The sequence below is a fragment of the Corallococcus sp. BB11-1 genome (assembly GCF_026626625.1).
Classification (GTDB): domain Bacteria; phylum Myxococcota; class Myxococcia; order Myxococcales; family Myxococcaceae; genus Corallococcus; species Corallococcus soli.
In genome coordinates this window covers 110161-223863 of sequence record NZ_JAPNJY010000023.1, presented here as the reverse complement: position 1 = coordinate 223863, position 113703 = coordinate 110161, and the positions used below count along the sequence as shown (strand labels likewise).

90 protein-coding genes (2 of these 90 cut by a window edge) are annotated in these 113703 nt (G+C 71.7%); 53 read left to right on the top strand and 37 right to left on the bottom strand.

Features of this window, described 5'->3' with window-relative positions; all coding sequences use genetic code 11:
• Window positions 1-1305, bottom strand: the 5' portion of a protein-coding gene (locus OV207_RS19400) for a hypothetical protein (protein ID WP_193350236.1). 9 nt of this gene lie to the left of the window's left edge; 1305 of the gene's 1314 nt are visible here — the first part of the coding sequence; its start codon is at window positions 1303-1305; its stop codon lies beyond the left edge, outside the window.
• Window positions 1306-1511: 206 nt separating this feature from the next.
• On the opposite strand from OV207_RS19400, the gene OV207_RS19395 reads away from it, so the two are divergent.
• Entirely contained in the window at window positions 1512-2561 is a 1050-nt protein-coding gene (locus OV207_RS19395) for a hypothetical protein (protein WP_267556628.1), read from the top strand.
• Window positions 2562-2610: 49 nt separating this feature from the next.
• On the opposite strand, the gene OV207_RS19390 is transcribed toward OV207_RS19395, so the two are convergent.
• Window positions 2611-7281 carry a translocation/assembly module TamB domain-containing protein gene (locus tag OV207_RS19390; RefSeq protein WP_267556627.1) on the bottom strand — a complete coding sequence of 1557 codons (4671 nt, stop codon included), beginning with the start codon at window positions 7279-7281 and terminating at the stop codon, window positions 2611-2613.
• Between the two features lie 26 nt (window positions 7282-7307).
• The gene (locus OV207_RS19385) at window positions 7308-9482 is read right to left on the bottom strand and encodes a BamA/TamA family outer membrane protein (RefSeq protein WP_267556626.1); all 2175 of its coding nucleotides are present in this window, start codon (window positions 9480-9482) and stop codon (window positions 7308-7310) included.
• Between the two features lie 167 nt (window positions 9483-9649).
• Here OV207_RS19385 and OV207_RS19380 point away from each other — a divergent pair, with 167 nt between their 5' ends.
• Window positions 9650-9952, top strand: coding sequence for a hypothetical protein (locus OV207_RS19380; protein ID WP_267556625.1), 303 nt, complete (start codon window positions 9650-9652; stop codon window positions 9950-9952).
• 91 nt (window positions 9953-10043) lie between these two features.
• Here the strand turns inward: OV207_RS19380 and OV207_RS19375 are convergent, their stop codons facing one another.
• A complete protein-coding gene (locus tag OV207_RS19375; protein ID WP_267556624.1) occupies window positions 10044-11597 on the bottom strand; it encodes a 4-alpha-glucanotransferase in 1554 nt (517 codons plus the stop codon).
• 173 nt (window positions 11598-11770) lie between these two features.
• On the opposite strand from OV207_RS19375, the gene OV207_RS19370 reads away from it, so the two are divergent.
• The 6 genes from OV207_RS19370 to OV207_RS19345 all read left to right on the top strand — a co-directional run bounded on the left by OV207_RS19370 (window position 11771) and on the right by OV207_RS19345 (window position 17477).
• A complete protein-coding gene (locus OV207_RS19370; RefSeq protein WP_267556623.1) occupies window positions 11771-12355 on the top strand; it encodes a DNA-3-methyladenine glycosylase in 585 nt (194 codons plus the stop codon).
• Between the two features lie 35 nt (window positions 12356-12390).
• A complete protein-coding gene (locus OV207_RS19365; RefSeq protein ID WP_193350223.1) occupies window positions 12391-13020 on the top strand; it encodes an RNA polymerase sigma factor in 630 nt (209 codons plus the stop codon).
• A 65-nt stretch (window positions 13021-13085) separates the two neighbouring features.
• A complete protein-coding gene (locus tag OV207_RS19360) occupies window positions 13086-13325 on the top strand; it encodes an anti-sigma factor family protein (protein WP_120539249.1) in 240 nt (79 codons plus the stop codon).
• Window positions 13322-14389: a radical SAM protein gene (locus OV207_RS19355; protein WP_120582349.1), complete on the top strand. Its 1068-nt coding sequence runs from the start codon at window positions 13322-13324 to the stop codon at window positions 14387-14389. Before OV207_RS19360 ends, OV207_RS19355 begins: the two co-directional genes overlap by 4 nt.
• A gap of 150 nt (window positions 14390-14539) precedes the next feature.
• The gene (locus OV207_RS19350) at window positions 14540-15163 is read left to right on the top strand and encodes a DedA family protein (protein WP_193428130.1); all 624 of its coding nucleotides are present in this window, start codon (window positions 14540-14542) and stop codon (window positions 15161-15163) included.
• Between the two features lie 103 nt (window positions 15164-15266).
• Window positions 15267-17477: a hypothetical protein gene (locus OV207_RS19345; protein WP_267556622.1), complete on the top strand. Its 2211-nt coding sequence runs from the start codon at window positions 15267-15269 to the stop codon at window positions 17475-17477.
• An 8-nt stretch (window positions 17478-17485) separates the two neighbouring features.
• Here OV207_RS19345 and OV207_RS19340 read toward each other — a convergent pair whose 3' ends face one another.
• Complete coding sequence (locus OV207_RS19340; protein WP_267556621.1) at window positions 17486-20632, bottom strand: ABC transporter substrate-binding protein; 3147 nt, start codon at window positions 20630-20632, stop codon at window positions 17486-17488.
• A 64-nt stretch (window positions 20633-20696) separates the two neighbouring features.
• On the opposite strand from OV207_RS19340, the gene OV207_RS19335 reads away from it, so the two are divergent.
• Window positions 20697-21734 (top strand): lasso peptide biosynthesis protein, encoded by a 1038-nt coding sequence (locus OV207_RS19335; protein WP_267556620.1) that lies wholly within the window; start codon window positions 20697-20699, stop codon window positions 21732-21734.
• Here OV207_RS19335 and OV207_RS19330 read toward each other — a convergent pair.
• On the bottom strand, window positions 21718-22743 hold the full coding sequence (locus tag OV207_RS19330) for an arginine N-succinyltransferase (protein ID WP_193350215.1): 1026 nt from the start codon (window positions 22741-22743) through the stop codon (window positions 21718-21720). The two genes, OV207_RS19335 and OV207_RS19330, sit on opposite strands and share 17 nt — an antisense overlap.
• Window positions 22744-23201: 458 nt before the next feature.
• Here OV207_RS19330 and OV207_RS19325 point away from each other — a divergent pair, with 458 nt between their 5' ends.
• The 3 genes from OV207_RS19325 to OV207_RS19315 all read left to right on the top strand — a co-directional run bounded on the left by OV207_RS19325 (window position 23202) and on the right by OV207_RS19315 (window position 25956).
• Complete coding sequence (locus OV207_RS19325; RefSeq protein ID WP_324291545.1) at window positions 23202-24134, top strand: heparin lyase I family protein; 933 nt, start codon at window positions 23202-23204, stop codon at window positions 24132-24134.
• Between the two features lie 98 nt (window positions 24135-24232).
• Window positions 24233-25033, top strand: a complete 801-nt coding sequence (locus tag OV207_RS19320) for a hypothetical protein (protein WP_267556618.1) — start codon at window positions 24233-24235, stop codon at window positions 25031-25033.
• Window positions 25033-25956, top strand: coding sequence for a type VI immunity family protein (locus OV207_RS19315; protein WP_267556617.1), 924 nt, complete (start codon window positions 25033-25035; stop codon window positions 25954-25956). Before OV207_RS19320 ends, OV207_RS19315 begins: the two co-directional genes overlap by 1 nt.
• Before the next feature lie 3 nt (window positions 25957-25959).
• Here the strand turns inward: OV207_RS19315 and OV207_RS19310 are convergent, their stop codons facing one another.
• A complete protein-coding gene (locus tag OV207_RS19310; RefSeq protein WP_267556616.1) occupies window positions 25960-27018 on the bottom strand; it encodes an alkene reductase in 1059 nt (352 codons plus the stop codon).
• 92 nt (window positions 27019-27110) lie between these two features.
• Between OV207_RS19310 and OV207_RS19305 the strand changes: the two genes are divergently transcribed.
• The 4 genes from OV207_RS19305 to OV207_RS19290 all read left to right on the top strand — a co-directional run bounded on the left by OV207_RS19305 (window position 27111) and on the right by OV207_RS19290 (window position 30089).
• Window positions 27111-28031, top strand: a complete 921-nt coding sequence (locus tag OV207_RS19305) for a LysR family transcriptional regulator (protein WP_267556615.1) — start codon at window positions 27111-27113, stop codon at window positions 28029-28031.
• An 83-nt stretch (window positions 28032-28114) separates the two neighbouring features.
• Window positions 28115-29401 (top strand): TIGR04013 family B12-binding domain/radical SAM domain-containing protein, encoded by a 1287-nt coding sequence (locus OV207_RS19300; RefSeq protein WP_267556614.1) that lies wholly within the window; start codon window positions 28115-28117, stop codon window positions 29399-29401.
• Window positions 29402-29425: 24 nt separating this feature from the next.
• Window positions 29426-29764 (top strand): hypothetical protein, encoded by a 339-nt coding sequence (locus OV207_RS19295; protein WP_193350209.1) that lies wholly within the window; start codon window positions 29426-29428, stop codon window positions 29762-29764.
• A gap of 82 nt (window positions 29765-29846) precedes the next feature.
• Window positions 29847-30089, top strand: coding sequence for a hypothetical protein (locus OV207_RS19290; RefSeq protein WP_193350208.1), 243 nt, complete (start codon window positions 29847-29849; stop codon window positions 30087-30089).
• A gap of 51 nt (window positions 30090-30140) precedes the next feature.
• Here OV207_RS19290 and OV207_RS19285 read toward each other — a convergent pair whose 3' ends face one another.
• The 3 genes from OV207_RS19285 to aceB form a co-directional block, all read right to left on the bottom strand.
• Window positions 30141-30548: a hypothetical protein gene (locus OV207_RS19285; protein ID WP_267556613.1), complete on the bottom strand. Its 408-nt coding sequence runs from the start codon at window positions 30546-30548 to the stop codon at window positions 30141-30143.
• A gap of 228 nt (window positions 30549-30776) precedes the next feature.
• Window positions 30777-32063 carry an isocitrate lyase gene (gene aceA, locus OV207_RS19280; protein WP_193350205.1) on the bottom strand — a complete coding sequence of 429 codons (1287 nt, stop codon included), beginning with the start codon at window positions 32061-32063 and terminating at the stop codon, window positions 30777-30779.
• A 62-nt stretch (window positions 32064-32125) separates the two neighbouring features.
• A complete protein-coding gene (gene aceB, locus OV207_RS19275; RefSeq protein WP_267556612.1) occupies window positions 32126-33748 on the bottom strand; it encodes a malate synthase A in 1623 nt (540 codons plus the stop codon).
• Between the two features lie 271 nt (window positions 33749-34019).
• Between aceB and OV207_RS19270 the strand changes: the two genes are divergently transcribed.
• Window positions 34020-34379 carry a PspC domain-containing protein gene (locus OV207_RS19270; protein WP_267556611.1) on the top strand — a complete coding sequence of 120 codons (360 nt, stop codon included), beginning with the start codon at window positions 34020-34022 and terminating at the stop codon, window positions 34377-34379.
• A gap of 16 nt (window positions 34380-34395) precedes the next feature.
• On the opposite strand, the gene OV207_RS19265 is transcribed toward OV207_RS19270, so the two are convergent.
• On the bottom strand, window positions 34396-36300 hold the full coding sequence (locus OV207_RS19265; RefSeq protein WP_267556610.1) for a methyl-accepting chemotaxis protein: 1905 nt from the start codon (window positions 36298-36300) through the stop codon (window positions 34396-34398).
• Window positions 36301-36323: 23 nt separating this feature from the next.
• The gene (locus OV207_RS19260; RefSeq protein WP_267556609.1) at window positions 36324-36878 is read right to left on the bottom strand and encodes a hypothetical protein; all 555 of its coding nucleotides are present in this window, start codon (window positions 36876-36878) and stop codon (window positions 36324-36326) included.
• A gap of 250 nt (window positions 36879-37128) precedes the next feature.
• Between OV207_RS19260 and OV207_RS19255 the strand changes: the two genes are divergently transcribed.
• The gene (locus tag OV207_RS19255; RefSeq protein WP_267556608.1) at window positions 37129-37707 is read left to right on the top strand and encodes a Uma2 family endonuclease; all 579 of its coding nucleotides are present in this window, start codon (window positions 37129-37131) and stop codon (window positions 37705-37707) included.
• 15 nt (window positions 37708-37722) lie between these two features.
• On the opposite strand, the gene OV207_RS19250 is transcribed toward OV207_RS19255, so the two are convergent.
• Window positions 37723-38202, bottom strand: coding sequence for an MOSC domain-containing protein (locus tag OV207_RS19250; protein ID WP_267556607.1), 480 nt, complete (start codon window positions 38200-38202; stop codon window positions 37723-37725).
• A gap of 183 nt (window positions 38203-38385) precedes the next feature.
• Here OV207_RS19250 and fumC point away from each other — a divergent pair, with 183 nt between their 5' ends.
• The 3 genes from fumC to OV207_RS19235 all read left to right on the top strand — a co-directional run bounded on the left by fumC (window position 38386) and on the right by OV207_RS19235 (window position 41059).
• On the top strand, window positions 38386-39783 hold the full coding sequence (gene fumC / locus OV207_RS19245) for a class II fumarate hydratase (protein ID WP_193350192.1): 1398 nt from the start codon (window positions 38386-38388) through the stop codon (window positions 39781-39783).
• Between the two features lie 149 nt (window positions 39784-39932).
• Entirely contained in the window at window positions 39933-40532 is a 600-nt protein-coding gene (gene clpP, locus OV207_RS19240; protein WP_267556606.1) for an ATP-dependent Clp endopeptidase proteolytic subunit ClpP, read from the top strand.
• Between the two features lie 209 nt (window positions 40533-40741).
• Window positions 40742-41059: a hypothetical protein gene (locus tag OV207_RS19235; RefSeq protein WP_267556605.1), complete on the top strand. Its 318-nt coding sequence runs from the start codon at window positions 40742-40744 to the stop codon at window positions 41057-41059.
• Window positions 41060-41106: 47 nt separating this feature from the next.
• Here OV207_RS19235 and OV207_RS19230 read toward each other — a convergent pair whose 3' ends face one another.
• Genes OV207_RS19230 through OV207_RS19215 form a run of 4 tightly spaced genes read right to left on the bottom strand, consistent with a single transcriptional unit; the run spans window position 41107 to window position 45968 of the window.
• Window positions 41107-41556 (bottom strand): DUF3293 domain-containing protein, encoded by a 450-nt coding sequence (locus OV207_RS19230; protein WP_267556604.1) that lies wholly within the window; start codon window positions 41554-41556, stop codon window positions 41107-41109.
• A gap of 50 nt (window positions 41557-41606) precedes the next feature.
• Complete coding sequence (locus tag OV207_RS19225; RefSeq protein ID WP_267556603.1) at window positions 41607-43025, bottom strand: MBL fold metallo-hydrolase; 1419 nt, start codon at window positions 43023-43025, stop codon at window positions 41607-41609.
• 49 nt (window positions 43026-43074) lie between these two features.
• A complete protein-coding gene (locus tag OV207_RS19220; RefSeq protein ID WP_267556602.1) occupies window positions 43075-43590 on the bottom strand; it encodes an ester cyclase in 516 nt (171 codons plus the stop codon).
• The gene (locus OV207_RS19215) at window positions 43587-45968 is read right to left on the bottom strand and encodes an acyl-CoA dehydrogenase (RefSeq protein ID WP_267556601.1); all 2382 of its coding nucleotides are present in this window, start codon (window positions 45966-45968) and stop codon (window positions 43587-43589) included. The genes OV207_RS19220 and OV207_RS19215 overlap by 4 nt, the downstream gene beginning before the upstream one ends.
• 144 nt (window positions 45969-46112) lie before the next feature.
• Here OV207_RS19215 and OV207_RS19210 point away from each other — a divergent pair, with 144 nt between their 5' ends.
• Entirely contained in the window at window positions 46113-47384 is a 1272-nt protein-coding gene (locus tag OV207_RS19210; RefSeq protein WP_267556600.1) for a phospholipase D-like domain-containing protein, read from the top strand.
• A gap of 9 nt (window positions 47385-47393) precedes the next feature.
• Here OV207_RS19210 and OV207_RS19205 read toward each other — a convergent pair whose 3' ends face one another.
• On the bottom strand, window positions 47394-48140 hold the full coding sequence (locus tag OV207_RS19205) for an endonuclease III domain-containing protein (RefSeq protein WP_267556599.1): 747 nt from the start codon (window positions 48138-48140) through the stop codon (window positions 47394-47396).
• 79 nt (window positions 48141-48219) lie between these two features.
• Window positions 48220-48720 carry a GNAT family N-acetyltransferase gene (locus tag OV207_RS19200; protein ID WP_267556598.1) on the bottom strand — a complete coding sequence of 167 codons (501 nt, stop codon included), beginning with the start codon at window positions 48718-48720 and terminating at the stop codon, window positions 48220-48222.
• 232 nt (window positions 48721-48952) lie between these two features.
• Here OV207_RS19200 and OV207_RS19195 point away from each other — a divergent pair, with 232 nt between their 5' ends.
• The 3 genes from OV207_RS19195 to OV207_RS19185 all read left to right on the top strand — a co-directional run bounded on the left by OV207_RS19195 (window position 48953) and on the right by OV207_RS19185 (window position 56031).
• The gene (locus tag OV207_RS19195; protein WP_267556597.1) at window positions 48953-54601 is read left to right on the top strand and encodes a hypothetical protein; all 5649 of its coding nucleotides are present in this window, start codon (window positions 48953-48955) and stop codon (window positions 54599-54601) included.
• A 33-nt stretch (window positions 54602-54634) separates the two neighbouring features.
• Window positions 54635-55543, top strand: coding sequence for a CHAP domain-containing protein (locus OV207_RS19190; RefSeq protein WP_267556596.1), 909 nt, complete (start codon window positions 54635-54637; stop codon window positions 55541-55543).
• A 71-nt stretch (window positions 55544-55614) separates the two neighbouring features.
• Window positions 55615-56031, top strand: a complete 417-nt coding sequence (locus OV207_RS19185) for a hypothetical protein (RefSeq protein WP_267556595.1) — start codon at window positions 55615-55617, stop codon at window positions 56029-56031.
• A gap of 12 nt (window positions 56032-56043) precedes the next feature.
• Here the strand turns inward: OV207_RS19185 and bla are convergent, their stop codons facing one another.
• The 4 genes from bla to OV207_RS19165 all read right to left on the bottom strand — a co-directional run bounded on the left by bla (window position 56044) and on the right by OV207_RS19165 (window position 60890).
• Window positions 56044-56799: a subclass B1 metallo-beta-lactamase gene (gene bla / locus OV207_RS19180; protein WP_267556594.1), complete on the bottom strand. Its 756-nt coding sequence runs from the start codon at window positions 56797-56799 to the stop codon at window positions 56044-56046.
• A 147-nt stretch (window positions 56800-56946) separates the two neighbouring features.
• Window positions 56947-57684: a double-CXXCG motif protein gene (locus OV207_RS19175; RefSeq protein WP_267556593.1), complete on the bottom strand. Its 738-nt coding sequence runs from the start codon at window positions 57682-57684 to the stop codon at window positions 56947-56949.
• Window positions 57685-58386: a TIGR02269 family lipoprotein gene (locus tag OV207_RS19170; protein ID WP_267556650.1), complete on the bottom strand. Its 702-nt coding sequence runs from the start codon at window positions 58384-58386 to the stop codon at window positions 57685-57687.
• Window positions 58387-58412: 26 nt separating this feature from the next.
• Window positions 58413-60890, bottom strand: a complete 2478-nt coding sequence (locus OV207_RS19165) for a protein kinase domain-containing protein (RefSeq protein WP_420715237.1) — start codon at window positions 60888-60890, stop codon at window positions 58413-58415.
• Between the two features lie 169 nt (window positions 60891-61059).
• On the opposite strand from OV207_RS19165, the gene OV207_RS19160 reads away from it, so the two are divergent.
• From OV207_RS19160 to OV207_RS19100, 13 genes are all read left to right on the top strand, one after another.
• Window positions 61060-70602 carry a flagellar hook-length control protein FliK gene (locus OV207_RS19160; RefSeq protein ID WP_267556592.1) on the top strand — a complete coding sequence of 3181 codons (9543 nt, stop codon included), beginning with the start codon at window positions 61060-61062 and terminating at the stop codon, window positions 70600-70602.
• Window positions 70603-70615: 13 nt separating this feature from the next.
• Complete coding sequence (locus tag OV207_RS19155) at window positions 70616-71224, top strand: hypothetical protein (RefSeq protein WP_193350153.1); 609 nt, start codon at window positions 70616-70618, stop codon at window positions 71222-71224.
• Between the two features lie 55 nt (window positions 71225-71279).
• Window positions 71280-71975, top strand: a complete 696-nt coding sequence (gene queC, locus OV207_RS19150; RefSeq protein WP_267556591.1) for a 7-cyano-7-deazaguanine synthase QueC — start codon at window positions 71280-71282, stop codon at window positions 71973-71975.
• A complete protein-coding gene (gene ddpX / locus OV207_RS19145; RefSeq protein ID WP_267556590.1) occupies window positions 71975-72637 on the top strand; it encodes a D-alanyl-D-alanine dipeptidase in 663 nt (220 codons plus the stop codon). Before queC ends, ddpX begins: the two co-directional genes overlap by 1 nt.
• A gap of 98 nt (window positions 72638-72735) precedes the next feature.
• Entirely contained in the window at window positions 72736-73980 is a 1245-nt protein-coding gene (locus OV207_RS19140; protein WP_267556589.1) for a serine/threonine-protein kinase, read from the top strand.
• Window positions 73981-74144: 164 nt separating this feature from the next.
• Complete coding sequence (locus OV207_RS19135) at window positions 74145-74270, top strand: hypothetical protein (RefSeq protein WP_267556588.1); 126 nt, start codon at window positions 74145-74147, stop codon at window positions 74268-74270.
• A 50-nt stretch (window positions 74271-74320) separates the two neighbouring features.
• Complete coding sequence (locus OV207_RS19130; protein WP_324291544.1) at window positions 74321-75133, top strand: alpha/beta hydrolase; 813 nt, start codon at window positions 74321-74323, stop codon at window positions 75131-75133.
• 88 nt (window positions 75134-75221) lie between these two features.
• A complete protein-coding gene (locus OV207_RS19125; RefSeq protein WP_193350141.1) occupies window positions 75222-75851 on the top strand; it encodes a methylthioribulose 1-phosphate dehydratase in 630 nt (209 codons plus the stop codon).
• Window positions 75848-76393: a 1,2-dihydroxy-3-keto-5-methylthiopentene dioxygenase gene (locus OV207_RS19120; RefSeq protein ID WP_267556587.1), complete on the top strand. Its 546-nt coding sequence runs from the start codon at window positions 75848-75850 to the stop codon at window positions 76391-76393. The genes OV207_RS19125 and OV207_RS19120 overlap by 4 nt, the downstream gene beginning before the upstream one ends.
• Window positions 76390-77091: an acireductone synthase gene (gene mtnC / locus OV207_RS19115; RefSeq protein WP_267556586.1), complete on the top strand. Its 702-nt coding sequence runs from the start codon at window positions 76390-76392 to the stop codon at window positions 77089-77091. Before OV207_RS19120 ends, mtnC begins: the two co-directional genes overlap by 4 nt.
• A gap of 15 nt (window positions 77092-77106) precedes the next feature.
• Window positions 77107-77991 (top strand): S-methyl-5'-thioadenosine phosphorylase, encoded by an 885-nt coding sequence (locus tag OV207_RS19110; RefSeq protein ID WP_267556585.1) that lies wholly within the window; start codon window positions 77107-77109, stop codon window positions 77989-77991.
• Window positions 77992-78007: 16 nt separating this feature from the next.
• Entirely contained in the window at window positions 78008-79111 is a 1104-nt protein-coding gene (mtnA, locus tag OV207_RS19105; RefSeq protein WP_267556584.1) for an S-methyl-5-thioribose-1-phosphate isomerase, read from the top strand.
• Window positions 79111-79743 carry a class II aldolase/adducin family protein gene (locus tag OV207_RS19100; RefSeq protein ID WP_267556583.1) on the top strand — a complete coding sequence of 211 codons (633 nt, stop codon included), beginning with the start codon at window positions 79111-79113 and terminating at the stop codon, window positions 79741-79743. The genes mtnA and OV207_RS19100 overlap by 1 nt, the downstream gene beginning before the upstream one ends.
• Window positions 79744-79758: 15 nt before the next feature.
• Here OV207_RS19100 and OV207_RS19095 read toward each other — a convergent pair whose 3' ends face one another.
• Entirely contained in the window at window positions 79759-80688 is a 930-nt protein-coding gene (locus tag OV207_RS19095) for a hypothetical protein (protein ID WP_267556582.1), read from the bottom strand.
• 93 nt (window positions 80689-80781) lie between these two features.
• Entirely contained in the window at window positions 80782-81954 is a 1173-nt protein-coding gene (locus tag OV207_RS19090) for a metallophosphoesterase (protein WP_267556581.1), read from the bottom strand.
• Between the two features lie 195 nt (window positions 81955-82149).
• Here OV207_RS19090 and OV207_RS19085 point away from each other — a divergent pair, with 195 nt between their 5' ends.
• From OV207_RS19085 to OV207_RS19070, 4 genes are read left to right on the top strand one after another with little or no spacing between them, the layout of a single operon-like run.
• Window positions 82150-82836: a TIGR02269 family lipoprotein gene (locus tag OV207_RS19085; RefSeq protein ID WP_267556580.1), complete on the top strand. Its 687-nt coding sequence runs from the start codon at window positions 82150-82152 to the stop codon at window positions 82834-82836.
• A 3-nt stretch (window positions 82837-82839) separates the two neighbouring features.
• Complete coding sequence (locus OV207_RS19080) at window positions 82840-83556, top strand: double-CXXCG motif protein (RefSeq protein ID WP_267556579.1); 717 nt, start codon at window positions 82840-82842, stop codon at window positions 83554-83556.
• A gap of 60 nt (window positions 83557-83616) precedes the next feature.
• Entirely contained in the window at window positions 83617-84297 is a 681-nt protein-coding gene (locus tag OV207_RS19075) for a TIGR02269 family lipoprotein (RefSeq protein WP_267556578.1), read from the top strand.
• A 3-nt stretch (window positions 84298-84300) separates the two neighbouring features.
• A complete protein-coding gene (locus tag OV207_RS19070) occupies window positions 84301-85020 on the top strand; it encodes a double-CXXCG motif protein (protein ID WP_267556577.1) in 720 nt (239 codons plus the stop codon).
• Window positions 85021-85023: 3 nt separating this feature from the next.
• Here OV207_RS19070 and OV207_RS19065 read toward each other — a convergent pair whose 3' ends face one another.
• From OV207_RS19065 to OV207_RS19055, 3 genes are all read right to left on the bottom strand, one after another.
• Entirely contained in the window at window positions 85024-85560 is a 537-nt protein-coding gene (locus OV207_RS19065) for an FHA domain-containing protein (protein ID WP_267556576.1), read from the bottom strand.
• 84 nt (window positions 85561-85644) lie between these two features.
• A complete protein-coding gene (locus tag OV207_RS19060; RefSeq protein ID WP_267556575.1) occupies window positions 85645-87279 on the bottom strand; it encodes a long-chain fatty acid--CoA ligase in 1635 nt (544 codons plus the stop codon).
• 110 nt (window positions 87280-87389) lie between these two features.
• Window positions 87390-88427 carry a 6-phosphofructokinase gene (locus tag OV207_RS19055; RefSeq protein WP_193350117.1) on the bottom strand — a complete coding sequence of 346 codons (1038 nt, stop codon included), beginning with the start codon at window positions 88425-88427 and terminating at the stop codon, window positions 87390-87392.
• Window positions 88428-88576: 149 nt separating this feature from the next.
• Here OV207_RS19055 and OV207_RS19050 point away from each other — a divergent pair, with 149 nt between their 5' ends.
• Window positions 88577-89344 carry a glucosamine-6-phosphate deaminase gene (locus tag OV207_RS19050; protein WP_267556574.1) on the top strand — a complete coding sequence of 256 codons (768 nt, stop codon included), beginning with the start codon at window positions 88577-88579 and terminating at the stop codon, window positions 89342-89344.
• A 20-nt stretch (window positions 89345-89364) separates the two neighbouring features.
• On the opposite strand, the gene OV207_RS19045 is transcribed toward OV207_RS19050, so the two are convergent.
• Window positions 89365-90141, bottom strand: coding sequence for a lytic transglycosylase domain-containing protein (locus tag OV207_RS19045; protein WP_267556573.1), 777 nt, complete (start codon window positions 90139-90141; stop codon window positions 89365-89367).
• 197 nt (window positions 90142-90338) lie between these two features.
• On the opposite strand from OV207_RS19045, the gene OV207_RS19040 reads away from it, so the two are divergent.
• A complete protein-coding gene (locus OV207_RS19040) occupies window positions 90339-90806 on the top strand; it encodes a hypothetical protein (RefSeq protein WP_193350111.1) in 468 nt (155 codons plus the stop codon).
• Between the two features lie 25 nt (window positions 90807-90831).
• Here the strand turns inward: OV207_RS19040 and OV207_RS19035 are convergent, their stop codons facing one another.
• Together OV207_RS19035 and OV207_RS19030 are read right to left on the bottom strand one after the other, a co-directional pair.
• Window positions 90832-91383, bottom strand: coding sequence for a hypothetical protein (locus OV207_RS19035; RefSeq protein ID WP_267556572.1), 552 nt, complete (start codon window positions 91381-91383; stop codon window positions 90832-90834).
• Between the two features lie 18 nt (window positions 91384-91401).
• Window positions 91402-92001: a hypothetical protein gene (locus tag OV207_RS19030; protein WP_267556571.1), complete on the bottom strand. Its 600-nt coding sequence runs from the start codon at window positions 91999-92001 to the stop codon at window positions 91402-91404.
• Window positions 92002-92296: 295 nt separating this feature from the next.
• Here OV207_RS19030 and OV207_RS19025 point away from each other — a divergent pair, with 295 nt between their 5' ends.
• The 5 genes from OV207_RS19025 to OV207_RS19005 all read left to right on the top strand — a co-directional run bounded on the left by OV207_RS19025 (window position 92297) and on the right by OV207_RS19005 (window position 99149).
• Complete coding sequence (locus tag OV207_RS19025; protein WP_267556570.1) at window positions 92297-92977, top strand: carboxypeptidase-like regulatory domain-containing protein; 681 nt, start codon at window positions 92297-92299, stop codon at window positions 92975-92977.
• Complete coding sequence (locus OV207_RS19020; protein ID WP_267556569.1) at window positions 92974-93837, top strand: hypothetical protein; 864 nt, start codon at window positions 92974-92976, stop codon at window positions 93835-93837. The genes OV207_RS19025 and OV207_RS19020 overlap by 4 nt, the downstream gene beginning before the upstream one ends.
• A gap of 65 nt (window positions 93838-93902) precedes the next feature.
• Entirely contained in the window at window positions 93903-95177 is a 1275-nt protein-coding gene (locus OV207_RS19015; protein WP_267556568.1) for a hypothetical protein, read from the top strand.
• Between the two features lie 147 nt (window positions 95178-95324).
• Window positions 95325-98111, top strand: a complete 2787-nt coding sequence (locus OV207_RS19010) for a hypothetical protein (protein ID WP_420715236.1) — start codon at window positions 95325-95327, stop codon at window positions 98109-98111.
• Between the two features lie 168 nt (window positions 98112-98279).
• Window positions 98280-99149: an alpha/beta fold hydrolase gene (locus OV207_RS19005; protein ID WP_267556567.1), complete on the top strand. Its 870-nt coding sequence runs from the start codon at window positions 98280-98282 to the stop codon at window positions 99147-99149.
• A gap of 13 nt (window positions 99150-99162) precedes the next feature.
• Here OV207_RS19005 and OV207_RS19000 read toward each other — a convergent pair whose 3' ends face one another.
• Both OV207_RS19000 and OV207_RS18995 read right to left on the bottom strand, forming a co-directional pair.
• Window positions 99163-100986 carry a hypothetical protein gene (locus tag OV207_RS19000; RefSeq protein WP_267556566.1) on the bottom strand — a complete coding sequence of 608 codons (1824 nt, stop codon included), beginning with the start codon at window positions 100984-100986 and terminating at the stop codon, window positions 99163-99165.
• Window positions 100987-101001: 15 nt separating this feature from the next.
• Window positions 101002-101352 (bottom strand): hypothetical protein, encoded by a 351-nt coding sequence (locus OV207_RS18995; RefSeq protein ID WP_267556565.1) that lies wholly within the window; start codon window positions 101350-101352, stop codon window positions 101002-101004.
• A 231-nt stretch (window positions 101353-101583) separates the two neighbouring features.
• Between OV207_RS18995 and OV207_RS18990 the strand changes: the two genes are divergently transcribed.
• Window positions 101584-102987: an FAD-binding oxidoreductase gene (locus tag OV207_RS18990; RefSeq protein ID WP_267556564.1), complete on the top strand. Its 1404-nt coding sequence runs from the start codon at window positions 101584-101586 to the stop codon at window positions 102985-102987.
• Window positions 102988-103000: 13 nt separating this feature from the next.
• Here OV207_RS18990 and serA read toward each other — a convergent pair whose 3' ends face one another.
• From serA to OV207_RS18975, 3 genes are all read right to left on the bottom strand, one after another.
• Entirely contained in the window at window positions 103001-104254 is a 1254-nt protein-coding gene (gene serA, locus OV207_RS18985; RefSeq protein ID WP_267556562.1) for a phosphoglycerate dehydrogenase, read from the bottom strand.
• Window positions 104255-104466: 212 nt separating this feature from the next.
• The gene (locus OV207_RS18980) at window positions 104467-106107 is read right to left on the bottom strand and encodes a serine protease (RefSeq protein ID WP_267556559.1); all 1641 of its coding nucleotides are present in this window, start codon (window positions 106105-106107) and stop codon (window positions 104467-104469) included.
• Window positions 106108-106233: 126 nt separating this feature from the next.
• A complete protein-coding gene (locus tag OV207_RS18975) occupies window positions 106234-106611 on the bottom strand; it encodes an STAS/SEC14 domain-containing protein (protein WP_193350086.1) in 378 nt (125 codons plus the stop codon).
• Between the two features lie 197 nt (window positions 106612-106808).
• On the opposite strand from OV207_RS18975, the gene OV207_RS18970 reads away from it, so the two are divergent.
• From OV207_RS18970 to OV207_RS18960, 3 genes are all read left to right on the top strand, one after another.
• A complete protein-coding gene (locus OV207_RS18970) occupies window positions 106809-107177 on the top strand; it encodes a hypothetical protein (RefSeq protein WP_267556557.1) in 369 nt (122 codons plus the stop codon).
• Between the two features lie 203 nt (window positions 107178-107380).
• Complete coding sequence (locus OV207_RS18965; RefSeq protein WP_267556556.1) at window positions 107381-107917, top strand: pilus assembly protein PilB; 537 nt, start codon at window positions 107381-107383, stop codon at window positions 107915-107917.
• A gap of 138 nt (window positions 107918-108055) precedes the next feature.
• On the top strand, window positions 108056-109084 hold the full coding sequence (locus tag OV207_RS18960) for a class I SAM-dependent methyltransferase (protein ID WP_267556554.1): 1029 nt from the start codon (window positions 108056-108058) through the stop codon (window positions 109082-109084).
• Window positions 109085-109106: 22 nt separating this feature from the next.
• Here the strand turns inward: OV207_RS18960 and OV207_RS18955 are convergent, their stop codons facing one another.
• Window positions 109107-113703: the 3' portion of an ATP-binding protein gene (locus tag OV207_RS18955; RefSeq protein ID WP_267556553.1), read on the bottom strand. The gene runs 362 nt beyond the window's last position; the window shows 4597 of its 4959 coding nt (coding positions 363-4959); its start codon lies off the right edge, out of view; its stop codon occupies window positions 109107-109109.

The following is a 113703-nucleotide window of genomic DNA, read 5'->3' as shown; positions in this document are numbered from 1 at the left end:
GCACGCGGCCTGGCCGCCGGCTTCCTTGTAGGCCTTCACGCGCTTGACGAAGTTGCCGCCGTCCGTCTCCGGCGTGGTCTGCTCGTAGTTGCCGGCGCCGAAGAGGAAGCCCACGCCACCGGCCTTGGCCACCTCCGCGGGGCGCGTGAGGAAGTAGTCCACGCGGTTGTCGCGCCACTTCTTGTCCGTGTTGGGCAGGCTCATGTTGCCCAGCGGGAGCTGCCACCACAGGTGCGGCTTGTTCAGGCGCCTGGTGATGGCGTTCGCCCAGGTGAACGCCTGGTGGAAGTGCGGCAGCTCGCGGTTCTCCGGATCCCACCACCCGTCCTTGCCCTGCGTCTGCTGGTACCAGCCCGAGTCGCGGTCGGACGCCTCCACCGTGACGAAGTCGGTGTCCGCCGCGCCCACCTGCAACAGGAAGTCGGCGACCTTGTTCGCCTCGGACGCCACGTCGAACGACGCATCCGTGTTCCCGGACACGTCCGTCTTCGTCGCCCACGCGCTCGCGTGCAGGCCCACCTTCGCGTTGGGCGCGTACTTGCGCGCCATGGCGATCATGCACTTGCCCAGGCCCACGGCGTTGTTCTCCTGCCCGCCACAGTCCGTGGGGTTCGCGGCCTTCACCGCCACCGGCGTGGACTGCGGCTTGCCGTCCGTCGGGAAGTACTGGAGGTAGGCCCACAGGTCCGGTTCAATCTGGAGCATCACCTTCTCCTGGCCCACCTGCTTCAACAGGAAGCGCCAGTCCGCGAGGTAGCGCTCCAGGAACTTCGCGTCGTTCAGCGCCGCCAGCTGCTGCTTGCCTTCGCTGTAGCCGCTCGCCTGGAACTCCTCGTAGTAGGTGATGAACGGAATCTGTCCCTGGTCCTTGGACACCTGGATGAAGTCGCGCACGTAGGCGCCGGGCGGCTCCTGGTCGTACTGCCAGCAGCCCCACCACCCGCAGCCCTCGCCGCTGTTGGAGCACGACGCCCCGTTCGACGTGCACCCGGACGCGCACGAATTGCACGCGTCCTTGGAGTCGAACAGGCCCGCCGCGATGTACAGGTAGCGCACGTCGAAGGGCGCGCTCTTCGCCGTCGCGTCCTCCATCTGCGCGCCCACCAGCAGCTTGTCCTTGCCCAGGGAGCCCAGGAACTTCGCGCCCAGGCACTCGGAGCCGTCGCCGGGGATCACCCCGGGGCCGTCCGTGCCCGGCCCGGGTTCGTCCCCCGGCTCTGTCGAATCCGAACAGCCCGCCAGCGCGAGCAGGCCCACGGCAAGCAACGACCAACACTTCCGACGCATCAGGGGAACGGTCCGCATGTCCGAAACTTTACCCCGCCACCCCACCGCCATGCCGCCCCGCCCAGGGATGCCATTGGCACCCACATAGGGGCTTATTCTCTAAATCCAGGAATAACTTGAGTCAGCCTCACCCCACCGGCTACAGCCCGGGGCTCCCCTGGCCACGCGGAGGCGGGGCCGGCCCTGTCGGTGCCCGTCTCCCGAGGCCCACCCCGAGGTGTGAGATGAAGCTCCGAATGTGCGTGTTGTTGGTGCCTGCCCTGCTGGCGGCCGGCTGTGGCCCCCTGGAGGAGCAGGACGCGGCGGCGCCCGTGGTCGACGAGCTGACCGGGCAGGTGCTCCAGGAGGCGACGACGAAGTACGACATGCACCGGCTGCTGGAGGACTCGGACGTCACGGGCGGGCTGGCCATCACCCCGGCGCAGGTGCAGCAGTTCCTGCAGCAGCAGGGCTCGTACCTGGCGGGCTACACGGATCCGTTCTACGGCAAGACGGCGGCGACGCTCATCGTGGAGCGCTCGCGCGCGTCCAACATCAACCCGCTGTACATGCTGGCGCGCATCCAGGGCGAGTCCAGCCTCATCCAGAGCGGCACCTCCACCAACCTGAGCAAGGCGACGGGCTGTGGCTGTCCGGACTCCAGCGGCTGTGACGCGCAATACGTGGGCTTCGGCAAGCAGGTGGAGTGCGCCGCGAAGAAGATGCGCGGCTACCTCACCGACCTGGAGGCGGGCCGTCCCACCATCTCCGGCTGGAAGGTGGGGGTGACGAAGGCCACGTTGGATCCGTGCTCGGTGAAGCCCGTCAACATGGCCACCGCGGCGCTCTACACGTACACGCCCTGGGTGGGCGCGTACGCCACGCAGTGCGGCCGCACCACCGTGGGCGGCTCGTCGCTGATGGCCTCCATCTACAACCGCTACAAGACGGCCTACGCGTGGCCGTCGAGCGACGCCGGCTGCTACTCCGGCACGGTGGACGCCACGGTGCCGGAAGCGTCGTGCGTGCAGAGCTCGTCGGACGCCATCTGGCGCCAGTGCCTGTCGGGCACCTTCACGTCGGGCAGCACGGTGAAGCCCTCCAACTGCAGCGTGTCGTTCCCCTACTGCCAGTCCACGCGCCTGGGCCGGGGCGTCCCCACGCGCACCTGCGTGCAGACCTCCAGCACCGTGTGGCAGCAGTGCGGCGCCGAAGGCGTGTGGCGGAGCGCTCCCGGCGCGGGCACCACCGGCGTGGGCCCCATGGGCGCGTGCTACGCGGTGTACGCGCTGTAGCCGTCCGTGCTGACGCCGCCCGGGTGGGTGCAGGCACCCGGGCGCGCGGTCAGTACTCCTTGCTCCAGATGAGGTCCAGGCCGCCGGAGCGCGCGTCGCCGTACATGCCCTCCAGGCTCCAGCGCGGGCTGAAGAGGTACTGGAAGCGCACGGCGTTGGCGTTCTCCCCCTTCTGGAGGTTCGCGCCCACGCGGCCGGTGTAGCCCACGTAGATTTTGTCCGTCACGTAGGTGCCCACCTCCAGCTTGGTGCCGGCGATGCCGCTGTCGCCCGCTTCGATGGAGAGCACGTCCAGGGGCAGCTTCGCGGCGATGGCCTTGCGCGCCTCGTTGGCGACGAACGAGCCCACCACGGACGCCGCCTGCGCGCTCGCGTTCATGGACGCGCCCGAGCCGCGCTCCAGCGTGCGCCGGCCGGTGGCGAGCAGCGTGTAGATCTCCGACTCCGGCAGGGCCGGGTCGCTGCTCGTCTTGAGGGTGATCTCCTTGCCCTGGCCGCGCACGGTGACGAAGACGGTGACGGCCGCGTTGTCGTTGCGGTGCTCGGCGGTGACGTTGATGTACGGCGTGAGGACCGGGCCGGTGAAGCGCACCTGGCTGTCGCGCTGCACGTCGAAGCGGCGGCCCAGCACGTCCACGCGGCCCAGCAGCACCATCACCTCGCCGAACATGCGCGCCTCGTTGGCGTACTCGACGCGGAAGCCCTCCGACAGGCCCAGCTGGATGTTGAGGTCCGTGCCGCGCACCCACAGGTTGCGGGGCGCGTTGATGTTCACCCAGAACTGGCGCTGCGCGGGCTCCTCGTCGCCGCCCTCCTCGGCCAGCGCCTCCGCCTCGGCGTCGGACGTGGGGCCGCCCGCGCCGCCCACCGCGGTGCCCGGCTCCGGGGGATTGCCCTTCGTGCCAGGGGCCGCGTCCGGCGCCTTGCGCGGGTCGCCCCCGGCCGCCACCTGCGCGGGCGTGGGCTGCTTCGGCTTCCTGCGCTTGTCCACCGGTACGCCGTTGCGCACCATCACCACGTCCGCCGGGCGCTCCAGCGGCTGCAGGTCCTTGCGCTTGGCCTCCGGCAGCTCGACGTGGGCCTCCGGGATGCTCAGGTCGCTGATGTTCACGAGCCTGTCCGTGAGGCTGCCCTTCATGGACAGGTTCAGCGACAGGAGGGCCATGAGCTGGTCCTCCACCACGATGGGCAGGTTCTTGGTGCGGCCCTTGCCCTCCAGCACGAACTCGCCGCTCGCGCCCTGGCGGTTCGCGGAGGCCGTCAGCTCCAGCGACCCGCCGCCCGACTTCGCGGTGAGCTGCTTCAGGTCGATGCGCTCCTGCGACGCGTTCAGCGCGAGCTGGATGTCGTGGTACTCGCCAAAGCCCATCAGCCCCAGCTTGCCGTCCTTCCACGCCAGGTCGCCCTTGAAGGTGGGCGCGCCCACGGTGCCGCCCAGGTTCGCGTCTGCCTGCATGATGCCGCCCAGCGTGCGCACGTAGGGGGAGATGCCGGACAGGAACGATGGGTCGAAGGCGCGCGCACGCAGCGACAGCGCCACCGGCGCGCGGTCCACCTTCTTCGCCGGGCCCTGCGCGGACTGGAACGCGGGCAGGGACAGGTCCAGCCCCAGGGTGCCGCCGAGCACCAGCGAGCCGCCCCCCGGCGCGGTGAGCATCGCGTCGAAGAGGGACTTCGCCCCGGAGTAGGCGTACGTCAGCCGCGCCTGCCCCAGCGCCGTCTGCGCCACGCCCAGGGACTGCATGCCCGCGCTCAGCTCGATTTCAGGCGCCTCCGCTGTCCCGCGCGCGGCCAGCTCCATGGACAGCACGCCCTGCGGCCCGCCCTTGCCCTGGCCCGGCTGCGCCATGCCGGGAATCTCGTTGAGGGGCACGGGCCCCACGCGGCCCTTCATGCGGAAGGGGACGTGCGAAATCACCTCGCGGTCCTGGAGCGCGGCCAGGGGCGCCAGCACGCGCGCCTCCAGCGTCGCCAGCGGGCCGTTGGGGCGCTGCACGTCCAGCGTCAGCTTCACGTCCTTGTCCCCGGCCAGCGCCAGGGCGGTGCCGCTGAGCTTCGGCAGGCCGTTGGCGGTGACCTCGCGGGCCAGCAGCTCCACCCGGCCCAGCGGCGCGAGCACGGTGCCGCTCACGTCCGCCTTCAGCGTCACCGTGCCGCCCGGCTTGTCCACGCCCTCCATGCCCTGCAGCAGCGTCAGCGGCAGCTCCGCCACCAGCGCCTCCAGGTGCAGCGGCGCGTCCAGCGCCTGCGCGGGCGTGGGCGGCTTCGCGATGACGCCGCCCAGCGTGAAGGGCGTCTTCAGCGCGATGTATGCTTGCGGGGCCAGCCCCTTCACGTCCAGGCGCGCGACCAGCGTGGCGTCCTCCGGCTGCGAGTTCGCTTTCAGGTCGAAGCCGAACGCCTGCGCGAAGAGGGCCTCCGGACGGCCCGGGTAGCGCAGGTCGCTGCCGCTCACGAGCAGGTCCAGGCGCGGGTCCTTCGCGGAGCCGTTCACCACCAGCTTGCCGGTCATCTGCCCGGTGGGCCCCGGCGCCTGCCCGGCGAGCTTCAGCACCTCCGCGACGTCGAACTTCTCCAGGTTCACCGTCACGGACAGCGGCTCGTTGCGCCGCCGCAGCACGCCCTGCACCGGCACGTCGAACTGGGAGGACACCTGCGCCGCGCTCAGGCCCGCGGACAGCGTGCCGGTGGCGCGGTCCTTCACGTACCGCGCCTTCAGCGCGAGCCCCAGGCCCTGGTATCCGCGCGCCCGGCCGTCCGCCCAGGTGAGGTCCACGTCCGCGTCCGGCCGCGCCATCCGCCCCTTCGCCGCGACGTGGCCGGACAGCGTGCCGCCCAGGCCCAGCGACTCCGGCACCGCGATGCGCGGCAGCTTCGACAGGTCGAAGCCCCCCAGGTCGATGCGCGCGTCCACGCGCTCGCCGTCCTTCACCGCCGCCACCTTCAGCGTCTGCGCCTCCGACGCCAACTGGAGCGGCGGCGACAGCGCGATGCGCCCCCCGCCGAACGTCAGGTGCGTGGGCTGCTGGAGCGTCCAGGTGGCCTCCGGCCACGACAGCGAGAAGACGCGCATCGCGAGCCCCTCGTTGTCCGCGTCCACCGTGCCCTCCACGCCCAGGGCGAGCTGCGCGTCGCCTTCCACGCGCACGCTGGCCTTCAGCTCCCGCCGCGCGTCCGTGGTGAGCGCGACGGACAGGTCGCGGAAGCTGCGGCCCCCCGTCTTCAATTCGCTGATGAGCACGGTGGCGTCGGTGGTGAGCGGCCGGGTGACGTCCGGGACGCTGGCCTTGAGCGACAGGTCCTTGATGGCGATGTCGCCGTAGCCCAGCGTGACGAAGTTGCCGTCCACCTTCACGGCCGGCGTGGTCGGCGGGCCCTGCACCTGCAACTCCAGCGAACCGCTGCCGGACAACGGCGGCACGGTGCCCCCGGGCAGCAGCTTGTCCAGCGCCTGCGACAGCAGCCGCAGGTCGCCCGCGGACAGGCTGCCGCGCGCCTCCAGCGTCTTCGCGGTGCCCTCACCCGACGCGATGAACGCCGCGCCCGGCATCATCACGCGCAGGTTGCCCACCTGGTAGCGGCCGTCCTTCGCGCTGGCCTTCAGCTCGATGGGGCCCACGGACTGGCCCCGGTATTCGGAAGGGGACACGGTGAGGGCCACGTCGCCGTCCAGCGTCTCCACGCTGTCGCCACCGCCGTGCGCGATGAGGTCCGCGGCGATGTTCGTGGGGATGCCGTTCTCCATCAGCTCCGCCAGGTTCACCCCGCGCGCCTTCACGGTGGTCTCCTTCGTGCGGAAGGTCTTGAGGTTCGCGTCGCCCGCGACGTCCAGCGTGGCCTTGCCCGCGGTCGCGCCCAGCTTCGCCGTCGCGAGGTCGCCGTCCATGGACGCCGTGCCCTTCGCCTCGATGGGCACGATGAGCGGGTAGGCCGGGACGAACGCCTTCACCGGCTCCGGGGGAACGAACAGCCGCCGCAGCTCCACCGACGCGGCCGTGGCCCCGGACTGCTTCGCGCCCAGGTCCGCCTCCACGCCCGCAAGGCCCAGCTGCGCGTCCACCGTGCGCACCAGCTCCTTGCCGGAGCCCTTCAGCGCCAGCCTCACCGGCCCGGTGAGCGGTCGGGTGAGGCCGCCCGTGGCCTGGAGGTCCGCCGTGAAGTCCTGCGTCGCCAGCGCGTAGCTGCCCTCGCCCTTCGCGCTGAACCCCTCCAGGCGGACCTGTCGCTCGCCGCCGTCGGGCAGCTCCTGCTGGAAGTCCACGTAGCCGTGGGTCAGCTCGAAGTCCTTGAGGTGGATGGCCAGCTTGCTCGTGCTCTGGGTGGGAGGCTCCTCCGGCTTGGGCTCCCGGGGCTCCAGCGCGCGCATCAGGTTGAGGCCGCGCTCGTCCTGCGCCAGGTACAGGCGCGGCGCCTCGATGCGCACCTTCGTCAGGTCCACGGACTGGCCCAGCAGCGGCGACAGGCGCAGCCGCGCCTCCACGCGGGCCACCTCCGCCGCGAGGTCGCCTTCGGGCGTGTAGATCTTGATGCCGGTGAGGACCGCGCCGTTGAGGTCCAGGTCGAACCCGCCCAGCTCCAGCCGGCCGGCCAGCTGCTCGTTCGCCAGGTCCACGCCGAAGCGCGCGATGCGCGCCGAACCGCCGGCGCTGGTGGCGTAGACGAGCGCGCCCACGACCAACAGGACGATGAGGCCGAGGAAGCCGAGCAGGCCCCACAGCAACCTTCGACCCCAGCGCGCGCGGCTCTTCAAAACGCCTCTCCGATGGAGATGTGGACCGCGCACAGCCCTTCAGGGGCACCCGCGAACGCGGCTTCCGGGGAGGTCGAGGTCTTGTTGAACTTGCGTCCGAAGCCCAGGCATCCACCAGAGGACGGATAGATGTATGCGGGGTCGCTGACGGGCAATCCCCGCCCGATGTTCAGACGCCTTGCGATGTCCAGTCGGATGGGGCCCACGACCGTGAGGTAGCGCAGCCCGCCGCCCACCGCGTGGTAGTGCTCGGGACCGAACAGCTTGGGGGCGTTCTTGCCAATCAGGTTCTCCGTGCCTACGAGGCCGGAGTCGTAGAAGACGGCCAGCATCAGGCTGTCCGTCAGCATGTAGCGCAGCTCCACGGCGGTCTCGATGAGGCTGTTGCCGCCCACGGGCACCGTGTTCCACTCCTCCAGGATGGGGTTGCCGTTGCCGTCCACCAGCAGGTTGCCGTCGTCGTCCTCCTTGTAGGTGGGCGTCAGCGGCGTCATGGGGGACAGGCGCTGGCCGTTGAAGCCGCGCATGGCGGTGGCGCCGCCGGAGAAGAAGCGGGTGACGATGGAGCTGGGCTTGCCGTCCAGGGAGTTGAGCGTGCCCATGCGCAGCTTCACGGCCACCGTCAGGTCCTTCTTCTCTCCAATGGAGTGGTAGTAGCGCAGGTCCGGCAGCAGCCGGACGTAGTCGTAGTTGCCGAAGAACGGCGTGCCGCCCTTCTGGATGGACAGGCCCACGTAGTAGCCGTCCCGGGGCTCCGTGCGGTCGTCGCGCCGGTCCCAGGCGAACGCCACCTCCAGGAAGCTCAGCGCGACGTCGCACTTCCCGGTGGGGTCGTTGCAGCCCAGGATGATGGGCGGCACGGTCTCATCCGCGGACACCTGGCCCTCCAGCCGGTACAGCTGGAGGTTGTAGGAGGGGAAGACGGAGAAGGAGTCGTGGGGCTGCCAGATGACGCCCGTCTTCAGATAGCCGCCGTAGAACGAGTACGCCTGCTGCAGGCCCTTCTCCGCGGTGACGGAGGCCTGCAGGCGCAGGTCGCGGAAGAGGAAGCGCGGCTGTTCGAACTCCGTGGTGGCCTCGAACACCACGCCGTCCTTGGAGCCGTCGTCGCCGCGCACGGAGGCCAGCACGTTGGGGATGAACGCGTAGCCCAGCCGGCCGCGCAGCGTGAGCCGCCGCAGGCCCCCGCGGAAGTTGCGGTTGGTCCACTCGCCCAGGATGCGGCCTTCCTGCCGCGCGGCGTCCACGCCCACGCCGCCGCCCAGCCGGAGGGAATGGAAGGGGGACTCGCGCACGTCCACCACCACCGGCACCGTGGCGTTCTGCCGGTCCGGCGCGCCCCGGTTCACCTTCACCGCGCCGAAGACGCCCATGCGGAAGACGCGCGCCTGGGCTTCGGCCAGGGCCTTCTCGCTGAAGTAGTCGCCCTTGTGCACGGCGCCCTGCGTCTGTTCGATGATGCGGCGGGGCGGCACCTGCGGGTTCGCGTCCGTGGCGATGAAGATGTTGCCGAAGCGGTACCTCAGGCCCGGGGTGATGCGCAGGTCCACGATGGCCTTCTGCGTGGCCACGTCCACCCGCACCTCGCCCTCCACCTCCGCCTCCGCGTACCCCAGGTCCTTGAGCCGCTGGGTGATGAGCTCCTTGGTGGCGACCCACGTGTCCTCGCGGAACACGTCGCCCGAGCGCACCGGCAGCTCCTCCAGGATGAGCTCCCGCTGACGCTGGGACGGCGCGTCCGGCCCCTGCGCCAGCGACTCCAGCCCGTGCGGTTCAATGCGGTCGATGACGGTGGGGGCGCCCTCGTTGACCACGACCTTGAGGCGCACGGCCTTGTCGCCGTCGGGGATCACCTCGTTGGATTCCACCTGGGCCTGGTAGTAGCCCTCCGCCTGGTAGAACCGCTCGATGCGGCGCAGGTCCGCCTGCCACGCGTTGGTGTCGAAGTAGTGCGCCCTGCCGAACGGCCAGAACGCGTACCAGGGCGTGGCGGAGGTGAGGATGCGGTCCTTGATGTCCCCGTCGTCCACCTGCTTCGCCCCCTGGATGTCCAGGGACTTCACCTTTGGCCCGGAGGGCTGGGTGGAGGAGGTGGTGGCACAGGCCGTCAGCAGCACGACCAGCGCGAGGGGAAGGGCGGAGCGGAATCGAGGGAGTCGGACGTCGGCCACGTCCGGTCTCTTACCGGAAGGCCAGCGCCGGACGTGTTTCGTGATGTTTCTTTATGCCAGGAGTGTCGCATTCCGCGACCTCCGGTCCCGGGTCATTGTCCTTTAGGCTCCGGGTCGTCGTCGTGGCGCGTGCAACCGGACTCCGGGTGCGCCAGATTCGGGTCCCTATGGTCCGGCGAATCGCGATGCTGCTGTCGGCCACGCTGGTGCTCGCCACCGGCTGCGGCGTGGACGATGACGAGGTGGTGAAGCTCAAGGAGGGAGAGAACCTCTCCGACACCCCCTACTGCGGCTCGCTCGGGTGCGCGGATCCGTTCCGCTACTGCGCGGAGCTGTTCCTGGAGTTCGGCCGCTCGCCCCCGCTGTGCGTCGTGGAGAACATCTGCGACCGGCTGGAGTGCGCCAACACGAACCGCCGGTGCGCCGTGTTCGACGGCTTCCCCGGCCAGGTGAAGTGCATCGACAACTGAGGCGCGGCGGGGACTCCCGGCGCCCGGGGCGGCTGTCCTCCAGCGGCCCCGGGGCGGTGTGCTCCCGCGCTTGCCGTGACGTCCTCCCGCCCTACCGGCGCGAGGAGGCGGTGAGCCACGCCAGCCGCTCGGCGGCGTCCTTCGTCTGGGGCTCGGTGAGCAGCGCGTCCGTGTCCTGCGCGATGCGGTAGGCCCAGTTGGCGTCGCCCATGGTGCCCGGCAGGTTGATGCGGTCGCGGGTGCCCAGCACGTCCTGCCACGGCAGCACGCACAGGTCCGAGCCCGAGTTCAGCGTGGCGGCCAGCGTGGCGCGGTGGATGTCCGGGGTGAACTCGCGCGTCAGGGCCACGCCCTGGAACTCCGGCCAGGCGCGGGCGGCGTTCTGGCGCTCATCCTCGCGCGCCTGCTCCCACCACTCCGCCTGCGGCTCCGTGTCGTGCGTGCCGGTGGTGACCAGCGACACGGCGGGGAAGCCGTGCGGGTCGCGGTACGTGTCGCCGTCGCGCTCCCAGCGCAGCACCCGGTAGCCGGGCAGCTTCAGCTCCGCGAGGATTTGACGGACGAAGGGCGGAATCACGCCCAGGTCCTCGGCGACGATGCCGGCCCCTTCCGACAGCAGGCGGAAGAGCTTCTCACCCTGGCGGCGCCAGGTGGGCTCGTCCGGCGGCACGAAGTAGCCGGTGGGGTTCTTGTCGTCGCGGATCCACTGGCGGAAGTAGCCCACCGCGTGGTCCACGCGGCGCAGGTCGTAGTAGCTGGCCGCCTTGGCCGCGCGCTTCTTCAGCCACGCGTAGTCGTCCTTCTCCATCGCCGCGAAGTCGAAGTAGGGCAGGCCCCAGTCCTGACCCGTGGCGGAGAAGTCGTCCGGCGGCACGCCCAGGCGCGCGTCGCGGCGCAGGATGTCCGGGTGGGCCCAGCAGTCGGAGCTGTCCTGCCCGATGATGAAGGGCTCGTCGCCGCACAAGAGGACGTCCTTCGCCTTCGCCTGCTGGCGCACCGCGTTCCACTGCACCTCCGCCAGCCACTGGAGCCAGGCGTGGTAGCGCACGCGGCGCTCCAGGCCCTGGTTCTTCACCGCCATCAGGGCCTCCGGCTGGCGCGTGCGCAGCCCCTCCGGCCACTGCCACCACGGGCGGCGCTGCTCCTGCTCGCTGATGGCGGTGAAGAGCGCGTAGCTCTCCAGCCACTCGCCCTGCGCCTCGCGCCACTTCTGGAACTCCTGGGCGCGCGGCGTGCGCGGGGTCCACTCGTGCTTCTCGAAGTGGTCGAAGGCGCGCGCGAACGCGGCGTCCTTCAGCGGGAACACCAGGTCGTATCTCACGCGCGGCGCGGCGCGTGCTTCACCCAGCTGCTTGCGCTGCGCCTCGTCGAGCGCGGCCTCGCCGCCGGTGGCCTGGAACTCCGGCACCTGGGCCAGGTCGATGAAGAGGGGGTTCAGACCGAACGCGGAGCGCGTGGCGTAGGGGCTCGGGTCGCCTGGCGCGGTGGGCAGCAGGGGCAGCACCATCAGCAGGCGCTGGCGCGCGGCCTTCATCCAGGCGAACAGGCCATCCATCGCGCCGAAGTCGCCAATTCCGAAGTCCGTCTGGGAACGCAGGGAGAAGAGGGGCAGCAGGAGACCGGAGAGCCGGCCAGGAGTGGACATGCGGCGCAATCTGCCCCAGCCACGGGCCGCTGTGAACTGCCGTCGCCCAGGTGTTCACACGTGCCTGCTTGTTCAGCGCGCGGAGGTTGTCTGGTGGAAGTTTTGGAAGTTGGGGCCGCGAGAATCGCCCGGCGGTTGACGAAGTGCCCCCGAGGCAGGAAGGACCTCCTCCCGTGAGAAAGCTCCCGCTGACCTTCTATGCCCGCCCCGCGCTGGAGGTGGCGCGCGACCTGCTGGGGACCCTGCTGGTGGTGGACGGCGTGAGCGGCCGGCGGGTGGGCCGCGTCGTGGAGGTGGAGGCCTACCTGGGGGAGCACGACCTGGCGTGCCATGCGTCCAAGGGACTCACCCCGCGCACGGAGGTGATGTTCGGGCCGGCGGGGCGCGCGTACGTCTATCTCATCTATGGGATGCACCACTGTTTCAACGTGGTGGCGGACGCCGAGGGGGTGGGGGCCGCGGTGCTGGTGCGGGCGGTGGAGCCGGTGGAGGGGCTGGCCCCGGGGGAGCGCACGGACGGGCCCGGCCGGCTGTGCCGGGTGCTGGGGCTCAACCTGAACCACAACCGTCAGCGGTTGGATTCGGAGGGGCTGCACCTGCTGCCCGGGGCGCCGGTGCCGGAGGCCGCCGTGGCCCGGGGGCCGCGCATCGGGGTGGAGTACGCCGGGGCGTGGGCGGCTGAACCCTTCCGCTTGTGGATCCGGGACAGTGGACACGTCAGCCGCTTCGTGTCCCGGGCGCCTCGCCGTCGGCCTTGACGCGGAACCCTCCGGCTGGTTGGGTGGGAAGCGTCATGTCCCACGACGCCCCCCAGGAAGATGACCGGCAGGAAGAAGACCGGCGGCTCCTGGCGCGGGCCCAGGGCGGGGACGTGTCCGCCTTCGAGGCGCTCGTGGGCCTGCACCAGGACCGGGTGTACGGCCTGGCGCTGCGGATGACGCGCTCGGAGGCGGACGCGGCGGAGATCACCCAGGAGACCTTCCTGTCCGCCTACCAGCACCTCAAGGACTTCCGGGGCGAGGCGGCCTTCGGGTCCTGGGTCCACCGCATCGCGGCGAACCACGCGCTCATGCGCCTGCGGCACCGCCGGGTGGCCCAGGCGGCGGAGGCGGAGCTCCAGACCCCTGAATTCACGGAGCGGGGCACCCTGGCGGACCTGCCCGTCTCCGACTGGAGCCGGGACGCCGAGGAGAAGGCGCTGGACGCGGAGCTGGGGCAGGCCATCCAGCAGGCGACCGACCGGCTGCCGGAGGGCTACCGGGAGGTCTTCCTCTTGAAAGACGTGGACGGCCTCAGCTACGAACAGATCGCGGAAGTGACGGGGGACTCCATCCCCGCCATCAAGAGCCGCCTGCACCGGGCACGGCTCGCGCTGCGAGAGGCCATCGACCTGTTCTACAACCGGGACAATCGCGGGGCGTGAAACCCCCAGGGCGCCTCGGCATCTTCGAACAGTAGCGAGGGGAGCCGCAGCCAGCCGAGGTTCGGATGTATACGTGTAAAGATTCCATCAACCTCCTGCTGGAATTCCTCGAGGGGGAGATGCCCGAGGAGGAGGCGCGGCACCTCCAGGAGCACCTGTCGGGCTGCAAGCCCTGCGAGGAGTTCATGAGCACCTACCGGGCGACGCCGGGGCTGTGCAAGCGCGCCATGGCGCTGCGCATGCCCAAGGAGGTCTCGGCGAAGCTGACCGAGTTCCTGCGCTCGAAGATCAAGTCCTGCTCGTGAACCTGAAATCCCTCTCGTTGCCGGAGCTGGAAGCGGCGCTCGCGCCGGCCCAGCCTTCTGCCACCGCGGTGCGCAAGGTGTTCGCGGGCGTCTTCGCCCATGCGCGCCCCACCGTGGACGCCGTCGCGCTGGCGCCCCAGGTGCCGCGCCGCGTGGGAGACCTGCTCCGCGCCCAGGCGGAGATGCCGTCCCTGAAGGTGGTGGAGCGGCGGCAGGCGGAGGACGGGTTCGTGAAGTACCTCTTCGAGTCGCCGCTGGGCGGCCGCATCGAAGCGGTGCGCATCCCCATCTTCGACGAGAAGTACGTCGTCTGCGTGTCCAGCCAGGTGGGCTGCGCGCTGGCGTGCGACTTCTGCATGACGGGCAAGCTGGGCTTCCAGCGCAACCTCCAGACCTGGGAGATTCTGGACCAGGTGATGCAGGTGCGCGCGGAGGCGGACCGGCGCGTGGGCGGCGTGGTGTTCATGGGGATGGGCGAGCCGCTGCTCAACTACAAGGAGACGCTGCGCGCGGCGCAGATCCTCTCCCACCCGGCGGGCTTCTCCATCTCCGGCACGGCCATCACGTTCTCCACCGCGGGGCACGTGCCGGCCATCCGGCGCTACACGCGCGAGGGGCACCCGTTCCGGCTGGCGTTCAGCGTGACGAGCGCCATCCCGGAGAAGCGCGCGAAGGTGCTCCCCATCGAGAAGACGCACCCGCTGCCGGAGCTCATCGAGGCCATCCGCGAGTACAGCGAGGCGCGGCGGGAGCGGGCGATGATTGCCTACGTGGCCATCCAGGGCTTCAACCTGGGGCGCGAGGACGCGGAGGCGCTGAAGGTCGCGTTCGAGGGCATCCCCATCAAGGTGGACCTCATCGACGTGACGGACCCCACGGGCAAGTACCTGCCGCCCACGGCGGAGGAGCTGAGCGCGTTTCGCGACCACCTCCAGATCCTCAAGGCGCCCATCGCGCGGCGCTATTCGGGCGGCAAGGAGATTGGCGCGGCGTGCGGCACGCTGGCGGCCAGCCAGTACGGCGGCACGGTGCTGCCGACGCCGGTGGTGACGCCCCCCCGCTAGTCGCCGGGCTTGGGACTCCAAGCTTGGGGCTCGGCTGGCGCCTTCGTGTTCACCGCCCGGCGGGCAGGTGGGGCGATGGGTTCCGTCAGGCGGGCAGGAGGCTTAAGTCTCGCGCGGGACGTTTCCTTCGCAGGGGTGGCCGCGCGGATGATGTGGATCGAGCACGTCGACAAGCTGATTGGAGCGCTGGGGCCGTTCGGGTTCCTGGTGCTCGGCGTGGCGGCGATGCTGGAGTACGTGGTGCCGCCGTTCCCCGGGGACACCATCGTGCTCATGGGCGGCGTCTACGCCGTGCGCGGTGAGAAGCCCTGGTGGCTGGTGCTGGCGGTGGTGACGGCGGGCAGCGTGCTGGGCGCCTTCATCAACTACGCGGTGGGCCAGTGGCTGGCGAAGCGCTTCGAGGCGAACCCGGAGCGCTCGTTCTTCGGCCTCACGCACGCGCGGCTGGAGTCGGTGCAGGCGCGGATGCGGCGCGCGGGCCCGTGGCTGCTGCTGGTGAACCGGTTCCTGCCCGGCATCCGGGGCATCATCTTCATCGCGGCGGGGGCGGCGCGCATGCCCCGGTTCAACGCGCTGGTGCTGGGCGCGGTGTCCGCGCTGGCGCACAGCGGGCTCGTCATCGCGCTGGGCATGGCGGTGGGTGGCAACCTGGAGCGGCTGACGGTGCTGGTGTCGCGCTACCAGTACGCCGTCATCGGGCTGCTCGTGGTGGCGGGCCTGGGGTTCGGCGTGCGGGCGCTGACGCGCAGGCGCGAGTCGCCCGTGGGGCAGTAGCGGTCCGCCCGGACGTCCTGGAGGGGCCTCGAAATGTAAGGGGCTGGCTGGGAGCAGGGGACGCACGTTGCGCCGGCCCGGCGTGGCGCGGTTGAGTCGGGCCATGGTCCGTGCCCGTGCTCCCTGGTGGCTCCTGGTGCTGCTCGTCTTCAGCGGTTGCCGCTGTGGCGACGACCCCGGCCTGGGCGGAGCGAACGCCAGCTTCCGGCCGCAGGGGACGGTGGTGGACTTCGGCCGGGTGCTGGAGGGCACCCAGGTGCGCCGCTCGCTGACGCTGGTGGCCACGGGCCGCGCGGGCGTGCAGGTGGCGGCGGTGACGCAGAGCCCCTTCTTCGTGGTCGTGTCCCAGATTGTCGTGCCGGGCAGCGGGACGGGCACGGTGGACATCCTGTTCTCCGCGGGCAGCACGCCGGTGGAGGGAGAGCTGGTGCTCACCGCGGGCCGCACCACGGCCACCGTGAAGCTCACCGGCGTGGGCGTGCGTCCCCTGCCGTGCCTGCCACAGGGCGAGTGCCGCGAGTCGCGCTTCGACCTGGACTCGGGACAGTGCCTCGAGTCCCCGCAGGCCGACGGCGCCTCGTGCATCCCCGGCAGCCGCTGCCAGGAGAACGGCCGCTGCCAGGCGGGCGTCTGCGTGGGGCAGCCGCGCTCGTGCAACGACGACAACCCGTGCACCCTCGACACCTGCTCACCGACGCAGGGCTGCGTGACGGCGAGCGTCGCGTGTCCCGTGCCGCGCGACCCCTGCAAGGTGGGCGTGTGCGACCGCAACGCGGGTTGCAAGGAGGTGGACGCGAAGGACTTCATCCCGTGCGGCTCGGTGAGCTGCAAGGAGGCCCAGGTCTGCTTGCGTGGAGCGTGTCGGTCGGTGACGCCGCCGGACGGCTTCGTCTGCGCGCCGGCCACACCGTGCCAGGGGGAGGGCACGTGCAGCGCGGGGGAGTGCATGCGCCCGGACGCCGGGGACCTGGAGCCGCTCTTCACCGCGGAGCTGGGGGGCGAGCCGGTCGCGGAGGACGGCGGGCCGGTGCTGCTGGTGGACGACGGGACGGTCTACGCCTCCGTGTGCGGTGGGGACGCGGGCTGCCGGCTCGCCGCGTACACGGAGACCGGGCTGTTGAGGTTCGAGTCCCCCTACGAGGATGGGGGCGCTCGGACGCTGCTCGCGGCCTCGGACGCGGGCGTGGTGGTGCTCGCGCCGGAAGCGCTGGAGGCCTATGCGCCCCGGGGCGCGGGGGAGCTGCGCTGGCGCACGTCGCTGGCGCTCGCCGATGCACCCCTGGATGGGGGCATTCCGGAAGGCATGCCGGGCACGGGCGCGGGCCGCGTGGCGCTCACGGTGGAGGGGGACGTGCTCACGTACGTCACCTGGAGCGCGGAGGCTCCGGATGCGGGGGAGGACGCGGGCGCGGTGGCGGAGCCCCTGCGCTCCAGGCTGGTGCTGCTGAGCGCGGACGCGGGTGTGCCGCTGGCCCTGGGACCCGAGGAGGACGGTGGAGGCCCGGCGCGGCTCGCCGTGGATGACGCGCGAGGCGCGTACCTCTACACGCCCTGGGATGGGCGGATCGCCTTCACGTCGTGGGCGTCAGCGGACGCGGACGCTGGAAGTGCTTTGCCGCCAGGCCCTGGCGTCACGGCGCTCGCGGATGGCGGCCTTGCCTCCCTGGGACTCGCACCGCTCGACGCAGGCGTTCCGGGAGGCGCGCCATCGCTGGCCCTGGCGTCGGGACGACTGCTCGTGGGCGCGCGGGCCTTCGTGGACACGGATGGCGGCGTGCCAGTCACGCTGGACTGGGATGGGGGCACGCGCACGCTGTCACCCTTCGCGGAGCCCGTGCTGGTGACGCCGGCCGGGGCCGTGGGACACGGCTTCGCGCTCGCGTGCGACCGCACGGATGGCACCGCGTGTCCGCCCGGGGAGCAGCGCACCGTGATGCGGTCCTTCAGCTTCGACGACGGCCATGCCCTCTACGAGGTGGACGTGCTGCCCTCGCCGCTGCTCCCTGGCACCCTCCACGAGGCCGCGCTGATGGAGCTGGGCACCGTGAGCGTGCTGGCGGACGCGGAGCTGCCGGACGGGCAGCGGCAGGCGTGGCTGGAGTGGATCCGCGCTGGCGACAAGGTCGGCATGTGCGCGCTGCCGGGCCGCGTGCGGGTGGCGGGCGCGACGTTCGCGGGCGAGGTGATGCACGTGGTGCTCCAGCGCGACGGAGCCTGGCTCCTGGAGTCCTACGCGGTGGGCCAGCGCGCCGAGACCCGGGGCTGGCCGCAGCGCCACGCGAGTCCTTCCGGGACGCGCCGGGCGGCGCCGTAGCCGGACGGTCAGCCGCTCGCGCTGGGGTCCACCCAGAGGTCCTCGAAGCGCACCTGGGGCGGCGTCTGGTGCAGCCGCAGGTTCTGCACCGACGCCACCGCGGCCACGTGCGTGCGGTCGTGGTACAGCGGGATGAGCGGACAGTCCTCGCGCGCCAGCATCTCCGCGCGCCGGTAGAGCTGCGAGCGCAGCTCCGGGTCGATGGACACGCGCGCCTCGGCGGTGAGCCGGTCGAACTCCGGGTTGCGGTAGCCCAGCGGGTACACCGTCTGCGCGCTGGAGTTGAGCAGGAAGTGCAGGAACACGTCCGGATCCGGGAAGTCCGCCAGCCACAGCGTGCGGAAGGCCGGGACCTTCCCCTCGCGCAGGCGCGGCAGGTACTCCTCCGGGCTCATCTGCACGTGCCGCAGCTCCAGCAGCCCCGCCTGGATGAGCGGGCGGAAGAGCACCGCGTCCTCGGTGGACGTGTCGCGGCCCGTGGGGTGGTGCAGCGTGAGCTGCAACCGGCGCACCCCGGCCTCGCGCAGCAGGCGCTCCGCCAGCCCCAGGTCCGTCATGGGCGCCGGGCCCACCTCCGCGCCATCCAGCAGCTCCGGCGGCGTGAAGGTGCGGGCGACGCGAGCCCCCGGATGGAACTGCTCCACCATCCCCGGGATGTCCATGCCCGCGCGCAGGGCGCGGCGCACGCGCACGTCGTTGTAGGGCGCCTCATGCAGGTTGAGGCCCACGAAGGCCGTGGAGGGCGTGGTGCTGGCCACCAGCTGGTGCAGCTCCAGGCCCTTGGCCTCCGTGTGCTCGGTGGGCAGGAAGGACACGAGGTCCAGCCGTCCCTCCAGCATCTGGCGCACCGCCTGCTGGCGCGACTCCATCAGCTGGAACTCCAGCCGGTCGAGCAGCGGAATCCCGCCGCGCCAGTAGGTCGGGTTGCGCTCCAGCACCACGCGGTCCGGCTCCAGGCCGACGACGCGGAAGGGGCCCGTGCCCACCAGCTTCCCGGCCGGGTCCAGCTTCGCCACCGCGGTGGCCGTGAGGGCCATCAACTGGAGGAAGAACGCCTTGGGCTCGCGCAGCCGGATCTCCAGCGTGCCCTCGTCCAGCACCTCGATGCCCGTCACCTCGCGCGCGAGGCCGCTGGAGTACTCCGGCGCGCCCTCCACGTCCTCCAGCAGGCTGCGGTCCGGCGAGCGCACCGCCGGGTCCATCAACCGCTCCAGGTGGCGCTTCACGTCCTGCGCGGTGAGCATCGTCCCGTCGTGGAAGGTGATGCTCCGGCGCAGGTAGAAGCGGTAGCGGCGCGCGGAGGGGTCCGCGTCCCAGCGCTCGGCCAGGTCGGGCGACAGCACGCCGTCCTCCAGCCGCACGAGGCCGGAGAAGACGCACGCGGACAGCTCCGCCAGCTGGTTCTCCACGCTGAACAGCGGATCCACCGCCTGCCGGTTGCGCAGCGACGCCGCCTGATGCAGCCCCACGCGCAGCGTGCCGCCCGGCCGCGCCTGCGGAAGCTGGAAGCGGAACACCTCCGCCTCCAGGCTCGCCGTCTCGTGGCTGAGCTGGTCCACCGTGCGGTCCAGGCCGTCGCCAATGCGGATGACCCGGCGCGCGTCCTCGCGCACCTGCGCCACCTCCTCACGGATGGACGCATCACCCCGGGTGAGCACCAGGTGGGCCTGCCGCAGCTCCTCGATGGCCGCGCTCAGGCGCATCACGGCCTCGGACAGGTCGCGGCCGGTGCGCGCCTGCGCCTCCGCCTTCTGCGCGGCGCCCTGGCCCACGCGCCCCATCTCCTGCATCTGGCGCACGAGGTCCCGCGCGTTGCCGGACTGCTCGATGGCCATGCGCGTGATGTCTTCCACGCGGCGGGCCACGCGCTGGCTCGCCTCCACGACGGTGGCGCCTTGCGCCTCCAGCCGCTGCGTCTCCGCGACCGTGGCTTCCACGGCGGCGAAGGTGCGCTGGGTGATGGTGCGGATCTCCCCCAGGGCCTCGGCGGCGCGGTCGCCCAGCGCCACGCCCGCGGTGGCCTGCTCGCGGCCCTCCTGCACCAGCGCCACGGCGGTCTCCACCGCGTCGCGGATGCCGGTGACCATGGTGCCAATCTCGCGCGTGGAGCGCGTGGTGCGCTCGGCGAGGCTGCGGATTTCATTGGCCACCACGCCGAAGGGGCGGCCGTGCTCGCCCGCCTGCGCGGCGATGATGGCGGCGTTGAGGGCCAGCAGGTTCGTCTGGTCGGCGATCTCCTGGATGACGTCCACGATGCGGCCAATCTCCATCGACCGCGTGCCGAGCATCTCCATCAGCTCGGCCGCCTTGCGCACCGTCTCCTCCACCCGGTACATGCCCTGCACGCTGTCGCCCACCAGCGCTTCGCCGCGCTGGGCGGTGGCCGTCACCGCGAGCGCCATGCTGTTGGTGTCGGTGGCGCGGCGGCGCACGGCGTCGATGCCGCCCTCCACCAGCCCGACGAACTCCGTCGCCTCGCTGGCGAAGCGGCCCAGCTCGTCACCCGACGCGGCGATGTGGCCCAGCCGCTCCGTCATCGCCTGGATGAGGCCGCTGGTGCGCTGGCTGAAGTCGTTGACGGTGGTGAGGCCATCCACCACCTGGTGCAGCCGCTCCGTCATCTCCAGCAGCGCGCCCGTCGTCTCGTGCGCGAAGGTTTCAATGTGCTGCACGCGCTTGACGGCCGTCTGGAGGCTGGCGCCGTTGCCGGCCACGGCGCTGAGCGTGCGCTCCACGGCGCCGCCCTGACGGCGCGCGGCCTCCAGCAGCACGCGGGCCTGGTCGCTCACGCCGTTGCCGGTGCGGTGCAGGTTGCTCGTCACGCGCTGCACCTGGGACATGGCGCGGCGCAGGGAGAGGATGAGGCGGCGCAGGTCCTCCTGGCCCTCGAAGCCCTGGTGGATGGGCGTGGTGAGGTCGCCCTCGGCGAGCCGGGCCATCAGGCCCCGGCGCTCACGCCGGCGCAGCGAGGCCCAGCGGAACCACGCCAGGTAGCTGCCCGTCAGCCACAGCAGCGGCACGCCGAAGAACAGCACCGCCCAGCCGGCCAGGTCGTTGGGCGAGCCCGTCACCCAGTGCAGCAGCAGGCCCAGGAGGAGGGCGGAGACCAGCGCCGCCACCAGCCCGAACGAGAAGAGGTACCGTTTGGCGCCCATGGACGGGGCCACGCTAACCCGCCTTCTCGCGCCGGTCCTCAATTCGACGCATGCTCGGGCCCGCATGAAGGCCCTCCTCACCGTCGCCATGCTGGTGCTCCAGGTAAACCCCGCCAGCACGGGCGCCGCGAGCGGGGAATCCGTCCGTTTCCTCTTCGCGTGGCGCGGTGTGCCGGTGGGGACCGTCTCCCTGGCGCTGGAGGCGGGGCGCTTCACGTACACCAGCCGCCACCTGCACGTGCGCGGAGGCCACGCCGGTGAGCGCGTCCGCGAGGTGACGCTGGACGTGGATGCCGCGGGGCGCGTGGTGGGCGCGGACGCGGTGCCGCAAGCGCTGTGGCTGTGGCGGGGCCCGCCGCCGGAGGGCTGCGTGAAGGGGCGTGAGGAGCTGTCCGGCCAGGAAGGCCCCCACTGCGTGACGGCGCGGACCCCCACGAGCGCCGAGGGCACGATGCTGGGCGCCCGCTTTCGCGCGAGCTACGACGCACGGGGACGGCTGCGGGCGCTGGAGGTGGGCGAGTCCCGCTTCACGGTGGCGGCTCCGGGGGAGCGGCTCCGGAGCCCGCCGGAGCTCTTCGCGGACGGCGTGCCGGTGGAGGGCGGCGCCCAAGGGGCGCTGAAGCTCGTGCCGGGCGGGCAGGGCCGGCCCCCGGCGCCCGTGCCCGACCGCCTGCCGGACATGACGGAGTGGACGCCGGACGCGGCCCGCGCGCTCTCCCGCAGGGTGCACGCGGCCTTCACGGACAAGGGCCCCACGGCGGCGGACTGGCGGGCGGGCGGGGAGGGCGAGGCCGGAGGGTGCCTGGCCCACGCGCTGCGCTTTGGCGCCCAGGCGCGCTCCAGCGGCCAGCGGGTGGGGCTGGTGCACGGCCTGCTCGTGGTGGACGGCGGCCCCGCGCGGCCTCACGCCTGGGTGCGCGTGGCGCTGCGGGGCGGCGGCGTGCTGGACCTGGACCCCACGTCGCTGGAGGCGGTGCGCGCGGACACGCACCTGGCGCTGGCGCTGGTGTCGCCGGAGGGCCCCGGTCTGGAGGCCGGGGAGCGCTGGCTGTCGCTGCTGCGCGGGGAGTGGCGCGTGGTGCGCGCTACTCGAAGGGGATGATGGACAGCTTCGCGCCGGTCTTCACTTCGAGGATCTCCCTGGCGCGGGCCGGCAGGGAGATGGTGGTGTTGTCCAGCCGGGCGTGGCAGCGCACGGAGCGGAAGCGGTTGCGGCCGGACTCGCGCTCGGCGGCGACGAGCACGTCGTCCCCCTCCAACTGGAAGTCCTCGTCTGTCAGCTTCAGCGTGCGGTAGCGGCGCACCAGGGAGATGTCGGCCGTGTCCGCCTCGAAGTGCGGGCCGCCGTCGAACGGGTCGATGCGCTCCACGTACCGGAAGCCCACCCGCTCCAGCATCCGCTGCACGCCGCGCGTGGCCGGGCCCACCTCGCCGAGCACCTTCTGCACGCGGTCCGGGAACAGCGACGCGTAGATGTCCGACGAGGGGAACAGCTCCTTGATGAACTCCTTGTTCTGGCGGCTCAGCCGGTCGGCCTCCAGGTAGGTGAGGCCGGTGAACTTCTTGCCGCACGCCTCCCACAGGAGGCTGCGCCCGTCCGGGAGCAGCGGCGGCAGCAGCTCCGCCAGGATGCGGGGCCGGAACAGCCGCCGGTGCATGGAGATGAAGAGGAAGCGCACGAAGGACAGCTGCTTGCCGGGCTTGTCCTGCGTCGCCCGGTAGGGCGGGTCCACCACCAGGCCGCCAATCTCCGTGGGGCCCTCGTAGTTGTACGCGATGGACAGCACCTTGTGCCGCAGGTGGCGCTCCAGCGAGGCGGAGTAGTGCTCGCGCTCGCTCACCTCGTAGTAGATGTGGGGCGCTTCGTACGTGCCGTGCTGGGCGATGATCATCGACGTGCCGATGATGAGGTTGTTGCGCACGTCCTCCAGCACGAAGAGGTACTCGCGCTCGAAGGGATCCTTGACCCTGCCGGCGAAGCTCTTCACCGACTTGTCGATGATCGCCTCCAGCGTCTCCTCGTTGTTCGGCAGGTTGACCGTGTTCAGCACCGCGGCAAGACGCTTCAGGCCGGGCAGGTCGGTTTTCTGGACGTCTCGCAGCACGAGCATGGGGCACGCAGGGGGCGCCCCGGGAAGGGAGCGCCGGAAGGGTCCGCGACCATACACCACCCCCCCGTGCCGTCAGCCTCCTGCATGCTCCCCTGTCAATGACGCGTTGCGTTCAGGACACCGCTCCCCCGTCCGCTCGGTGGGTACGGGCGGGCTGCTCCCGACGTGAAACATGTCTCAACGGGGCCAGGGCTCGGCTGCCCGCATGCCCCATTGTCAGGCGTGTTGGAATGAACTTGAGAGGGAATGAAGTGGGGGAATGACTTGGGGTACTGTCTGTCGAAGCTTTGCCGTCAAAGCTTCGCACCCCCGGCCGTTCCCCCCTCTTCAAGGATTCAGCATTGAAAGCACTGCGCCTCTGGCTTGCGATGTGTTTGCTCCCGGGCCTCGCTGCGGCGGATATCGTCTGGCGGGGGGACTTCGAGACAGGCGACCGTTCGCAATTCAGTACGACCCAGATGGTGAGCGCGGACCGGCTCCAGCTGGTGACGAGCCCGGTGGCCGAGGGCAAGTACGCGCTGAAGGCGACGGTGAAGCAGGGCGATGATCCCATCAACTCCAGCGGCAACCGCAACGAGCTGGTGTACCTGAGCCGGGAGAAGGTGGGCTCCGAGTACTGGTATCGCTGGAAGGTGATGTTCGCGAACGACTTCCCCAGCGTGGACGCCTGGCAGCTCTTCACGCAGTGGCACCACGACGGGTGCTGCGGGTCGCCGCCGGTGGAGTTCTTCGTCAAGGGCGAGGTCATCCGCATGACGGTGAACGACAGCGGGACGGTGTGGAGCACGCCGCTCAAGCGCGGGGTGTGGCACGAGTTCGTCTTCCACGCGAAGTGGTCCCCGGACCCGGCGGTGGGCTTCGTGGAGCTGTGGCACAACGGCAAGCAGGTGCTGACCAAGAAGAAGGCCAAGACGATGTACGCCGGCCAGAGCAGCTACCTGAAGCTGGGACTGTACCGGGACGACAGCATCAAGCCGGTGGGCGTCGTCTACCACGATGGTTTCATCCAGGCGACGAGCCGGGACGACGTGTTCCCGGTGGTGCAGCCGGAGCCCGAGCCGGAGGTGGACGCGGGCACGCCGCCGCAGGAGCCTGAGCCGGTGGTGGACGCGGGCAGCCCGGTGGAGCCTGAGCCGGTGGTGGACGCGGGCAGCCCGGTGGAGCCTGAGCCGGAGGTGGACGCGGGCACGCCGACGGGCGGCACGGTGGACCCGGGCCCGGGCACGGTGCCGGGCGGCTCCCAGCCGGACTCCGCGGTGAAGCCCTTGCCGCTGGACGAGGAGGGTGAGCTCTACCGGGGCGGGTGTTCGGCCAGCGGTGGTTCGCTGGCGGTGTTCTCGCTGCTGGGGCTGCTGGGGTTGATGGGTTCGCGTCGCCGTCGTCGGAGCTGAGACGTCTTAAAAGTGCCTCCCGCTCCGGCACGCCGGGGCGGGAGGTGATTCACGGCACGGGTTGAAGGGGTCGGCGCTTCCATGCGAGGAGGCGCGACGTGAGGACCCCTCCCCGACCGATGTGGCTGCTGTCCTGTCTCCTGTTGACCGCGTGCGCGGGTCCAGGGGGCCGAGCCCCCTCAATCTACGAGCAGACCGGGGACTCCGCGACGAACGGCTGTCTGCGCAATCCCGGCTGTGCGAACCAGGTGGGCCAGGACGCCGTGCTCCCGGGGCTGGTGAGGGCGGCGGGAAGGGCAAGGCAGGCCGCCGCGATGCTGCGCCTATGGGAGGCCGCGGAGGTGGCCCACGTGGAGCGGGTGCTGCTGGAGTGCGCGAAGGAGGCGAACCTCCAGGTGAACGAGCGGCACCTGGGCAAGGGAGGACGGACCTCGCCGGAGTTGTGCAGGAAGCCGGTGGACCTGAAGGTTCCAGAGGTGACGTGGGGGATGAAGCTGGGGGAGGAGAAGCACGCGGCGGCGCTGGAGTGCGTGCAGCGGGTGCTGGCGGCCACGGACGCGGGGCGCTTCAGCCTGGAGCCGCGCTACCTCAAGGATTCGAGGACAGGGCAGACGCGGTGGCTGGATCCGCAGGTCGTGGCTCAGTGGCTGGCGGACGGACAGTTCCACCTGTTGGTGGGGAGCATCGTTCCGGACGTGGTGCTGCACGCGCTCGGGAACCCGCTCAAGGTCCAGGCCGTCTATGACTTCAAATTTCCTTGTCCGGTGACCAACCTACCCAGCTGGGACCGATACACCGAGGGCCCCTTCACCAAGCTGTGGCAGAACGACGTCTACCAGCAGCTCTTGGGCAGTGCGCAACCTCCCCGCTTGATCTATCCCAACTCCAGAGCCAACTGATGACCGCGCGAGTGCCCAGGGTTCGTAGAGCTTTTGATATCGAGGGCGAGACCGTGGTCCTCGTGCGCGAGGGGGTGAGCATCGCGTTCTACGTACCGCTTCCCCATGAGGTGATTGCTCCCGCCGTGTGGCGAGCGCTGGAGCACTACCGGCAATCGCTCGGTTCGCGACGGCTGGGTTGGTACGTGAATGCCTCAGGGGACTGGCCAGAACTGGATGCGAAAGGAGAGGCTGTTCTCCGGACCGAGTTATTGGGCTCCTCTGCACTTGTGGAGCTGGCCGAACGGCCCGACTCCGTCACAGGGGTCTCCTTTCGGTACAACGGCCGCGGCAGTGAATTGCCCAACTTCCTCAAGGACTATCCCCAGAGCACCTGTGCCGTGGAGTTCTGGTTGCCCATCGAGTTCCTGGAGGATCCGGGGCCGGAGTGGGTGCGTGCGCTGGCCCTCGAGTTGGGGCGTGAACTGCCCTGGGCGTCGGGACATGCGGGGCTGGCGCTCGAAGTAGGTTCCTGGGTTCCAGCCCTCCGCCCGGGCCTGCTTGAGGCGTGCCTGCGCCACCCGGGCTTCGATCTGCCGTGGCTCCGGACGCTGGCCATGTGTCTGGGCACCCGGGTGCGGCCCCCCTCGTGGCTCACCTTCCTGGGCCCGCCGGTGCTGGAGGCACTGGGCGGGGCGGAAGGACTTCGCGCGCGGTTGCACTCCCCTGCGACGGAGGTCCAATCGCTCTCACCCGAACGCGCGGTGGTGTCCATGAGGCCCGTGCCCGAAGCCGGCGACCTGGAGACCGGAGACACGCTTCCACACTACCGCGAGCTGGCCCGCGTGCTGGAGCCCTGGCTGTATGCGCACCCGGGCGAATGGGGCGAATGGGGCGGGTTCACACACGAAGAAGTCCGCCGCTGGGAGCGCCGCTTCCTCTGATGCTCACCCCCTCAGCGCCGGGTAGTCCACGTAGCCTTCGGGCCCCGGCGTATAGAAGGTCGCGGGGTTCGGCGCCGCGAGCGTGGCGCCCTGCTGGAGCCGCTGCACGAGGTCCGGGTTGGAGATGAACGGCCGGGCGAAGGCGATGAGGTCGGCCTGCCCGCCATCGAGCGCGGCCTGGGCGCGTTCGCGGTCCATGCCGCCATTGAGGATGACCGGGCCTCCGTAGGCGGCGCGCAGGGCCTTGTAGGTCGCTCCGAAGCCCGCGTGCGGGCTCGCGACGACGTGCACGTAGCCCAGCCCCTTCAGTCCCCGCGCGAGCGTCGTGTACTGCGCCTCCACCTCGTCGTGCGCCGGCAGGTCGTTGAACGTGTTGTGCGGCGACAGGCGGATGCCCACGCGCTCGGGGCCAATGGCCTCCGCCGTCGCCTGCGCGACCTCCACGACGAAGCGGGCGCGGTTCTCGACGCTGCCGCCGTAGGCATCCTGGCGACGGTTGGAGTGCGGATGCAGGAACTGTTCGAGCAGGTAGCCGTTGGCGCCATGCAGCTCGATGCCGTCGAAGCCCGCCTCGACGGCGTTGCGGGCCGCCTGGACGAACTCCTCCCGGGCCTGGGTGATGTCGGCCGCGCTCATCTCCTGGGGAACGGGCATCGGCTGGAGGCCTTCGGGGTCGGTCCACATCTTGCCGTCCGCGGCCACGGCGCTCGGTGCCACCACGCGGGCCCCGGGCGGCAGGTTGTGGGCGTGCGCGATGCGGCCCACGTGCATGAACTGGATGAAGATGTGTCCCCCGGCCGCGTGGACGCTGTCGGTGATGGGGCGCCAGGCCCGGGTCTGCTCGGCGGAGAAGATGCCCGGGATGCGCGCATAACCGAGCCCGTTCGCGGACGGCGCGACGCCCTCCGTGATGATGAGGCCCGCGGAGGCGCGCTGCGTGTAGTACGCGCGCATCAGCTCGTTGGGCAGGCCCCCCAGCGCGCGGCTGCGGGTCATGGGCGCCATGACGACGCGGTTGGGAAGGGCGAGCGTGCCAAGACGATAGGGAGAGAAGAGGTCCATCGACGTGCTCCTGTGGGGCCGGTTGATGGACCCAATCTGCGGGCTCGCGAGGGTTTGGACAATATGGGAGCTGACAGACAGACTGTCCGGCCATGCGGACAATGCCCCAGGCGGACCCCGGCGCCGTCCTCGCCTTCGTCGCGGTGGTGGAGCACAAGAGCTTCCGGGGCGCGGCGAGGGCGCTCGCCATCCCCAAGTCGACCTTGAGTCAGCGCGTGGCGCTCCTGGAGGAACACCTGGGCGCCCGGCTCCTGTCGCGCACCACGCGGTCGGTGACGCTCACGGACATTGGCGCGAGCTATCACCGGGAGGTCGCCCCCGCGATGGCCGCGCTGAATGCCGCCGAGGCGCTGGTGGGGGAGCTGCAAGCGCATCCCACGGGCCGCCTGCGGATGACGACGCCCCTGGAGCTGGGACAGGCGGCGCTCGGAGACGTCCTCTCCGTCTACGCCACACGCTTCCCCGAGGTGAAGGTGGAGGTCGACCTGACGGACCGCCAGGTGAACCTGGTGGACGAGGGCTATGACCTGGCGGTGCGCGTGGGGCCGCTCACGGACTCGCGGTTGATGGCCCGCCGGCTGGGCTCGCCGCAGTACCTGGGCGTCTACGCGAGCGCGGACTACCTGCGGCGGGCGGGGACGCCGAAGCGACCGCGTGACCTCGCGGAGCACCGCTGTCTGGTGATGACGGGGGCGCGGACGCCCACCACCTGGAACTTCAGCGCCGGGAGGAAGACGGAGTGGGTGACCCTTGAACCGCACATGGCGGTCAACAGCTTCGAGGTCCTCAGTGAGCTGGCCGTGGCCGGGGTCGGCATCGCGAGGCTGCCGACGATGCACGCCTCACGCTCGCCCGCGCGTAGGGAGCTGAAGGAGCTGCTGCGTCCGTTCGCCGCGGCCCGTCAGGCCTTCGTGCTCTATCCCAGCACGCGCAATGCCTCCCCCGCGATGCGCGCGATGATCGACGTGCTGGTCGAGCGGTTCGAACTCGCGCCCTGGCACGTCACGGGGTGAGCGCGCTTCCTGACGGTCGTGAACCGGCCGGCGCCTCGTTCGCGCCAGCGGACCGCGGGCCTGTGGCAACATCGCCAGCCGCCATGTCGCCGACACCTCGCAAGGTCTCGCTCGTCCTGAGCTATCAGTACCCCGGCAAGTACGCCTTCACCGTGCTCGCGGGCGCCGTGGAGTCGGACCCGTCGCTCGCGGACGTGTCGCTGCACTTCCCGCGCAGCCGCGAGACGCTGCTGGACACCCTGCGGGAGCGCGCGGACGCGGGCGACACCGTGGTCGCCGCGTGGTCGTTCTACTCCGCCAGCTTCGGCCCCTCCGTGGAGGAGCTGAAGTGGGTGCGCGAGCGGCTGGAGGGCCGCGACGTGCTCTGCATCGCGGGCGGCGTCCACGCCACCGCGGAGACGCTCCAGACGCTCCAGGCCGGCTTCGACCTCGTCGCCGTGGGCGAGGGCGAATACACCCTGCGCGCGCTGCTCGCCCGCGTGCTCAAGGGCGAGGACCCCCGGGGCACGCACGGCGTCGCGCACCTGGTGGACGGCAAGCTCATCCAGCACGGCCACGGCGAGGGCGTGCGCCTGGATGACTTCCCCCCGTTCGCCGCGCGGCACGTGAAGTTCGGCGCCATCGAAATCACGCGCGGCTGCATCTACGCCTGCCGCTTCTGCCAGACGCCCTTCATGAGCAAGGCGCGCTTCCGGCACCGCTCCGTGGCCAACGTCGCGCATTGGGCGCGCGAGCTGCGGCGCACCGGCCGCCGCGACCTGCGCTTCATCACGCCCACGTCCATGTCCTACGGCACGCCCAACGAGGCGATGAACCTGGCCGCCGTGGAGGAACTGCTCGCCGCCGTCACCGAGGCCATGGCCCCGGACGGGCGCATCTACTACGGCACCTTCCCCTCGGAGGTGCGGCCCGAACACGTCACGCCCGAGGCCCTGGCGCTGCTCAGGCGCTACGTGGCCAACGACAATCTCATCATCGGCGGCCAGTCCGGCTCCGAGCGCATCCTCCAGGCCACCCGGCGTGGCCACGACGTGGAGACGGTGGTGCGCGCGACGAAGCTCGCGGTGGAGGGCGGCTTCGTGCCCAACGTGGACTTCATCCTGGGCCTGCCCGGCGAGGAGCCCTCCGACGTGGAGGCCACGCTGGACCTGATGCAGCGGCTGTCGGAGCTGGGCGCGCGCGTGCACGGCCACACCTTCATGCCGCTGCCCGGCACCCCCTACCGGGACGCGCCGCCCGGCCGCATGGACGCGCGCACCCAGCAGCGGCTGGACCAGCTCGCGTCCCAGGGACGGCTGTACGGCCACTGGAAGCAGCAGGGCGCGCTCGCGGAAGCCATCGTCGCCCGCAGACAGCCGCGCGCCCGGTAGCCGCAACCGTTAGGATGCCGCACGATGGCTGAACAGACGCCGCCCTACTGGCTCCTCATCTCCGTGCTCTTCAGCTCCCAGCCCCTCACGCCCGCGCTGGCGATGACGCTGCACGAAGCCGCCTATGACCTGTATTCGCGCGGCGAGGGCTCCCGCGAGGTCGCGGGCGATCTGCTCTCCGGCCGCGTCACCAACCTGCGCAAGGACATGGCCCTGGGCGGCATCGCCGGGCCTGCCTTCGAGGCGGAGATCGAAACCGAGCGAGGCTCCGGCACCGTGCGCTTCATGCTCACGCGCCAGGGGCTGGAGATGATGAAGGCCCAGCCGCCCGCTTCGCCCGCGCGTCCCAAGTACCTCAACTGAGGGAGGGGAGGCCCGGCCGCCCGGCCGCTCCCAGCGCGAGGGGACCGTCACCACCTTTGGAATTCAAGGGAGGAGCGACGGCATGGACCCCAAGGACTATCTGAACAAGAGCGCCGGCATCCCGCTGGATCCCCGCAAGCAGAAGGACCCCGACGAGGACGGCGACACGGTGCCCGCGGAGGGACGCGCGGAGGAGCTCAACGACGTCACCGGGCAGAACGGCGGTCAGCGCACGGACGTGGACCAGCCGTGGAAGGACACGCGGAACCGGCATGACGGCATCCGCGACCAATACAGCGACGACAGCGACGACCAGAAGCCCTGAGCGGTCCTGAGCCGCCCCGGGAGCAATCCCGGGGCGTGACGCGCTCCGGGGTTACGCCTTCTCCATGTCCAGCTTCATGCCGCCCATGTGGAGGATGGACTGGGACATGGTCACCGCCGACATGGTGGCCAGGTCCTCCAGCGCCTGCTGCTCCTCGCTCTTGGGCTGGCCCGCGCCGCCGGCCGCGTTCGAGGCCGGCTGCTGGATGCCGGGCATGTTCGTGGAGGGCACGGCACCGGACCCGGTGTAGGTGCCCACGAGCGAGCCGTGCGACGTGGCGCCCATCTGCGCCAGCGCCGACGACACCACGGAGCCACCCGAGAGCTGGCCGCCCGGCTTGGGCGCCTGCGCGGACACGCCCTGCATCAGCGAGCCGAAGCGGCTGCCCGACACCTGGGCGGAGGTGTTCGTCGTGGCCGGCTGCACCCGAGGACCGGAGAGGGACGTGATGCGGTTCATGGCGGCTCCCGTCAAAGGCCCCGGTCGGTGGCGCTCCTGAAGGGGCGCGCCTGTGGGGCTTCAAGTTCTCCCCATTATCGCCCCAGCCCCCGGGAAGTTGCTTCTTCCAGGTTCGAGCCTGGCCCGGAGCCTGCCCAGGGAACGGCGAAGGCCGCGGATCCATGGGGGAATTTCCCCAGGGACACGCGGCCTCCTCACTTCAGGGACGGAAGAATCCGTCCGCCCGGCCTAGAACTGGTGGGCTTCCGTGGACTCGTGCAGGGCCAGGGTGCTGGCGCTGCCGCCGGAGATGACCTCGGCCACCTGGTCGAAGTAGCCGGTGCCCACCTCGCGCTGGTGGCGCGTGGCGGTGTAGCCGTCCTTCTCCGCGCCGAACTCCGACTGCTGCATCTCGCTGTAGGCCGCCATGCCGCGGTCCTTGTACTTCCGCGCCAGCTCGTACATCGAGAAGTTCAGCGCGTGGAAGCCGGCCAGCGTGACGAACTGGAACTTGTAGCCCATGGCGCCCAGCTCGCGCTGGAACTTCGCGATGGTCGCGTCGTCCAGGTTCTTCTTCCAGTTGAAGGAAGGCGAGCAGTTGTACGCGAGCATCTTGTTGGGGAACTTCTTGCGGATGCCCTCGGAGAAGGCCTTCGCCTGCGCGAGGTCCGGGGTGCTGGTCTCGCACCACACCAGGTCCGCGTAGGGCGCGTACGCCAGGCCGCGCGCGATGGCGCACTCCAGGCCACCCTTGATGCGGTAGAAGCCCTCCGCCGTGCGGCCGGCCGCCTTGTCGATGAAGGCGTGGTCGTACTCGTCCGCGTCGCTCATCAGCAGCTTGGCGCTGTCCGCGTCCGTGCGGGCCACCAGCAGCGTGGACACGCCCATCACGTCCGACGCCAGGCGCGCCGCCGTCAGCGTGCGCACGAAGTGGCTGGTGGGCACCAGCACCTTGCCGCCCATGTGGCCGCACTTCTTCTCGCTGGCCAGCTGGTCCTCGAAGTGCACGCCCGCGGCGCCCGCTTCAATCATGCCCTTCATCAGCTCATAGGCGTTGAGCGGACCGCCGAAGCCGGCCTCCGCGTCCGCGATGATGGGCGCGAACCAGTAGCGGTCATTGCGGCCCTCCGCGTGGTCGATCTGGTCCGCGCGGCGCAGGGCGTTGTTGATCTTCTTCACCACGCTGGGGACGCTGTCCACCGGGTACAGGCTCTGGTCCGGGTACATCTGGCCGGCGGAGTTCGCGTCCGCGGCGACCTGCCAGCCGGACAGGTAGATGGCCTTCAGGCCCGCGCGCACCATCTGCACGGCCTGGTTGCCGGTGAGGGCGCCCAGCGCGTTGATGTACTCGTCCGTGTGGAGCAGCTCCCACAGGCGACGGGCCCCCATCTCCGCCAGGGTGTGGCTCACGCGGATGGAGCCGCGCAGCTTCTCCACGTCCTTCTCGGAGTAGGTGCGGGTGATTCCCTCGAAGCGCTGGGCATGGAGCTTCGCGTGAGGGGAGGCATCGGAAGTGGTCGGCGTCGCGTCGTACATGCCAGGACTCCTCAAGGGTGCTGCGGTGAAGGGGTGTGAAGAGGCTTCAGGAAGATGGGACGTCAGGCCTTCGCATCCAGGGCCTCGTAGGCCGGCAGGGTGAGGAAGTCCTCGAAGGTGGGCGAGGTGGACAGCTGCTCGAAGAGGGCTCGGGACTTCTCCACGTGGGCCTGGCCGTAGCGTTCGGTCACGCCCTCGCGGTTCAGCTGGGCCATCTCCTCCGCCAGCAGCTTGCGGAACAGCTCCAGCGTCACCTTCTGGCCGTCGTCCAGCGTGGCGCCGTGGTGGATCCACTGCCACACCTGGGCGCGGGAGATTTCGGCGGTGGCCGCGTCCTCCATCAGGTTGTAGAGGGGCACGCAGCCCAGGCCGCCCAGCCACGCGGCGGTGTACTGGATGCCCACGCGGAGGTTGTGGCGCAGGCCCTCCTCCGTGCGGGTGCCGGAGGGCACCTGGAGCAGGTCCGCTTCGGTGACGCGGACGTCCTCGCGCTTGTTGGCCACCTGGTTGGGGCCCTGCATCCGCGCATCGAAGATGGCCCTGGCCACGGGGACGAGGCCGGGGTGCGCGACCCAGGTGCCGTCGTGGCCGTTCTTCGCCTCGCGCTCCTTGTCGGTGCGCACCTTGGCCATCACCGCGTCGTTGGCGGCGGCGTCACCCTTGATGGGGATGAAGGCGGCCATGCCCCCCATGGCGTGCGCGCCCCGGCGGTGGCAGGTCTGGATGAGCAGCTGCGAGTAGGCGTTGAGGAAGCCCTTGTCCATGGTGACCTGGCCCCGGTCGGGCAGCACCACGGACGCGTCCGACTGGAGCGTCTTGATGAAGCTGAAGATGTAGTCCCAGCGGCCGCAGTTGAGGCCGGCCGAGTGTTCGCGCAGCTCGTAGAGGATTTCGTCCATCTCGAACGCGGCGGGCAGCGTCTCGATGAGGACGGTGGCCTTGATGGTGCCGCGCGGGATGTCCAGCTCGCTCTGGGCCAGGTGGAACACGTCGTTCCACAGCCGGGCCTCCAGGTGGCTCTGCATCTTGGGCAGGTAGAAGTACGGGCCGGTGCCGCGCTTCAGCTGCTCCCGGGCGTTGTGGAAGAAGAACAGGCCGAAGTCGAAGAGCGAGCCGGAGATGGGCTTGCCGTCGATGCGGACGTGGCGCTCCGGCAGGTGCCAGCCGCGCGGGCGCACGAAGAGGACGGCGTGCTGCTCATTCAGCGCGTACTGCTTCCCGTTCTCCGCCGTGAAGGAGATGGTCTTGCGGACGGCGTCGCGCAGGTTCACCTGGCCGCGCACCACGTTGTCCCAGGTGGGGCTGTTGGCGTCCTCGAAGTCCGCCATGAACACGCTCGCGCCGGAGTTGAGCGCGTTGATGATCATCTTGCGGTCCACCGGCCCGGTGATTTCCACGCGCCGGTCCTGGAGGTCCGCGGGCACCGGGGCCACCGTCCAGTCCCCCTTGCGGACGTCCGCCGTCTCCGGGAGGAAGTGCGGCCGCTCGCCCTTGCGCCACCCCTCCGCCACCTTCTTGCGCCGCTCCAGCAGGGCCTCGCGCCGCTCGCCGAAGGTGCGCACCAGCTTCGCCACGAAGGCCATGGCGTCCTGCGTCAGCACCGCCGCGTAGTCCGGGTGCCAGCCCCCCTCGATGCTCACGCCAGGTCCGAAGGTCGGCGGGTTCTGGGCGGTGCTGGCGTCCATGGTGGCTCCTGACGAGATGCGTTGTAAAAATGGCCTAACGGGCTGAAAGATGCCCCTGCCATCTGGGGAAGGGAAGTCTTGGTGAATTAGAAGCTGCTTGCCTGTAAGGCTGTCAACATCCTCAGGATTAAATCTGTAAATCCACTGACGCACCGGGACAGAGACCCCCGGAATCCCGGTTCCTGGGGGCCGCAATCACCTGGAGTGGCCTGCGTAGGTAGGGATGGAGCCCCCACCGTGCCAAGCGGGGGAACGACGGAGAGGTCATCCCATGGACGTCACGACATCCTGCAGGAGCTGTTCGAAGCCGCTGTCCGCGGAGGCGACGCGCTGCCCGCACTGCCGCAAGCGGACGGTGCCGATGCACCGGGGAGAGGGGCGGGCGCTGCTGGGCGTGTGCTCGGCGCTGGCCCGGGAACTGGACGTGGACGTCGCGCTGGTGCGGGTGGCGTTCGTGGTGATGCTGTTCGCGTCGGGCGGCGGCAGCCTGCTGCTCTACCTGCTGCTCTGGGCGTTCATCCCGGCGACGCCGTGGGGGAAGGCCCCGCTGCAGGGGCCCCTGGACTGGGTGGCCCGGGTGGGCAACACGCCCGTGGATGACGACGCGCCCCGCTGGGAGCGGCGCGTCTGAGGACCGGGCGCCGGCGTCAGACGCGCCAGACGCCGGCCACGGACTCCATCCGTTCGGCCACGTCGCGCAGGGTGTGCGTCATCCGCTGGGTGCCCTGCATGGCCTGGACGGTGTCGTCCATCATCCGCGACAGGTCCGTGACGGCGGTGAAGATCTGCGCGATGCCCGCGTTCTGCTGCGTCACGGCCATGGCGATCTGCTGGGCCGCGGAGGCGTTGTCCTGGATGATGCCCGTCAGCGCGCGCAGGCTCTGGCTGCTGGCGTGCACCTGGGCAAGGCCCGCCTCGGAGCGGCGCTGGCCCTCTTCGGAGAGCGCGACGGTGCCGTGGATGCCGCCGCGGATGTCGTCCAGGATGTCGCGCACCCGGCTGGTGGCCTGGATGGACTGGTCCGCGAGGCCGCGGATCTCCCGGGCCACCACGCCAAAGCCCTTGCCGTGCTCCCCGGAGCGCGCCGCTTCGATGGCCGCGTTGAGCGCGAGCATGTTGGACTGGTCCGCCAGGTCCTTCACCGTCTGGGTGATGCCGCCAATCTGATGCGTGCGCACGTTGAGCGCGGCGACGCCCTCCGCGAAGCGCACCCCGTGTTCGCGCAGTTGTTCGAAGCCGTCCAGGCTGGCTTCGAGCGTCGCCTCGCCGGCGCTGCCCACCTCGCGCGCCCGGGTCACCAGGCCCAGCACCGCCTGGGAGCGCTCGGCGGCCAGCTGCGAGGTCTGTTGGATCTCCCGCGCGGTGACCTGCGTCTCCTGGAGCGCGGCCGCCTGCCGGGTGAGGTTGCGCTGTTGCTGTTCGGTGACGCTCGTCAGCTCCGCCACCGTCTGTCCCATCACCCGGGTGCCCTGCTGGAGGCTGGAGGTGGACTCGCGCAGGTGGTCCATCATCCGCGCGAAGGCGGATGCCAGCTCGCCCACCTCGTCCCGGTGGCCGTGGAGCGCCACCTTCTGGGTGAGGTCGCCCTCGCGGACCACGCGGGACACCAGGTCGCTCAGCGTGGTGATGGGGCGCGTCACCCCGCGCGCCAGCGCCCAGGCGGCCAGGGCGGCCAGCAGCAGGAGCGCGGCCACCGCGAGGACGCTGAGCTGGAGGAAGTCGCGCAGGGGCTGGAAGGCCTCCTTCGCGTCCATCGTCGCGACGAAGCGCCAGCGGCTGCCCACCCCGGCGCGGGTGCTGTCGTCCTCCGCCTGCGCCCGCACCGTCTGGTGCGGCGTGGGAACGCCCGGGGCCCGCGAGCTGTAGAGCGGTGCCCCGTTCGGGTCGAGGATCTCCAGCGTGAAGCTGCGCTGGCCCCGCTCCCGTGAGCGCTGGAGCGCGCCCGCGACGACCTGCTCCACCTGGCTCCAGTCATACGCGGCCAGCAGCACGCCCACGCGCGCCCCGGAGATGGGGCTGAGCACGGGCAGGGCCAGGGGCAGCACCGGGCGGCCGAAGGCGGCGTCGTCCCGGGTGAGGGCCGCAGTGAGGAGGTCCGGGTCCAGCCGGTCCTCCAGCGCGGCCTGGAACCAGGGCGTGGCGAGCACCTCGCGCTCACGGCCCGCGAAGGCCTCGCGCAGCGCGGGCCGGCTGACGGAGACCGCGCGGCCGTCCTCGGTGAAGAGCACCAGGCCCGCGAAGCTCGCGTGCCTGTCGTTCAACGTGGCGAGCACCGCGTCGCTCTTCGCGTAGGTGCCGAAGAGGAGCGCGCCGCGCACGATGGCGTCCTCCGTCCACGCGCGGGCGTTCGCCTCCCGCTCCTGCAGCGACGACTCCACGAGCTCGCGCAATCCTTCGGCCTCCACCTGGAGGACGCCCTGGACCTGCTGCTCCACGGTCCTCTGGATGACGTGGACGCCCGCCGCGACGACGGGCGTGAGCGCGGCGATGAGCAGCAGGCAGACCCACAGCGTGAGGCGACCCCTCAGTTTCAAGCCGGACAGCTGGCGCATGGGAGAATCCAGGGGAGAGCGGATCAGAGGTCGAGCAGGGAGAGGCCCACGGTGAGCGCGCCGATGACCCGGGCGCCGTCGCGGACTGGCAGGGAGACCTGGATGACGTAGGCCTGCGAGGATTCATCGAAGAAGGGCGACTCCCGCAGCTCCGGCCCGCCCCGGCCGCCGGCATAGGTGAGGCGCCACTTGTCCTCGTCCCCCTGCCAGTAGTCGGACGTGCGCCGGCTGGCGCAGACCAGCGCGCCCTGGCCGTCCATGGTGAAGGCCTCCGCCATCGCCAGGCCCAGCCGCTTCTGCGCGCGCTGGAGCGCGCCCGCGCACGGAGCGTCCAGCACGGCCTGCTTGAAGGGCGTGAGCGCCGGGGTGGCCATCCACTCCGCGTCGTGACGCTGGACGGTGGCCAGGGGGACGCGGCGTGCGTTCTGGGCGCGGATGGCGCGCACCACCTCCGGGTCCCCGGCCAGCCGCCGCAGCTCCGGCATCACCGCGTCCACCTTCTGGAGTTGCGCGGCCCCATCCGGAGGCAGCCGCCCCCAGGCCGCCATCGCCAAACCCATCCAGAACATGGACGACATGCGTCTTCCCCCGAGACCGTGAAACAGTCTGAGAAAGTGTGTCACGGTTCCGCTTTCACCGTCATGCAGGCAGGCGCTGATTTGTTTTATTCGCGGTAGGCGTGGTTTGGCTGCATGGGGTGTCTGTCTGGATTTGCGGGCGGTTCATGGCGGACGGCGCTGCGCGGGCCCGCCCTCCTGCCCCCGCGTACGGGCCGTCGGGTTGCCCGGTGCTTGAGGATGTCAGGGGTAGGGGGCATCCTCCTCTCCCATGGGCGACGGAAACGGGAGTGGGAAGGGGAGGCCGGCGACGTATGCCGACCTGGAGGACGTGCCGCCGACGAAGGTGGGGGAGATCATCGAAGGGGAGCTGGTCGTCAGTCCCCGGCCGGCGTCCCGCCACACGCGGGCGGCGTCGAAGTTGGGCGGTTGGCTGGATGGCCCGTTCGACGAAGGCCTCGGTGGGCCCGGCGGTTGGCTCATCCTGGATGAGCCGGAGCTGCGCTTCGCGGGTTCAAGCGATGCCCTGGTTCCGGATCTCGCGGGGTGGAGGCGTGAACGGATGCCTCGGATGCCCGACACGCCGGTCTTCTCGCTGGCCCCGGACTGGGTGTGTGAAGTGCTCTCTCCGTCCACCCAGCGGTGGGACCGGGGCCCGAAGATGCGCGTCTATGCGCGGGCGGGTGTGGAGTGGCTGTGGTTCATCGAGCCACTGGAGGAGGGATTGGAGATCCACCGGCTGCGCGAGGGCCAGTGGGGACTGTTCAGCGTGCATCTTGGGAAGGGGATGGTGCATGCCGCGCCCTTCGACGCGGTGCCGCTGGAGCTGGGCAAGCTCTGGAGTCGGTGACGTCCGCGGCGTTGCTCAGGGCAACTTCGGCCGGATGATGCGGGGCGCGTCCGGGTTCACGTCCAGCAGGTGCACGGGGTCGCCTTCGCGCACGGTGCCCGCCTTCAGCACGCGGGCGAGCTGACCCCTCCGGCCCCAGCTCTCCTGGAGCAGCCCGGGGCGCAGCGCGTCCAGCTTCCAGCAGGGCACGCACGGTTCGGTCAGCTCCACCACCACCTCGGTCCCCAGCGTCAGGCGCTGGCCCGGGGGCAGCGTGTCCAGCGCCACGCCCTCCACCAGGACGTTCTCCTTGAGCGCGCCCTCGGGTACGTCCAGCGCGGTCCGCTGGGCCTCGTCCACGAGCAGCAGTTGGCGCTTGTGCCCCACGGCGCGTCGCTGGTGGCGGTCACCCTCGAAGCCGTGCTGCTCCACGGCCCGGGCCTCGGGGACGCGGCGCATGGGGGTGTTGCGCTCCTGGGCCAGGAAGAGGGCGCGGATGGTGCCGGAGGGGCTCACGGCGTGACACTAACGCCCGCGCGCTCCCCGTGTGAGGGGCGGGCGGGGCTGCGCGGGCCTGCCCTTCCCGTCCCCGACCGTTGGAGATGCGGCATCCGTCCTCCATTCAGGCCTGCCGCGAAGGGGTGGGGGTGTTAATCGCCGCGCCTGGACATCGTCGTTCCCTGCTGGGGAGGCCTCACCGTGAGCACCAAGAACGTTCGCATCGAGAAGGACACCTTTGGTCCCATCGAAGTCCCCGCCGACCGGCTCTGGGGCGCGCAGACGCAGCGGAGCCGGCAGAACTTCGCCATCTCCAATGAGCGGATGCCGGTGGCGCTCGTGCACGCGCTGGTGCTCGTCAAGAAGGCCGCCGCGCTCGTGAACCAGGAGAACGGCTCGCTGTCCCAAGAGAAGGCGCAGGCCATCGCGAAGGCCGCGGACGAGGTGCTCGCGGGTCAGCACGACGAGGAGTTCCCCCTGCTGGTGTGGCAGACCGGCAGCGGCACCCAGACGAACATGAACTGCAACGAGGTGCTGGCCAACCGCGCCTCGGAGCTGCTGGGCGGCGAGCGCGGGGAGGCGCGCAAGGTGCACGCCAACGACGACGTCAACAAGGGCCAGAGCTCCAACGACGTGTTCCCCACCGCGATGAGCGTGGCCGCCGTGGAGGCCGTGGTGAAGCACGTGCTGCCGGAGCTTGAGGCCCTGCGCGACGTGCTGGCCCAGAAGTCCCAGGCGTTCCAGTCCATCGTGAAGATTGGCCGCACGCACCTCCAGGACGCGACGCCGCTCACGCTGGGCCAGGAGTTCAGCGGCTACGTGGCGCAGCTGGAGCGCGCGAAGGGCCACATCGACGCGTCCCTGCCGCACCTGCTGGAGCTGGCGCTGGGCGGCACCGCCGTGGGCACCGGCCTCAACGCGCCCCCGGGCTACGCCGAGCGCGTGGCCGCGGAGATTGCAAAGCTCACCGGCCACGGCTTCGTCACCGCGCCCAACAAGTTCGAGGCGCTGGCGGCCAATGACGCGCTGGTGCAGGCGCACGGCGCGCTCAAGGGGCTGGCGGCGGTGCTGTTCAAGGTGGCCAACGACGTCCGGTGGCTGTCGTCCGGGCCGCGCTCCGGCATCGGGGAGATCAACATCCCGGAGAACGAGCCGGGCAGCTCCATCATGCCGGGCAAGGTGAACCCCACGCAGAGCGAGGCGCTCACCATGCTGTGCGCCCAGGTGATGGGCAACGACGTGGCCATCTGCCTGGGCGGCGCGTCCGGCAACTTCGAGCTCAACGTCTTCAAGCCGCTCATCATCCAGAACTTCCTGCAGAGCTGCCGGCTCCTGGCGGACGGCATGCGCAGCTTCCGGCTGAACTGCGCGGTGGGCATCGAGCCGAACCTCCCCCGCCTCCAGGAGAACCTCCAGCGCAGCCTGATGCTGGTGACGGCCCTCAACCCGCACATCGGCTACGACAACGCGGCGAAGATCGCCAAGACGGCGCACAAGCAGGGCAAGACGCTCAAGGAGGTCGCCGTGGAGCTGGGGCTCGTCACCGCCGAGCAGTTCGACCAGTGGGTCCGCCCGGAGAAGATGACCGGGAACCTGTAGGCCCCATGGCACCCCGGGCCGGGGGGGGCATGCCCCGCCCTCCGGTCCCACCCGGGGCGCCCGTCCCACCCGCCCAAGCGTGGGACAGCGCACGCTCCGGCAAGAAGGGGGGAGCGCGCGGGAGCGGGGACGATTAGGGTACGGGGGCCATGAACGTCCCCTTCGTCATTGAGACCACGCACCGCGGCGAGCGGGCGTACGACCTCTACAGCCGTCTGCTCAAGGACCGCATCATCCTCCTGGGCACGCCCATCAACGACGATGTGGCCAACCTCATCGTCGCCCAGCTGCTGTTCCTGGAGTCCGAGGACCCGGACAAGGGCATCAACCTCTACATCAACTCCCCCGGCGGCTCCGTCACCGCGGCGCTCGCGATGTACGACACGATGCAGTACGTCAAATGCCCCGTGTCCACCATCTGCGTGGGCCAGGCGGCCTCCGCGGGCGCGCTGCTGCTGCTGGCCGGCTCCAAGGGCAAGCGCTACGCCCTGCCCAACAGCCGCATCATGATCCACCAGCCGCTGGGCGGCGCGCAGGGTCAGGCCACGGACATCGAAATCCAGGCCAAGGAGATCCTCCGCCTGCGCACGTACCTCAATGGCCTGTTCGTGAAGCACACGGGCCACACCATCGAGCGCATCGAGAAGGACACCGAGCGCGACTACTTCATGAGCGCCGAGGAGGCCCGGCAGTACGGCCTCATCGACGAGGTCGTGGAGCGCGCGGGCATCCCGACGCCCGCCAAGTAGTCCTGCCTCCCAGGCGGCCGGGGAGCCTCCCCCGCGCCGTCGCTCCGGCCGGGCATGCGTCAGCCGGAGATTCGCAACTGTCCCACAGTGCCGCTTGACGTCGCCGTGTCCACTGTCTGGATATGGCGCCCCGCTCACTGATAGCCGCTCTCCTGCCTGCCCTGCTGGCGGGTGCTGGTTGTGCCACCGGCCCCACGGGGCGTCCGCCCGTGCCGCCCGCGTCCGCGTCCGTGCAGGCGGAGCTGGGTGAGCGCAACGTCATCGACGCGGGCGCGGAGTACGCCCGGCAGAACGGCATCCTCCTGGCGCAGGGCGGCGAGGCGGTGCGCGTGCGCCCCAACTACTGGCGGATCCGCTTCGCGCTCCCGGCGGAGGGGTCCGGCAAGCTGCTGGAGCTGGACTTCGATGAGCTGGCGCAGCGCGTGACGGGGTCACGCCGCCTGGACATCACGCCCACCTTCGCGCCCACCTCCAGCACCTTCCGACCCAGCGACGCGAGCCCCGCGACGGGCGGCTCGGGTCGCTGAAGACGGCTGGGACTGCGGCAGCGTCATGAAGACCACACCGAGCCTCATCAAGGGCTTGGACACCCCAGACACCCCACCAGCTCCGCGACACCGCCCACGCGGCCCCAGAGCACCGCCTTCTGGAGGAACAGCGCGCCCGTGCGCCGGGCCTCGTCGCGGGACATGCCGGGGACGAAGAGGCTCTCCTCGAACCAGCGCCGGTCGTCCGCCACGCCCACGGCGGGCACGTACGGATGGCCGCCGTTTTCGAGCAGGCCGCGCAAGGTGCGCTGGAGGCGCTCGTTGGTCCGAGGCGGATGCGCCCGCGCGTGCGGATTCCACGCGGTGAGGAAGGCCCACGAAGCATGCCCGTGCGCGCTGAGCGCGGCGTCGAGCAACGGGTGCGGGGCACCCACGCGCAGCACATGCTTCAGGTCTCCGACGCGAGGGTGCGCGCGAACGACGTAGGCCGTGGCCTGGAAGGCCCTGCGCAGCGCTTCTGGCAGTTCGTCACACATCGCGCGTTCGGTGGGTTCGTGCGCCGTGGGTGGCGAGTCGGGCTCGCGTCCTACGGAGTCGCCCCCTGGGGACTCGCGACCTGGGGAGGCGCGGCCTGCTGCGGCGTCGGGTTCGGGGCGGGGGTGGCGCCCTGGGGCGCCGTGGTCGGCGGGGTCGCGGCCCGCGTCGGGCTGGGGGCTGGCGGCGTCACGACGAGCGGCAGGGCGGGGTGTCCTTCCCGGAGCGCGGGGGGAATCTGGCTGGCCACGATGGGGGCCTGCTCCGCGGTCTGCCACGGCACGTCGGGCCACCAGCGCTCCGTGGGGGGCGCCTGCACGAGGAAGTCCTGCCCGAGCCGGGGCGAGGTGATGCTCACGCCGTCATGCTTCGCGGCCACCTGCGAGCGCTCCATGGGCTCCGTCCAGGAGTGGTTCGCCAGCGTGACGAGCCCCCAGTGCACGGGCATCATCAACCGGCCGCGCACCAGCCGGTGCGCGAGCACGGCCTGCTCCGGCCCCAGGTGCCAGTCCGGCCAGCCGGCGCCGTACTGCCCCGCTTCAATCATCGTCAGGTCGAAGGGCCCCAGCTTCGCGCCAATCTCCTCCATCGCGGGGAACAGGCCGGTGTCACCGGAGTAGTAGACGCGGTGTCGGGCCCCAACGAGCGCCCAGCCCGCCCACAGCGACTTGTCCTGCTGGAGGAAGCGGCCCGACGCATGCCGCGCGGGCGTGCACACGATGTCCAGTCCCTTCACGCGCGTGCGCTCCCACCAGTCCAGCTCCACGATGCGCGTCGCGGGCACGCCCCAGTACTCCAGGTGCGCGCCCACCCCCAGCGGCACCACGAAGGTCGTGTTCCAGTCCTTCATCGCGGTGATGGTCGCGAAGTCCAGGTGGTCGTAGTGGTCGTGGGAGATGACCACCGCGTCGATGGGCGGCAGGTCGCCGAGCGCGATGGGCGCGGGGAACCAGCGCTTGGGGCCAATCCACTCCAGCGGCGAGGTGCGCTCGCCCCACACGGGGTCCGTGAGCACGCGGTGCCCATCCACCTCCACCAGCGTGCTCGAGTGCCCCAGCCAGGTGACGCGCAGCCCGTCCGGAGGCGGCGTGGCGAAGCGCTTTGGATCGATGGGGGGCACCGTCAGCGGCGTCTGGGGGCTGCTGTCGGGGCTCGAATGGAACATGCTCGACAGGGTGCGCTCCCAGTTGTTGAGGATGGGCTGCGCGTTGACGAAGCTCCCGTCCTGCCACTGCGGCGAGCGCTCCATCCGCTCGCGCCGGGCGCCGTCCGCGCCCTGGCCGAACGCCTTCCACCCATCAATCACCACGACGAGCAGGAAGGCGCCCAGCAGCACGAGCCCCCAGCCGAACACCCGCAGCAGCTTGCTTCCCCAGGAGGAGCCCTGGGGGCCGTGGGGCGGAAAGGCCGTGCGGAAGGCGCTCTGACGGGCCTTGTCGGCGGCCCGGATGGGCCCGGCGTTCATCTTCATTCCCGGACCCTGATGGGTCCGGTGCATGGGTGTCAATGGGAAGACGCCGTCACGGCGCGGGCGGCACGACCTTGTAGCCCCGCTGGAGCAGGGGCGAGAGCCGGTCGGTGAGGTCCCACGACTCCACGAAGCGGCCGTCGCGCAGCCTGTACAGCGAGTCTCCCTGGAGCGTCACCGTGCGGGGCTTGCCGTCATCCGCGACGGGACCCTGGGTGTCGGTGCCGACCGCGCGCCAGCGCACCATGACCCAGTCGTCCTCGGCCAGGACGTGGAGCAGCTCGAAGCGCAGGTCCGGGAAGAGCGCGAAGCCGGCCTCCGCCTGGGTGCGCACCACCTCCGGGCCCCGGAGCGCTTCGGGCGCGCCCTCCGAGCGGTCCACGTAGTCCGCCGCGACGTACTCCGGGATGCGCTCCAGGCGCTTCTGGTTGTAGACCTCCTCGGTGAACAGGCGCGCGCGCTCCTTGTTGGCCGCGACCGCCCGCTGGGCCCGCTCCGCCGGGGACACCGTCGCGCAACCGGTCATCCCCGCGAGCCCCAGCACCGCCCACCACGCACGCGGTCTCATGGCCCTCCCGCCACGTCGTCGAAGCGTTCACCGCCGGGCGCGAGCCGCCCCAGCCCGATGGGCGCCGCGAGGCACGAGTCGGGGATCCCGAACGCGTCCACCAGCCCCACGGCGTCCGGCCGCAGCTCCGCGCACAGCTGCACGCGCTCCTTGCGGATGGCCTTCGCCTTGGGCCCCTCCAGCCAGCCGTGCTCCAGGAACCAGCCGCTGGCGGACTCCAGGCAGGACAGGCCGAACAGGTCCGCCAGCCGTCCCAGCACCGGCTTGAGCGCTTCGTCCTTCACCGCCGCCACGCCCAGCAGGAACTGCTCCAGCACGATGCGCTCCACGCTCGCGTGCGCCAGGGCCAGCAGGTGCACCTGCACCTGGTTGAAGGCCTCGAACGCCTCCACGCCCGCCGTCAGGCGCTTGCGGATGCGCCGGGACACCGACGCGAGCATCTCCTCCTCGCGGAAGCGCAGCGCGCGCAGGTGGAAGTCGCTGTCGCGCAGGTGGTCGCTGTCGGTGCGCCGGCCCGCGATGGGGTTCCTGTCCGTCACCACCGTGGCCGCCCGGTCCACGATGAGCTTGAGCACCGCGAAGACGCGGTCGTCCTCGAAGCGCTGGCGGTAGCCCGTGAGCAGGCCCTTGGCGACCAGTTGCATGAGGACGGTGTTGTCGCCCTCGAAGGTGGTGAACACGTCCGTGTCCGCCTTGATGGACGGCAGCCGGTTGGCGGTGAGGTAGCCCTGGCCGCCGCACGCCTCGCGCGCCTCCTGCACGGTGGCGGTGGCGTTCCACGACGCGTAGGCCTTGAGGCCCGCCGCCAGCGCCTCCACCTCGCGCGCGTCGTCCTCCGTGCGGTGGACGTAGCGGTCCACCAGGTGCTCCAGCGCGAAGTCCAGCGCGTACGCCTTGGCGACCAGCGGCAGCAGGCGCAATTGGTGCGACTGGTGGTCCAGCAGGCGCACCTCGCGCGAGCCGGTGGGGCCGAACTGGCGGCGCAGGTCGCCGTAGCGCACGGCGATGGTCAGCGCGCTCTTGGCCGCGCTCAGGGACGCGCACGCCACGCTCACCCGGCCCGCCACCAGCGCGCCCAGCATGGTGAAGAAGCGCTTGGAGTCGCCGGTGATGGAGCTGGTGTACTCGCCGTCCTCCGTCACCTGGCCGTAGCGGTCGAGCAGGTTCTCGCGCGGCACGCGCACGCCCTTGAACCACAGCCGCCCGTTGTCCACGCCGTTGAGGCCCATCTTCTCGCCGCAGTCCTCGATGCGGATGCCCTTGAGGACCTTGCCGTGCATGTCGCGCAGCGGGACGAGCAGCGCGTGCACGCCCAGCTGCTCTCCGTCCACCTCCAGCTGCGCGAACACGGTGGCCATGCGCGCGTGCCGGGCCGCGTTGCCAATCCACTCCTTGCGCGCGGTCTCCGACGGCGTGTCGATGACGAACTCGCGCGTGTCCGCGTCGTAGCGGGCCACCGTCTCGCAGTCGCGCACGTTGGAGCCGTGGCCCAGCTCGCTCATCGCGAAGCAGCCGGGCAGCTCCAGGGACGCCACCTGGGGCAGGTACTGCTGGTGGTGCCGCTTCGTGCCCAGGAACAGGATGCTGGAGCCGAACAGGCCGAAGTGTACGCCCGCCTTGATGACGAGGCTCAGGTCGAAGAAGGCCATCGTCTCGAAGGCGGCGATGAACGCGCCCAGGTCCGCGCCGCCCTCGCGCCCCTTGGGGAAGGCGAGCTGCCCCAGCCCGTCGTTGGCCAGGTGCTTGAGCCAGTCGAAGACCTGGTCGCGGTAGGCGGTGGTGTCCAGCCCTTCCTTGTAGCGGAAGTCCGCGTCCTCCAGCCAGCCGCGCACCTGCTTGCGCACGTCGCGGTAGGTGCGCTCCAGCACGTCCGTCATCGCCGCGGGGTTGAAGGACGCGGTGTGCGAGCGCGCCTCGGCGTGGGGCGTGCGCGAGGGATGCGGCAGCAGGGAGCGCACCGCCTCCTTGCCGTCCACGCCCAGCGTGGCCTCCATCGCGGCCAGGGCCTTGGCCAGCTCCGCCACGGGAACGTCCAGCGGCGCCTCGCCCGCGAGCACCTGGGCCAGCTGCATGCCCAGCTCCGCGAGGTTCTGCTGGTTGCTGGTGGCCAGCCGTTCGGCGGTGACGCGGATGTGCTCGCGCACCAGGGCCAGCTCACGGGGGGAGGGCGGACGCAGCGGATCCACCCAGACGGCCAGGACGGTGCTGGCCTTGAGGTCCAGCCAGGGCTGGGCGCGGGCGGCGGTGCCCAGGGCGCGCAGCTCCTCGGCCGTCATCTCACCGTCCGTCCAGGCGACGTAGAGCATGGGGATGAGGGGGGCGAGCCCCGCCTGTGACAGCAGCTCCCGGGCGGAGGGACGCGAAGTGGCATCGAGCATGAAATCTCTCCAGGCGAGGGAACGGGCCCAGTCTCGCCATGGTGGAAGGTGGCGGCAATGACGGAATGGGGTCCTGTTCACCTTGCGGCCGAGGAAACAGTCGGTGGGCTGCCCCAGGGGGGTGACCGTTCCTAGTTTGCAGCCATGAGCGAGCTCCAGGACGTGGAACTGCTGCCCCAGCCGGGGGCCCATGGCTTCGATGGGGACGGTACGAACCGCAAGCACGAGATGCAGGGGCCATTCGAGCTGCCGCCCGGCCCGGAGGGGTTCTCGTTCGCGCTGTATCAGTCCACGGGCGTGGGGCTGTCGCCCGGACACCGGATGCACCTGCTGGAGAACAGCCAGGTCTTCGACCGGATGTTGGAGGACATCCGCGCCGCGAAGCACAGCGTGCACATGCTCGTCTACATCTGGCGGCCGTGTGAGCTGTCGGACCGCTTCGTCGAAGCGCTGACGGAGCGCTCGCGCGCGGGCGTGCAGTGCCGCGTGGTGGTGGATCCGGTGGGCAGCGAGGAGACCACGGGGGACAAGGACTTCGACCAGAAGGTGGAGCGGCGGCTCACCGAGGCGGGCGTGGAGGTGCACTACTACCGGCTGCTCGCGGGCAAGGTGCTGGGGCGGCTGCTGGGGCGTTCACACCAGAAGATCGTCGTGGTGGACGGGCGCATCGCGTACACGGGCGGCTTCGGCATCTGGAAGGTGTGGGAGGGGGAAGGGCTGAAGGAGGACAACTGGCGCGACACGCACATCCGCGTGGAGGGCCCGGAGGTCCGGCGCATCCAGGTCACCTTCGCCAAGCACTGGCAGGAGTCCGGGGGCGGGCTGCTGCCGCGCGAGGCGTTCCCGGAGCTGGAGGTGGACGGCGGCGGGTGCGCGGCGTTCATCGACAGCTCGGGGCGGCTGGGCATCACGGAGGCGGAGCGGATGGTGCGGCTGGTGGTGGCCGCGGCGACGAAGCGGTTGTGGATCGCCAACGCGTACTTCACGCCGCCCAACGACATCCTGGAGCAGCTGGAGGTGAAGGTCCGGCAGGGCGTGGACGTGCGCGTGCTGGGGCCAGGACCGCACCACGACGTGCCGGTGGTGCGCGCGTCACAGCGCTCCACCTACGAGCGGCTGCTGGCCGCGGGCGTGCGCATCTGGGAGTACCAGCCGGCGATGCTGCACTCGAAGACGATGCTCGTGGACGACTGGCTGTGCGTGGTGGGCTCCACGAACCTGGACGCGCTGTCGCTCAACAAGTTGAGCGAAGGGTCGCTGGTGTTCGAAGACAGGGAGATCGCCGCGAAGATGGAGGCGTGCTGGGAGAAGGACGTCCGGCACTCGAAGGAGATCACGCTGGAGAACGGCGGCCGGACGAACCCGTGGCGGAGGTTCGCGCGGCGGGCCACGCAGTTCGCGGGGCATGACCGGTAGGGGCGCGCGCTACCGGTGGGAGGTGACGCCCTCCTGCCGGCAGTAGGGGAGCACGGGGCACGTGGAGCACTTCGGGCGGGAGCCGGTGCACACGTGCTTGCCGAAGGGGACGAGGAGCCGGTTGAGCTCCACCCAGTAGGGGCGCGGGAGGATGGCTTCGAGCGCCGCGAGCGTGCGCTCCGGCGTGGACGCCTTCACGTAGCCCCAGCGGTTGGTGACGCGGTGGACGTGGATGTCCACGCTGATGACCTCGTGGCCACAGGCGATGCCCAGGGCCAGGTGCGCGCACTTGGGGCCCACGCCCTTGAAGGACTGGAGGACGGCCGGGTCGGCGGGGAGCTGGCCGTGGAACTCGTCACGCGTGCGCACGGCGATGGCGTGGACCTGGTGCGCCTTGGCTTCGTGGAAGGTGACGGGCTGGATGAGCGCGTCGATGGCCTGGGGCGTGAGGTGGGCCAGGGCGTCCGGGGTGGCTGCGCGGCTCAAGAGGCGCAGGGACGCGGGCAGGCTGACTTCATCGAGCGTGCGGATGGAGAGGATGCACGCGATGAGCTGCTCGAAGAGGGAGCCGTGTCCCTTGGCGGCGAGTTCGAACATCGCGGCGTCCGCGAAGGAGCGCACCTCGTGGCGGACGCGGCGCAGGACCTCTTCGATGTCGAACGGGAGCTTGTCTGTCTGGACCGGGGAGGCGTGCGCGGTGCGTGGGCTCTGGGCACGGGGCGCGCGTCGGGGTGGGGTCGTGGGTTTGTCCGCCATGCGGAGCCTCCTGACCTGACAAGTTGGGTCTGGTGGAGGCTACTCGCCGTGGGTTCCTGCTCGGCTGGTGTGGAGGCGGTCAGGCATCCTTGGTGAGGTCCAGCGCGTACCAGCGGTCACAGCCGAAGTGCCCGGTGCGGCCCATGGGGGCGCAGAGGGTTTCGAAGCCGAGCCGCTGGTAGAGCTTCTGGGCCTGCGCCATGCCGGCCAGCGTCTCCAGGTAACACTGGCGATAGCCGGCGCCGCGCGCGAACTCCAGACAGTGTCTCAGCAGGCGCTCGCCCACGCCGTGGCCCCGGGCGTGCGGCAGGAAGTACATCTTGCGCAGTTCGCAGACGTCCGGCGCGCCCCCGTCCAGCGGCGCGATGCCTCCACCTCCCACCACCCGACCTTCTTGTTCGACGACGAAATAGGCGTGTCGGGGCCGGGTGTAGGCCGCGCTCATCGCGTCCACTTCGGGGTCGTGGATGGCGAAGCCCGGGCCGTCCGCTCCGAACTCCGGCATCACCGCGCGGATGACCGCCGCCACCGCCGCGTCATCCCGGGCCTCGATGGGCCGCAACGTCAGGTCCGTGCTCATGACCTCCACGGTCCCATGAGTCGTTCCCGGCGGCCAGCGTCGGGTGTGCACGTGTGCAGCGGTCTGCACAGGTGCCAAGCGCCCACCGCACCCCGGTGGATTTCAATCCCGCGTCCTTCCAGGGCATTCTGCGTGGCACGTCCGTTGTAGAGGGGGAAGTTCCATGTACTGCCCTGCCTGCCGTCAAGAACGCCTGGGAAGCGCTTGCCAGTGCGTTCTGTGCGGCACCCAGATGTCCACCCGGGTCCGGTCCGCCATCGAGGCCGAGCTCGCGCACGTCCACTTCCTCCTGGACGAACTTTCCCGTTGGGACGCCTCCGACGTGCCGCCCCACGTGCGCCGCCTGCTCACCGAGCGCTACGAGCGACAGGCCCGCGTCCTGCTCGCCGTCCTCACCGAGACGCCCGCCGAGTCCCTGACGTCCGCGCCCGACGTGGAGGCGGCCCGGAACGACGCCGCGTCCCCGACGATGGGGGAGGGGGCCCTCGCCGTCGGTCCCGTGTCGTTCAGCACGCAGGCAGGCCTGGACGCGGAGCCCGCGAAGGCCTTCGTTGCTTCCGAAGCACCCGGCGCGCACGTCGCCACGGAGAACGTCTCCGCCGTCGCTTCCGAGCCGCACATCGCGCACGGCATCGCCGTGGAACCCAACGTCGTCGCTGACCCTGCCTCCGTCGCCCACGCCCTCACCGACACGTCCGTCTCCGCCGAACACACTGACAAGGCCGCCTCGGAAGCCACCCTCACGAACGCGGCGACGACGCCCGAAGCCACGCTCTCCGCGTTTGATGTCTGCGCGTCGCTGGGCGTCGCCACCCCGTCTTCCGGCCTCCCTCACGGTCCGATCTCAGACCTGAACACCGCCCGTCCGCCCGTCGGCGCCAGCGCGCGGCCCCAGAGCGCGAACCACGCGGGGGCCTCCCTCCCGCTGCCGCCGAACCCGGGCGAGCCGTTCATCGATCCGCCCGCGCCGCGCAGCCGCACCGCGCGCATCGTTGAAGAGACGTCGGCGTGGAGCCGCGTATGGCGGCCGTTCCTCTACGAGAGCATCGCGTGGTTCATTGGTGCGTTCCTCATCCTCTCCGGCACGCTCTACTTCGTCTTCGAGTCCTGGGCCGGGATGACGTCCGTCACCCGCTCGCTCACCGTCTTCGTGATGACCGTGGGCTACTCCGTCGGCTTCTCCGTGTGGGGCGGCTTCCTCGCCCGTCGCGAATCGCTGCGCCGGCCGGGCCACATCCTCGGCCTCATCGGATCCGCCGTGGCCCCGCTCGGCGGCGTCGCGCTGGGGCCCATGGGGTTCGGTGAGTCCCTCCAACTGGACGGCGTGCACCCCGCGCTGCTCGTGCCGCTGCTCTTCGTCTGGGCGGGCGTCGCCGCGTTCCTCGCTCGCAAACCCGCCGAGTCCTTCGACGCTCCCTCGCGCCCGTTCGTCCAGGTGGGCCTCGTGGGCGCCACGCTCATCATGGGGCTCGCGCCCCTGGCCGCGCGCATCGGCGCTCCGGCGGTGTGGCTCAACGCGCTGCCCTGCATCCTCTTCTTCCTGCTGTCGCGCAAGGACGTCACCCCACAGCGCAAGGGCGATGCGCTCGCGTTCGCGCTCACCGCGCCGCTGTACCTCACGGCGCTGTTCGCCATCCGGTTGCACCTGGCCCTGGCCTCCGCGGGCGCGCCCGTTCCCGCTGGCACCTACGCCCCCTTCGTCGCCTTCCTGCTCGCCACCTGCCTGCGCTTCCGCAAGCTCGAAGCCGAGCGCTCCGCGGATCCGCTGGCGGTCGGCACCGTGGCGCTCCAGGTGGCCTGCCTCGCGGCCGCCATCAGCGGCACCCAGCCGGCCCTCTTCCTCACGGCCGCCATCTTCACCGGCACGCTGGTGTCGCTGTCCCGTGGCACCGTGGCCCGCCTCAAGTGGCTCTACCCGGCGTACTTCGGCGCCTATCTCTCCTACGCGTCCAGCGTGCAGCTCATCCCGAACGCGGCCAGGCTCCTGCTCAACGCCCTCAAGGCGCGCCTGGGCTACCCGCCCTCGGAGGTGCTGCCCTTCCAGTACGGCGCGCTGACCGCGATTCCCTTCGTGCTCGCGGGGCTGGTGCTCGCGTTCCTCGTCCAGCGTCGCGGCGAGCGCACCGGCGACGCGCGCGACCTGGGCCTCGCGGACGTGTTGCTGCGCGCCACCACCTGGGCCGCGCCCGCGTTCGCGCTCTACGGACACCTGGGCACCGACGCGCGCCCGGCCTTCTTCGCCACGCTGTCCCTGGGCGCGCTGTCCCTGGGCGCGGGCCTGCTGTTCAAGCGCTTCCCGCTGTCCGCCGTGGGCTCGGTGCTCTTCGCCACGCTGCCGTTCTCCGGCGTCATCGCCTTCGGCGCGGGGCCCGCGACCGTCGTGGCCGGCGCGCTCGCGCTGGGGCTCGCGCTCCTCGTGTGGCGCCTGGAGGACGCGCGCACGCAGCGCTTCCTGGGCACGGTGGTCGGGGTCCTCGCGACGTGCGGATTCGCCATCGGGGTGGGGGCCTCTCCCGTCACCGCGCCCCTCCTGGGCATGGCGCTGGGCAGCGCGGGCGTGCTGCTGGCCGCGTTCCGGCTGCGCAACGCGAGCTACCTGGCCTATGGCGCCTTCCTCGCGGCGGCCCTGCTGCCGAAGCTCGCCTCCGTCCATTCGACGCAGGCGGTGCTCGCGACGATGGCGGGCGGCTCGCTGGTGCTCGCGCTCCTGGGCGAACGCGGCGGCCTGCTCAAGCGGCTGGGCGTGCCGGCCTTCCTGTACGCGGGCAGCGCCGTGCTCTGGGGGCTCTTGAGCCAGCAGCCCTTCCTGGGGCCCGTGCTGCTCACCGCCGCCGCGACGGTGGCGGTGGCTTCGCGCACGTTCCCGGACGCGCGGCCGTTCGCCGTGGTGCTCGTGGGGCTGGCGCTGCTGCCGGACCTGCCGGGCCTCTATTCGGCGTGGGGTCTGCCGCCCGCCGTGTCGCTGGTGCTGCTCATCGCGGCCTCGCTCCTGGGCTCGGTGGTGGCCGCGCGCAAGGGCCGCAGCGCGAGCACCGTCACTGCGGGGCTCCTCGCGCTCTTCCTGCCGCTGGTGCCGGCGGAGCTGGCGGGGCCGGGTCAGCAGACCCTGTTCCTCCTGGGCGCGGCGCTGGCCTCGCTCTTCACCCTGCGCATGCTGCCCCCCGCCGTGGGCCTGCTGATGGCCACCATCCAGGCGGGCGTCGCGCTGTACACCGCCGGTCCGCTGGCCCTGCTGGGGCTGGCCGCGTTCCTCAGCGTCCTGGCCCTGCTGGACGACGTGCCCGCCGTGCGGCGTGTCGCCACGGGCGGCGAGTCCTTCTCCCTCGTCTCCACGCTGGCCGCGATGGTGGTGCTGGTCGCTTCCACGGTGTGCTGGGATGGCCATGCGCTGGCCCGGCTGCCGCACGCCACGCTCCTCGCGCTCGCGGGGCCCGCGCTGCTCCCGCTGCTGTGGACGCGCACGCTGCGCCAGTCCTTCGCCGCGGCGCTCATGGTGCCCTTCGGCCTGGTGTCCATCGCGGCCGTGGCGCACCCGCCCGCGTGGGTCGCGCTGTTGCCGCTCTATCCGCTGCTGCTGGTGCGCGCCGTGGAGCACGTGCCGGCCGTGGCCTCGTGGCTGCTGCGCTCGCGTGACGAAGCCCCGCGTCAGTCGCTGTCGAAGGCGATGCAGGTGGCGCTGGCCGGCCTGGGCGCGCTGTCGCTGTTGCTGCCGGACGTGGGCCAGCGCACGGCGCTCGTCTCCGCGCTCGCGCTGGTGCTGCTGCCGGGCGCCCGGCCGTCCCTGCGCGTGGGCGTCGCCTCCGGACTCCTGCTGTTCATCCCCGAGGCGCGGCCCTTCGCCACCGTCCTCCTGCTGGCCCTGGCCCTGGCGGCGCACCACGTGCCGGACGCGCTGGCGGCCTTCTTCCGGGGCCCGCGGGATGAGGCGCTGCGGCCCACCGCCGTGGGCGGGGCCCTGGGCCTGACGCTGATGGCCGTCCTCTCCGCGCCCACGCCCGGAGCGCTGGCGGCGTTCGGCGGGGTGCTGCTGGCGGCGGCCTTCCTGTTGTCCCAGCGGTGGCTCCTCACCGCGGCGGTGGGCGTGTTCGCGCTCGCGCCGCTCGGTCAGACGGAGCTCCTCGCCGTGGGCGAGTGGCGCCCGGAGGCGGGCCTGCTCGTCGCGGGCGTGGCCCTGGTGGCCGCGGTGCTGTCCGCCCTGTGCCAGTCCGGCGCCGTGCAGCGCGCGCTGTCGAACGCCGCCGCGCGCCTGTCGCCAGGCATTGAGGGCACGTGGAGCGAGCCCTTGTGGGTGGGCGGCGCCGGCACCGTCGCGCTGCTGGTGGGCCTGCGGCTGGTTGACGCGGGCCCGGGCGCGCTGCCCCTGCCGGTGGCGCTGGTGGCGGGGCTCGCGGCGCTGGCGCTGATGGTGACGCGCGAGCGCCTGATGATGAACGGCGCCACGGCGCTGCTGGGCGCGGTGCTGCTCGCCGCGGTGCCTCTGCTGTGGGCGCCCGCGGTGCTGGCCGGCGTGGGGCTGGTGCTGACGCTGGTGGGCTTCTGGCTGGACGCGCGGGGCGTGGCGGTGGGCGCGGCGCTGCATCACGGTGGCGCGGTGCTGGCGCTCCTGTCACTGGGCGCCCTGCGGGACCCCAGGCACCCGGGGATGCCGCTGTGCGTGCTCTTCGGGCTGGTCACCGCGTGGACGGTGGTGGCGCGCAGCCGCGAGCGCGAGTGGCTGGGTTGGGCGGCCTCCCTCTTCGCCGTGCATGCGTTCATCGTGCACTTCGGCGCGGTGTACTCCACCGGCCGGGGCGCGGAGTTCATCTTCCCGTACTTCGGCGCGGCGACCGCGCTGCTCGCCACGCTGGTGCTGTCGGTGGCGGGCGCGAAGGTGCGCGGCCGCATGGGCCGGGCCTTCGCGGGCCTGGCGCTCGCGGAGGTGCTGCTGGGCGTGCTGACGGTGCGCGGCCCGGACGGTGCGTCGCGCGAAGCGTGGGTGGCGTGCGGCGGGCTGGTCATCCTGCTCTTCGCCCTGGTGCGCCGGGCAGCGAAGGACGAGGACGAAGCCGCCGCGTGGATGGCGCAGGCGCTGGTGGCGACGGGCTACCTCTGCGTGCGGATGCTGGGCATGAACGCGAGCCTCGGCACGGCGGACAGCCTGGCCTCGCTCGTCGGGGGCGCGGTCTTCACCGGCCTGTACCTGTTCGTGCGGCGCGAGGGCGCGGGCCTCAAGGCCTTCCGCCGCCCGGCCGTCGCGGGCGCGTGGATGTTCCCGCTGGCGGGGCTGCTGTCGCTGCCGTGGGGACAGCCCTTCGTGGCGGTGGCGCTGCTCGTGGGCTACGCGGCGCACTTCGCGGCGCTCGCCGCGTGCTCGAAGGACAAGGGCCCCGCGTCGCTGATGTCCGTCGCGGCCTTCAACCTGGCGCTGTTCTTCGTGTGGCTGGGCACCGGCACCGGCGAGCCGCAGTACTACGCCATCCCCGCGGGCCTGTCCGTGCTGCTCCTGCTGCGCGTGTTCCGGGGCGCGCTGTCGCAGGACGCCTACGCGCAGATGCGCGCCGTGGCGGTGACGTGCATCTACGTGGCGGGGGCCTGGAAGCCGCTCATGTTCAACGACGGCGAGGCGATGCTCCTGTGCGTCGTGCTCTGCCTGGTGGGCGTGGGCGCGGGCGTCGCGCTGCGGATCCGCTCCTACGTGTACCTGGGCTCGGCGTTCCTCGTGACGGCCGTGGCCGCCAACCTGGTGCGCTTCGGCATGCGCGACCACCGCGTGGGCGCCGCGTTCCTGTCGCTGCTGGGCCTGCTGGTGGTGGGTTTCATGGTGGTGCTCAGCGCCCACCGCGCCACCCTGCTCCAGAGGTACGCCCGGGTGCGCGAGCTGCTCGCGACCTGGGAGGGGTGATCGCAGTTTGACGTACAACGATTCCGGGGTTGAATGCGCCCGCGTTCACCCCCGGAGGACTTGTTGCTGCTGCGTCGTTCGTCGCTCGTCGTCCTGATGTCGCTGGGCTGTCTGGTGGGTTGCGCGCACGTCCCGGACGTCGCCTCCCACGGTGCGTTGGAGCGGCCTGCCGCCGGGCCCTCGAAGGCTTCCTGGGTGTCGCCCGGGGTCGTGGCGGTGGGCGCCGGGGGCGCACTGGGTGTGAAGGCGGAGGCGCCCCCTCCGCTGGAGTTCGTGACGCCGGAGGGCCGTGACGCGCTGGCGGCGTTGATGGCGGCGGACCCCCGCGAACTGCCGGAGGAGGCAGGCGTCATCGCGGCGGCGCTGGAGGCCGCGGCGCTCTTCACGGGGCCCGCGCTCTGGGACGAGCTGTTGCCGCCGCCGTCGAAGCAGGCCCGGGGCATCGTGGCCCGCGCGGCGCAGCTCGTGGGCGCGCGGCGGTTGGACCGCTCCGTGCCCAATGACTGCTCGGGGCTGGTGCGGCTTGCGTACCTGCAGGCGGGCATCGACCTGGTGGCGCACGGCTTCCTCGCGGGGGAGAACGCCGTCACGGGCATCTTCCGGCGCGCGCAGGCGGCGGGCGCGGTGCACCGGTTGAACCCGAGGCCGGGGGACCTGGCGTTCTTCAAGGAGACGTACGACCGCAACCGCGATGGCAAGCGCAACGACGGGATGACGCACATCGCGGTCGTCGAGCGCGTGGACGCGGACGGCACCGTGACGTTCATCCACCGCGGTGGCAAGGGCGTGTCGCGCAGCCGCATGAACCTGGCGTTCCCCACGGTGCACCGGCAGGCGAAGGGTGCGCTGCTCAACGACTTCATCCGACCGAAGAGCAAGGGGCTGCGCGCGTACCTCGCGGGTGAGCTGTTCGTCGCGTTCGCCTCGCCTGGAGGTTTGTAGTCTCACCGCAGTTGCCCGGACATACGGTGGGCCTGTTTGAATCAGAGCGCGGGTGTGGCGTCATCTCGCGCATGAGATTGGCCCTGCTGCTGGGAACCCTGCTGCTCTCCTCGGGTTGTGTCGTCGCGAGCTCCCGTCCTTCGCGTCCCCCTCCGAGGCCGGGACCGCCGCCGCGTCCGGTGGCGATGAACTACGACGAGGCGGTGCGCCGGGGGTTCGAGCAGTGCCGCTCGCGCGGCTACCGGTGCGAGTTGAAGGAGGCGCACCTCACCGGCAACAACGTGTGGAAGGTGAAGCTGCGCGCGTACACGCACAGGGCGAAGGGGCACCTGCACCTGGACTACGACGCGTACACGCGCAACCTGCTCAAGGTGAACGATAAGGTGAAGGGCAAGGGCGGCGGTCGCGACGACGACTGGGATGACGACGACGACCACCGGGGGCATGGCCGTGGCAAGAAGAAGGGCCACGCGCACCGGGACGACTGAGGTTCGGGCGTTTCAGCGCGAGGCCGCGGGTGGGGCTTCGCGCAGCAGGGCCCCGGTGTGCTCGAGCAGCTCCAGTCCTCCGGGGGCGTGGTGGCCGGGCACGATGACGCGCGTGTCCGGGTAGTGCGCGCGAGCGCGCTCAAGGCTCGCGGGCCAGGCAGCGGTGTCCGCGTCCTCCAGGTTGCCCAGGTCCTTCGCCGCCGCGTCCTTGATGAAGCAGCCTCCGTAGAGGATGCCCGAGGCCGGGTGGTAGACGATGAGGTTGTCGGGAGCGTGGCCGGCGCCGGGGAAGAACACCGACAGCGGCCCGAAGTCCTGCGCATCCGACAGGCGCTGGTGGGGGACGGGGTTGCCCTGCGCGGTGGCACGGCGGGCGGTGTCCTCGCGCGCGTGGACGGCGATGCCCTGCGCGTCGAGGGTGGGGATGCCCCCGGTCCGGTCCATGTGGAAGTGCGTCACCAGCGCGGCGCGCACCGGGTGGCGCAGTGAGTCCCGGGCCCAGGTGAGCAGGGTCTCGGCGTGGCGCGGATTCCAACCGGTGTCGACGAGGATGGAGGTGTCGCCATCCTCCACGAGGAGGCCATTCGCGGGCGTGAAGCCCCACTCCTTGCCGGCGTTCGTCACGTGCATCCACACGCCGGGCGCGATGCGGCGGATGCGCACGTCCTCCGCGAGCACGACTTCGTCCGTGGAAGTGGGGGAAACGGAGGGCGTGGTGGCGCAGGCGGCGAGGAGGAGCAGCAGGGCGCAGGGGCGGAGTGAGGTCATGGGGCTCGGGGAGGACATGGGGTGGACGGGCGCGCGGATGCAAGGCGCGTGCGAATGGATCCACCGCCACTTGGGCTGAAGACCCGGGGGAAGGTGAGGGCGCCGGGACACGTCCGCGTGGCCCGTGGGCCACGCGGGGCTCCCGCTTCAAGCGGGCAGGTGATTGCTTCCCGGAACCGCCTTCACTTCAACGATTCCGACATCACCTGGTCCCAACGCACGGATTGCCTCCACGAACCGTTCGGAGGCGATGATCAGCGTCACGGCATCCTCCAACCGGAAGATGTCCAGTTCGACGGGCAGGGAGTCCGCATCCAGCCAGCGCTTGGAGGGCATCCGGAATCCCTGCCGCCCGCACGTCGTGCACGGTGGCGGCCTTCCCACGGGAAGACAGGCTTCGTGCAGGCGCCCGATGGGGAGCAACTGAAGCTCGTGGAGGCGCTCCGAGCCTTGCACCGGGAACGACAGGTCCGCCTGCACCGGTACGAGTCCTCGAATCGAACTGGCACGCAAGGAGGCCAGGACATCCTCGCGCAGGAAGATCTCCCAGGAGGGAAAGACGGTGACGGGGCCGAACCGTCCCTTCGCCGTGCCGCGCAGGGGACCGAAGGTGCAGCCAGGCTGGAGCAGCGCACCTGGAGGTAGCAGGGGGCGGACCTGCTCCGCGAGCCGCGCGTATTCCGCGTAGGGCTCCAGGCGCGGTTGCGTGAAGGACCGCTGCTCCGGGAGGAGGGAGAGGTCCACGGCGGGGTAGGACAGCACGCCGCTCCATTCCGCATGACAGGTCGGGCAGAGCACTCCGGGCAGGCCCCACTGCCGCTGCACGCGAAACTCTCCGGTCCAGGGAGTGGTGTCCGTGGGCTCTCGAAGCTCGAAGTAGCGCATTCAGTCCCTGGGAACCGGTGTGAGGTCGAACCGCTGCCAATACGTCATGGTGTAGCCCGCGAGGGCGAACCTCTGGATGAGCGCGCCCGCGTGCTCGAAGTGCTCGTGCTTCTCGGCTTCACCGAGGGTGTGCTCGATGAAGGCACGCCATTCGGCGTTCCAGGGACCTCCATTCTTCCCCCGGTGGATGCGGGCGTGGACCTCCGCGTCGATGGCGATCACGTAGTCGTGCACGTTGATCCCCTTGCGCGCGAAGTAGCCCTGCAAGGCCTGGGGAAAGATGTGATGCCGCTCCTTCGGCCTCCGCTCCCATTCATCGAAAGCCTGCTGCCTCTGGACTTCACTGGGCAGCTTCTCTCGGGGGTGCCAGCGGAACACCATGACGGGCAGCGCAGCGCCGGGCAGTCGCTGCGCGCTCCCCCACGTTCGCTGGGCACTGCTGCCTGGCGCGATGAACACGGGAGGTGGGGTGCCCGCGAATGTGCGGGTGATCCGCCCGACTGACTGTTCCTCACCGCGATACAGGGCACAGCCTGTTTCAGAGCAGACCCACGAGAGGACGCGGTCTCCTCCTCCGCCATGGCAGCCATGAGCGTCCTCGGCGGAGTCCTCCCAGGCGCTCACGGGCGAGACAGGTGGGCGGGGCTCTGATGCCGCGCAGCCCAGCCACCATCCACACAGGAGGAGAGACACCCAGCGCATGTGATCCTCGGAGGCGCGGGCCCGTGCTACGGCGCCGCCTGCGTCTTCTTCTTCAGCTCTTCGAGCGCCCTGCTGAACGCCTGCGGATTGCACGGACGCGTCCCGGCGGCAGGCTTCTCACGGGCGGCTTCCGCCACGCGCGTGAGCGTGGGCAGCGCGGAGGGATCGCCCAGGGTCGCGAGTTTGGACGCCGCCTTCGTGCGCACGCCGCAGTCCGTGGAGTCGAGCGACGCGGTGTAGAGCCGCACCAGGTCCAGGCCTGTCGTGTCCTGCACCGACTCCAGGTAGCGCAACCCGCCCCACTGCTTCATCGACGGCGCTCCGCGCGCCAGGGCCTCGAAGTGCGAGCGCACCGTGGCCTTGGGCAGCGTCTCCAGCACCTTGCGCACGGAGCGGTCCTGCTCCCCGTTGCCAAAGTCCTCCGCCAGCCCGTCCAGGAGCCCCATCTCCAGGCCCGCCCGGCCTTCCTTGTCCAGGCCCAGCAGCAGGACGTGCTCCTCGTCGTGCGCCCCCTGCGCGTGCTTCGCCGCCGCGCGCAGCCGCGTCGTGGGGGCGCCCTTCGGTACGCCCGGGCCACTCAACACCTGGAGCGCCTCCACCGGCTGCCCGTCCTTCAGCAAGCCGCGCGCCCGCACCAGCGGATCACTCGCATGCACCCACCACGCGATCCCCGCTCCCACCAGCACCAGCGCCGCCACCCCTCCGCCCAGCACGCGCGGGCGCTGGCGCAGCATCGCCACCCCCTCGCGCACCTTCGTGCCCAGGCCGCTCAGCGCTTCCAGCGGTGAGCGCTTCGGGCCGGCGTCCTTGCCGCCCAGCCCCTCCGCGAACGGGAGACCCTCCGCCGCGCGGGTGAGCCGGTAGAGCTGGATCTTCTCCTGGCGGCCGGGCAGGGGAATGGTGCCGCACGGGTCCGCGGCCGCTTCGGCGCGGTTGCGCACCATGTTCACGGCTTCGGTGAAGGTCACCTCTCCCGCGGAGGCCACGTGCTCCACCGCCTTCACGACCTCCATCGGCTCGCCGAGCACCGCGTCGTTCGTCACCAGCACTTCGCCCGCGTGCAGGCACACGCGCACGTGGAGCTGCTGCTCCGGCGGCACCGTCTGGTTGTGACGCCAGAGCGCCTGCTGCATCGCCATGCCGCAGCGGATGGACGCGGAGGGCGCCCGGAACACCGCGAGCAACGCGTCGCCGCGCTTCTGCACCAGCTTCCCGTCGTACTCGCGCACGAGCGGCAACAGGAGCCGGTCATGCGTGTCCAGCATCCGCGCATTCTCCTCGTGCGTCTGCCGGCTCATGCGCTCGGTGAAGCCCTGGATGTCGGTGAGCATCACCGTCACGTTCTGCGCCTTCACCACCGCCGCGCCGCCCGTCGTCGCTCCCAGTCCGCCCGTCCGGGCCGCCGTCCCGAACGCCGCCGTGCCCGAGCGAGGCACCGCCGGGGGCGCCGTCACCGCCGGGGACGCCACCGCCGCCTCCGTCACCCCGAACGCCGAAGTGCCGGACCCGGGCCCCGCCGGCTCCGCGCTCACGCCGAAGGCCGACGTGCCGGAAGGCTCGCTCCTCACGCCCGCCACGCCGAAGGCCGACGTCCCCTGGGCAGGCGTCATCCCCGCGTGGACGATGGGCGTGCCCTGGCTCGGCGTGAACGCCATCAGCGCCGCATGGGCCACGCCCAGCGCGTCCGCCAGCTCATGCGCGGTCTGGAGCCGCCTCGCAGGGTCCTTGTCCAGCAGCCGCATCACCAGCGCCAGCAGGCCCACGTAGCGCGACAGCTGCGGCGCCGCGCGGTCCAGGGGCAGCGGCGCGGCCGAGGCGTGCTGCGACAGGAAGTGACGCGGCGACGGCCCGTCGAACGGCAGCCGTCCGGACAGCACGCGGTAGGCCAGCACGCCGAAGGAGTACAGGTCGGCGCGCGTGTCCACCTTCGCGCCCACGGCCTGCTCCGGGGACAGGTACTCCGGCGTGCCCAGCACCACGCCTATCTGGCTGAGCGCGCTGTTGGCATCCGGCTCCACCAGCCGCGCGATGCCGAAGTCCAGCAGGCGCGCTTGTTCGCCGCGCACGCCGGGCGAGATGAAGACGTTCTCCGGCTTCAGGTCGCGGTGGATGATCCCCTTGTCGTGGATGGCCGCCAGCCCTTCCGCCAGCTGCTGGAGCAGCCCCAGCGCCCGGGGCGCCAGCAGCGGGCCCTGCTGGAGCGCGTCGTGCAGGCTCTGGCCCTCCACGAACTCCATCACCAGGCAGGCGGCGTCCCCGGACTGACCGAAGTCCACGATGCGCACCACCGACGGGTGCTCCACGGCGGACAGCAGGCGGGCTTCGCGCTTGAAGCGCTCGGCCATGCCGGGCTGGGCGTGCAGGTCGTGGTGCAGGACCTTGATGGCGACCTTGCGGCCCAGGGACACCTGCTCGCCCAGGTACACCTCACCCATGCCCCCGGAACCCAGGGGTCCGAGGACCCGGAAACGACCATCGAGGACCAGGGCGTCGGGGACCAGCACGGCGCGGCATCTTGCACGGCTTCCCCCTGGAGCGCATGACGTTCCTCGCCAGCAGAATCTCCAGGGGAAGCGCCTGGGTGTCCCGCGCCCCGCCGCCTGCCGAACGAGCGGGGGTTTGTCCAAAATTTCGGGGGCTTAGGGCTCATGGTAGCCTCGCCCCCCTCCGAAGATGGCCACCGATAGCGAGTCCCCCAAGTCCGCCGCCCCCCAGTCGGGCGCCGCCCCCGAGCTTCGCCTGTTGGATCGGCGCGCGTTCGTGGGCTTTCCGGCATTGGAGGTGCAGCCCGGCCTGCGCATCTCCGACTTCGCGCTCCAGATTCCGGACGTCAGCTTCCCGTTCAACGTCAGCGCGGGCGCCACGCGCTACCAGCGCAAGAAGCTGCTCTTCGGCTTCCTGGAGCTGTCCGTCGACGCGGACCTCATCACGCGCAAGGTGGCGGAGCTGGCCGGACGGCTGGCCGGCGTCGAGGACCTGCGCCTTCACTTCCGCCCCGGCTACCTGGAGGGCCAGGGGCGGCTGCCCGCGCCGGAGCGCACGCCGTTCACGTTCAAGGTTGCCTTCGACGCGGACGGGGACCGGCTGGCCGTCTACGTCTACGACGTGCGCCTGTATGGCTTCTCCGCCACGCCGTCGGTGCAACTGCCGGGGCTCCTGTCCACGGCGGTAGGGGCGCTGGGGCTCCTGCCGGACGTGGAGGTGCGCGGCGCCACCGGCTTCTCCACCCGCGTGCTGCCCGCGCTGTGCGAGCGCGCCGCGATGAGCCGGGGCTACAAGGTGCCCACGCTCGACACCGCGCGCCTGTCCGCCGCGGAGGTCTCCAGCACCGGCCTGCGCCTGCGCTTCGCCGCGGGGGGGCTGCCCCCGCCCGCCGCGCCGGACGAGGAGCTGATGCTGGCGCTGGAGGGTGCCCGGGCCTTCGCGGACGCGGAGGGGCTGGTCGCGCAGGGGCGGCTCGCGGAGGCGCGGCAGGCGTACCTCCAGGCCGGGGACGCGCAGGACGCGCACCCCTTCGCCGCGGAGCGACTGCTGGCCCTGCTGGTGGCGGATCCGCAGGCGCACGACCTGGCGCTGGACGTGGCGGCCACGCTGTCGCGCCGTCGCGACCGCAGCCCCGCGGCGCTGTGGGGCGAGGCGGTGGTGCGCGAGCGTCGGGGCGAGGGTGCCCGCGCGGCGGAGCGCTACCTGGCGCTGTGCGCGCTGGCCCGTCGCACGTCGGAGGAGGCCGCCGCGTTCTTCGCCGCCGAGGCCGCGGCCCGCTCGTCCCGCGACACCGCGCCCCAGGTGGCGGTGAAGGCGCTGCACGAGCTGCTGGGCCTCAAGCCGGACCACCTGCCGTCGCTCAAGGCCCTGGCGCGCGCGTCGGATCAGGCGCGGGACCGGGCGGGCGCGGTGCGGGCGTACCGGCGGCTCGCGGCCCTGGCGCGCGACCCGCTGGAGGCGGCGGACGCGCACGTGCACCTGGCGCGGCTGTGCGCGCAGACGGAGGACGACATCGCGGGGGCCCGGCTGCACTGCGAGGCCGCGCTGCGCCTGTCGCCCGACCAGCCGGATGCGCTGCTGTTGCTGGGTGAGCTGTGCCATCGCGGCGGCGAACACCTGCGCGCGCTGAAGGCGCTGGACCGCCTGCGCGAAGTGTCGATGGCGCGCCACGAACTGGACCGCGTGGGACAGGCGGACCTGCTCGCGGGCCGGGTGTGGGAAGAGGGGCTGAAGCAGCCGGAGAACGCGCTCCTGCGCTACCGCGAGGCGGTGTCGCTGCTGCCCGGCGAACCCGAGCCGCTGTTCGCCTCCGCGCGCGTGGCCGAGGGGCTGGGGCGCCTCCAGGAGGCCCTGAGCGGCTACCAGCAGGCGCTGGAGCTCGCGGGCCCGGCGCCGCGCTCGGAGGGCATCCGTCACGCCGCGCACGAGAGCCACCACGCGCTGGCGCGGCTGTCGCGCACGAAGCTGGGCGACCCGGCGCGGGCGCGCGAGCACCTGGAAGCAGCGCTCGCGTTGGATCCGCGCGACGCGGTGGCGCTGGACGAGCTGATTCCGTACTTCCGCGTCACCGGCCGCTCGCAGGAGCTGGCCGAGGCGCTGGAGAAGGCCGCCGCCCTCAAGGAGGAGCCCAAGGCCCGCGCGGCGCTGTGGGCCGAGGCCGGCGAGCTGTACCGGGGCAAGCTCCAGCAGGCGGACAAGGCCGACCGGCTGCTCACGCTCGCGCTGGAGGCGGACGGCGACCACCGCCCCGCGCTGGAGTCGCTGCTCGCGCTGGCCGAGGCCCGTCGCGATGGCGCGCAGCTCACGCGCTGCCTCTCCGCGCTGGCGCGGCTGACGCCGGAGCCGAAGGAGCGCGCGCAGAAGTACCGCCGCCTCGCGGTGGCCGCGCGCGACCTCGCCTTCGACCTGGACCTCGCCGTGCACGCGTTGCAGGAGGTGCTGCGCGCGGAGCCGGACGACCTGCCTGCGCTGGGCGAATTGTGCGCCCTGCAGCGCAAGCGCGCCGACATGGCGGGGCTCGCGACCGCGCTGGAGGACCGCGCGCGCGTGGCCGAAGCGCAGGGCGACAAGCGGCTGGCGGCGGCGGCGCTGCGCGAGCTGGCGGGCGTGCTGGAGGCGCGGCTGGGCCGGGTGGGCGACGCGCTGGTGGCGCTGGAGAAGGCGGCGCGGCTGGCCCCGGATGCCGCCGTGCTGCTGGACCTGGCGGACCTGAGCCTGCGCTGCGAGCGGCCCGAACATGCGCGGCGCGCGCTGGAGTCGCTGCTGGCCATGCTGCCGCGCACCGCGGCGCCGGAGAAGCTGGCGGACGTGCGCGCCCGGCTGGGCCGGGCGTGTGAGCTGCTGGGCGACCGCGAGGGCGCCATCGCCGCCTATGCGCAGGCGTTCCCGCTGCGGCGGCTGGACGACGTGCTCGCCACGCGGTTGGAGGCACTCTACACGGAGGCCGGGGAGACGCAGGCGCTGGCGGAGCTGTGGGCCACGCGCGCGCAGGCGCTCTCGGGCGCCGACCGCGCGGAGGAGGCCGCGCCGCTGTTCCTCCAGAGCGCTCGCGCGCTGCTGGAGCGCGGCGAGAAGGCCTCCGCGCTGATGCGCCTGGCCTCCGCGCTGGAGGCCAGCCCCGAGGGTCCGCTGGCCGCCGAGGTGCTGGAGGCGCTGGCGGAGCTGGAGCTGGAGCGCGGTGAGAAGCTGGAGGCGGCGCGGCTGTATGCGCGGCGCGCCACGCTGGTGCCGGACGCGAGGGCCGGCGCGAAGCTGCTCTTCCGCGCGTCGCTGCTGGCCACGGGCACGAGCCGCGAAGAGGCCTTCCTCGCGGACGCGCTGGAGCGCGACGCCACCTTCGCCCCCGCGCGCATCCGCCGGGGCGAGCTGCGGCTGGCCACCGACGCCCGCGCCGCGCTGGAGGACTTCGAGGCGGTGCTGGCCCTGCCGCCCGCGGACGTGGATGCCCCGCGCGAGGCGGAGCGCGTGGCCCTCACTCGCAAGGCCGCCACCGCCGCCGTGCGCGGCAACCGCACGGACGCGGCCCGCCGCCTGCTCGCGGAGTTCTGCGCGCGCACGCCGGAGGACCTGGACGCGCGGCTGGAGCTGGCCGCGCTGCACCGCAAGGCCGGCGCGCGCGAGGCCCTGGCGGACCTGCTGGTGGAGCTGTGGCCGCGCCTGGCCGGAGACGCCCGCCGTCAGGCCCGCCGCGAGCTGGCCGAGCTGTGTCTGTCATTGGGCCGGGCGAGCGCGGCGGCGGATTCGCTGCGCAGCCTGTTGGTGGAGGAGCCGCAGGACGCCTGGGCGGCGCAGGCGCTGCTGGAGCTGCTGCCCCCGCCGGGCACGGGCAGCGCGGAGGAGGAGTCCGAGCGGCTGGAGCTGTTGGGCACGCTGGTGTCGGCTGCGTCGGGCGAGGCTCGCGCGGAGCTGCTCGCGCGTCGGGCCGTGTTGCACCGGAGCGCCGGTCGCGTCGGGCCCGCGCGGGATGACTGCGCCCAGGCCGCGAAGCTGTCGCGCAAGCCCGCGCCGCTGCTGCTGATGCTGGCGGAGCTGGCGCGCGAGGCGGCGGACGCGCCCGCGGAGCTGGATGCCTGGCGCCGCGCCGTGGCCGCCGATGCCAGCCTGGGCGCGCGCGCGCGGGAGCGGCTGCTGGCCCTGGCCACCGTGCTGCTGGAGAAGGACGAGCGCGCCTCCGCCGGGGATGCGCTGCGCGCGGCCATCGCGCTGGAGCCGCCCGCGGACGCGCGGTGTGACGCCTTCTTCGCGCTCGCGAAGCTGGCCCGCCGTGACGGCAAGAGCACCGACGAGGCCGCCGCGCTGGCCGAAGCCGCGCGCCAGGGGCCCATCGCCCGCCGCGTGGAAGCGCTCCTGCTGCGCGCCGCGTTGCTGGAAGGGCAGGGCGAGCGCGAGGACGCCGCGAGCGACCTGGAGGCCGCGCTCCTGCTGGCACCTCGCCACGAGGAGGCCACGCTCGCGTTGCAGCGCGTGCTGCGCGACCTGGAGGACTGGGCGCGGCTCGCGGAGCTGCTGGCCGCCGAAGCGCCGCATGCGTCTCCCGCCGTCGCGGCGGCGCTGTACGCGGAGCTCGCGAGCCTCTACCTCGACCGGCTGGGCCAGTCCGCCCCGGCCGAGGCCGCGCTGCGGCAGTCGCTGCGGCTGACCCCGACCGACGCGGCCGTCCGCCGCCGGCTGGTGTCGCTGGTGGCCGGTCGCGGTGAGCTGCTGGAGGCCGCGGGCCTGCTGGAGGCCGCGGCCGAGGACGCGGAGCCCACCGAGGCTGCTTCATTGCTGCGCGAAGGCGTCACCTACGCACGGCAGGCCCAGGAGCTGGACCGCGCGCTGACCCTGGCGCGCCGGGCGCATGCGCGGGTGCCCGCGCGGGGCGACGACCTGGCCACGCTGGCGGACCTGCTCTACCTGCGCGGCGCGGTGCGCGAGGCCCTGCCGCTTCAGGAGGCCCTGGCCACGGCGGCGGACTTCCGCGCGGCGCCGGAAGCGGCGGAGGCCGCGTACCTGCGCCTGGGAGACCTGGCCGAACAGGCGGGCGACGTGAAGCGCGCGGTGGCCGCGTACCGCCACCTGCTCACGGAGCGTCCGCTGAGCGAGCGCGCCGTCGAACGGCTCGCCGCGCTGCTGGAGAAGGAGGATCCGCGCGGCGCCTTCGAGGTGCGCGTCGCCCACGCGCGCGTGCTGGCCCCGTCCGAGGACACCGTCGCGCGGCTGGTGACGCTGGCGGAGCGGGCGCGCGAGGCGCTGGCGGACGCGGGCATCGCGGCGTCGCTCCTGGCGCACGCGGCCCAGATGGCGCGGCAGCCCCTGCCCCTGCGCCGCCGGCTGGCCGCGCTCTACCGGGAGACGGGCCGCTCGACGGAGCTGCTGGCCGAGCTGCAGCCGGTGGCCGCGCTCAGCCTCCAGGCTGGCGACGTGGACGCGGCGCTGGCGGCCTACGACGAGGAGGCCCGGCTCGCGGAGGCGCTGGGCCGAGCTGACGAAGCGCTGCGCTCGCTCGCCAATGCGCGCGACCTGCTCGCCTCCGAGGACCGTCGCGCGGAGGCCGCCGCGTGCGAGCGTCGCCGCGCGGAGCTGCTGCGCGACGTGAAGCTGGACCTGAACGCGGCGGAGGAGGCGCTGGAGCGCGCCTTCGGGTTCGCCGCGGAGCTGGACACGGCCCGCCTGGGCGCGGCCCTGGCCGAGCGCCGCGACGACGCGGCCGCCGAAGCCCGCTGGTGGGAGCGCGCGCTGCCCCGGCTGACGGGCACGAAGCAGGGCGCGGCGGTGCTGCTGCGGCTGGCGCGCCTGAACCTGGGCGAGCTCGCGGACGCGCCGAAGGCGGAGGGCTTCCTGCGCCAGGCGCTGCGCCAGGACCGCGCGCTCGCGGAGGCGGAGGCCCTGCTGGCGGAGCTGCTGGAGCGCGACGGACGGCTCGCGGAGCTGGCCGCCTGGTACGAGGAGTGCGCGGAGGCGGAGACCGACGTCGAACGGCACGCGGCGCTGCTGTACCGGGCCGCGGTCATCTACCGGGACCGGGCCGGCAAGCCGGAGGCCGCCGCCGCCGCGCTCATCGCCGCGCGCGCCGCGAAGCCGGACGACCTGGAGCTCACCGCGCAGGCGGCGGAGCTGCTGCACCAGGTGCGCCGCCCCGCGGACGCCGCCGAATTCGACGCCATCCTCCTGGAGGCGGACCCCTTCCGGGAGCCCGTCTTCACGCGCCACCGCGCCTTCCTGGAGGAGAGCGAGGAGCAGCAGTCCCTGGCGGAGCTGATGCTCCGCCGCGCCGAGCGCCAGCAGCCCGCGGAGGCCGCGGTCAGCTACCTCGCCGCCGCGAGCGCCTTCCGCGAGGGCGGTGCCCGCGAGCGCGCCATCCTGTGCGAGGACCGCGCGTTCGAGCTGGACGCCAGCAACGCGGAGGCCTTCCACCACGTCCGTGAGCGCGCGGCCGGAGACGTGCGCCGGCTGGCGGAGCTGCTGGGCCAGCGCGCCGAGGCCGTGTCGCCCTCCGAAGCGCTGCCCCTGCTGCGCGAGCGGGCCCAGCGCCTGCTGGACGCGGGCGAAGCCCTCAAGGCCGCCGAGGCCTTCGACGACTACCTGGGCCGCGCGGGTGGCGACGTGGAGGCCCTCTGCGCGCGCGCGGAACTCGCCGCCCAAGGCGGAGGCCCCGCCGCCGCGCAGCCGTACGACCGCCGCGTCCTGGCGCTGGGCGGGGACACGCTGCCGGTGCCGGTGCTCGTGCGCACGTGGCTGCGTCTGGGCCATGCCTCGCTCGCCTCGGGCGCCTTCCACGACGCGGCGGATGCCTTCGAGGCCGTGGTGTCGCTGGAGCCGGAGGGCGCGCGCGGCGGTGAGGCGCTGTCGCTGCTCGCGGAGGTGCACTCGCGCACCGGCAACGGACCGGGCCTGTACCGGGCGTCGTTGCAGCTCGCGCGCCGGGCCCAGGACACCGCGACGGAGGAGGTGCTGCTGCGCCGCGCGGCGGACCTCTTCGATGATCCGCGCGAGGCCATTGACGCGCTGGTGCCCCTGGCGCGGCTGCGCCCCGCCGACGCGAGCGTCATCGACCGGGCGGTGGAGGGCCTGCGCGCCCTGGGCCGCCACGGCGACCTGCTGGGCATCTACGAGGCCGGCGCGGAGGCCGCGGGAGGCGCGCGCGCCGCGGAGCTGCTGCTCGCCGCCGCGACGGTGGCGAACGACTCGCTGTCGGACGCGGACACGGCCTGGTTGCTCACGCAGCGCGCGGCGGAGGCGGATCCGGAGAACCCGGCCGCCCTGCGCGCGCTGGTGGAGGGCCTGCGCACGCGCAAGGAAGTCCAGGCGCTGCTCGCCGCGCTGGAGCGCCTGGTCCCCCGCACGGACGACGCGGACGAGGCCGCCGTGCTCCGGCTGGAGCTCGCGATGCTCGCGCGCGACGCCGGCCGCGAGGAGTCCGCCCGCGAAGCGCTCGAAGCGGTGGTGTCGCGCGGTCCCTCCGGTGCCGGCTACGCCGACGCGCTGGAGGCGCTGGAGCCGCTGCTGGGTGAGGCCCACGCGCGCCGGGCGGAGGTCCGCGTGGCCCGCGCGGAGCTCGTGTCGGGTGAAGCCCGGGTGTCCCTGCTGGTGGCCGCCGCCCGGGCCTTCGAGAAGGCGGGCCTGCTGGACGAGGCGCTGAAGGCCGCGAAGGCCGCCGTCGCCACGGAGCCGGACCTGCGCGCCGCGCTGCTGGTCGCGCACCTGCACCGTGCCTCGGGAGATGCGCCCCGCGCGGCCCGTGCGCTGTTGCAGGCCGCGCGCCTCGCCGCGCCCGAGGAGCGACCGCCGCTCCTGCTGGAGGCCGCCGGCCTCTGGGAGAAGGCCGGCGACATGGGTGAGGCGCTGGAGGTCATCGAGCGCATCGCCTCCGACGCGCCGGACATGCTGTCCCCGGCGGAGCTGGCCGAACGCTTCGCGCGCCTGGGGGCCTTCGCGCGCGCCCTGGACGTGGGCTTCGCGCCCGCCATGGTCGCGGGCGAGTACACCGACGCGCTGGCCATGGCCGCGCAGGCCGGCGACGCGCCCCGCACGCGCGAGGCCCTCTGGGCCCTGGTCGCGATGCCGGACGTGGATCCGTCCCACGCGGCGGCCCTGGCGGACGGGCTGCGCGAGGACGCGGAGTGGGAGGGCCTGCTGGAGCTGGCCGCCCTGTCCTTCGAACGCGACGTGGCCTTCGCCGTGGCCCTGCGGGACGAGGTGCTGCGCGCCCGTCCGGCCCCGGTGCTCGCGCGCCTCCGCGCCCTGGACGAGCTGGGCGCGGACCCGGGCCTCGCCGCGCGGCTGATGCTGCTGCTGCCGGAGCTGGGCCTGGAGCCCGACGCGCTGGCCGAAGCGGTGCTCGCCCGCGTGCGCGCGCTGCCGGAGCCCGCGCGCCTGGAGTCGCTGGCCTTCGCCGCGGACGGCTGGCCCGCGCGCCGCGAGGAGCTGCTGCGCGAGCGGTACGCGCTGGAGCTCAAGCTTGCGCACCTGGAGTCCGCGGAGCGCACGCTGGCGCTCATCGCGCAGGACACCGTCGACGTGAAGGCGCGCGCGCGGATGCACCTGGAGCGCGGCGAGCTGTTGCAGGGCCCCCTGGCGCAGCCCGCCGAGGCCCGTGAGGCCTTCGAGGAGGCGCTCGCCGACGACGCGGAGAGCCTGGACGCCGTGAAGGCGCTGCTCGCGCTGGTGGACGAGGCGCGCGAGGCCACGGTGTTCCTGTCCCTGGCGGACACGCTCGCGAAGCTCGCCGGCCCGGACGCGTGGACGCCGTACCGCGAGCGGCTGGCGGATGCCTTCGAGGCCCAGCAGCGCTACGCCGAAGCCGCCACGCAGCTCGAACAGCTCCCGGACACGGACGAGCGGCTCGCCCGCCGCGTGCGCTTCGCCGAAGCGCGCGGCCTGGTGGGCGAAGCGCTGCGGCTGCGCGAGCGCCTCACGCAGGAGCCCGCCGAGCTCGAAGTCATCCTGCGCGGCTACCTGGACGCCCAGCTCGTGGGCCCCGCGGTGCGGCTCACCGAACGGCTGGCGGACGCGGGCCACCTCTCGCCGGACCTCACGCGGTGGGTGACCGAGCGGCTGTCTCCGTCCCCGGACGGCGCCGCGCTCGCGGTGCGCTTCTGGCCGGCGCTCCTGCGGCGGAAGTGGCCGGACGTGGACGGCTGGACGCTGTACGCGGAGGCGCTGCGCGCCCTGGGCCGCGCGGACGCTGCCGAGCGCACGGATGGCATTGGCGCGGCGCTCGTCTCCAGCGAGGCCCCCGCGCCGCGCGCTCCCGTGTCCGCGCTGGCCCGCCCCGCGCAGGACTTCCAGCACCCGGAGCCGGAGGGCCAGGTGCCGGTGACGGGCGAGAGCCTGTCGCGCCTGTACGTCGCGCTGAAGCCGGTGCTCGCCGCGCTGGGCGCGGAGCACGTGCGCCTGTCCGTCGACCCCAGGGGCGGCGTGGAGGCGTACCTGACGTCGCCGGACGCGCTGGTGCTGGGCGCGGGCGCGCTGGGCTGCTTCGGCGCGGTGGAGCTGGGCTGGCTGTGCGCGTTGTCGCTGGCGCTGGGGGACGCGGGCGTACAGCTCTCCCGCCCCGGCACGGCGTTGGCGTGGGAGGCCGCGGTGGTGGCGGCCTGGCGCGCGATGCCGGCGTCCCTGGCGGCGGGTCGTGTGCTGGCCCAACTGGACGCGGCCTCGCGCGGCGGCGACCCGACGCGCGTGGACGTGGGCGAGGTGCTGGCCCGCAGTGAAGCCTTCCACCAATTGGCCCTGGCGTCGCTGGACGTCTAACCTCGGGGACGACATGCACCTGAAGCGACTCGCGCTGGCGCTCTTCCCCGCGGCGGCCCTGGCCGTCGCGGTGGGCTGTTTCACGGACCCCGTGTACCCGGGCAACCAGGTGCTGGGCTCGTTCCGCTTCCAGGCGAAGCTGGACGCGGCGCGCACCACCTGCGACGCGGGCTCGCGCGAGTTCGCGCAGCTGGACGACGCGGGCTCCTTCTTCTTCGAGGGCACCTTCTCCCGCGACACCGACGCGGGCACGGGCTTCCTCACGGTGCTGGGCTTCACGCGCGACGCCGGCTACACGGGCCAGAGCGTCAACTCCACCCACCGCGCCACCGCGCCCCGCGCGTCGTGCGGCACCGGCTGCGAGGACTCCGAGATCGAGGAGAACCTCAACGTCATGCTCCTGAGCGACAGCCAGGCGCGCAACGTGGCGCGCGACTGCTCGCGCCTGGACGGGGGCGTCCCCGAGGGCGCCATCCCCGCTCCCACGGAGAACGGCTACGACGTGTCGCTCGCGTGCGGCACGCTCACGGACGTCTTCCTGCCGGGCAAGGGCCCGAACTGCAAATGCCAGCCGGCCACCTGCACCACCGTGTACACGGTGAGCGGCGACCGGCAGGACTGAAGCCCCGGGGCCCGGCCCCGTCGTGTAACGTGCGCCGCCCGAAGTGGAGGATGGCATGGCGAAGCGTGCGGTGGTGCTCCTGTCCGGCGGACTGGATTCGACGACCTGTCTGGCGATGGCGAAGGCGGACGGCTTCGAGCCGGTGTGCCTGTCCATCGCCTACGGCCAGCGCCACGCGGTGGAGCTGGAGCGGGCGCGCGCGGTGGCGCAGGCCATGGGCGTGCGCGACGTGCGCGTGGTGACGGTGGACCTGCGGCAGGTGGGTGGGTCCGCCCTCACGGACGACATCCCGGTGCCCAAGGACCGCTCGGAGGACGCCATGTCCCACGACGTCCCCATCACCTACGTGCCCGCGCGCAACGCGCTGTTCCTCTCCCTGGCGCTGGGGCTCGCGGAGGTGGTGGGCGCCACGGACCTCTACATCGGCGTCAACGCGGTGGACTACAGCGGCTACCCCGACTGCCGCCCGGAGTTCATCCGCTCCTTCGAGGCCATGGCCCAGCTGGCCACCAAGGCGGGCGTGGAGGGCGCGCGCTTCCAGGTGCACGCGCCGCTCTCCGGCCTCACCAAGGCGCAGATCATCCAGGCCGGCGTGAAGCTGGGCGTGGACTACGGCATGACGCACTCCTGCTACGACCCGGACCTCCAGGGCCGCGCGTGTGGCCGCTGCGACAGCTGCCTCTTGCGCGCGAAGGGCTTCCAGGAGGCCGGCGTGCCGGACCCCACCCCCTACGTGGAAGGGGTGCGCTGATGCGCGCGACGACGCGACTCGCGCTGACCCTGGCGCTGCTGGGAGGCGCTCCGGCCCTGGCGGAGGATGCGAAGCCGAAGCCGGCTCCGAAGGCGAAGGCCGCCGCGCCGAAGGTGGAGCTGGTGGACGCGGCCACCGTCATCCCGGACCTCATCCTGGACCTGCGCTACGCGACGGAGGACAACTTCCTCAAGCGCCAGGTGTACCCGGACGGGGCGCGGTGTCTGTTGTTGCCGGACTCGGTGCAGCGCCTGACGAAGGCCGCGGACCTGCTGCGGCCCCAGGGCTACCGGCTGAAGGTGTACGACTGCTACCGGCCGCGCGCCGTGCAGTACGAGATGTGGAAGATATTGCCCAAGCCGGGCTACGTGGCGAACCCGGCGAAGGGCTCCAACCACAACCGGGGCGGCGCGGTGGACCTGACGCTGGCCACGGCGGACGGGGGCGAGGTGGAGATGCCCACCGCCTTCGACGACTTCACCCCCAAGGCGCACCACGGCTACATGGGCGGCACGCCCGCCTCGCGCAAGCACCGCGAGGTGCTGCGCGCGGCCATGGAGGGGGTGGGTTTCAAGCGCAACAAGATGGAGTGGTGGCATTACGACCTGCCCGGCGCTACGAAATTGCCGGTGCTGGACGTGCCCTTTACGCCGACGAACTGACGCTCGGCCGGCTGCTGGCCCAGTGGTTTCGCGCGCTTGCGTCATGGACTGCGCGTAGGTGGGCGCGCGCACGGCGTGCCTGCTATTCCTGGCGTCCCATGAGGCAAACGCTCTCGGCCGGCCTGGAAAACACGCTCATCACTCCGCCCTCGCAGTCGGAGCTGGCGCCCACGCTCACGCCCGGGTCCGCGACGACCAACCGGCGCAACACGGTGCTGCCCCGGGTGCAGTGGACGGGGCAGCAGCCCACCGTGGTGCCCCTGCAACGCGAGCGCTTCGAAGAGGTGCGTCCCCTGGGGCAGGGCGGCATGGGCGAGGTCGTCCTGATGCGCGACCACGACATCGAGCGGGAGGTCGCGCTCAAGCGGCTGCCCCCGGGCGCGGACCTGGACCGCGTGCTGCGCTTCGTGGAGGAGATCCGCACCGTCGGCACGCTGGACCATCCGAACATCGTGCCGGTGCACGACGTGGGCGTGGATGAGCAGGGCCGCTACTTCTTCATGATGAAGCACCTGCAGGGGGAGACGCTGGAGTCCATCATCGCCCGCCTGCGCCGCTCGGACCTGGACGCGCTCGTGCGCTATCCGTTCCAGGTGCGGGTGCAGATCTTCCGGGGCGTGCTGCACGCGCTGTCGTATGCGCACGGCAAGGGCTTCATCCACCGCGACCTGAAGCCCGCGAACATCATGGTCGGGCCCTTCGGTGAGGTGACGGTGCTGGACTGGGGCCTGGCGCGCAAGGTGGGCGCCCCCGCGCCGGCGAGTCTTCCGGAGGGCGCTGGAAGCGCATCGACGGGGCTCGTGCCCGCGCGTTCGCTGCACACGGAGGTCGGCTCCGTGGTGGGCACGCCCCTGTACATGTCCCCGGAGCAGGCGCGCGGCGAACACGACCAGATGGATGCGCGCAGCGACATCTACAGCCTGTCCGTGCTCTTCCACGAGCTGCTCGGGCTGACGCACTACCTGGACGGACTCCAGTCGGTGCCGGACATCATGAAGGGCGTGCAGACGCGCTCGCCCTCCCTGTTCTCGATGCACGCCCACAGCGCCCAGGGCCCGGTGCCCGCGGAGCTGCTGTGGTTCGTGGCGAAGGGGATGAAGAAGGACCCCGCGGAGCGCTTCGCCTCCGTGGACGACATGGTGCTGTCGCTGGACGCCGCGCTGGACGGCCGGTGCGCGGTGCAATGCCAGCGCACGCTCCTGAAGAAGACCTTCCACCAGGGCCTGCGCGCGGCGGACCGCAACCCCATGGCCGTCACGCTGGCCATGCTGGTGGGCGCGGGGCTGGTGGTCGCGTCGGCGGTCCACCTGGGCATGTCGTTCTTCGCGACGGTGCCGCACTGACGTCCGGCGCCTTCCAGGGGCGCCTCCGAAAAGCGCGGTAACTTTTCGCCGCGCGCGGGGTTCCCATCCGCACCATGCGCGCCCTCCTTGTCTGGCCCCTGGTGGCCCTGTGCCTGTCGTGTGCGTCCCGGTCGCGGGTCGCGCCACGGGAGGCGCCGCCCGCCGTGCCCTTCAATGAAGCGAGCGCGGTGCACGTCCTGCAACGGCTGGCCTACGACCCGTCGGCCCGGGACCTGGCGAAGGTGTTCCCGGGCTACCAGGAAGGCACCCCGCTCGGGATGTTCACCTGAGCCCCTGGGGAATCCTCCGCTGCACCCCGGCGATGTGATGGACTGACGGCGTGCAACGCTTCCGTCGCCTGCTCATGGCCTTCCTCATCGTCACCGGCATGCTGTACTTCGCGCTGTGCGCGCTCATGTTCGCCGCGCAGCGCTCCCTCATCTACCCCGCGCCCCGCTCCGAGCCGGAAGCCCTGCGGGGCCTGCCCGGCTTCGGCCAGGTGCCGCTGGCGGCGGGCCTGAGCGTGGACACCTTCTACCTGCCCGCGCCTCCAGGCGCGCCGACGGTGCTGCACTTCCACGGAAACGGCGAGCAGCTGCTGCATCAGCGGCAGTTGGGCCAGCTGCTCGGGGACGCAGGGGTGGGCTTCCTCGCGGTGGAGTACCCGGGCTACGGCGCCTCGCGGGGCAGTCCCTCGGAGGCGGGCCTGTACGCGGCGGCGGAGGCCGCGCTCCAGTTCCTGAGCGCGCAGGGCGTGAAGCCGGATGAGGTGGTGCTGAGCGGACGCAGCCTGGGGACCGGCGTCGCGGTGGAGATGGCGCGGCGCGGATACGGTGCGCGCATGGTGCTGGTGGCGCCGTACACGTCCATGGTGGCCATGGGCCAGCGGCTGCTGCCCTTCCTGCCCGCGACGCTGCTGGTGCGCGACCGCTTCGAGTCCCTGTCCAAGGCCCCCGGCATCTCCATCCCGGTGCTGGTCATCCACGGCGAACAGGACGAGGTCGTCCCGGTGGACATGGGCCGCACGCTGGGACAGCGCTTCCCCCACGCCACGGTGGTGACGGTGCCGGACGCGGGACACAACGACGTGCTGGAGCAGGACGGTTTGAAGGAGTTCGCGAGGCTGGCCACGTTCGCGCTCGACGGAACCTGAGCCGGCCCCTTTCGCCCGTAGGTGAGCCCCGGACTATGCTCCGGGGCATCGGCGCGACGTCCTCGCGTCCTGGTTCCCCGAGGGATGGATGCGCGTCAATCCGGTTCCCGCCACCCCCCTGTCCGACGCCGTCCGCGAAATCGTCGAGGTGGGCCGCTTCCTGAGCGTGCGCAACTTCGTGCCCGCGACCAGCGGCAACTTCTCCCGCCGGCTGGATGCCCGCACGGCCGCCGTCACCCGCTCCGGCGTGGACAAGGGCGAGCTGGTGGAGGCGGACGTGCTGGTGGCGGACCTCCACGCGCCGCCGCCCGAGGGCGCGTCAGCGGAGACGCCCCTGCACCTGCAACTGTACCGGGACCGGCCGGACGCGCACGCGGTGCTGCACACGCACTCCGTGGTGTCCGCGCTGCTGTCGAACCTGCGGCTGGCCGAAGGCGAGCTGGTGCTCCAGGGCTTCGAGCTGCTCAAGGCGCTGGGGGACACGCGCACGCACGAGGCGGCGGTGTCGATTCCCATCTTCCCCAACGACCAGGACATCCCCCGGCTCGCCAGCAAGGTGACGGCGCTCCTGGAGCAGCGGCCGGAGCTGGTCGCGTACCTCATCGCGGGCCACGGGTTGTACACCTGGGGACGGAGCATGGCCGAGGCGCGTCGCCACGTGGTGGCGCTGGAACACCTGCTGACGTACGAACTCGAGAAGATGAAGGTGCTGCGATGAGCAACCTGACGATCTACAGGGAACACCCCCCGGCGGAGCCGCTGGGCGTCTTCACGGAGCCCGCGGACATCGCAAGGGAGCTGGCCCCCATCGGCGTGCGCTTCGAGCGCGTGGACGCCTCCGTCGCGCTGCCGGACGGCGCGGGGCAGGACGCGGTGCTCGCGGCCTACCAGGCCGTGGTGGACGCGGAGAAGAAGGCCCGCGGGTACAACACCGTGGACGTGGTGCGCATCCGCCCGGACGTGGACAACGTGGCGCAGGCGCGCCAGAAGTTCCTCTCCGAGCACACCCATTCGGAGGACGAGTCGCGCATCATGGTGGAGGGCAGCGGCTGCTTCTACCTGCGCGCGCAGGGCAAGGTCTTCCAGGTGGTCTGCACCCGGGGTGACCTCATCCGCGTGCCGGAAGGGATGAAGCACTGGTTCGACATGGGGCCCGCGCCGCTGTTCGCGGCCATCCGCTTCTTCATCCGCCCGGACGGCTGGGTGGGCCACTTCACCGGCGAGACCATCGCCGAGCGCTTCCCGAAATACGCACCATGAGCGCCCCCGTCGCCATCGTCACCGACATCGAGGGCACCACCAGCTCCATCGCCTTCGTGAGGGACGTCCTCTTCCCCTTCGCCCGCAAGCACCTGGCGGAGTACGTCGCGACGCACGGGCAGCGGTCCTCCGTGCGCCAGTGCCTGTCCGACGCCCGCACGCTGGCCGGTGAGCCCGCGCTGGACGACGTGGGCACGGTGGCGCTGCTCCAGCGCTGGCTGGGCGAGGACCGCAAGGCCACGCCGCTCAAGACGCTCCAGGGCCTCATCTGGGCGGACGGGTACGCGCGCGGGGAGCTGAAGGGCCACGTCTACGCGGACGCGGCCCGGGCCCTTCGCGAATGGTCGGAGCGGGGCCTGCGCCTGTATGTCTATTCCTCCGGCAGCGTGGCCGCGCAGAAGCTGATTTTCGGCTACAGCGTGGAGGGGGACCTGACGCCGCTGTTCTCCGGCTACTTCGACACGACCACCGGCCCCAAGCTGGAGGCCGCGTCGTACACGAAGATTGCCCAGGCGCTGGCGCTGCCACCGGGGGACATCCTGTTCCTGTCGGACAACGTGGCGGAGCTGGACGCGGCCCGGCGGGCGGGGTTCGGCACGGCCTGCCTGGACCGCGGGGAGGCGTCCATTCCCCCGGGCCACGACCACCCGACGTTTCACGACTTCACGTCGCTCGACCCGTTCGCGCGCGTGCCCTGAGAGGAGCCTCCACCCATGTCGCGTTCCAACAAGCCCGTGCTGGGCATCATCGGCGGCAGCGGCCTGTACCAGATTGACGGCATGACGGACGTGTCGTGGCGCCGGGTGTCGTCGCCCTTCGGGGAGACGTCGGATGAGCTCTGCTTCGGGCGCATTGGCGACCAGCCGGTGGTGTTCCTGCCGCGCCACGGGCGGGGGCACCGGATCCCGCCCTCGGAGCTGAACTTCCGGGCGAACATCGACGCGCTCAAGCGCAGCGGCGTGACGGACCTGCTGTCCGTGTCCGCGGTGGGCAGCCTGCGCGAGGACCTGAAGCCGGGCACCTTCGTGGTGGTGGACCAGTTCGTGGACCGCACCTTCGCTCGCGTGAAGAGCTTCTTCTCCACCGGGCTGGTGGCGCACGTGTCGATGGCGAAGCCGGTGTGCTCGCGCCTGGGCGACGCGGTGATGACGGCGTGCGAGGGATTGGACCTCCAGGTCGTGCGCGGCGGCGCGTACCTGGTGATGGAGGGCCCGCAGTTCTCCACGCTGGCGGAGAGCCAGATGTACCGGCAGTGGGGCTGCGACGTGATTGGCATGACGAACATGCCGGAGGCCAAGCTCGCCCGGGAGGCGGAGATTTGTTACGCGAGCGTGTCCATGGTCACGGACTTCGACTGCTGGCACCCGGACCACGACGCGGTGACGGTGGACCAGGTGGTGGCGGTGCTCCTGGGCAACGCGGGCAAGGCGCGCGGGCTGGTGAAGAACGTCGCGCCGCTGGTGGGCGGCCACGAAGGCCCCTGCGCCAAGGGCTGCCAGACGGCGCTGGACCACGCCATCATGACCTCGCCGGACGTGCGCGACCCGGCCCTCGTGGAGAAGCTCTCCGCGGTGGCGGGCCGCGTGCTGAAGCGCTGACACGGGAGACACGGCGATGAAAGTCCAAGGCGAGCCGATGCGCTCCATCTGGGTCGAGGCCGACGGCTGGACGGTGGGCATCATCGACCAGACGCGCCTGCCGCATGCGTTCGTGAAGGCGGAACTCGCCACGGCGGAGGAGGCGGGTCACGCCATCCGAACCATGCGCGTGCGGGGGGCTCCGCTGATTGGCGCCACGGCCGCGTACGGCGTGTGTCTGGCCATGCGGGAGGACGCGTCGGACGCGGCGCTGGAGCGGGCGCTGACGATGCTGCGGGCCACGCGGCCCACGGCGGTCAACCTGCACTGGGCCCTGGAGGGGATGCGCCGGGTGCTGACGCCGCTGAAGCCGTCAGAGCGGGTGGCGGAGGCGTACCGGCACGCGGCGGCGCTGTGCGACGAGGACGTGGCCATCAACCGGGCCATTGGCGGACACGCGCTGAAGCTGTTCCAGGACGCGTGGGACAGGAAGGGCCGCAAGGGGCGGCTGAACGTGCTCACGCACTGCAACGCGGGCTGGCTCGCGACGGTGGACTGGGGCACGGCGCTGGCGCCGGTGTACCTGGCGCACGACGCGGGCATGCCCGTGCACGTCTGGGTGGATGAGACGCGGCCGCGCAACCAGGGCGCGGTGCTGACGGCGTGGGAGCTGGGCCAGCACGGCGTCGCGCACACCGTCATCGCGGACAACGTGGGCGGCCACCTGATGCAGCACGGGGACGTGGACCTGTGCATCGTGGGCACGGATCGCACGACGGCGCACGGCGACGTGGCGAACAAGATTGGCACGTACCTGAAGGCGCTGGCGGCGAAGGACAACGGCGTGTCGTTCTACGTGGCGCTGCCGTCGCCCACGGTGGACTGGACGCTCCAGGATGGCGTGAGGCAGATCCCCATCGAGCAGCGGGACGGAACGGAGCTCAGCGACGTCACGGGCCTGCTGCCTTCGGGTGAGGTCGCCACGGTGCGCATCACCCCGCCGGGGAGCGCCGCCGCGAACTACGCGTTCGACGTGACGCCCGCGCGGCTGGTGACGGCGCTCATCACCGAGCGGGGCGTGTGTCCGGCGTCGGAGGAGGGGCTGCTGTCGCTCTTCCCGGAGCGGAGGCAGGCGAAGTGATGGAACACGGTGCGCTGCGCGAGGCGATGGTGGCCACCTGCCGGCGGATGAACACGTCGGGCCTGAACCAGGGCACGTCGGGCAACCTGAGCCAGCGGGTGGAGGGGGGCTTCCTCCTCACGCCCTCGGGGATGAACTACGAGACGATGACGCCGGAGGACCTGGTGTTCATGCGCTTCGACGGCACGCACGCGGGTGCGCGCAAGCCGTCCTCGGAGTGGCAGCTGCACCGGGACATCCTGGCGGCGCGTCCGGAGGTGGGCGCGGTGCTGCATGCGCACAGCATGTTCAGCACGACGCTGGCGTGTCTGCGCCGGGGCATCCCGGCGTTCCACTACATGGTCTCCGCGGCGGGGGGCACGGACGTGCGGTGCGCGGAGTACGCGACCTTCGGCACGCCGGAGCTGGCGCGGCACATGATGGCGGCGCTGGAGGGCCGCAAGGCGTGCCTGCTCGCGAACCACGGCATGATGGCCGTGGGGGTGGACCTGCCCGCGGCCTACAAGCTGGCGGTGGAGGTGGAGACGCTGGCGGCCATGTACTGGCGCGCGCTCCAGGTGGGCGAGCCCGTGATTCTTGACGACGCGGAGATGGCGCGCGTGTTCGAACAGTTCCGGGGCTACGGGCAGTAGGCGGAAGCCCGTGGACTACGCCGGCGGGTAGAGGTCCTTGAGGACTTCCGAGCGGCCCGGGTACAGCGCTTCGAACGCGGCGAGCGCGATGGGCCCGCCATCGAGCGCCCGCATGTATTCGGACCAGGCTTCGGCGAAGTCCTCGGTGTAGTTGCCGGACTTCTCGAAGCTGCCCTCGGTGTAGTCATTGAGGTGATTGCCATCCGCGGCGGCGGCCTCCGCCCAACCGTCGGGGATGGGAGGGGGCTCGCCCTTCAGTCTCTCGATGAGGCCGGACAGGACGCTGTCATTGGCGTTCTCGACCTGCCGCCCGATGAGGTGGCCCATCTCGTGGTGGAAGATGTCCGCCGTCACGTTGGCTGCGTTGTCATAGAAGGTGATGTGTCCATCGCCCGCCGTCGCGGCCGCCCCATCCGGCCCCTTCTCCCCGCGCACGGAGACACTTTCGAGCGCGCCGCGAAGGTCCTCCGGCGTCTCGCTGTACGCGTCGATGATCTGCGCGAGGACGGCCTGGTGGTCGACATGGGCGTCCTTCGCGATGCTCACGCTGAACGTGTCGTCTCCGACCGTGACGGAGTAGATGGCGCCGCCGAGCAGGGGCGTGGCGATGCGGTCGACGGACACCTGCTCCGTCTTCCCGTCGGTGTTGGTGAAGGGGACCGGTCCACCCGTGGACAGGGCCTTGTCGACCGCCGCGCGCCGGGGGTTGAGCTGCTCCAGGCCGTCGAACTTCAGCTTCGGCGCCGCACCCAGGGCGGGCTTCGCCAGGGTGGGCTCGAACAGGTTGTCCTTCGCGAGGCCCCGGAGCGCCGAGTTCGGGGCGCGGCTGGTGGGCGCGGCAGAGAACGTGTCGACGCGAGGCTTGCTGGTGGCCTTCGGTGCCAGGGCGGGAGCCGCGGCGGGGGTGGACAGCGGGCGGGGGCGGAATTGGATTTTTGAAAGCATGGAAGTGCTCCTTGTCCCCCCTGTACGTGGCCGGTCCCGACCCGGTTACACCGCCACGCACGACATTTCAGGAAGTCCCCCAGCCCCGGATGTTCAGGCGCTGCGCAGGGTGAGCAGCGTCACCTCGGGCGGCACTCCGATGCGGAAGGGGAGCCAGTGCCCCGTGCCGCCGGAGACGTAGAGGTGGCTGTCGCGGAACCGGTAGCGCCCCAGCATGTGCTTGAAGGCGAAGCTGAACAGCGGGATGCCCAGGAAGGCCACCTGTCCGCCGTGGGTGTGGCCTGCGAGCGTGAGGCGGGCGCCGCGCTGGGCGGCGTAGGAGAAGAAGTCCGGGTGGTGGGACAGGCAGATGACGACGTCGTCCGGCTGGCCTCCCTGGAAGGCGGTGTCCGCCGAGTGCTTCCAGCGGGCCTCGCGCACGGTGTGGCTGCGTCCGGACATGGGATAGTCCACGCCCACCACGCGCACGCGTTGGCCTCCGTGCTCCAGCACGTGGGATTCGTCCACGAGCAGGCGGACCGGGGCGCCGCGCTGGGCCAGGGCCTCGTAGCCGCCCAGGACCTCCTCCAGCCCGCGCCAGTGCTCGTGGTTGCCGAGGATGGCGAGCATGCCGTGGCGGGCCGTGTTCGCGGCCAGGGCGGCCATCGTCGCGTCGACCTGGTTCACGTCGTCGATGAGGTCGCCCGTCATCACCTGGAGGTCCACGCCGGCCGCGTTCATCGCGTCCACGGCGCCGCGCAGGTACTCGGGGCTGATGAAGGGGCCCACGTGGACGTCGGTGATCTGCCCGATGCGGAAGCCGTCGAGCGCGGCGGGGAGGCCCTTCAGCTTCACCTCCACCTCGCGCACGGTGAAGCCCAGGCTGCCGCTCACGACGCCCAGGGTGCTGCCGGTGACGGCGAGCACGGGCATGGCCTGTCCGGCCTTCACGAGCAGGCCCCGGCGCTCCAGGTCCACCCCGGGAGGCGCGGCCTTGCGGCGACGCTCGCTCCACAGCTTCAGCACCAGGAACGGCAGGCCGAGCAGCGTCAGCCCCAGCGCGGCGATGCTCCAGATGACGGCGAACAGCTTCACCGGCACGAGCGGCGCGGGCGTGTCGTGGAGGCCATAGCCCGTCAGCGCGGGAACCAGCCAGGCGACGGATGACAGCCCCATCAGGCCCAGCAGCACGCCATGGCGCCACCCGCGCGTGACGGTGGGCCACAGCCTGCGCAGCACGAGGTACGAGCCCAGGTAGACGAACAGCAGGACCAGGAGCCTTCCCATCGTTTCCGCGCTCTCCTTCACGTCCCGGGCTCAAGAGGTCCGGGGCCGCCCTCGACATGAGGGAGCCCGAGGATAACGGAGCCCCTGACAGCGCGCTGTCCCACCGACACCGGGGTTGCTCGCCTGTGTCACGGCGCACCCGGATGGTTTGAACGGGAAATCTCTGGAAGAGAGGGGCCAGCTCCGGGAGGCGGGATGCGCGTGTGGTGGCTGTGGGTCTTCTTGTTGAGTGGTTGTGCCTCCGTGTCCCAGGTGTCCGCGCCCCCGCAGGAGTGGGCGGACGCACGGGAGTGCGAGGCCCGCGATGAGGACCAGTGCCTCACGCACGTCTGCGAGGAGGACGTCTGCGCCTTGTTCCGGTGCGAGGACCTGGCGCCGGACCGGGTGGTGCGCACGCGCGGTGCCACGGCGGCCGTACCCGTGTTCGTGGCGCCCGGCAGTGGGCCAAGGCGAACGTGGGGTAGTGCTCAGGGGGTGCCGGACGGTGCGGTGCCCGTCATGGTGTTCCGCTGGCACCCGCGCGAGAAGCTGCCGAGCGAGCTACGACGCGAGAAGGCCCGGGAGGCGTGGGCGAAGCGGCCCAAGGAGCGTCACCACATCTTCCCGCAGGCGTTCAAGGCGCACTTCGAGCGAAAACGGATCGAGATCCACCAGTACGTCCTGGCCATCGATGCGGAGGTGCACGCGCGCATCCACAGAGGGGAGCGAGGTGGACCTTGGAATCAGGATTGGAATGACTTCATCGAAACCCGGGGGGCGAAGGCCGATGTCCCACGTCATTTCGAGCATGCCTCCTGGATGATTCAGAAGTACGGACTCTTCGGGTTGTCGATGACGTACTGGCAACAGGTCGACCTCATGCCCGTGCCCTTCGAGGACTGATACGTGCGCTATTTCGAAGTCAAAAGCCCACAGTGGGATGCGCCGGCACATTGGAGTGGAGCGTATCGAGCCAGTCACCGATGGCATCTGCCAGGAGTGGATTGTCCCAGGTGTGGAAGCTGGGCAGGAATGGGGGCATATCCTTCGGTGGACCTGTCGGGTGTGGAGGAACCCGTGCTGGCAAAAGTGACGGGGCCCACGAGTTTCGCGGAGTACATGCGATTGGTGTCCCTGGTTCGGCCCTGCCTTCCTTCCGCGATCCCCATCAAGGGTGGGAGTTCGTTCGGGCCCATGGTCGGAACCGCACGAGGCAAATTCGGGCCCATCACCTGCTGGCCCTCATGGGAGGTCGTGCTCCGTGAGGACGCGGTCGAATTGCTCAAGGCAGAGGGGCTGAACGGCATCATCGCGGTCCGGATGGAACTCAAGTCCCGCCGAAGCACCACGCCCACGCTCTATGAGCTGGAGTCTCGTCCCCTCGCGAAGCTGCATCCTGACTGCATCGGAGAATGGAAGACGCCCCCGTGCGATGTCTGTGGCCGGCCTGAGATGTTCGACCTGCCGCCGAAGCGCTGGCTGCTGCGCTCGTCCATCCCGGATGGACTCGACGTCTTTGGCCTCGAAGGCGCAAACCCGCGCGTCGTCAGCGAGCGCTTCGTCGAAGTCCTCCAGAAGCTGGGCCCCGCGGATGTCACCTACCGCGAGCTGCCCGCAGGGTAGTTCCGTGTCATCTGTCCGTGGGCCGCTCAGGTCGAGAGCACGACGAAGATGGAGGGTGGCATGCGCGTGTGGTGGCTGTGGGTGTTGGTCGTGCTGGGAGGTTGTGCCTCAGTATCCGCGCCCCCGCGGGAGTGGGCGGACGCACGGGAGTGCGAGGCCCGCGATGAGGACCAGTGCCTCACGCACGTCTGCGAGGAGGACGTCTGTGCCCTGTTCCGGTGCGAGGACCTGGTGCCGGAGCGGGTGGTGCGCACGCGCGGCGCCACGGCGGCCGTACCGGTGTTCGTGGCGCCCGGCAGTGGCCCTCAACGGAACTGGGGCAGTGCGCAGGGCGTGCCGGACGGTGCGGTGCCCGTCATGGTGTTCCGCTGGCACCCGCGCGAGAAGCTGCCGAGCGAGCTACGGCGCGAGAAGGCCCGGGAGGCGTGGGCGAAGCGGCCGAAGGAGCGTCACCACATCTTCCCGCAGGCGTTCAAAGCTCACTTCGAGCGAAAACGGATCGAGATCCACCAGTACGTCCTGGCCATTGATGCGGAGGTGCATGCGCGCATCCATCGGGGAGAGAGGGGCGGTCCCTGGAACCAGGACTGGAAGTTGTTCATCGACGGTGAAGGGCTCGATGCGACCATTCCGCGTCATTTCGAGCATGCCTCGTGGATGATTCAGAAGTACGGACTCTTCGGATTGCCGATGACCTACAGGCAGCAGGTCGACCTTGCGCCCATCCCATGGGTGGATTGATCCATGCGCTACTTCGAGATTCGTGGCCCGGCCGAAAATGTGGAATCGCAATGGAGCGGGGAGTACCGGGCCCATCACCGCTGGCATCTGTCTGGGGTCGAGTGCCCCAGATATGGGCCCTGGGCATGGATGGACGCGTTCCCGTCGGTGGACCTGTCGCATGTCCCTGAACCCGGGCTGTCCGAGCAGAAAGGGCCGACATCCCTGGAGGAATACAACCGCCTGGTGGCGCTGGTTCGGCCCTTCGTTCCACCCGAGCTTCCCGTCAGGGCAGGCGCTTCGTTCGGACCCATGGTCGGAACAGCGCGAGGCAGGTTCGGCCCCATCTCCTGTGACCCGCCCTGGGAAGTGGTCCTCCGCGAAGACGCCGTCGAACTGCTCAAGTCCGAAGGTCTGAGCGGCATCATCGCGGTCCGGATGGAACTCAAGTCCCGCCGGAGCACCACGCCCGCGCTCTACGAACTGGAGTCGCGTCCCCTGGCGAGGCTGCACCCCGACTGCATCGGGGAATGGAAGACGCCCGCGTGTGACATCTGCGGTCGGCCCGAATCATTCGCCCTGCCGCCGAAGCGCTGGCTGCTGCGCTCGTCCATCCCGGAAGGGCTCGACGTCTTCGGCCTCGCAGGCGCAAACCCACGCGTCGTCAGCGAGCGCTTCGTCGAAGTCCTCCAGCGCCTGGGCCCCGCGGACGTCACCTACCGCGAGCTGCCCGCCGCCGACTGACCGTCACATCCCGCCGCCCGGGCTCGCGAGCCGCAGGTGCGAGTGCAGCGTCTCCGCCCGCAGGTACAGGAACTGCGCGTCCCCGAACGACAGCGCATCCCCGTCCGCCAGCAGTCGCGTCTCTCCCTCGCCCAGGGCCGCGGCGTTCAGCCAGGTGCCGTTCATCGAACCCAGGTCGTGCACCGAGCACGTCCCCTGCTTCTCGTGCCAGCGCAGCACCGCGTGCTGCTTCGACACCGACGGGTCATGCACCATCAGCGCGCAGCCCTCCGTGCGCCCCACCCGCAGCTCCTGCCCGTCCGACTCCGGCGCCAGGAAGTGCACCTCCAGCGAGTCGAACCCCTGGAGCATCACCAGCAGCCGGTCCACCAGCCGGGAGCGGTGCGCCATGCCCACCGTGCGCGCCTCCGCCAGTCGCAGCGCGACCTGCTGGAACACCGGCTCCGGCGGCTGTTGGATGAGCACCACCGGCCCGGAGGCTTGCAGGAAGGCCTGCACGGGCGCGTAGGCGAACGGGCGGAGCTGATGGACGGAAGGCATCACCTGCCTACCGTAACCCCAGCCCCGCCCCGGCGCGAGCCGCCAGCCCCCAGTGTCAGGTGCCCGGCGGTCGCTTCAACCACTTCAGGACGCGACCGGGGTCTTCAACAGGTGGTCCCCGAAGTCCTCCCGGAGCTTCATCTTCAGGAACTTCCCCGTCGACGTGCGCGGAATCTGCGGCACGAAGAGGAAGTCATCCGGCAGCCACCACTTCGCGAACTGCTTCTCCAGGTGTGCCGTCAGCTCTGCCTTCGTCGCCTGCAGCCCGGCCTTGAACACCACCGCCGCCAGCGGCCGCTCGTCCCACTTGGAGTGCCTCCCGGCGAACACCGCCGCCTCCAGCACGGACGGGTGCGCCATCAGCGCGTTCTCCAGCGCCACCGAGCTGATCCACTCGCCGCCCGACTTGATGACGTCCTTGCTGCGGTCGGTGATGTGCAGGTAGCCCGCAGCGTCGATGGTCACCACGTCGCCCGTCTTGAACCAGCCGTCCGCCGTGAAGCGGTCCTTGCCCTCGTCCCCGAAGTAGGAGGCCGCCACCATGGGCCCGCGCACCTCCAGCTCGCCCATCGCCTTGCCGTCCCACGGCAACACCTCCCCCGCGTCGCTCACGTGGCGCGTCTCCACGAAGGGCACCGAATAGCCCTGCGACGCATACGCATCCAGCTGCGCCTCCGGAGACGCCGTGTGCAGGTCCCCCTTCAGCCGCGCCAGCGTGCCCACCGGGTTCATCTCCGTCATGCCCCAGGCGTGCAGCACCTCCAGCTTGTGGCGCTTGCGGAACCCGTCGATGAGCGACGGCGGCGCCGCGGAGCCGCCAATCACCATGTGCCGCATCGGGCTCAGGTCCCACTTGCCCGGCTCGCGGTCCAACTGCGCCAGGATGCCCAGCCAGATGGTGGGCACGCCGCCCGCCACCGTGACCTTCTCATCCCGCATCAGCTCCAGCAGCGACTGCGGATCCAGGTGCGGCCCGGGCAGCACCTGCTTCGCGCCCGTGAGCAGCGCGTCGAACGGCAGGCCCCACGCGGCCGCGTGGAACATGGGCACCACCGCCAGCACCGTGTCCGTGTCCTTGAGGCCCAGCACCTCCGGCAGGCAGCACACCAGCGTGTGCAACACGATGGAGCGGTGGCTGAAGAGCACGCCCTTCGGGTTGCCCGTCGTGCCGGACGTGTAGCAGAGCATCGCCGCGCTGTTCTCATCCAGGCGCGGGAACGCGAACGTGTCCGACTCCGCCGCGAGCAGCTTCTCGTAGTCCAGCCGCCCCTCCGGCACCGGGCCGTCGTCCGGGATGACGATGACGTGCTGGATGCAGGGCGCTGACTTCTCGAACTTCTCCAGCAGCGGCAAGAGCGACCGGTCCACCACCACCACCGTGTCCTCCGCGTGGCTCGCGATGTAGGCCAGGTCCTTGGGGTGCAGCCGCAGGTTGAGCGTGTGCATCACCGCGCCCATCGCCGGCACCCCGAAGTACACCTCCAGGTGCTGGTGGTGGTTCCAGCTGAGCGACGCCACCCGCGTGCCCGGCTTCACCCCCAGCCGCGTCAGCGCGTTGGCCAGCTGGCTCGTCCGCTTGTGGAAGTCCGCGTACGTGTAGCGGTGCAGGGACTTGTCCGGGTTGCGGCTGACGATCTCCTGCGTGGCGTAATACGAACGCGCACGCTCCAGGATGTGCGTCAGGGTGAGCGGGAAGTCCATCATGCGACCGGTGAGCATCGGCATCATCCCTTCGCGAACGGGTGAGGCGCGGATGCTACCGGATGCGCGACGCCATGCCCTTCACTCCCAAAGGAGGAGGGCATGGCGCAGTACGTCAAAGTCGACTGTCAGCCGAAGAAGACCTGGGCGACCTCGAAGAACTCCTTGGGCACGCGCTTGAGCTCGCGGGTGGCCTCGGAGAGGTGCTCGCTGACGATTTCGTTGCCGCGCAGGGCGGCCATCTTGCCGAACTCGCCCCGGGCGACCATGTCGCACGCATGCACGCCGAAGCGGGTGGCGAGCACCCGGTCGTGCGCCGTGGGGGCGCCGCCGCGCTGGATGTGGCCCAGCACGGACACGCGCGTCTCGAAGCCGGTGCGGCGCTCAATCTCCGAGGCGACGATGTTGCCCACGCCGCCCAGGCGGGGCCGGCCGGCTTCATCCAGCGAGCCCGTGGTGACCAGCTGTTCGTTCTGGTCCGCGGACATCTTGATGCGCGTGCCTTCGGCGACGACGACGATGGAGAAGGTGCGCCCGCCCGCGTGCCGGCGCTGGAGGTGCTGGGCGACGGCCTCCAGGTCGGCGGGGATCTCCGGGACGAGGATGACGTCCGCGCCGCCCGCGATGCCCGCGTAGGTGGCGATCCACCCGACGTGGCGGCCCATCACCTCGCAGACGATGACGCGCTTGTGGGACTCGGCGGTGGAGTGCAGCCGGTCCACGGCCTCCGTGGCGATGCCCACGGCGGTGTCGAAGCCGAAGGTGAAGTCGGTGCCGTTGAGGTCGTTGTCGATGGTCTTCGGCACGCCGACGATTCGCACGCCCTCCTGGGACATGCGCGTGGCGGCGGACAGGGTGCCCTCGCCGCCGATGGCGATGACCGCGTGGATGCCATTGCGTTCAATGGAGCGCTTCACGCGCTCCAGCCCGTTCTCCACCTTGAACGGGTTGACGCGCGAGGTGCCCAGGATGGTGCCACCCCGGTGCAGGATGCCGGAGGTGGTCTCCCGCGTGAGGCGGAAGTGGTTGTCGTCCAGCAGGCCCTTCCACCCATCCCGCAGGCCCATCATTTCGAAGCCGTGCTCGCTGGCACGGCGGACGATGGCGCGGATGACCGCATTGAGGCCGGGGCAATCACCCCCGCCGGTGAGCACGGCGACTTTCATGGGTCCGGTTCTAGCCCGACCGGGGCCTCGCGCGTGAGGACCGTTTGCGCCGGACGCTCACCGGGGGACGCTCCCGGCCCCAGGGCGTGCGGGGGAACGGCCGTGGGGTGGAGGCTTGTCAACGGGGGCCGGCGTATGCTGGAGGCCCCATGAACCTACGCGTGTTCGAGACGGAGCAGGAGGCGGCCAGCACTTGCGCGGCGCGCATCGCCGAGGCCGTCCGCCACACACCGGAGCTGGTGCTGGGGCTGACCACGGGGCGTTCTCCGCTCAACGTGTACCGGGGCCTGGCGGAGCTGGCCGCGCGGGGGGCGCTGGACCTGTCGCGGGCGACGACGTTCAACGTGGACGAGTTCCTGGGCCTGCCGCCGGAGGACGGGGGCAGCTTCCGGGCGTACATGGACCGGCACCTGTTCCGGCATGTGAATCTGTCAACGCAGCGGATCCACTTCCTGGACGGGTGCGCGCCGGACGCGGAGGCGGAGTGCGCGCGCTACGACGCGGCGCTGGCGGCGGCCGGGGGCCTGGACCTGCTGCTGCTGGGCGTGGGGCCCAACGGGCACATCGCGTTCAACGAGCCCGGCGAGGTGCTGACGGCGACGAGCCACCGCGCGCGCCTGAGCCGGGAGACGCGGCTGTCGCACGTGCTGCCGTTCGGTGACGACCCGTCGCGCGTGCCCATGGCGGCGCTGACGCTGGGCATGGCGGCCATCCTCCAGGCCCGCAAGGTGGTGGTGCTGGCCTTCGGGGTGAACAAGGCGGCGGCGGTGACGGCGATGGTGCACGGGCCGCTGACGCCCCGGTGCCCGGCGTCGTTCCTGCAACTGCACCGCGACGTGGAGCTGTGGCTGGACACGGGCGCCGCCAGCGGCCTTCAGGCCTCCCGGGTGGACGCGGCCCGCGTGCGCGGAGGCTGATGCCCTCCCGCGCTCCCGCCTCAAGCCTTCTGCGCGGACGCGAGCCGGGGCGCGGCCCTGGCGGGGGACACCGGCGGGGGCGCGGGCTTCTTCACGGGCGTCGTCACCCTGGGGGCCACCGGGGGCTTCGCATGCGCGCCGGACGGGCGGGCCTTCCTCGCGGCGGCCTGGGCCACGGGGGCCTTCTCCGGTGCCTTCTTCCGGGGCGCGGGCGGGCGGGTGTGCTCGTACGCCGCGAGCACCTTGGCCACGTAGAACTCCGTCTCCCCGTTGCGCGGCACGCGCCCGTTCACCGAGCCCGGCCCCGCGTTGTACGCGGCCACGGCCAGGCGCACGTCGCGGAAGCGGCGAAGCTGCTCGGCCAGGTAGCGCCCGCTCGCGTCGATGGAGGGCGCCGGGTCGAAGGGGTCCTCCACGCGCATCATCGCGGCCGTGTCCGGCATGAGCTGCCCGGGCCCCATGGCCCCCGCCGGTGAGATGCGGTGCACCCGCGTCTCCGACTCCACCTGGATGAGCGCCCGCAGGAGCCCCGACGGAATCCCGTGCCGGCGCTCCGCGTCCGCGATGAGCGGCTCCAGCGGCGGGTGCGCATCCAGCATGCACGCGGGCCGGTGCGCCGCGTAGGCGCCCAGCGCCCGCGCCTTGGTCTTCAGGAAGGAGAAGGACAGCGGCGACACCTGCGTCTCGCCCAGCCACGCCACGCCCACGTTGAGCAGCACCACGGGCACCAGCACGCACGGCGCCAGCCACGCCCATTTCGGAATGTCGAAGCCGCCCACGGTCCGCTTGCGTCCCACCCTCCCCACTTACGGGCCCCAAGCCGTCCCGTCCAACTTCCGGCCCCGCGCCGTGAACACCTTGCGTCAGCACCTCCCCCGGGGGCCGGCCCCTGTCGCCCGCCTCACGGGGGCTGGCCGCGCTGTGCACTGCCGCTCGCTTCGGTGTTGCGGGGGCGCCCCCGCGTGCCCATCCCCACGGGAGAGGGGAGGGGACGATGATCGGCATTCCGCTGGGCTGGGCGTACTCGAACTTCGGGGAGTGGGCGCTGCGCCGGTACGTGGCGCCGGGCCGCCGTCACGCTCCCGTGCCACCGCACCCGGCCTTCGCGGCGTCACCCTGCGCGGACGCGTACCTGCGCTCGCGGTGGACGCGCGCCGCGGAGCTGCGGGAGCGGGTGGGGCTGGCGGTGCTCGCGCTCGCGCACGTCCCCCTGCTCCCCCTGGCCCCCTTCTTCGTGGGCACGGTGTGGGCCTGCGCGTTCAACTTCCACCGCGTGCACCGCCGGGCGCACCTGGACCCGGCGTGGGCCCGGGCGAGCGTGCCCTGGCTGTGCGACCACCACCTGGGCCGCGTGCCGGACGCGAACTGGTGCGTGACGCATCCGTTCTTCGACCACGTGCTCGGCACGCGCCTGGAGCACCTGGGCATCCAGCCCGCCGCCCCCGCCCCGGCGCTGTCCTGACGCCGGGGACGGGGACGCAGGCCCGTCAGAACACCAGGTTGAAGTAGTTGGCGCTCGCCTTGGCGCCCACGCACACCCGGACGTCCGCGCTCCACGGCTGTTCGGGCAGCGACCCCGAGGCCTGGAAGAGGAACTCCAGCTCCTCCTGCTTCGCCAGGTCCAGCACGTCTACCGCGCCGCTGCCGGTGAGCTGGAGCGTGTTGGTGGCGCCGCCGTTGCCCGCGCCGCGGAACTCGCCCAGCAGGACGTACTCCGCGGAGCCGGGCTTGCGCACGGAGAGGCTCGCGCGCTCGATGCCGCTGATGTCGGTGGTGGCGGTGGCGGTGAAGACCTTCAGCCGCAGCTGGGTCTCCACGTCGGTGTCGTCGGGCAGCGCGCTGGCGAAGTCGCCCAGCGGCACCTGGATGGCCTGCTCCACGGACGCAGTGCCCGGGAAGGCGGCGGGGAAGGACAGGTCGTCCTCGGCCTTGCAGATCTCCTCGGCCTCCACCTCGATGGCGAAGAGGGACTCACAGCCCGTGGTGAAGAGGGGCAGCGCGCAGCAGAGCAGGAGGGTGCGGAAGTTTTTCGTACGCATGGTGGGGAGTCTCCTGGCTCAGAAGAAGTAGAGGATGAAGCCCAGCTTCACGGACGGGATGGTGGCGCGCACGTGCAGCGGCCCGGACGTGACGGTGTCGTCGTTGGTCGCGTCCTGGATGAGCGGCGTGGGGTCCGGCACCGTGAGCGCCACGTAGCTCAGGCCCACGTGCAGGAAGAAGTTGAAGCGGCTGTGCGCGCCCACCTCCAGGCCCACGCTGCCCGTCACGTAGTTGTACGTGACGTCGCGGATGGCCTGCGACGTCGTGCTCGGCTCGCGGCCCAGCCAGTCCAGCACGTCGCTGTACTCGGAGCCGAAGTAGTGACCGACCTCCGCGTTGAGCGACGGCGCGATGAACGTGTCCAGCGGCAGCAGGCTCACCCCGCCGCGCACGCCGACGCTCAGCGTGTTGGTGGTGGGGCCCGCCTGCAGCCGCAGCCACTGCGTGGGCCGCAGCACCGCGGACACGCCGATGCCATGGGGCGCGCCCGCGTCCACCATCAGGCCCAGGACGTGCTTCGAACCCTCGTCCTCCGCCATGGCGGGGGTGGAGAAGCCGAGTGCCGCCAGACACCCCAGCGCGAGGCCGGAGGACAGCAGGGAGGTGCGTCGTCTCATTGAAAGGAAGTCCATCGTCATGACGAAAGTTCCACGGTGGTTGCCGGCCCGGTGGACATCTTTCGCGGAAGGCACCCCAGAAGAGAAGCGATGTCGTGTGAAACCCGTACGGGCTTTCCGGGATGCCGCGATGTGCGGAGCGGTGACTGCCCGGTTCCGGACACGTCCAATCCCTGTCGGCTCACGGACGTCCCGCTCCATCCCGTGGGCAATGGGCAGACGCACGAGGTCCTGCGAGCGTACGATGGGCAGACACGGCGTAGCGGTGGACAGGCCGGGAACCGGGGGGCCAAGGATGATCGACGAAGTCGATCAACGCATGAGGGCGTGGGTGGGACGTGTCGCCACGGATGCGCCGGTGTACCTGGGCGTACCGGACCGGGACTCCCTGGAGCGGGGCGTCTGTCTTTACCTCCTGGAGCTGGGGCCGGCGCCCATGGCGCGCCCGGGCAAGCGGGGCGTCCTGCAATTCACCGTCTGCTACCTGGTGACGGTGGGCGCGGACACACCGGAGCGCGCGCACCGGCTGCTGGGCGATCTGGTCTTCGCGGCCATGAGCGACAAGGAGATTGAAGTGGACCTGAGCCCGGTGCCAGCCGCGCTCTGGGCGGGGCTCCGTTCGGTGCCGCGCCCCGCCTTCCGCCTGCGGGTGCAGGTGCGCAAGGACCAGCCCCCGGCGGAGGCGCGGTGTCTGTCATTGGTGGGCCGCGCTCCCTCGCCGTCCGCGCTGCTGGGCCAGGTGGTGGGGCCCGGTGACGTGCCCATCCGGGGTGCGTGGGTGGCGCTGCCGTCGCTGCAGTTGAGCACGCGCACGGATGCGCAGGGCCACTTCCAGTTCCCCCGCGTGCCGCCCGCGCGGTCGCTGGGCCGCCTGGAGGTGCGGGCCGAGGGCGAGATGCTGGCGGTGGAGTCGGAGGTGCTCGCCTCCGGCACCACGCCGTTGATCATCCGGATGCCCGTGAAGGAGGACGGGTGACGCGCGGGGCCGCCCCTCCCGCCAGGGCCGTGCAGGGCGGGCCGCCGCTCCGGGCGCGGTGCCACCTGGCGTGGGTGCTGGCCCTGGCGCGGTGGGTGAAGGGCTGGGCGGAGCGGGTGCTGGCCGAACATGCGGCGGCGCTCGCGGAGGCCACGGCGCCGAGGGGCGGCGCGCGGGTGCGCTCGCTGCCCGTGCGAGAGCCGGAGGTGGTGCTCTTGCCGGTGCCGCTGTGGCCTCCGCGTCTGGAGTCTTCCAGCGTCACGCCCCGGATGACTCCGGTGTCGTCGGAGATCTCCCCGGAGCCATTGGACTCCGGCGCGCCCACGCCGCGCCCGAACGCGTTGAGGTGCGTGCCCATGCCGGAGGGGCCTTCGCCCTTCGACCTGGAGCCCGAGCGGGGCACGCCTCCCAGGCCGCCGCCCGGTGTGCCCTTCGGCTTCGATCCGGATGACATCCTGCCCGCGGAGCCCGTCGCCACGGTGTCCCAGCGCCCCGACCCCGCGGCCCTGCTCCAGGCCGCGGCGATTCCCCTCCCGGACGTGACGGAGCACCCCGTGCCGGCGCACGCTGCTCCCGGACAGATGCACGCGCCGCCCGTGCTGGCGCCCGCTGCTCCCGCGCCGGTGCCCGCCGCTCCAGGGCAGGTGCCCGCCGCGCGATCTCCGGCGCAGGCCGTGCCCCTGCTTCAAAGGGATCCCGCGCGGGAGCTGCTCACGCTCCTCCAGGAGTCCGAAGGCACGCCCACCCAACCTCCCGTGCCCTGGCTCGAAGTCGCTCCACCCCCTGGCGCCGGGTCCACCGACGCACAAGAGGTGCTGCGCCAGTGCGCACGTCTGGAGTTGGAGACGCCGGGCGATTAGGGCGCGGGAGCGCTCGGGCGCGCTGCCTCCGTCCATGGCCCCGGGGCGTTAAGCTTCGCGGCGCCATGTCCCAGCGTCCCCGGTCCTCCCCCGCGCCTGATGTCCTCACGGCGTCCGACGCCGAGCGCCAGCTCGAAGGGCGCGCGGAGCTCATCGCCGAGGCGCTGCCCCTCCATGCGGAGCTGGAGCGCGTGCTGTCCGGGTCCGGCTGGCGACGGAGACTGCTGAAGCGGCCGGAGCTGGTGCCCACGCTGGTCTCCCGGACGGAGGCGTTGAAGGAGGCGCTGGAGCGCGTCCAGCATCGCGCGGCCTCGGATTCCTGGAGCGGCTCCCTGCCCGTGCTGCGGCAGGCCCGGAAGCTGTCGGAGCTGCGTGAGCGGCTCCCCGGGCTCGCGCGGCGTCGGCTGGAGGCGCTGGCCGTGGCGCCCGCGGACCTTCCGCTCGAAGAGGTGCTGACGCGGCTGGAGGCGCTGGTGCGTCAGCCCGTGAGCCAGGCGCTGAACCCGGGCGAGGTGCTCGTCTTCGAAGCCGACTCCCGCTGGCATCCGGGCCGGCGCCTCATGCAGGGATTCATCCCCCATCCCGAGCGGGGCAGCTCGCGGGTCCCCTCGTTCATGGCGGCCCTCATGGGGGGCACGCTGAGGCCGCTGTGGTGGCTGGCGCGGCCCCTGCTGGGCTCCGGCCGGGTGCGCATCACCAGTGAGCGGCTGCTCTGGATTCCGGCCATCGGTGAGCCCCAGGCGGTGCGGCTGGGCACCATCCCCGACGGCGGCATCACCGTGGATCCCTTCACCCTGGACCTGCGCGTGACGGGGGACCGGCGGCTGCATGCGCGGGCGGTGTTGGATGCCTTTGAAGTGGCCTCGCTCCTGGAGTTGCACCGCCAGCCGCCCCTCCGCGGCGCCGCGCGGAGCGGGGTGCGCCTGAAGCAGGTGGCCATCCTCCCCGCGTCGCTCCAGGGACCCGACGAGGAATGGCTCAGGGGGCACTGCGTGCTGCGCCCCGGGGGCGTGTCCTTCATCCCCGAACATCAGGGCCAGAGGTCCCTCCAGGCCATCACCGGCAAGGACTCCCCGCTGGAGGGCTTCGACGCGGACGGGGTCCTGGAGTCCCTGCGCTGGTTGCCCCAGGAGGAGTTCGACGCCTGCGTGGCGCGCGTGGTGAACGCGACCGGGGGCACGTTCTGGGAGGCGCGGCGAACACACCATGTCCCGCAGACGTCGGCCTCGAAGTGGAGGTCGGTCCTCATCGAGTGCGGCAAGAGCGCGCTGCGGGGCCGGCTGGACTGGACCCAGCAGGCTGACGTCGAAGCGCTGCTGAGCGAGTGGCCCCGGAAGTGACCAGCCGCCAATCCTGGCTACGTAGAGGTGGAAGTCGTTGCGCGGTGCAATGACTTCCACCGGGTCCAGGACCACCCGTTCCCCTGCTCAAGACGCGTCCACTACAGTTGAAGCGGGGGCCTCCCTCCCCCTTCCCAGAGAGACATCATGACCCCCAGACCTCCGGCCGCGCGCCGTGGCATGGCGCGAGCCGTGTCCGCCGCGCTGCTGCTGTTGAGCTTCACCGCGTCCGCGCAGCACTTCACCGTCTTCGAGAGCGGCCAGGTCCGCCCCCTGGCCCTGTCCCCCAACGGCCAGTGGCTCTTCGCCGTCAACACGCCCGACAACCGGCTGGAGATCTTCCAGGTGGGCACCAGCGGCCTGACGCACCGGGGCTCCGTGCCCGTGGGCCTGGAGCCGGTCGCCGTCGCCGCCCGCACCAATGACGAGGTCTGGGTCGTCAACCACCTGTCCGACAGCGTGAGCATCGTGCGCGTGGACGCGGGCGGGCACGGGGGCGCCGTGACGCGGACGCTGCTCGTGGGGGATGAGCCGCGCGACATCGTCTTCGCGGGCACCGGGAAGAAGCGCGCCTTCATCACCGCCGCGCACCGGGGCCAGAACACCGGGTTCGACCCGCAGCTCACCACGCCGGGCGTCGGCCGGGCGGACGTCTGGGTGTTCGACTCGGACAGCCTGGGCGCGACGCTGGGCGGCACGCCGCTCACCCGCATCACCCTGTTCGGGGACACGCCGCGCGCGCTCGCGGCCACGCCGGACGGCTCGCGCGTGTACGCGGCGGCCTTCCACTCCGGCAACCGCACCACCGTCATCCACGAGAGCCTGGTGCCCAACGGCGGCGAGTCCGCGGGCGGCGTGCCCGGCCCCAACGTCAACCACCAGGGCCTGCCCGCGCCGGAGGTCTCCGTCATCGTGAAGTACAACGGCGCGGACTGGGTGGACGTGCTCAACCGCCCGTGGACGTCCTACGTGCGCCTGTCCCTGCCGGACAAGGACGTGTTCGCCATCTCCGCCACCGCCAACCCGCCCGTGCAGGTCGCGGGCGCGGCGGGCGCCTACGCGGGCGTGGGCACCATCCTGTTCAACATGGCCGTCAACCCGGTGAGCGGCAATGTCTACGTCAGCAACACCGAGGCCCGGAACGACCTGCGCTTCGAAGGTCCCGGCACCCTGCTGGGCAGCACCCTGCGCGGCCACCTGCATGAAAGCCGCATCACCGTGCTGGGCAGCGGCGGGAGCGTCGTGCCCCGCCACCTCAACTCGCACATCAACTACGCCGCCTGCTGCGCGGCCACGCCCAACACGGAGAGCGAGAAGAGCCTCGCGCAGCCCACGGGCATGTCGGTGACGTCCGACGGCGCCACGCTCTACGTCGCCGCGTTCGGTTCGTCGAAGCTGGGCGTGTACGCCACCTCCGCGCTGGAGGCCGGCACCTTCGTGCCTGGCACCGCGAACCAGATTGAATTGAGCGGCGGCGGCCCCACCGGCCTCGTGCTGGACGAGGCGCGCAACCGCCTCTACGTGCTGACCCGCTTCGACAACGCCATCTCCGTCGTCAACACCACCACGAAGACGGAGGTGGCCCACCTGCCCATGTTCAACCCGGAGCCGCCGAGCGTGGTCCAGGGCCGCCCGTTCCTCTACAACGCGCGCACCAGCTCCAGCCACGGCGACTCGTCCTGCGGCAGCTGCCACATCTTCGGTGACTTCGACAGCATCACCTGGGACCTGGGCAACCCGGACGGCAGCGTGACGGCCAACTACAACCCCATCGTCCCGGTGCTGCCGGAGTTCGGCCCCGACCCGACGTTCGGCCAGGACACGGCCTTCCACCCGATGAAGGGCCCGCTGTCCACCCAGAGCCTGCGCGGCATGGCGAACCAGGGGCCCATGCACTGGCGCGGGGACCGCACCGGCGGCAGCACCGGGCCCAGCGTCCAGCCCAACGGCGGCGCCTTCAACGAGGTGGAGGCCTTCAAGCAGTTCAACCCGGCCTTCATGGACCTGCTCGGCCGCAGCGCCCAGCTCACGCCCGTGGAGATGCAGAAGTTCTCCGACTTCATCCTCCAGGTCGTCTACCCGCCCAACCCCATCCGCAACCTGGACAACTCCCTCACGCCGTCACAGCAGGCGGGCCGGGACTTCTTCGTCAACACCACCAGCTTCTTCCCCGGCTCTTGCGAGTCCTGCCACCGCGTGGACGTCAACGCGAACCCGGGGGAGGGCCCCTTCAAGGGCTTCTTCGGCACGGACGGGAAGAGCTCCTTCGACGCGGAGCCGCTGTTTCCCAAGGTCCCGCACCTGCGCAACATGTACCAGAAGGTCGGCATGTTCGGCGCGGGCTTCCCCTTCGGCAACACGCCCACGGATCCGTTCCTCGGGGACCAGGTGCGTGGCATTGGCTTCAACAGCGACGGCGCCATCCCCACGCTGTTCCTCTTCAACAGCGGCTTCGACTTCCACCCCATTTTCAACGCGGTGGGCATCCCGGACACGCCCGCGGGCTTCCAGGTGAAGAAGGACATGGAGCAGTACATGTTCGCCTTTGAAACCAACCTGGCGCCCATCGTCGGACAGCAGGTGACGCTCACCGCCACCAACGCCACGGTGGCCGGGCCGCGCATCGACCTGCTGGTGGCGCGCGCGAACGCGGGGGAGTGCGACCTCATCGCCAAGGGCCGCGCCGGCACCTACGAGATGGGCTTCCTCTACGTGGGCGGCGGGCTGTTCAAGACGGACCGCGCCGCGCTGCCGCTGGTGCCCGCGGCGTCGCTCCGCTCGGCCGTCGCCACGAACCAGGGTCTCTTGACGTACACCTGCACGCCTCCGGGCTCGGGGATGCGCGCCGGCATCGACCGGGACCTGGATGGGTTCTTCGACGGGGACGAACGGGCGGCGGGGACGAACCCGGCGAACCCGGCCAGCCACCCGTGAGGTGAGCACTTGAAGGGCGCGGCGGCCCGGGTCCACCCCGGGCCGCCGTGAGGGGCGGGAGGACGTGCGCTGGCTTTCGGACGGAGGGCTCGCGGGACGATGGTGCGAGGGCGCCCGGGGGGACACCTTCGCGTCGGTCGTACCTCGCCGTACCGTCAGGAGACAGCCATGGACACCCAGTCCCGCAGTGCGCACGTCGGGAAGCTTTCGGGCAGCTACGTCACCACCCGGGATGGCACCCAGCTCTACTTCAAGGACTGGGGCCCCCGGGAGGGCCAGCCCGTCGTCTTCTCCCACGGCTGGCCCCTGACGGCGGATGCCTTCGAGGACCAGATGCTGTTCCTGTCCGAGCGTGGCTACCGCACCATCGCGCATGACCGCCGGGGCCACGGGCGTTCGTCCCAGCCCTGGGGCGGCCACGACATGGACACCTACGCGGACGACCTCGCCGCGCTGACGGGCGCGCTGGACCTGCGCAAGGCCATCCATGTCGGCCATTCGACGGGTGGCGGCGAGGTGGCGCGCTACATCGGGCGCCATGGCACTTCGCGCGTGGCCAGGGCGGTGCTCATCAGCGCCGTTCCGCCCATCATGCTCAAGACGGACTGGCACCCCCATGGCCTGCCCATCGAGGTCTTCGATGGCATCCGCGCCGGGGTGAAGAAGGATCGCTCCAGCTTCTTCATGGAGCTGAGCCTGGCGTTCTACGGCTTCAACCGACCGGGCGCGCAGGTGTCCGAAGGGCTCCGGGAGAGCTTCCGGCTCCAGGGCCTGATGGGCGCCCTGAAGGCCGAGTACGACTGCATCCAGGCCTTCTCCGAGACCGACTTCCGCGAGGACCTGAAGCGCTTCGACGTGCCCACCCTGGTGATGCACGGGGACGATGATCAGATCGTCCCCTTCGACGGTGGGGGGCGGCTGACGGCGACGCTGATCAAGAGCGCGATGCTGAAGGTCTACCCGGGCTTCAGCCACGGCATGTGTTCGGTCAACAAGGACGTCATCAACAACGACCTGCTGGCCTTCATCCAGGGGTAGCTCGCCCCAGCCCTCACAGGTCCAGGATGAGGCCCACCTCGTCGGCCTCGTCCGGATCCTCCTGGCGCACCGGGTCCTGGTCGTCGGTGTCGTCCCCGTAGACGGACAGGCCGCCGGGGATCGCCTGTCCGATGCAGCTCACCTGCCGGGGCGGCGCGCCCACGCCGTCCCCGTCCCGGTCCGGATAGAGCACCATCCACCGGTAGAGGTCCGGGTCCGCGTCGTCGCAGTCATTGCCCACGGCCTTCGCGTGGTAGGGCGCCGGCAGGGCCGCCCCGGTGCACACGAGCGTCGCGGGAATCGGCGCGGTGAAGCCGTCTCCGTCCTGGTCCGCGAGGGAGGCCGTGAGGTCCCTCCACCGCGTCGCATCCTCCGCGGCGCAGTCCGTGCCCAGCGAGGACCAGGGCGGCGGCACCTGCCCGTTGGTGCACAGGGCCGTGGAGGCACCCGCGCCCACGCCGTCCCCGTCCGTGTCCGTGAAGGCGGACACGGTCTGGTAGCGGGAGGCGTTCGTGTCATCGCAGTCCGGGCCGGACATCGCGTCGGTGGCATGGCCCGCCGGCAGGGACACGCCCGCGCACAGCTCCCCGGCCTGCTCCACGGTGAAGGTGTCACCGTCGGCGTCGCGGAACGCATACGCCAGCATCCGCCACCGCGCCGCATCCGCCGCCGCGCAGTCGGTGTCCGTCGTCGCGTAGCCGGTGGGCACCTGCGCCCCGCCACAGATGGCGGTCGCTGGACCCGCGCCCACGCCGTCCCGGTCCGAGTCCGCGTGGACGCTCCAGGTGCGGAAGCGTGTCACGTCCCGGTCGTCGCAGTCGTCGTTCACGACCGACGCGGAGAAGCCAGAAGGCAGCCAGAAGCCACTGCACCGCAGGCCTGACGCCGGCGCCAGGTAGCCGTCGAAGTCGACGTCGCGGGACGCGAAGGCCAGGTACTGCCAGCGCGTCCCGTCCCCGGGCCCGCAGTCGCCTCCCTGGAAGACCTCGCCTGGAATCGATTCCCCGGGGCTGATGCAGCGCAGGATGGGGTCCCCTTCGCCCACGCCGTCGCCATCCGTGTCGGCCCAGCGCTCGATGGGCACGGTGCGGTTCCGGTTCCGGTCATCACAGTCGGTCTGGATGCTGTGGGTGGCATGGCCCGGGGGCAGGGCCGTCCCGGCGCACACCGTTCCCGCCTGGGGCACCGTGAAGCCGTCCTGGTCCTCGTCCCGGTAGGCGTAGGGCAGCATGCGCCAGCGGCGCGCGTCCCCGGGCGCGCAGTCCCCGGACACGAGGACGTGACCCGCTGGGGGCGTGCGGCCCTGCCCGGTGCACCACCGGATGGGCGTGCCTTCACCCACGCCGTCGCCATCCGAGTCCACCCAGGCCAGCTCGGAGTGCCAGCTCCGCGGGTCCTGGTCGTCGCAGTCGGGCTCCCCTGCCTGTTCGCGATAGCCCTGGAGCGTGTCTCCCACGCACAGCCATACCGGGCCGGGCCCCGTGGCCCCGTCTCCATCCAGGTCCGGGTAGACGGCCTGCGCGGGCCACCGCCACCGGGTGGCGTCCTGGGGCGCGCAGTCGCCCTGTTGCTCCGTCCAGCCCTCGCTGCCGTCACCCACGCAGGAGACCGGGCGCTCCAGGTCCCCGTGCCCGTCCCCGTCCAGGTCCTCGTAGCCCCTCACGGTCCGCCACACGGCGGGGTCGTGGTCATCACAGTCCAGGTTCACCGCACGGCCGTCACCGTCCGCATCCACGGGCGTGGGGTACGGGGGCTCCGGCTCCCGCCCACCGCAGCCGAGCTGGAAGCCCAGGGCCACGCACACCAGCGCCCACGTCGTTCTCGCCAGGAGGTCCATGGAGGGCGTCCGGGGTTACTGGCGCGTCAGCCGGCAGCGGGTCGGCTGGGAGCCGCCGCCCTGGGTCATCTCGAACACGTAGCGTCCGGGTCGGTTCATCGCGAGCAGCGCCAGCCGGTCACAGCGCGACAGGTGCTGGCTGGAGTCCGCGTTCACGCTGGTGTTGTAGATGAAGCGGAAGACCCGGGGCAGCGTCTCCCCCTGGAGGATGCCGGTGACTTCCACGGTGCTGGGGTTGATGACGGCATAGTCATCCACCGTCGCGAAGACCTGGGGCACCTGCGAGGGCGGGGTCTCCGCGGCGGCCAGGGCGCCAGGGGCGAGCGTCAGGGAGGCCAGCAGGGCGAGGGCGCGGAAGGGCTTCATCGGAGGCTCCTGGGAAGGATGGGGGCCGCGATGGGGACGCGACCGTCGCGTCGTATACGGGCCCAGCCTGGATTCTTGGCCACCCGAAGTCCTTCCCGGAGCCGACACTGTCGGTTGCCGGCACCCCGTCCCACCCCCGGGGCGGGGAGGGCCACGCGCTCGCGACGCTGGCCGACCCTGGACGCACCGCGCCACTTGTCACGCCGGGGTGCGTGCAATACGCCTGGAGCCATGTCCACGCCCGCGCTGCCCGCCGACTTCCTCCGCGCCATCGCCGAGTCCTTCCCCGGCGACTTCCTCACCCGCGAGCCCGGGGAGCTCCAGGAGTACGGCCGCGACTGGACGCGCGTGTACACCCCCGCCCCGGGCGCGGTGGCCTTCCCCCGCACCACGGACGAGGTCGCCCGCTTCATGGCGCTGTGCCACCAGCACCGCGTCGCCGTGGTGCCCTCCGGCGGACGCACGGGACTGGCGGGCGGGGCGGTCGCCGCGAAGGGCGAGGTGGTGCTGTCCCTGAAGCGGATGACCCGCATGGACCCGCTGGACCTGCTCGGCAACACGGTGCGCGTGCAGGCGGGCGCGGTGACGGAAGGCGTGCACCAGCACTGCGCGCCGCACGGGCTCACGTGGCCGGTGGACTTCGCCTCCAAGGGCAGCAGCACGGTGGGCGGCAACATCGCCACCAACGCGGGCGGCGTGAAGGTCATCCGCTACGGCCTCACCCGGCAGTGGGTGCTGGGCCTCCAGGTGGTGACGGCGCAGGGGCAGGTGCTGGAGCTCAACGGCGCGCTGGAGAAGAACAACACCGGCGTGGACCTGCGCCAGCTCTTCATCGGCAGCGAGGGCACGCTGGGCATCATCACGGAGGCCACCCTCAAGCTGACGCGCCTGCCGGGCAAGCAGGACGTGTTCCTCTTCGCGGTGCCGGACGTGGCCGCCGTGCTGCGGCTGTTCCGCGACGCGCGCGAGGCGCCGCTCACGCTGTCCGCCTACGAGTTCTTCACCGACAAGTGCCTGGCCCGCGTGCAGCGCCACCGCAAGCTGCGCTCACCCTTCGAGGCGCCCAGCGGCTGCTACGTGCTGCTGGAGTCCGAGGGCGGCGACCCGGACGCGGTGGAGACGTGGCTGGGGTCGCTCTTCGAGCGGGGGCTCGTCACCGACGGCACGCAGGCGCAAGGGGCGGGGCAGGCCGCGGAGCTGTGGTCGCTGCGCGAGTCCATCAGTGAGAGCCTGTCGGCCACGGGCGTGCTGCACAAGAACGACATCTCCCTGCCGGTGGCGAACCTGGAGGCGTTCTGCGCGGAGCTGGACGCGGTGTTCGCCAGCCGCTACCCGGGCTGGGAGATCTGCCTCTTCGGCCACATTGGCGACGGCAACCTGCACGTCAACGTGATGAAGCCGGACGCGGTGGAGAAGGCGGACTTCTTCGCGCACGCGAAGCAGGCGGACCACGCCATGTTCGACCTCGTGCGCAAGCACGGCGGCAGCATCTCCGCCGAGCATGGCATCGGCCTCTTGAAGAAGGACTACCTGGACTACACGCGCGCGCCCGGGGAGCTGGAGCTGCTGCGCACCCTCAAGCGCGCCCTGGACCCGCAGGGCCTGCTCAACCCCGGGAAGATACTGGACGCGTAGGCGCGCCCGGCGCTCAGGACACGATGCGCGTCTTGATGTCCGTCTCCAGCCCGGCGATGGCGTCGCACACCTGCTGGGACACGTCCTGGTCCAGGTCCATCACCAGGTAGCCCACGTTGGCGTCGGTGCTCAGCACCTGCGCGTGGATGTTGGCGTTGAAGTCGGACACGATGCGGTTGATGTCACGCAGCACGCCCGGCGTGTTGCGGTGCACGTTGATGATGCGGTGGGTGCCCGGGTTGATGGGCGCCTCCACGTTGGGGAAGTTCACCGCGCCCGTCGTCGCGCCGCCCTTGACGAACTTGAGCAGCGACGTGGCCACCTCCTTGCCAATGGACGCCTGCGCCTCCTCCGTGGAGCCGCCGATGTGAGGCGTCAGCAGCACGTTGGGAATGCCCTGCAGCTCCGTGACGAAGCCGTCCGAGTTGCCTTCCGGCTCCTCCGGGTACACGTCCACCGCGGCGCCCCCCAGGTGCTTGGAGCGCAGCGCCCGCGCCAGCGCCGGGATGTCCACCACCGTGCCCCGGCTGGCGTTGATGAGGCACGCGCCCGGCTTCATCGCCTGGAACTGCTCCGCCCCCATCATCAGGTGCGTGGAGGACAGCGCCGGCACGTGCAGCGTCACGAAGTCGGACTCCGCCAGGAGCGCGTTCAGCGTGGGCACGGAGCGCGAGTTGCCCAGGGGCAGCTTCGTCATCACGTCGTAGTAGAGGACGCGCATGCCCAGCGACTCCGCCAGCACGCCCAGCTGCGAGCCGATGTGCCCGTAGCCGATGATGCCCAGCGTCTTGCCGCGCACCTCGTGGCTGCCGGTGGCCACCTTGCGCCACTGGCCGGCGTGCACCTCCCGGCTGCGGTCGAAGAGCTGGCGCGTCAGCACCACCACCTCCGCCAGCACCATCTCCGCCACGCTGCGCGTGTTGCTGAACGGCGCGTTGAACACCGGCACGCCGTGCACGCTGGAGGAGAGCAGGTCCACCTGGTTGGTGCCGATGCAGAACGCGCCGATCGCCAGCAGGTCCTCCGCGTACTTGAGCGACGCCTCCGGCACCGTCGTCTTGCTGCGGATGCCCAGCAGGTGCACGCCCCGCAGCCGCTCCGCCAGCTCCTCCGGCTTGAGCGCGGAGTACGTGCGCTCCACCTGGAAGCCCTCCGCCGCCAGCATCTCCTGGGCCGAGGCGTGGATGTTCTCCAGCAGCAGGACGCGCAGCGGGCCCTCGTTGCTGACGGGGCGGCGGGGCGACGGCGGGAAGCGGGGTGTGCTCATGGCGCCTTGCGTTAGATCTGGCCCCCCAAGGTGTCAAGTCCCGGGTGGGCGGGGAAGCCCCCCGGACCTGGGGGCAGGGGAGCGGTGGATGTCGAGCCGGTGCCCCGGCGCGCTGCGACCTGCCGGGGGCGGAAAAGCACCGGGCCCGCCCCCCTCCGCCCTGACGGTGGAGGGGCACGGGCCCGGGAGGAAGCATTACCAGCGGGGGCTGACTACTGGACGGTCCAGGCCAGCGTGCCGTCGCACGCGGAGTCGCCGAAGCAGCCGATGCGCATCTGGTACACGCCGCCCGCGCCGGAGGGCACGGTGTAGGCCGCGCGGGACAGCGAACCGCACGCGTCGTCGTTGAACGTCACCTGCTGGCCGGCGGCGTTGAACAGCCGCACCACCGTGTCGCCCGTGCCGGACGCGCCCGTCACGCCGCAGCTGCCGAAGGTCAGCGACTGGCCGGCCTGGAGCGTCACGTCCACGTTCGCCGTGTTGCGCGTGGCGCTGGCGGTGTCGCTGACTTCGAAGGCGCTGGCGCCGGCCGTCGGGGTCGTGCCAGCGCCCGGGGTCACTTCCCAGGCGACGGTGCCGCCGCAGCCGCCGTTCTGGTAGCAGCCGGCGCGGACTTCATAGGTGCCCGCGACGGTGGCGGTGTAGGTGATGCGAGAGCCCGTGCCGCCGCACGCGTCGTCGTTGGAGGCGACCTCCGCGCCGGACGGGCCGCGCAGGCGCAGGTACGAGTCGCCGGTGACGGCCGCGCCGGTGACGCCGCAGGTGCCCACGGTGAGCTTCTCACCGGCGGCCAGCGTCACCGTGCCGTTGCGGGTGTTGCGCGTGGCGGTGGCGGTGTTGGACGCGGTGAAGTCGTACTTCGTGGGCGGGGGCGGCGTGGTGTTGCACAGCCGCGCGTTGGTCGTCCGCGCGCACAGCTCGCGGATGGCCTGGTTCACGTAGATGATGCCCTCGCCGGCGCAGGCCGTCTCCTTGCACACGTTGACCACGTTGCAGCTGCCGCGCGCCACGTAGTCCTCGTCGCCGAACACCAGGATGCCGGCCACGGTGTTGTTGGTCGTCTCGTACACGCCGGAGCCGGAGTTGCCCGCGAAGGTGTCCGTGGTGGCGACGAAGTAGTCCAGGAAGGACGCGTTGTTCTCACGCACGGCGCCGCCCGAGTCGATCTTGAACGGGATGCCGCTGCCGCTGCCGATGACGGCCACGTTCGTGCCCACCGCCAGGGCCGTGTTGCCGGGGCGCACCGGCGCGGGGGTGAAGCGCGGCGCCGCCGAGCGGTCCAGCTTCACGATGGCGAAGTCCACGTAGCGGTCGCCCGACTCCTGCAGCTTGCGCGCGACGATGCTCTTGCAGGAGAAGACGTCCGCGCTGGTGAGGGTCTCCATCACCCCTTCCGCGGTGCGGTAGAACTTGAAGACGAAGCGCGTGTCGTCGCACTCCGACTGGTTCGTGATGCAGTGGCCCGCGGTGAGCACCAGGTCATCGTCGATGAGCGTGCCCGAGCAGAAGGCCGGGGCGGGGTCGTCGCGGAAGCGCTGGTCGGTGCAGAGGTTCTCCCACTCGTCCAGCGTCGTGCCGTCGAGGATGACGTTGTTCGGGTTGGAGGCGTCGATGGACTCCGGGAACAGCAGCGCCACGGTGGACTGCCGCGCCCGGTCCCGCAGCGCCGCGCTGGGGTGGTCGTAGACGTCCCTGCGATCATCCGTGCCGTAGACGACCGGCGTGCGCGACTCGGACAGCGGCGTCTCTTCCGGAGCGCCGGACTCGGCGGCCGGTCCGCAGGCCAGGGCGGTGAGGGTGCACAACAGGGTGCCGAGCAGCTTCGCTCGGAAGGCGGGGACGGACTGGGACATGCGGGCGACTCCTGACGGGACAGCGACAGACTCAGCGAAGGAATGGGGTGCTACTGTAATACGGAGACGGACGTGTGCGGTCGCAGGGCGTCCGCACGACGGTGGAGGTTTCCCCGGGGGAGGGGGCTAGTCCGCGTCGGGGGCTTCGAGCCAGGCCAGCGCCTCGGCGCGGGTCTCGAAGGTCTTCGCGGGGATGGTGAGGCCGGCGTTCTTGGTCATGCGCCACGCCTGCAGGCCGCTGCCGGGGTCCACGACCACGCGCGCGGAGCGCACCATGCCGCGCTGCTGGGCGTACGCGTTCAGCCGCGCCATCTCCCCCACCACCGTGGCGGGCATCACCCGCAGCTTGGACTGGTCCACCAGGGCGGACCATTCCTTGCCGCCGCGAGCGGTGATGTCCTTCTTCAGTTGCTCGACGTAGTCGGTCACGTCCTTCGGCGTCACTTCCGAAGGGTAGATGACCTCGATGATGTCGTGGGGCAGGTGGGCGATTTCAATCTTCATGCGCGGTACGGCTCTCCAGGCGGGGCGCGCCATCCTAACCGCAGTGCCTGTCGTCGGATACCGGACGCCCGCATTCCCCTGGCGGGCGGGGCAGGGGATGTCAGACCTTGCTGGTAGAACCGTCCCTGCCAGCTCGACCGGACCCGGTGCGTCACGACGCGCGCCGACGGAAAGCCGAAGCCGGCAAGGGGGAGGTCATGCGAACGAAGCTGTATGTCCTGGGCGCGGTGCTGGGCGCGGCCCCGGCCGTGCCGTCCGTGAGGGACGCACTGGGAGGGAAGCCCTCCCTGGAGACCCGCGCGAGCGGGGAGGACCGGGAGCGGGCGGGGGTGTCCGGCAACCACGCGGTGGTGGCGCCGCTGCCCGTGGAGGGCGTTGACGGGGGCGCGGACGCGGGCACGCGGCCGGACGGGCTGGACGCGGGCCACCGCACCCGCGCGCTGGAGGCGCCGCTCCACCCGTGCGAGCTCATCACCATCATGCAGGTGCCGTGCGACGAGACGCGGGCCACCTGCGAGTACACGTACTGGGAGTGCCCGGAGCAGCTCCACCCGCTGAGGGTGTGAACCGGTGCGGCGGTCGCGGTGGAGTGCGTGCGATTGAACCCCTCCGCGTCCGGCCTGTCATTCCGACCGGCCGGACGCGGAAAAGCTTTCACCCTGTCGTGGAAGTCCAGGTGCAAGGGTGCGGAAGGATTGCACCCAGGTTGTGGCACGCAGGGCGCATGACCTCTTGGGCGCGGCGGACGTCGCGCGCTGGGGGTCCTCTCATGGGGAAGCTGCGGCTGGGTGAATGGCTGGTGCGTTGGGGCCAGGTGTCGTCCAAACAGGTGGACGTCGCCCTGGAGTACCAGAAGGGCTGGGGCTGCCCGCTGGGGGAGGCGCTGGTGGCGCTGGACCTCCTGGACGCGGAGACGGTGCAGCGCGGCCTGTCGCGGCTTTTGGGCGTCCCCTTCGTGCGGGGCGAGGAGGTGCGCAAGGTGTCCCCGGCGGTGGTGCGGATGGTGCCGCACGCGGTGCTGCGCCGGCTGGGGGTGTTCCCGCTGCGCCTGTCCTTCCGGGGCGCGCGGGGCGAACTGCACGTGGCCACGCACCGGCCGCAGGACCTGGCGCTGATGGACGCGGTGGCGTTCGCCACGGGCCTGAAGGTGCACCCGGTGCTCGCGGTGCGACAGGACATTGAAGACGCGCTGGAGCAGCACGGCGTGACGGGCGGCGGGAGCGCGGCGGGCCCGTCACGGGGGCTGAGCCTGGCCTGGCAGGACGACGGGGACAGCTTCCAGATCCTCCGGGGCATCGAAGGCTAGCCCCTCCGTCCGCGCTCCGGGGGGACGGGCGTGGAAGGGAGGTGGAGGGCCTGTCTGGCCGGCAGGAGCCAGAACGGGCGACCCCGGGGCGCGCGGGAAGTGGATGCCCTTCGCTCCCAGGTTGTCAGGATGATGCCTATGCGCCAGAACATCCTGTCGGTCCACGGCGCGGCTTTGCCGGTCGCGCCTGAACCCAACCACCTCGTCCTGGTGACTCCCCCCGCGGAAGATGAAGGGCCGGAGCAGGCGCTCGTCGAAGCGCGGGAGTGGCTGGACGCGCTGCACACCCGGATGCTGGAGGGGCCGGACGACGTCCTGCACCACGGCATGGCGTCCCTGCATGGGGGCCTCATCGACCGGCGGCGGCAGTGGAGCCCGGAGGTGTGGAAGCGCTTCTGCCAGGAGCTGGCGCGCAAGCACCCGATGCGCCCCTTCCTGCACCAGTGCCCCTTCACCCGGCACGCCTTCGAGCGGCCTCGCGGCTACGCGGGGGACGCGGCGCTCATCGACTACCTGTACATGGACCACGCCGCGGACGAGCTGCACGCGGGCCGTGAAATCTACCGGTACATGCACGGGCAGCCCTCCGCGCGCAGCGTGCGCGAGCGCCGCGCGCTGCTCGCGCGGATGATGGATGAGACGGCGGAGCGCCGGCCCGACGGGCGCATCCTGTCGGTGGCGTGCGGCCACCTGCGGGAGGCGGAGCAGTCGCGCGCGGTGGCGCAGGGCCGGCTCCAGGAGCTCATCGCGTTCGACCAGGACCCGGTGAGCCTGGCGGAGATCTCCCGCCTGCACCCGGGCGGCGTCGTGCGGCCGGTGTGCGGCTCCGTGCGCGCGCTGCTGTCGGGCAAGGTGACGTTCTCGGAGCTGGACTTCGTGTACTCGGCCGGGCTGTACGACTACCTGTCGGACTCCGTGGCCAGCCGCCTCACCGCGGTGTTCTTCGGGATGCTGCGTCCGGGGGGCCGGCTGCTGGTGGCCAACTTCGCGGTGCACCCGCCGGAGACGGGCTACATGGAGGCCTTCATGGACTGGTGGCTCACCTACCGCGACGAGGACGGCATGCGCGGCCTGCTGGCGGAGACGCCGCTGGAGCAGGTGGCCAACGTGCGGCTGTTCCGTGACTCGCAGGACAACGTCATCTACCTGGAAGTGACGCGCCGGTAGGCCCGCGGGCCCGGCGCGCCCCTCAGTGCATGGGCGCGCCGGAGCGGGGCAGGGTGACGGTGAAGGTGGAGCCCTGGTCCTGGGTGCTCGCGACGTCGATGCCGCCGCCCAGCGCCTGGACGATTTCGCGGACGATCCACAGCCCCAGGCCGAAGCCGCCGTAGTGGCGCACGGACACCGCGCGCTCGAAGCGCTCGAAGATGCGCGCCCGGTCCTCCTCCGCGATGCCGATGCCGTGGTCGCGCACCTGCAGGCGCACGCGGGTCGCGTCCCCGTCCAGCGTCACCTCCACGGGCTTGCCCGCGCCGTACTTCATCGCGTTGGTCAGGAGGTTGCCCACCACCTGCTCCAGCCGCAGCGCGTCCCAGTGGCCCACGAAGCGGGGCTCGGTGGCGTGGAAGCGCACCTCGCACTCCGCGCGCGTCAGCGATTCGCGGCTGCGCTCCAATTGCCCGCGCACCAGCGTCACCAGGTCCACGTCCTCGCGCTTGATGTGCAGCTGGCCCTGCCCGATGCGGGAGATGTCCAGCAGGTCGTTGACCAGCTTCCCCAGCCGCTGCGTCTGTGAATAGGCGGACTCCAGCTTCGCGGTCAGCTTCTCCGGCGCCATGGGCGCGCCCTTCGCCTTCGCCTGGAGCCCCTGGATGTGCAGCTGCAACGACGTGAGCGGCGTCTTCAGCTCGTGCGCGGCGATGGACAGGAAGTCGTCCCGGCGGCGCACCGCCTCCTGCTCCTCCCGGTAGAGCCGGCCCTGCTCCTCGGAGAGCGCGGCGATGCGCGCGAAGTTCTCCGCGTTCTCCAGCGCGGCGCCCGCGAGCACCGCCACGAAGGACGCCAGCCGCTCCTCGTCCTCGCCGAACAGCGCGCCCACCTTGCGGTGGCTGGCCACCACGCACGCCACCGTCTTGCCGCGCACCTGGAGCGGCGCGCACAGCAGCGAGCGCACGCCGAGCAGCTCCATGCTCTCGCTGATGCCGCCGGGCAGGCCCTGGCCCAGCACGGTGATGCGCCCCGTCTCCAGCGCCCGCGCGAGCGCGGTGCGGCTCAGCCCCTGCGTCTTCGCGTCCTCCTCCGACACCAGGGCCCGGGGGTCCACCACCGCGCAGCGCTCCGCGCGCAACAGCTCCAGCATGGCGCCGCGCGCGGTCTCGAAGACGGCCTCGCGCGACAGGGCGGAGGCCAGCCGCCGGCCCGCCTCCAGCACGCGCGGGAAGCGGTCCACCAGCGACAGCGTGCCCACGCCGGACGTGCTGTCCGGCTCCGGGTGCAGGCCGTCGTCCATGGCCTCCAGCTCGCGCGTGGCCACCTCCGAGTCCCGCGCCGCCCCGGCCCAGCCCAGGGCCTGGCCCACCTCGCCCCGGGCCTTGAGCGTCAGCGCGCGCTCCTGGCGCATCTCCAGCGCCTCGGCCACGCGCAGCGCTTCATTCAGGAGCCTCCGGGCCTGCTTGGGGCGGCCCCGCAGCGCGGACAGCAGCCCGCGCTCGCGCAGCGCGTGGGGCAGGTTGTTGCGGTAGGTGCGCGCCACGGCGTGGGCCCGCTTCGCCACGGCCTCGGCCTGCGCGAGCAGGGCGTCCCGGCGCTTCGGGTGCAGGGGGCTGGCCTCCTGCGCGAGCTGCCGGCGCGCGGTGGCGAGCCACGGGGTGATGGGGGCCACGTATTCCTGGCGCAGGTGCGCGTCCTCCACCACGCGCTCGGCGCGCTCCAGCACGTCCGCGGCGCGCGCCGGGTCGCCCGCGTGCAGCAGGCGCAGGGCCTCCGCCTGGAGCACGCCCGCGAAGGACTGCGGGTCGGTGGCGGTGGGCGCCGCCAGCTCCGTCTCCAGCAGCGCCGCGGGGATGCGGCCCCCGGCGGACTTGGCCCACGCCTCCAGGCCCAGGCGCAGCGAGTAGCGGTCCCCCAGCGTGAGCGCCGCCGCGTGCAGCTTCTGGCTCACCCCCGCGGCCTCCTTCAAGCGGCCCAGGCGGTAGAGCGACATGGCGATCTGGAAGGTGGCGTTGTTCACCTCCCACGGGTCGCCGGTGCGCTCCAGCAGGCGCACCGCTTCGCGGCACCGCTCAATGCACTCGCGGAAGCGCGACGAGGCATAGAGCGCCAGGCCGTAGAAGTGCAGCGACTGGCCCTGGCCCCACACGTCGCCCAGTTGCTGGCGCAGGGCCAGCGACTTCTCCGCGTAGGCATACGCGCGCTGGAACCAGGGCAGGGTGGTGAGCGCGGGCGAGTGCGCGGAGTACGCCTGCGCCAGCTCCGGCGTGGGCGGGTAGCGCTCCGCCAGGTTCATGTCGCGCAGGTGGGCCCACAGCACGGCGGCCCGGCCGCGCTGGTACCAGTAGCCGTATGCCAGCCGGCTGTAGAGGTTGACGGCGAGCATGTCCTCCTCGCCGTTCGCCAGCGACTTGCGGCCCAGCCACAGGCGCGGCGCCAGGGTGTGCGCGGCCTGGGTCAGGATTTCCCACGCGGCGCTCGCGCCGGTGGTGAGCGCGTCGGGCGGCACCCAGCGGCCCAGCAGCTTCAGGCCCTGCTCCAGGTAGGCGTTGGCCTGCACCGTCTGGCCGCGCTTGAAGGCGAGCTCCCCCAGGTGCCCCAGCGTGCGGCCCTGCTCCAGCCGGTCGCGCGCCAGCCGCTGCGCGGCCTCCAGCTGCGACTGGGCCTCGTCGTAGCGGCCGCGCATCATCAGCGCGGTGCCCAGGCCGGAGGCGATGCGGTAGCGGGTGTGGGCATCCGCGCCCGCCGCGCCGCGCTCCGCGATGCGGTAGTTGAGCTCCGCGGTGTCCAGGGCGAAGCGCTGGCGGGCCTGCTCCGCCGCGACCAGCGCGTGCGGCAGGGCCTGGGAAGGCTCGCCCGCCGCGTCGAAGTGGTAGGCCAATTCGAAGGGGTCGGAGGGCACGGCCTGCGCGGCGGCGCGCGCGGCCAGCCGGTGCAGCTCCCGCCGCTCCTCCTGCGACAGCAGGTCCAGCAGCACCTCGCGCAGCTTGTCGTGCACGAAGGTGGAGCGCGTGCCCTCCATCCACAACATGTGCCGGCGGCGCGGGGGCTCCAGCGCGGTGTTGACGGCCTCCACCGGCGTGCCGGAGAGGGCCGCCACCGCCCGCGCGTCGAACGCCTTGCCCAGCACGGCGCCCACGCTCAGGACGTGCAGCGACTCCGGGGGCAGCAGCCGCAGGCGCCGCACGAGGAAGGTGGCCGCCTGGCGCGAGGACCTCGCGTGCGCCATCGCCTCCGCCTGCACCTCCCAGCCGTCCGGGCCGGGCATGAGCACGCCGTCCTCCACCAGGCCGTGCAGCACCGCGGACGCCATGAAGGGGTTGCCCTCCGACAGCCGCGTCACCAGCTCCACCGCCTCTGGCGGCAGCACGCCGGCCATGGACTCCGCCAGGAGCGCCACCTCCGCCGCGCCGAAGGCGGACAGCTTGAGGTGCGCGCCCGGAGACAGCCGCCGCAGGACGTGCCCCTGGGGGATCTCCTCGCTGCGGAACGACACCAGCAGCAGCAGCCGCCCGTCCGCCGCGCGCCGTCCCTGGCTCCACGCCTCCAGCGCGCGCAGGGTGAGCGCATCCGCCCACTGGCAGTCCTCCAGCACCACCACCGCGGGCGCTTCGGGGGTGCCCAGCGCGTTGAGCAGCGCGGTGAGGCACCAGATGCTGCGGCTCTCGCTGAGCGACTCCGGCCCCAGGCCCTGCGACTGGGGCTGGGACATGCCGGGGGCCAGCACCTCCGTGAGGTGGGGCAGCACCGTGCACAGGCCGGCCTCCTGCCCGGAGAGCCGCTCGCGCAGCAGCGCCCCCAGGGCGGGCTGGTCGCGAACGGCCTGGGCGATGCCCTCCGCCACGCCCGCGAAGAGCTGGAAGGGGCGCTGCGCGGCCTGGTCCTGCGCCTGTCCGTGCAGCACCCACGCGCGCTGGCCCGTGGCGCGCGCGGAGAACTCCTCCAGCAGTCGGCTCTTGCCGCCGCCGGACTCGCCCTCCACGACGACGGCGCGGGCGCCCCCGGCCCTCGCGTGCGCCAGCTCGCGCTCCAGCGTGGCCAACTCCTCGCGGCGGCCCACGAAGGACGGCTCGGTGAGGCTCTGGCGGTGGTCGTGCGCGCCGGTGACGAGCGCGGGCTCCGCCTCACCCCGGAGGAGCGCGGCCTCCAGCGCGTTCAGGTCCGCGAGCGCGGCCTCCGCGGACTGGTAGCGGTCGCGCGGGTCGGTCTGGCTCAGCCGCGCGATGAGCTCCTCCATCGCGAGCGGCACCTCCACGCCCACCGGCCGCAGCCGGGGGTGCACGGCGAGGTGCAGGCGCAGCACCTCGCCCACCGAGGCGCCCTCCAGGGCGGGGCGGCCCGCCAGGGCCTCGAAGAGCACCAGCCCCACGGCGTACAGGTCCGACGGCGCCTCCACGGGCCGGTTGAGCAGCCCCGCCTGCTCCGGCGACAGGTAGCGCGCGGTGCCCACGGGCAGATCGCGCAGCGAGGGGTCCAACCGCTCGCTGCGCGACAGGCCGAAGTCGGTGAGCCACGCGGCCGACAGCGGCGCGCCGCGCACCAGCACGTTGGACGGCTTCACGTCGCGGTGGAGGATGCCCTCGTGGTGCGCCTCCCGGAGCGCCTCCAGCAGGCGCTGGCCCAGCGTGACGGCCTCG

What these genes read in the sequence shown, in the direction of transcription:
- OV207_RS18970 (WP_267556557.1), top strand. Translation starts at nt 106,809, where the DNA reads ATGCGAACGAAGCTGTATGTCCTGGGCGCGGTGCTGGGCGCGGCCCCG.
- OV207_RS19125 (WP_193350141.1), top strand. Translation starts at nt 75,222, where the DNA reads ATGCGCGTCAATCCGGTTCCCGCCACCCCCCTGTCCGACGCCGTCCGC.
- OV207_RS19065 (WP_267556576.1), bottom strand. Translation starts at nt 85,560, where the DNA reads ATGCCTTCCGTCCATCAGCTCCGCCCGTTCGCCTACGCGCCCGTGCAG.
- OV207_RS19190 (WP_267556596.1), top strand. Translation starts at nt 54,635, where the DNA reads ATGCGCCCGCGTTCACCCCCGGAGGACTTGTTGCTGCTGCGTCGTTCG.
- OV207_RS19090 (WP_267556581.1), bottom strand. Translation starts at nt 81,954, where the DNA reads ATGGGAAGGCTCCTGGTCCTGCTGTTCGTCTACCTGGGCTCGTACCTC.
- aceB (WP_267556612.1), bottom strand. Translation starts at nt 33,748, where the DNA reads ATGGACGCCAGCACCGCCCAGAACCCGCCGACCTTCGGACCTGGCGTG.
- OV207_RS19085 (WP_267556580.1), top strand. Translation starts at nt 82,150, where the DNA reads ATGCGCGTGTGGTGGCTGTGGGTCTTCTTGTTGAGTGGTTGTGCCTCC.
- OV207_RS19260 (WP_267556609.1), bottom strand. Translation starts at nt 36,878, where the DNA reads ATGTCGTCCATGTTCTGGATGGGTTTGGCGATGGCGGCCTGGGGGCGG.
- bla (WP_267556594.1), bottom strand. Translation starts at nt 56,799, where the DNA reads ATGACCTCACTCCGCCCCTGCGCCCTGCTGCTCCTCCTCGCCGCCTGC.
- OV207_RS19395 (WP_267556628.1), top strand. Translation starts at nt 1,512, where the DNA reads ATGAAGCTCCGAATGTGCGTGTTGTTGGTGCCTGCCCTGCTGGCGGCC.
- OV207_RS18975 (WP_193350086.1), bottom strand. Translation starts at nt 106,611, where the DNA reads ATGAAGATTGAAATCGCCCACCTGCCCCACGACATCATCGAGGTCATC.
- OV207_RS19120 (WP_267556587.1), top strand. Translation starts at nt 75,848, where the DNA reads ATGAGCAACCTGACGATCTACAGGGAACACCCCCCGGCGGAGCCGCTG.
- OV207_RS19325 (WP_324291545.1), top strand. Translation starts at nt 23,202, where the DNA reads ATGGTGAGCGCGGACCGGCTCCAGCTGGTGACGAGCCCGGTGGCCGAG.
- OV207_RS19215 (WP_267556601.1), bottom strand. Translation starts at nt 45,968, where the DNA reads ATGCTCGATGCCACTTCGCGTCCCTCCGCCCGGGAGCTGCTGTCACAG.
- OV207_RS19110 (WP_267556585.1), top strand. Translation starts at nt 77,107, where the DNA reads ATGTCGCGTTCCAACAAGCCCGTGCTGGGCATCATCGGCGGCAGCGGC.
- OV207_RS19005 (WP_267556567.1), top strand. Translation starts at nt 98,280, where the DNA reads ATGGACACCCAGTCCCGCAGTGCGCACGTCGGGAAGCTTTCGGGCAGC.
- OV207_RS19175 (WP_267556593.1), bottom strand. Translation starts at nt 57,684, where the DNA reads ATGCGCTACTTCGAGCTTCGAGAGCCCACGGACACCACTCCCTGGACC.
- OV207_RS19300 (WP_267556614.1), top strand. Translation starts at nt 28,115, where the DNA reads ATGTCGCCGACACCTCGCAAGGTCTCGCTCGTCCTGAGCTATCAGTAC.
- OV207_RS19310 (WP_267556616.1), bottom strand. Translation starts at nt 27,018, where the DNA reads ATGGACCTCTTCTCTCCCTATCGTCTTGGCACGCTCGCCCTTCCCAAC.
- OV207_RS19200 (WP_267556598.1), bottom strand. Translation starts at nt 48,720, where the DNA reads ATGAGCACGGACCTGACGTTGCGGCCCATCGAGGCCCGGGATGACGCG.
- serA (WP_267556562.1), bottom strand. Translation starts at nt 104,254, where the DNA reads ATGAGCACACCCCGCTTCCCGCCGTCGCCCCGCCGCCCCGTCAGCAAC.
- mtnA (WP_267556584.1), top strand. Translation starts at nt 78,008, where the DNA reads ATGAAAGTCCAAGGCGAGCCGATGCGCTCCATCTGGGTCGAGGCCGAC.
- OV207_RS19095 (WP_267556582.1), bottom strand. Translation starts at nt 80,688, where the DNA reads ATGCTTTCAAAAATCCAATTCCGCCCCCGCCCGCTGTCCACCCCCGCC.
- OV207_RS19015 (WP_267556568.1), top strand. Translation starts at nt 93,903, where the DNA reads ATGTCCCAGCGTCCCCGGTCCTCCCCCGCGCCTGATGTCCTCACGGCG.
- OV207_RS19360 (WP_120539249.1), top strand. Translation starts at nt 13,086, where the DNA reads ATGTATACGTGTAAAGATTCCATCAACCTCCTGCTGGAATTCCTCGAG.
- OV207_RS19140 (WP_267556589.1), top strand. Translation starts at nt 72,736, where the DNA reads ATGAGGCAAACGCTCTCGGCCGGCCTGGAAAACACGCTCATCACTCCG.
- OV207_RS19220 (WP_267556602.1), bottom strand. Translation starts at nt 43,590, where the DNA reads ATGAGACCGCGTGCGTGGTGGGCGGTGCTGGGGCTCGCGGGGATGACC.
- OV207_RS19380 (WP_267556625.1), top strand. Translation starts at nt 9,650, where the DNA reads ATGGTCCGGCGAATCGCGATGCTGCTGTCGGCCACGCTGGTGCTCGCC.
- OV207_RS19205 (WP_267556599.1), bottom strand. Translation starts at nt 48,140, where the DNA reads ATGGCGGACAAACCCACGACCCCACCCCGACGCGCGCCCCGTGCCCAG.
- ddpX (WP_267556590.1), top strand. Translation starts at nt 71,975, where the DNA reads ATGCGCGCGACGACGCGACTCGCGCTGACCCTGGCGCTGCTGGGAGGC.
- OV207_RS19160 (WP_267556592.1), top strand. Translation starts at nt 61,060, where the DNA reads ATGGCCACCGATAGCGAGTCCCCCAAGTCCGCCGCCCCCCAGTCGGGC.
- aceA (WP_193350205.1), bottom strand. Translation starts at nt 32,063, where the DNA reads ATGTACGACGCGACGCCGACCACTTCCGATGCCTCCCCTCACGCGAAG.
- OV207_RS19170 (WP_267556650.1), bottom strand. Translation starts at nt 58,386, where the DNA reads ATGCGCTGGGTGTCTCTCCTCCTGTGTGGATGGTGGCTGGGCTGCGCG.
- OV207_RS19010 (WP_420715236.1), top strand. Translation starts at nt 95,325, where the DNA reads ATGACCCCCAGACCTCCGGCCGCGCGCCGTGGCATGGCGCGAGCCGTG.
- OV207_RS19100 (WP_267556583.1), top strand. Translation starts at nt 79,111, where the DNA reads ATGGAACACGGTGCGCTGCGCGAGGCGATGGTGGCCACCTGCCGGCGG.
- OV207_RS19035 (WP_267556572.1), bottom strand. Translation starts at nt 91,383, where the DNA reads ATGCGTACGAAAAACTTCCGCACCCTCCTGCTCTGCTGCGCGCTGCCC.
- OV207_RS19345 (WP_267556622.1), top strand. Translation starts at nt 15,267, where the DNA reads ATGGTCCGTGCCCGTGCTCCCTGGTGGCTCCTGGTGCTGCTCGTCTTC.
- clpP (WP_267556606.1), top strand. Translation starts at nt 39,933, where the DNA reads ATGAACGTCCCCTTCGTCATTGAGACCACGCACCGCGGCGAGCGGGCG.
- OV207_RS19225 (WP_267556603.1), bottom strand. Translation starts at nt 43,025, where the DNA reads ATGAAGATGAACGCCGGGCCCATCCGGGCCGCCGACAAGGCCCGTCAG.
- OV207_RS19195 (WP_267556597.1), top strand. Translation starts at nt 48,953, where the DNA reads ATGTCCACCCGGGTCCGGTCCGCCATCGAGGCCGAGCTCGCGCACGTC.
- OV207_RS19055 (WP_193350117.1), bottom strand. Translation starts at nt 88,427, where the DNA reads ATGAAAGTCGCCGTGCTCACCGGCGGGGGTGATTGCCCCGGCCTCAAT.
- OV207_RS19025 (WP_267556570.1), top strand. Translation starts at nt 92,297, where the DNA reads ATGATCGACGAAGTCGATCAACGCATGAGGGCGTGGGTGGGACGTGTC.
- OV207_RS19050 (WP_267556574.1), top strand. Translation starts at nt 88,577, where the DNA reads ATGAACCTACGCGTGTTCGAGACGGAGCAGGAGGCGGCCAGCACTTGC.
- OV207_RS19350 (WP_193428130.1), top strand. Translation starts at nt 14,540, where the DNA reads ATGTGGATCGAGCACGTCGACAAGCTGATTGGAGCGCTGGGGCCGTTC.
- mtnC (WP_267556586.1), top strand. Translation starts at nt 76,390, where the DNA reads ATGAGCGCCCCCGTCGCCATCGTCACCGACATCGAGGGCACCACCAGC.
- OV207_RS19265 (WP_267556610.1), bottom strand. Translation starts at nt 36,300, where the DNA reads ATGCGCCAGCTGTCCGGCTTGAAACTGAGGGGTCGCCTCACGCTGTGG.
- OV207_RS19290 (WP_193350208.1), top strand. Translation starts at nt 29,847, where the DNA reads ATGGACCCCAAGGACTATCTGAACAAGAGCGCCGGCATCCCGCTGGAT.
- OV207_RS19030 (WP_267556571.1), bottom strand. Translation starts at nt 92,001, where the DNA reads ATGAGACGACGCACCTCCCTGCTGTCCTCCGGCCTCGCGCTGGGGTGT.
- OV207_RS19305 (WP_267556615.1), top strand. Translation starts at nt 27,111, where the DNA reads ATGCGGACAATGCCCCAGGCGGACCCCGGCGCCGTCCTCGCCTTCGTC.
- OV207_RS18990 (WP_267556564.1), top strand. Translation starts at nt 101,584, where the DNA reads ATGTCCACGCCCGCGCTGCCCGCCGACTTCCTCCGCGCCATCGCCGAG.
- OV207_RS19295 (WP_193350209.1), top strand. Translation starts at nt 29,426, where the DNA reads ATGGCTGAACAGACGCCGCCCTACTGGCTCCTCATCTCCGTGCTCTTC.
- OV207_RS19070 (WP_267556577.1), top strand. Translation starts at nt 84,301, where the DNA reads ATGCGCTACTTCGAGATTCGTGGCCCGGCCGAAAATGTGGAATCGCAA.
- OV207_RS19040 (WP_193350111.1), top strand. Translation starts at nt 90,339, where the DNA reads ATGATCGGCATTCCGCTGGGCTGGGCGTACTCGAACTTCGGGGAGTGG.
- OV207_RS19335 (WP_267556620.1), top strand. Translation starts at nt 20,697, where the DNA reads ATGAAGGCCCTCCTCACCGTCGCCATGCTGGTGCTCCAGGTAAACCCC.
- queC (WP_267556591.1), top strand. Translation starts at nt 71,280, where the DNA reads ATGGCGAAGCGTGCGGTGGTGCTCCTGTCCGGCGGACTGGATTCGACG.
- OV207_RS18995 (WP_267556565.1), bottom strand. Translation starts at nt 101,352, where the DNA reads ATGAAGCCCTTCCGCGCCCTCGCCCTGCTGGCCTCCCTGACGCTCGCC.
- OV207_RS18960 (WP_267556554.1), top strand. Translation starts at nt 108,056, where the DNA reads ATGCGCCAGAACATCCTGTCGGTCCACGGCGCGGCTTTGCCGGTCGCG.
- OV207_RS19230 (WP_267556604.1), bottom strand. Translation starts at nt 41,556, where the DNA reads ATGTGTGACGAACTGCCAGAAGCGCTGCGCAGGGCCTTCCAGGCCACG.
- OV207_RS19340 (WP_267556621.1), bottom strand. Translation starts at nt 20,632, where the DNA reads ATGGGCGCCAAACGGTACCTCTTCTCGTTCGGGCTGGTGGCGGCGCTG.
- OV207_RS19155 (WP_193350153.1), top strand. Translation starts at nt 70,616, where the DNA reads ATGCACCTGAAGCGACTCGCGCTGGCGCTCTTCCCCGCGGCGGCCCTG.
- OV207_RS19000 (WP_267556566.1), bottom strand. Translation starts at nt 100,986, where the DNA reads ATGGACCTCCTGGCGAGAACGACGTGGGCGCTGGTGTGCGTGGCCCTG.
- OV207_RS18980 (WP_267556559.1), bottom strand. Translation starts at nt 106,107, where the DNA reads ATGTCCCAGTCCGTCCCCGCCTTCCGAGCGAAGCTGCTCGGCACCCTG.
- OV207_RS19255 (WP_267556608.1), top strand. Translation starts at nt 37,129, where the DNA reads ATGGGCGACGGAAACGGGAGTGGGAAGGGGAGGCCGGCGACGTATGCC.
- OV207_RS19365 (WP_193350223.1), top strand. Translation starts at nt 12,391, where the DNA reads ATGTCCCACGACGCCCCCCAGGAAGATGACCGGCAGGAAGAAGACCGG.
- OV207_RS19330 (WP_193350215.1), bottom strand. Translation starts at nt 22,743, where the DNA reads ATGCTCGTGCTGCGAGACGTCCAGAAAACCGACCTGCCCGGCCTGAAG.
- OV207_RS19185 (WP_267556595.1), top strand. Translation starts at nt 55,615, where the DNA reads ATGAGATTGGCCCTGCTGCTGGGAACCCTGCTGCTCTCCTCGGGTTGT.
- OV207_RS19285 (WP_267556613.1), bottom strand. Translation starts at nt 30,548, where the DNA reads ATGAACCGCATCACGTCCCTCTCCGGTCCTCGGGTGCAGCCGGCCACG.
- OV207_RS19210 (WP_267556600.1), top strand. Translation starts at nt 46,113, where the DNA reads ATGAGCGAGCTCCAGGACGTGGAACTGCTGCCCCAGCCGGGGGCCCAT.
- OV207_RS18965 (WP_267556556.1), top strand. Translation starts at nt 107,381, where the DNA reads ATGGGGAAGCTGCGGCTGGGTGAATGGCTGGTGCGTTGGGGCCAGGTG.
- OV207_RS19060 (WP_267556575.1), bottom strand. Translation starts at nt 87,279, where the DNA reads ATGCTCACCGGTCGCATGATGGACTTCCCGCTCACCCTGACGCACATC.
- OV207_RS19315 (WP_267556617.1), top strand. Translation starts at nt 25,033, where the DNA reads ATGACCGCGCGAGTGCCCAGGGTTCGTAGAGCTTTTGATATCGAGGGC.
- OV207_RS19075 (WP_267556578.1), top strand. Translation starts at nt 83,617, where the DNA reads ATGCGCGTGTGGTGGCTGTGGGTGTTGGTCGTGCTGGGAGGTTGTGCC.
- OV207_RS19270 (WP_267556611.1), top strand. Translation starts at nt 34,020, where the DNA reads ATGGACGTCACGACATCCTGCAGGAGCTGTTCGAAGCCGCTGTCCGCG.
- OV207_RS19375 (WP_267556624.1), bottom strand. Translation starts at nt 11,597, where the DNA reads ATGTCCACTCCTGGCCGGCTCTCCGGTCTCCTGCTGCCCCTCTTCTCC.